A 98,798-nucleotide genomic window follows, 5' to 3' on the forward strand; every position below is an offset into this window, starting at 1 on the left:
CCTGCGCGCGAGCGTGGTCGGGTCCGCCTCCAGGATCGGCGACAGCTCGGCCCAGGAGGCGCGGGGCGCCATCTGCAGGGCGTTGACCAGCGACAGGTCGAACTCGTTGGGTGTGGTGGATTCCTGCATCAGCGACCTCGAAAAACTCTTTTCCGGCGATCTGGGCATCTTAGGGGTGGCCGAGCGTAGGTTTTCGCACAGCCGTCAAACGGCTCTGAGCTGCGTATTTCCAGAATGTTAACCATGGCCGGAGCATTGATTTCGCATTGTGGAATCAATGTCCGAGACCTGGCGAGGAGAAGGGTGAAGGTGGCGCCGATGGCTTCGGAGGACACCGCTGTCGTCTTTCGCAACGGGACGGTCGTGGACGCGACCGGCGCCGGACCGCGCGAGGACTGGGTGGTCGTGGCCCGCGGCGGCCGCATCGACTGGATGGGACCCGCCGCCGACGCGCCCGAGATCACCGCGCCGCACCGGGAGATCGACGCCCGCGGCGGCACCGTCCTCCCCGGGTTCGTCGACGCCCACGTGCACATGACCATGGGGGGCGACGGCATGAACCCCGCCGCGTTCCTCCACCAGCCGCCGCACTACGGCTACTACACGGCCATCCCCCGGCTGCGCGCCACCCTCGACGCCGGCGTGACCAGCGTCCGCGACCTCGCGGGCCTCGACCTCGCGGTGGTCCGCGCGGTCGAGGAGGGCATCGTCGCCGGCCCCCGCATCACCACCGCGTACCGCGCGCTCGGGCCCACCGGCGGCCACGGCGACTTCCGCACCTGCTGCGGGTTCGACTTCGGCACCGTCCTGGGCCCCGGCGGCGCGGTGTCCATCAACACCGACGGTGCCGCCGAGGCGCTGCGCGGCACACGCGAGGTCATGCGCAAGGGCGCCGGGGTCGTCAAGGTCATGGCCGGCGGGGGCGTGTGGAGCCCCCAGGACACCCCTTGGCACGACGGGCTCAACATCGAGGAGATGACGGTCGTCGTCCGTGAGGCCGCCGCGCACGGGATCCCGGTCGCCGCCCACGCCCAGAGCGCCCGCAGCATCCGCAACGCCCTCGCCGCCGGTGTCACGAGCATCGAGCACGGCTACGAGATCGACGCCGAGGGCATCGAGGCGATGCTCCGCGACGGAGCCTTCCTCGTCCCCACCCTGGCCACCGCCACCACGCCGCCCGACCCCGCGAAGTCGGCGGGCTACGCGGTGGAGAAGAAGCTCAGGCTCCAGGAGCACCTCGGCGAGAACATCTCCGCCGCCGTGGCCGCCGGGGTGCGCGTCGCCCTGGGCACGGACTCCGGCATCTTCCCGCACGGCCGCAACCTCCACGAGCTGGCCCTGCTCGTCGAGCACGGCATGACCCCCATGGGCGCGATCCTCGCCGGGACCCGCGAGGCCGCGGAGCTCCTCGGCGTCGCCGACCGGGTCGGCACCCTCCAGGTCGGCAAGCGCGCGGACATCGTCGTCTGCGCGGGCGACCCCCTGGAGGACATCACGCTGCCGGGAGACCCGGCCAACATCACGGTGGTCGTCAAGGACGGCGTCGTCCACAAGGACACCACCGCCCCCGGCCGGCCGCCGGCCACCGCCTGAGCCCCCCAGCCCCCGCCCCCCATCCCCCCGTGAGGTGACCATGACCACGCAGAGCCCGAAGAAGGGCGCGACCGGCGGTGGGACCGCCCAGGCGCGCCCCGGCCTCCTCGCGCGCTCCCTCGACGGCATCGAGCGCGTCGGCAACAAGATCCCCGACCCCTTCGTCCTCTTCCTGATCCTCTTCGCGATCATCGCGGTCCTGTCGACGGTCATGTCGCTCAGCGGGGCCACGGTCGAGGTGCCCGGGAGCGAGGACGGCGTCCAGCCCGTCAGGAGCTTCTTCTCCGCCGAGGGCATCACCTGGCTGACCACGTCCCTGGTCACCAACTTCGTGTCGTTCCCGCCGCTCGGCGTCGTGCTGACCGTCCTGCTCGGTGTCGGCGTGGCCGAGCGGACCGGGCTGCTCACCGCGCTGGTGCGGCGCGCCTTCGGCGGCGCCCCCCGCTGGCTGCTGCCCTACGTGGCCTCGTTCGTCGCGGTCTCCGGCAGCATCATGAGCGACGCGGCCATGGTGGTCATCCCGCCGCTGGCCGCCATGGTGTTCAAGGCCGCCGGGCGGCATCCGGTGGCGGGCCTGCTCGGCGCCTACGCGGCGGCCACGGCCGCGTTCAGCTGCAGCCCCTTCGTCACCAGCACCGACGCGCTGCTCTCGGGCGTCACCAACGCCGCCGCCGAACCGCTGGGCCTGGGCACCTACGTCAGCCCGATCTCCAACTACTTCATCACCCTCGCCATCGCGCTGATCCTCAGCTTCGCTGCGGGGTTCATGATCGACCGCGTCCTGGAGCCGTCCCTGGTCCGCCGGGGGATCGCCCGCGACAAGGTCCGGGCCGAGGCGGGGACCGAGGAGTCCGAGGCCAAGGTCATGGACCCGAACCTCACCGACACCGAGCGGCGCGGCCTGCGCCGGGCCGGGGCGGCCCTGCTGCTGACCGCCGCGGCGGTCCTCGCCCTGTGCCTGCCCCCGGGGGCGCCGATGCGCAACGAGGACGGCGCCTTCCTGCCGGAGTCCCCGCTGCTCGGCTCCGTGGTCTTCATCGTCTTCATGGTGCTCCTCCTCCCCGGCGTCACCTACGGCGTCGTGACCGGGAGCATCCGCAAGGGGGCGGACCTGGCCCTCGTGATGGGCCAGACGGTCAAGGAGATGTCGCCGTTCATCGTGCTGGCCTTCGTGATGGCGCAGTTCCTGGCGCTGTTCAACTGGACCAACATGTCCAGCTGGATCGCCATCCAGGGGGCGGAGGGCCTGGAGGCGACCGGGTTCACGGGCTTCGGCGCGATCCTGTGCTTCATCCTCCTGGCGTTCATGGTGAACCTGTTCATCATCTCCGGGTCGGCGATGTGGGCGCTGCTCGCGTCGGTCTTCGTGCCGATGTTCGCGCTGCTCGGCTACGAGCCCGGGTTCATCCAGGCCGCCTTCCGCATCGGCGACTCGACCTCGAACGTCCTGTCACCGCTCAGCCCGTACCTGGTGATCATGCTGGGGTTCCTGCGCGCCTACGAGCCCAGGGCGGGCATCGGCACCGTGATCGCCCGGTGCCTGCCCTTCACGGTCGTGTTCACCGTCCTGTGGATCGGCGTGCTGGCCGTGTTCTACTTCGGCGGCATCCCCGTCGGCCCCGGGATGAACGTGCGCATCTGATCCGACCGCCCGGCCGGGGCCCGCGTCCGCGGGCCCCGGCCCCGCACGTCCCGGGCGCTCCCCGCCGGGGACGCGCACCGTCCGCACCACCCGCACCACCCGCACCACCCACACCGCCGCACCGCGCGGCGCCGCCGCGCAGCACCGACGTGAGGAGTCGTCATGACCGGCACCAGGACCCTGTACCGAGACCTGACCCTGATCGACGGGACCGGGGCCGGCCCGGTCGCCGACGCCGCCGTGCTGGTCGAGGACGGCACGGTCGCCTACGCCGGCCCCGCGGCCGGGGCCCCGGAGGCCGACGGGGCGACGGAGACCGTGTCCCTGGGCGGGCGCACCGTCCTGCCCGGGTTCATCGACACCCATGTGCACCTCGGCGTGGCCGACGGCCGGGCGCTGGCGGTCAACCACGCCGACATCCCGCTGAGCCTGCACGCGCTGGAGACCGCCGAGCGCATGCGGGTCACCCTCGCGGCGGGCGTGACCGGCGTGCGCGACCTGGGCGGGGCCGACGCCGGGTTCCGCACCGCGCAGGAGAGCGGGCTCGTGCCCGGCCCGCGCATGCGTGTGGCGCTGCGGCTGATGAGCCACACGGGCGGCCATGCCGACTTCACGCTCCCCTCGGGCCACGACCCCCACGCGCACGGGCTGTCGGTGACCGAGATCGTCGACTCCCCCCAGGAGGCGCGGGTGGCCGCGCGGCGCCTCATGCGCGACGGCGCGGACGTCATCAAGGTGTGCGCCACGGGCGGGGTGTCGAGCCCGTCGGACACCCCCGACGACGAGGGGCTGACGACGGAGGAGATCGCGGTCATCGTGGAGGAGGCCTCCCGCCACGGCGGTCGGCCGGTCGCCGCCCACGCGCAGGGCGCCGCGGGCATCCGCAACGCGGTCCTGGGCGGGGCGGCCAGCATCGAGCACGGCTACCTGGTGGACGACGAGGGCATCGACCTGATGCTGGAGCGGGGGACCTTCCTGGTCCCGACGCTGGCCACCTTCGACTTCGAGGACCGCGTCCACCTGATGACGAGGAAGGCGGTGGAGACCAAGCGCGCCCTCGCCGAGCGCACCTTCGAGCGGATCGCCGAGGCCGTGCGGCGGGGCGTGAGGGTCGCCATGGGCACGGACGCGGGCATCTCCGAGCACGGGCGCAACCTGAACGAGCTGCGCCACCTGGTGTCGGTCGGGATGAGCCCCATGGACGCGATCGTGGCGGGCACCCGCAACGCCGCCGAACTGCTCGGTACGGCGGACCGGGTGGGGACCGTGGAGGCGGGCAAGCTCGCCGACCTGGTCGTGTGCGACGGCGACCCGCTGGCCGACGTCGCCCTGCTCGGGGACCCGGGGCGCGTGGTGATGGTGGTGCAGGGCGGCCGGGTCGTGAAGGACATCAGGACCTCCTGAGGACCGGTCGGCGGCCCCCGGGCGCCATACGGAGCAGCGGGGCGGGGCGGGCGCCGGAGGTCAGCCCCGGACCGGCGGCCGGCTCCGACCGCGGAACCGGCCGCCGTCGCGGAACCGGCCGCGTCCGCGGACGGCGTCCGCCGGGCCCCTCCGCCCCGGACGGGCGCCCCGACCCGGGGCGCCCCGGGTGCCTCAGGCGGCGTTCTCGCGGCGCTTGCGCACGGCCTCGGCGAGCTGGTTCAGCACCTCGCCGGTGGTCTCCCACCCCATGCACTTGTCGGTGATCGACTGACCGTAGGTGAGGTCGGCGGGGTCGCCGAGCTTCTGGGCGCCCTCGACGATGAAGCTCTCCAGCATGACGCCGATGACGCCCTTCTGACCCGCGGCGACCTGGGCCGCGATCGCGGAGGCCACGCCCGGCTGGCGCTTGTGGTCCTTGCCGCTGTTGGCGTGGCTGGCGTCGATCATGAGGCGCCGGGGCAGGCCCGCGTTCTCGATGACGTCGAGGGCGGCCCCGACCGGAGCCGCGTCGAAGTTGGGACCGCTGCGGCCGCCGCGCAGGATCACGTGGCAGTCCGGGTTCCCCTCCGTGACGACGACCGACCCGGCCCCGGCCGGGTCGACGCCGAAGAAGGTGTGCGAGGCGGAGGCCGCGCCGACCGCGTCCACCGCGACCTGCACGTCGCCGTCCGTGCCGTTCTTGAAGCCCACGGGGGTGCTCAGGCCGCTGCTGAGCTGGCGGTGCACCTGGCTCTCCGTGGTCCGGGCGCCGATGGCCCCCCAGGAGACGACGTCGGCGATGTACTGCGGGGTGATGGGGTCGAGGAACTCGGTCCCGGCGGGCAGGCCGAGGGAGTTGATGTCGAGGAGGAGCTTGCGGGCGGTGCGCAGGCCGTGGTGGACGTCGTAGGTGTCGTCCAGGTGCGGGTCGTTGATGAGGCCCTTCCAGCCGACGGTGGTGCGCGGCTTCTCGAAGTACACGCGCATCACCACGCACAGGTCGTCGCGCAGGGACGGCACCAGCTCGGCCAGCCGGCGGGCGTAGTCCAGGGCGGACTCGGGGTCGTGCACCGAGCAGGGGCCGACGACGACCAGGAGCCGGTCGTCCTCACCGTCCAGGACGCGCTTGACCTCGGCGCGGGACTCCTCCACCAGGGCGCTGCGGTCCGGGCCCAGCGGGAGTTCTGCGAGCAGGTCCCGGGGGGCGATGAGCGGCTTGTAACTCGCCACCCGTGTGTCGTTGGTGCTCGGCATCGTGTAGTTCCCCTTGGTCCCGTCTGTCCATGTATCGCACTGCTGTCACGCGGTCGCCACGAAAACACTAGCGCGGCCGTGCGTGCGGGGAGGCGTCGATCCGGAACACCGGCGCCGGTCACGGGATGGGAAACGCCACACCCGCCGAGGGGGGGAAATCGGGTGTCTCGCGATGTGGGACGCCATTCCCGTGGAAATCCGCGGCAATGGCGGACGGAACCGCCGTCCGGGCCCGGGGGCTCAGTCCTTCAGGCCCGGGAGGTCCTCCTCCCAGAACTCGTGCGGATTGCGGGTGCCGTCGACGACCGCGCCGCGTTCGGACTCCGCCGCGCGCAGCTGCACGCGGCGGATCTTACCGGACACGGTCTTGGGCAGGTCGGCGAACTCCAGGCGGCGGACCCTCTTGTACGGCGACAGCCGCGTGCGGGCGTGGAGCAGGATGGCCCGCGCCGTGGCCGCGTCGGGCGGCGCCCCCTCGGCCGGGGTCACGTACGCCTTGGCGACCGACAGGCGCAGCGGATCCGGCGAGGGCACCACCGCGGCCTCGGCCACGTATTCGTGCTCGAGCAGGACGCTTTCGAGTTCAAAGGGTGAGATGCGGTAATCCGAGGCCTTGAAAACATCGTCGATCCGACCGATATAGGTAATGTGCCCGTTCGAATCCCGGCTCGCGATGTCACCGGTGCGATAGCGCCCCCGGCGGGTCAGTTCCCGGGTGAGGGCCGGGTCGTCGTCGTACCCCTTCATGACCCCGACGGGACTCCGGGTCATGTCCACGCAGATCTGCCCGGTGTCGGACGGCTCGTCGGTGACCGGGTCGGCCAGCACGATGTCGTAGCCGGGCATGGGCCGCCCCATCGACCCGGGGAGGACCTCCTGGCCAGGCCCGTTGCCGATGACCAGCGTCGTCTCGGTCTGGCCGAACCCGTCGCGGACGGTCAGCCCCCACGCCTCCCGCACCCGGTCGACCACCTCGGGGTTGAGCGGCTCGCCGGCGGACAGCGCCTCGCGCAGCCCCACCTTCCACCCGGCCGGGTCGGCCTGGACGAGCATCCGCCACACGGTGGGCGGTGCGCACAGGGTGTCCACGCCGCAGCGCACCACCTCGTCGAGCAGCCGTCCGGGGTCGAACCGCTCCTGGTTGACGACCAGGACCGTCGCCTCGGCGTTCCACGGCCCGAACACGCTGCTGTAGGCGTGCTTGCCCCACCCGGGGGAGGACACGTTGAGGTGGATGTCGCCGGGGCGGACGCCCAGCCAGTACATGGTGGACAGGTGGCCCACGGGATAGGACCGCTGCGTGTGGGTGACCAGCTTGGGCCGCGACGTTGTCCCGGACGTGAAGTACAGCAGGAGCGGGTCGTCCGGGCCGGCGTGGTGAGGGGGGTGGAACTCCAGGGCGGCGTGCTCGGAGTCGGCGTAGCTCAGCCACCCGTCCATGTACCCCACGCAGATCCGCGTCCAGTGGCCTCTGAGCTGCGCGAACTTATCGGTCTCGGCGACCGAGCAGACCACGTGCGCGATCTCTCCCCGCTCCAGCCTGTCCACCAGGTCGCCCTCGGACAGGGCGGTGGCCGTCGGCGTGACGACCGCCCCGAGCTTGACCGCCGCCAGGGTGGTCTCCCACAGCTCCACCTGGTTGCCGAGCATCACCATGATCCGGTCGCCGGCGCGGACGCCCTGGCCGAGCAGCCAGTTCGCCACCTGGTTCGAGCGCTCCGACAGGTGGCGGTAGGTGTACTTGGCCTCGCTGCCGTCGTCCTCCACGATCCACAGGGCGGTCCGGTCCGGGCGCCGCTCGGCGACCTCGTCGAAGTAGTCCAGCGCCCAGTTGAACGCGTCCGGTCTCGGCCAGGTGAACTCGCGGTGGGCGGCCTCCTGGTCCGTGCGGTGCGCCAGGAGCAGGTCCCGTGCGGCACGGAACTCCGCGGCGCCCTCGGCGGCCATCTCTCTCGACATGTCTGGCGACCTCCGGTTCAGGGACAGGGCGCCGACCGCACTGTCCGCGGACTCCGCCCGGAGAGGGCGGTGGAACGGGTGTGCCCCGCTGGTCCTACCCGGGATGCGCGCCCCCGACGCCTCCCCTGGGGGCGCCCCGGCTGGCTCTAGGATGTGTGGACATGGAGGAACTGCGCGGACACCACGGAACCTGGCGGATCGACGACGAGACGGTCCGCATCCGTTTCGAGTCCGGCCGCAAGGTCCCCACGCTGCTCAAGTCCCTGGGAAGCTGCACGGTGCCGTTGGCGGCCGTGCGCGAGGTGGATTTCGACCGGGGCGACCGCAAGCACGGGTGGCGCCTGCGCCTCGGGCTCGCGGACGGCGCCGACCCGTACGCGGCCCTGGGGTTCCCCGGCCGGGACTCCTCCACCCCGCTGCTGCTCACCGGCCCCCACGACACGGAGCTCGTCGCGGAGTACCTCTCCGAGCAGATCGCCTCCTCGGCCCGCTACGCCGGGGAGACCCTCGCCGGGGAGCTCGACCCCCGACAGGTCGCCCTGGGACTGGTCGGCAAGCCCCCTCTCCAGGTCCGCACCGCGGAGGGCTCGGCGTCCTTCGACGGCGCCCGGGTGCGCCTGCAGTGGGACGGCTGGCTGGCCAGCACGGCCAAGGAGAAGGAGAAGGCCCGCGACTACCGGCTGTCCGAGGTCCTGGAGGCGGAGTGGCGGCCCCCCGTGGACGTCACCGAGGGCCACCTGCGGATCGTGCTGCGCGGCGTCACCCTCCCGGGGGCGACCGAGCTCGCGAACGACTTCTTCACCCTGGCCTCGCACGGGACGAAGGGCAGTGAGGAGACGCTGCTGATGGCGGCCACCCTCAACGCCCACATCCGGGCCGCGGACGTACCGGGGGAGGGTCCCGCGGCCCTGGGCGCCGGCGCCGGCCCCCAGGCCGACGACGGCGGAGGCGAGGCGGTCTTCGCCACGATCCGCGAACTCGGGCGCCTCCACTCCGAGGGGCTGCTCACCGACGAGGAGTTCAGCGCGAAGAAGGCGCAGCTCCTCGACCGGCTCTGACCGCGTTCCGGCGCCCCGGGACCGGCCGGGCCCGGGACGGCGGTGGGCGGGCCGGCCCGACGCGCTCCGCCGCGGTCCGCCCGCGGGCGCGGCCGGAGCTCCCGGCGCGCCCCCGCACACCATCCCCAGCTCCCGCCGGGACCCCGGCGGGAGGCCGCATACAGGAAAGGGCTCACGCCTTGCGCACTCTGTACCCGCCCATCGAGCCGTACGACTCGGGCATGCTCGACGTCGGCGACGGACACCGCGTCTACTGGGAGCTGTGCGGCAACCCCGAGGGCAAGCCCGTGGTGTTCCTGCACGGCGGGCCCGGCGGCGGCTGCGTCCCCGACCACCGGCGGCTGTTCGACCCGGCACGGTACCGGATCCTGCTGTTCGACCAGCGCAACTGCGGTCGCTCCACGCCGCACGCCGGCCAGATGGACACCGACCTGTCCACCAACACCACGTGGGCGCTGGTGGAGGACATGGAGCGCCTGCGCGAGATGATCGGCGCGCAGAGCTGGCAGGTCTTCGGCGGCTCGTGGGGGAGCTGCCTGGCACTGGCGTACGCGCAGAAGCACCCGGAGCGCGTCAGCGAGCTCGTCGTCCGCGGCATCTTCACGCTCCGGGACGAGGAGCTGCGCTGGTTCTACCAGGAGGGCGCCTCGAACCTCTTCCCGGACCTGTGGGAGTCCTACCTGGCGCCGATCCCGGAGGAGGAGCGCGACGACCTCGTCGCCGCCTACGCGCGGCGCCTGGCCTCCCCCGACCGGGAGGTCCGGCTGGAGGCGGCCCGCGCGTGGAGCGTGTGGGAGGGGTCCACGGTGACGCTGGTGCCCGACCCGTCCCTGCGGGAGCACCACGCGGACGAGGAGTACGCGCTGGCGTTCGCCCGTATCGAGAACCACTACTTCGTCAACAAGGGGTTCCTGGAGCCGAACCAGCTCGTGGACGGGGCCGAAGCGATCCGGCACATCCCCGGCGTGATCGTGCAGGGACGGTACGACGTGTGCACGCCGGTGCGCACCGCCTACGACCTGCACAAGGCATGGCCCGAAGCGGAGTTCCACATCGTGGACGACGCCGGTCACGCCTTCAGCGAGCCGGGCATCCTCGACCGCCTCGTCGAGGCGACCGACCGCTTCGCCGGAGAGTGAGCCCGGAGCCCGGGGCGCCCGTCACGGGGCCCCGGGCGGCCGGTTCCGGCCCCGGGGCCCCGTGACGGGGTTCCGGCCCCGGACCCGCGCTCAGTAGAGGGTCCGGCAGGGGCCCTCCTGGGCCGTGACGCCGTCGGCGGGGCCGGTCTGCGCGAACTGTGCGAGCTGCGCGCGGCCCCGGTGCCGCGACAGGTTCCACGAGGCGAGGCCCTCCTCCCCGGCGTCGTCCAGGCGGTACGCGATCCCGCTCAGGGCGCACGCGCGGTCACCGCCCTCCAGCTCCACCAGGGCGGGCAGGGCGTCGGCGGACAGGTCCCTCAGGTACCACGTGTCGACCTGTGTCAGCTCCAGGTCGTGGTGGCTCTCCGCGATGCGCAGGTCGGGGTTCCCGTAGGCGAACACCGCCAGGGCGACGCCGGCCAGGGCCGCGGTGCCCCTGGGCAGCCAGGCGGCGCGGCGGCCCAGGGTGTTGAGGACCCCGGCCGCGATCACCAGTCCGAACACCCCGGCGCTCCACACGATCCACGCCTCGGCGCTGATCCGCAGCCGCGTCAGGCCGAAGGTGTCGATGTAGAGCTGGAGCCGCATCATCGCCGAGGCGAGGATGACCAGGGTGAGCACGCACAGGAGCCCGAGCAGGGCGTTGCGCAGTGTCCGGGTGGCCGCGGGCCGGGACGGCAGGACGTACACGGCGACCGCGATGACGCACAGCACCAGCAGGCTGACGACCACCAGCTGGAAGAAGCCCTGGCGCGCGTACTCGGCGTAGGTGACCCCGGCGACCCGCTGGACGTGGTCGTCGCCGCCGAACATGGCGACGGCCTGCACCCCGAGGAACGCGGTGAACAGGGCGACCAGCGCGCCGAGCGGGATGGTCCACACCCAGACGGGCAGCGAGGGGGAGGCGGGCCCGGCCCCGGCGGGCCGGGCGGGTGCGTTCCCCGGGGCGCGGCGGCGCCTGGCGGCCAGGACGGCGGACCCGGTGAACAGGACGGCCGCCAGCATCGCGAACAGCCGGGAGAACCCGTCGAAGAACGTGCTCCCCGAGAACGCCCCCTCGAACAACCGCGCGATGTAGCTCGCGAAGACCGCGTCGGCGAAGGAGAACAGCAGGCCGAAGACGAGCAGGAGCGCGCCGGTGACGAGCGTGGTGAGCAGGACGGGGCCGGCCAGGCGCCGTCCGCGGCCGCTGCGCAGGGGGCCCACCAGGAACAGGGGGGTGGAGGGCAGGTTGCGGAACAGGCCGAGCGAGCCGCTGACGACCCCGACCGCGCCCTCGCGCGAGGAGGGGTTGCGTACGGAGAACGCGAGCGAGGCGAAGAAGAAGGACGAGGTGAGCGTCCAGAACAGCACCCAGCCCGCGTCGCGCAGGACCGCCGTGAGGAGCAGGGCGGCGGCGATCACGCCGTAGCCCGCCGACCAGGCGTGGGCGTAGCGGTCGGGGCGCGGCTCGCCGGCGTCCCCGCCGCGGGCGGTGACGGGGGCGGGCGGGGCCGCCGGTCCGGCGGCGCCGGTGTCGGGGGCCGGCGCCGGGGCGTCCGGCGTTCCGGTGCGGGTGGGCCCGGGGCCGGACGGGTCGGCGGCCGTGTGCTGCTCCGCCCCGTCCTGCCGGGCGTCCGCGTCCGCCTGTGTCTGCGCGACGCCGGTCTCCTGTGCCTCTGCGTCCCCGGTCTCCTGCGCGTGCTCCGGGCCCGGTCCTTCGGAAGACCCCGGCCCCGCACACCCGGTGTCCGCGTGCCCGGAACCGTCATGCCCGGATTCGGTGCCCCCGGTGTCCCCGGAGCCGGAGGCGTCGGGACGCGTCTCCCCGGAGCGGGGGCTCCCGTCCTCCCCGCCGGGGACCGCGTCGCCGGTCCCGGGAGCCCGTGCCCCGTCCGCCTCCCGCGCGGCGGGGGCGTCCGCCTCCGGAAGCGCCCGGGAGGCGTTCCCGTCCGGCCCCTCGTCGCGGCCGTCCTCCCCACCGGGGGTGCCGTCCGGGATGGGGGGACGCACCATCAGCGCCGTCAGGGCGGTCAGGCCCGCGACCGCCCCCGTGATCACGATGCCGAGCCCCGGGCGGTCGAGCGTCGCCAGGAAGGCCGCCACCACGCCCACGCCGAGGAGCGCGAGGGGGAGCCACACGGGCGCCTCGGGCAGGGGGATCCGGGTCCTGGCCCCCCAGAAGTCCTGCTGGTACAGCTGCGCGTAGCTCTGCCGGTCACGGTCGGGGTACGGGCCGTACGCCTGGTGAGCCGGATACGCCTGGTGGGCCTGGTGCGGCGGGTACGCCGGGTGCGGGTGGGTCGTGTCCCCGGGCCGGCCCGGGCGGCCGTCCGTCCCGGCGTGTCCGGCCGTGTCCCCGGGCCCGCGCAGGGCCCCGGCGGAGGAACCGTGCCCGGAGCCTCCGCCGGGACCCTGCGCGCCCCCGCCGGCCGTGTGTTCGCTCGGCATGCCACCCCTCTCCACGACGGCCCGGACGGCCCGTGCTGTCGTGACAGTTGGACAGCCGGACGGTGTCCACGGTTCACCGAATGCCCGACTTGTGTCATCAAGTTATGGATCGGGTCGAATGGGCGAATCCCCTCGGTCCCTGTGGTGACAAGGCCCTGCCCCGGCCGGGGGAAGTGGCTTAGGCTCGGGTCCTGCGACCGACCACGCGAGGAGCACACGAGCATGCGAGTCGAGGTCGACTACGACCGGTGTGAGAGCAACGCCCTGTGCATGGGCGCGGCGCCGGAGGTGTTCGAGGTCCGCGACGACGACTTCCTGTACCTGCTGACGGAGGAGCCCGCCGCCGGGTCCCACGACGGCGTCCGCCGTGCCGAGCGGCTGTGCCCCAAGCGGGCCATCACCGTGCTGGAGTGACCCCCGCCGCGGCCAGGGCCTCGTCCCACGTCGTCGGCTTCTCCAACAGCCCGCGGTAGCGCATCGTCCGGGGCGTGGAGCGCAGCCCCAGCACGCCGGTGAGCATGCCGCCCCTGCCGAGGAAGGCCACGAACTTTCGGTCCTCCGGTGAACCGTGCACGAAGGTGACCTGATCCGCCGGTGCTCCCTGTCCCAGCAGCTGGAGCTTCATCTTGTATTGGTCCGACCAGAAGTAGGGCACGGGGGTGAAGGGCGTGCGCCCCTCCCCGGCGAGCAGGTTGCGGGCCGCGGCCTCACCCTGCTCGCCCGCGTTGGTCCAGTGCTCCAGCCGGATCCGGCCGCCGTAGCGGGGGTGAGGCCAGTTCGCGAGGTCGCCGACCGCGTACACGTCCGGCACCGCCGTCGCCGAGTACCGGTCGCACACGACCGCCCCGTCGGCGAGCAGCTCCACCCCCGACCCGCGCAGCCACTCGGTGTTCAGGTGCACGCCGATCCCGGCGACCACCAGCGACGCCTCCACGGCGCTGCCGTCGGTCAGCCGGACCCTCTCCACCCGGCCGTCCCCCTCGAACCCGGCCACGCCGGCGCCGAGGCGCACGTCGACCCCGTTCTCCCGGTGCAGCTCGGTCAGGAGGCGGCCGATCCGCGGGTCCACCACGCGGGTCAGCGGCGTCGCCGCCGCCTCCACCAGGGTCACGTCCATGCCCGCGGCGCGGGCGCTCGCGGTGACCTCCGCGCCGACGAAGCCCGCGCCGACCACCACGAGGCGGCCCCCCGGGGCGAACGCCGCGCGCACCGCCTCGGCGTCGTCGAGCGTGCGCAGCACGTGGACCCCCGCCAGGTCGGTGTCCGGGCGCCGGGCCCGCGCCCCCGTGGCGATGACCAGGCCGTCGTAGCGCACGGTCCCGGCGGCGCCGCCCGGACCGGAGACGGTCACCTCGCGGGCCGCGGGGTCCAGGGCCACCGCCCGGGTGCCCGTGCGGAGGTCCAGGTCGAGGGCGTCGACGGCCGCGTCGTCGCGCAGGCGCAGGGCGCGGTGGCCCGCCAGCCACCCGGGCCCTCCGCCGGAGGGGTCCATGCCGATGCCGGTCAGCACCTCCTTGGACAGGGGCGGGCGCGAGTAGGGGCGGTGCGCCTCCTCGCCGAGGAGCGTCAGCCGCCCCTCGAACCCTTGTGCGCGCAGCGCCTCGGCCGCGTGCAGCCCCGCCATCCCGGCGCCGACGACGACTATCTCGTTCAGGGTGTCCCGCACGGTGCTGTGCCTTTCGGTGGTCCCTCCCCGGGGAGGGGGCGTCAGAGTGGGCGGACCTCGCCGACGGGGGCGCCACCGCCGTGGACGTCCACGCGCAGCCGGTCCTGGACGGGGGAGACGTCCACACCGAGGGTCAGCAGGGCGTCGAGTGCGACCAGGGTACGCGCCCGCTCCTCCGCGTCCCCGTCGCTGATCTTGACGGCGACGGTCTCGCCCGTGGCCGCGCCGAGCACCAGGACGCCGTCGGCGCCGATCTTGGAGACCAGGCCCGGCATCCGGGTCATCAGGTCGGTGTCCACGCGGCCGGGGCCCGACACGTACTCGGGGTGGGCGCTCATCGCGTCCAGGACGGCCCGCTCGCGGCTGCCCCCGGGCGCGGTGCGCATCCGCCACAGGCCGCGGGCCAGCCCGGCCAGGGTCACGGCGAGCTGGGGCGCACCGCAGCCGTCCACGGCGGTGTGCGCGACCTCCTCGCCGCACACCTCCTCCGTGGTCTCGCGGACGAGCACCTGGAGGGGGTGGTCCGGGTCGAGGTAGTCGCCGGTGCTCCACCCGCGGGCGACGCACGCGGCCAGCATGGCGGCGTGCTTGCCCGAGCAGTTCATGAGCAGGCGCTCGGGCTCGCGCCCGGCGCGGACGAAGGCGGTGCGGGCCCCGGAGCCGCCCGGGGCCGCGGGCGGGCAGCCGAGGGCGTCGGGGGTGAGGCCCGCGGCCGCGAGGATGCTCCTGGCCTCGTCCGCGTGGAAGTCCTCTCCGCCGTGGCTGCCTGCCGCGATGGCGAGAGAGCGGCCGGCGAGGGGGGCGCCCGCGCGCAGCGACGCCAGGGCCTGGAAGGGCTTGGCGGAGGAGCGCGGGAACATGGGCTGGTGCACCGGGCCGCGGGCGTAGGCGATCTCGCCGGACGCCGTCAGCCCGACGACCGCGCCGTAGTGGACGCTCTCGCGCATACCGGACCGGACGACCTCCGCCAGGGGGACGTACTCGGGCAGCGGGCTCTGGGGCATGCGGGCTCTCCTCGACGGTGAGGTTCGGTGGGCGCGGGGTGTCCTCCGGCGGGCGGACACGCGTAAGAACGTTACATAACCCCCCTTTCTTCCGTGTGTCCAGGTGGCCGGGCCCGGCTCGCCCCGGTGCGGCCGGGCCCCGGCGGCCCGGGCGCCCGGAGCCGGTCGGCGGGACACGGAGCAGGGGCTCGGCCCGGGCTCCGGCCGTGTCCCCTGACACGATCTGCCCGGACGACGCGTGCTGGGGGTTCGCTGTCGGACGCGGGGAGTAAGGTCGATGCCGGTACGCACCAGGAGAAACGGCCTGTGGCACGGCGCGACGAAGGAGTGGGGCACACGATGGGAACGCTGCGGATGGGCGCGCTGACCCGGCGCAGGGTCGGAATGCGGGCGGCGGACCTGGAGTACGCGGTACTCGACATGGAGACGACGGGCCTCGAACCGCGCGAGGGCGCGCGCATCGTGGAGATCGCGGTCGTGCGGGTCCGGGGCGACGGCAAGGTCGTCGAGGAGTTCAGCACCCTCGTGGACCCGCGCGCGGAGGTGGGCGGCCGGGAGTTCCACGGGATCGGCGAGGGGGACACCGTCGGCGCCCCCGTCATCGCCCAGGTCGTGCCCCGGCTGGCGGAGCTGCTCTCGGGGGCGGTCGTGGTCAGCCACAACCTCGACTTCGAGCTGCGCTTCCTCGGCTCGGAGCTGGTGCCCGCGGGGCTGCCGACGGGGCAGTCCGGGCTGTGCACGCTCCGCGCGCTGCGCTCCCAGATCGACCTCGACCGGTACTCGCTGCCCAAGGCGTCCTTCCGGCTCGGGGGAGACTGGCCGACCGGCCAGCACACGGCGCTGGGCGACGCCCGTGCCTGCGCCAAGCTCCTGGCGGAGATGATCGCCAACGCTCCGGGGGAGCTGCGCTACAACGGGCCCGCGCCCCGGACCCTGGCCGTGCCGGAGGCCGCGCCGGTGCGGGGACCGTGGGGCGTGGTCGAGCCGGTCCGCTGGAAGCCGCGCACGGCCTCGGTGCCGGGCGGCCTGGCGCCGCTGAGCCCGTGGCGGGCGGACTGGAGGCCCCGGGAGCTGGACGCCCTGCTCTGCGGCGGGGCCTTCGGCGCCACCGACCGGGCGATCGCGGAGCTGGCCGCCCAGCGCGACACCCGCTTCCGGGAGCGGTTGGCCACGGCGGCGGCCGTGACGGGCGGCATCGCCGCCACCGCCGCGGGGGGCCTGCTCGTGCGCATGGCGGGCAGCCGGGCGACGGGCTCCGCGATCGCCCGCCGGGCCGTGGCGGCCCGGGAGGCGCTCAGAGGCCGGACAGGGTGAGGAAGAAGGCCACGATCAGGGCGCTGCCCCCGAGCGTGGCCAGCAGTGCCTTGCCCTGCTCGGTGAGCCGGGCCGACTCCAGGCGGACGCGTGGAGCGGTCCCCGCGCGGCGTGCGGTGGCCAGGGGCCCCTCGGCGGCGGCGCGGCCGGCCCCGGGGGCCGGGAGCCGTCCGGGCACGTAGTGGGGCAGCTTGTTGAAGAGCGCGATCGACACCAGGACGGTGCCGACGGCGAGCAGGACGAGTGACACGTCGGGGCCTCGCTCTCGGTCGGAGGGCCGCCCGCCCGCGAGGGGCGGGCGGGTGACCGATTCTTACCGATGCCGAGATGCCGTGGCGAGTCTGTTTCGACCGCACCCTGTCCAGGGTCCTCTTACGGACCAGCCCTTATGACTCAGTGGTTACAGGGTCTCGCTCTGCGTGATTTCGGGGGAGGGTTTCGGGAGGACGGTGTCGATGGTTTCGGGCTCCACCCCGAGGGCGCGGAGAACGAACCGCGTGACAAGGGCGTGGGTCTCGTCCAGGTCGATCTCGCCGCTCACGAGCGGGAGGCGCTGGGAGCCGACCATCGACAGGGTGAGGCGAGCGACGGGCTCCGCGGGCAGGGGCTCGAACTCGCCGGCGGACGTCCCCTCCTCCAGGATCTCGGTCAGCAGGCGGTGCATGGGGGCGACGTGGTCGGCGAGCGCCTGGTAGGCGTCGGGGCCGAGGCTGGCGCCGAGTTCGGCGGCCGGCGGGTGCGGGTGCGCCATGATCCCCTCCAGCTGGAGGCGGACGAACGCCGACAGCCTCCGGGCGGCGGACACGCCCGAGGGGAGCTCGCGCCTGTACCGCTCCACGAACGCGCTGTTGACCTGCTCGGTGAAGGCGAGGAGCAGCGCGGGCTTGTCCGGGAAGTAGTTGTACAGGGCGGTGCGCGTGATGCCGGCGGAGTTGGCAACGTCGGTCATGGAGACGCGGTCGATCCCCTGGCTCCGGATCAGGTGGTCGACGGCCTCCATGATGCGCTCCCGTGTGCGGGCACGGTGGGCGGCGATGGTCGGCGCCGTGATCTTGGGCATCCCCCTATGGTGGCACGTCCGGGGGCCGGACCGGCATGGCCGGGAGTCCGGGGCCGGTGGCGGGCGGCCCCTCAGGCGGCCGGGGCGTGGACGCGGCCCAGGTCGGCGAACACCTCGGTGTTGAGCTGGTAGGCGAGCCGGGTCTCGGCCACGAGGCGCGCGGCGGCCGCCTCGTCCAGGTCGAGGGAGTCGAGGCGCTCGCGGTACCCGGCACGGAACCGGGGAAGGCTGCCGAGCGCGTCGAAGACGTAGAAGGCGACGCCCGCCCCGTCGGACAGGCCGTAGGCCCCGGCGGCGGCGCGGCGGATGAACTGCCCGCCGGACACGTCGCCCATGTAGCGCGTGTAGTGGTGGGCGACGAACCCCTCGGGGTGGCCGGCCATCTGCTCGATCCGCGCCGCGTAGGTGCGGGTGGCCGGACCCGGCGAGATCCGCTCGCGCCAGTCGGGGCCGAGCAGGTGCTCCAGGTCGCGGACGAGCGCGGGGAGCCGTTCGAGCTCGGGGTAGTGGAACCTTCCGGCGACGGGGTCGTCCGACAGCCTCCGGCCGACCTCCTCCAGCGCGGCGTAGGCGAAGTAGTGCTGGGCGACCATCTCGGTGTAGCCGGCCAGGGGGAGGGAGCCGTCGAGGAGGGCCCGGGTGAACCCGTGGTCCTCGGCGGCCCGGTGGTCGCTCCACGTCGCGGCCTTGAGCCGTTCGGAGAACAGCTCGGGCGAGCCGGGTGCGGCCGTCGAGGGGGCCTCGGCCGTTGCGCTCATCTGCGCTGTCCGCCTTCCGTGTCGGAAACTTTATGACATCATGTCATTTAGGTGGGAGGGGCTGTCAAGACGGATATGACGGGTCGTCGTGAAAAAATCCGCCCGTGTGTCGCCCGTACTCCCGGGCCCGCCCCGTCCCCGTCCCCGCACCCCCGCGCCGCAAGGGGTCCCGGCGTCGCGCGGTCATGTCCTGCACGTGCCCTTGCATGCGCATATGCCGGTTCTGCGTGGTTGTGGGGGCGGCGTCGCACCGGGCGCCCGGGACGCGGGACGCAGACCCCCGGGAGGCCGCCCCGGGGGCGGTTCCGGCCGTCGGCGTCGGATGTGTCTCGTTACGCCTGCTGGTCAACAGGTCGCCGGGGCGATTATCGTTTGTGTGTCGTGTGGTCCGAACCGCCGGGAAGCACCGAGGGATCTCCTCGGCGCGCCGTGCGGGGCAGGCACCCGCGGTCCGGCAGACCAGAGGCGATGAGTGGATACCAGGAGAACAGGGCACGATCCCCGGACGGTGATCGGTGAGGGGGCGGCACAGGCCGCTCCCGCCAACGGCGCTGCCCCCCACGGCGGCGCCTCCCTGGGCGACGACGCCGTCCTCAACGACCGGGTGGAGGCCACCGTCGAATCGCTTGACGTCCTGCTTGTCGAAGACGACGCGGGCGACGCCTTCCTCGCCGAGGAACTGCTCGCCGACACAGCCCTGAACACCCGCATCACCTGGGTCTCCACCCTGGCGGACGCGCGTGAGCACCTGGAGGGCTTCCGCGGCTGCGTCCTGCTCGACCTGAACCTGCCCGACGCCCACGGCCTGGAGCTCCTCCGCGAGATCCTGGAGGGCGCGCCGGCCGCCGCCGTCGTGGTCTTCACCGGGCTCGACGACGAGCACGAGGGCGTCGCCGCGGTCGCGGCCGGAGCCCAGGACTACCTCGTCAAGGGGCAGGTCGACGGCTCCCTGCTCGGCCGCAGCCTCCGCTACTCCCTGGAGCGCCGCCGCGCCGACGAGGGCGCACGGCAGCTCCGCGAGGCGCGCATCCGCGCCCGGGAGAACATGCGCCTCGAACGCGGCCTGCTGCCCCAGGTCCTGCTCCAGCGCTCGCCGCTCAGCCACCGCGCCTACTACCGGCCCGGCCGCAAGCGCGCCCTGGTCGGCGGCGACTTCTACGACGCGGTCGAGAAGGACGGCACCACCCACGTCGTCATCGGCGACGTGAGCGGGCACGGCCCCGACGAGGCCGCCCTCGGGGTCAGCCTGCGCATCGCGTGGCGCGCCCTCATCATGGGCGGGGTCGACGAGGCCAGGGTGCTGCCCAACCTGGAGGCCATCCTGGTCAGCGAACGCGCCCAGGAGGAGATGTACGCGACGCTGTGCATGGCGAGCCTGGACACCGGCGACGACCGGGTCAGGCTCCGCGTCCTGGGACACCCGCCGCCCATGATCGTCCAGGACGGCGCGGTCGAGGAGACACGCGTCACCCCGCAGCCCCCGCTGGGCGTCTTCCCGGTGGAGGAGACGGCCACGGACGAGGTCGTCCTGCCCGTCGGGGCGAGCGTGCTCTTCTACACCGACGGCCTCGTGGACGCCTACGACGGCGGCCCGCCCGAGCGCCTGGAGGTCGCGGGCCTGCGCCGGATGGTCACCGGAGTCCTGGGGCAGGGCGTCTCACTGGCCCGCCTGCCGGAACACCTGGTGGACGAGGCGGAACGCAGCAACGGCGGCCCGCTCCAGGACGACGTGGCGATGCTGCTCATCACCCACGGAGAGTTGGAGTGAGCCCGACCCGGGAGGGAACGGCCATGGACACCGACACGACGGAGGGACCGGGGACGGACCCCGGCCCCGGCCTGCCCGGAGGCGTCTCGATCGGCGGCGGCCAGTTCGTCAACGGGGCCGACCGGGAGCGCTCGCGCCCGGCCCACGAGTCGTGGAGCCTGCGCCGCCGGGTCACCAGCCTCCTGACGGTCGTCGCCGTCGTCCTGGTCGTGGCCGTGTCCGTCATCACGCTGGCCGCCCTCAACGCCCGCGACAACCTCGCCCTCCAGGTGGACTCCCTGACCCCGGCGGTCAGCTCCGTCGACCAGACCCACTCGTCCTACCTGAGCCAGGACCACGCCCTGCGCGGCTACATCCTCACTCAGGACCGGGACTTCCTGGAGCCCTACATCGCCTCCCAGCTGACGCTGGCGGAGAACCAGGCGGCCCTCTCCGAGCTGGCCGAGGAGAACCCGGAGGTCGAGTCCAACGTCGAGGACCTGCTCGCCGCGGGGCGGCTGTGGACCGACGAGTTCGCCGAGCCCGCGCTGGAGCAGGTGAGCAGCGGCCAGGAGATCTCCCGGGAGGACCTCCAGCGCGGCCGCATGCTGTTCCTCGACCTGTCCCGGATCGCCGACGCCACGACCCAGCAGCTCCAGAGCGAGATCGACCAGGCGCGGGAGGGGCTGACCCTGGCCACCCAGCAGGTCGTCGCCCTCCTGGTGCTGGTGGGGCTGGTCGTGGTCTTCCTGTCGGTGTTCCTGTGGGTGATGCTGCAGCAGTGGGTGCTGCGTCCCCTGGACGAACTGGCCGGGCACATGCGCCAGGTCTCGGAGGGCTACTACGCCCACCGCATCTCCCTGCACGGGCCGCCGGAGATCGTCCGGCTGGGCCGGGACGTCGACTCCATGCGCGAGCGCATCGTCCAGGACCTGGACGAGGTGGCGTCCGCGCGGCGCAAGCTCCAGGAGCAGTCCACGCTGCTGGAGCACCAGACCGAGGAGCTGCGCCGCTCCAACCTGGAGCTGGAGCAGTTCGCCTACGTCGCCTCCCACGACCTCCAGGAGCCGCTGCGCAAGGTGGCGAGCTTCTGCCAGCTGCTCCAGCGCCGCTACCAGGGGCAGCTCGACGAACGGGCCGACTCCTACATCGACTTCGCCGTCGAGGGCGCCAAGCGCATGCAGACCCTCATCAACGACCTGCTGGCGTTCTCCCGCGTCGGGCGGACCAGGAACTTCGCCTCGGTCAACCTGGACGCCGCCCTGGACGACGCCCTGAGCAGCCTGTCCACCCGCCTGGAGGAGGTGGGCGCCGAGGTCACCTGGGATCCGATGCCGACCGTGCAGGGCGACCGCACCCTGCTCACGCAGGTGTTCTTCAACCTGGTGGGCAACGCGGTCAAGTTCCGCGGCGACGAGGACCCGCGGGTCCACCTCGGCGTGGAGCGGCAGGGCGACGAGTGGGTGTTCTGCTGCGCCGACAACGGGATCGGGATCGAACCGCAGTACGCCGAGCGCATCTTCGTGATCTTCCAGCGGTTGCATACGAGGGAGAAGTACACGGGCACCGGCATCGGCCTGGCCATGTGCAAGAAGATCGTGGAGTTCCACGGGGGCAGGATCTGGCTCGACACCGGGTCCGGGAGCCCTGAGGGGGCCGAAACCTCCGGCGAAGGCGACTCCGGGCAGACCGGAACCCGCATATGCTGGTCCTTGCCCGCGGATTCCGAACACGAGGACGACACGGCGGCCCCGGAGAGGGGAACCGTCGGAGGCGTTCCCGTCGATATCGGAGACGAGGGCACCGAGGACGCCGAGGCCGACACCCCCGAGGCCTCGGTGCCGACGGCCGCACGACAGCCCACGGGCGACGGCGACACCGGAGCGGAGAGCACGGACGCGGACGACATGTCCGGGGACGGGCGACCCGCCCCGCCCGCCGCCGGTGGCGGTACGGTTCCCCCCGACCACGGGGTGGGGCCCTGAGTCAGGGGTCTGGAAGTTTGAGCGAGGTCATGTTGGTGCATCCCATCGAGGTGCTGCTGGTCGAGGACGATCCAGGGGACGTCCTGATGACCAAGGAGGCGTTCGAGGAACACAAGCTGGGCAACCGCCTGCACGTGGTCTCCGACGGCGTCGAGGCCCTCCGGTTCCTCCGCCGCGAGGGGGAGTTCGCCGACGCGCCCCGTCCGCACCTGATCCTCCTCGACCTCAACCTGCCCCGCAAGGACGGCCGGGAGGTGCTGGAGGAGGTCAAGAACGACGAGGACCTCGCGCACATCCCCGTCGTGGTGCTCACCACCTCCGAGGCCGAGGAGGACGTGCTGCGGAGCTACCGCCTGCACGCCAACGCCTACGTGCCCAAGCCGGTGGACTTCGACCAGTTCATCAAGGTGGTCCGCCAGATCGACGACTTCTTCGTCACCGTGGTGCGCCTGCCCAAGGGGTGACACCGGGGGACGGAGCGGACGCGCTGGAGGGGGAGCGGGTGGCGGCACCCGTTTTTCGTTACGGTTGGGGCATGAGCTTGCCGGAACCCCGTGATCCCGCCGGTCCCTACCGCGTCAGTGTGGTGTGCCTGGGCAACATCTGCCGGTCGCCCATGGCGGAGAAGGTCCTCACCGCCGACCTCGAACGCGCCGGACTGGGAGACCTCGTCGAGGTCGACAGCTCCGGCACCGGCCACTGGCACGTGGGCGGGGAGATGGATCCGCGCGCCGCGTCCACGCTGCGCGTGCACGGCTACCTGACCCACCACACCGCCCGCCAGTTCGACCCGTCCGACCTGGCCACACGCGACCTGGTCCTGGCCATGGACCTGGACAACCTCGACGAGGTCAGGCGCTTCGTCGACGAGTACGGCGACGAGCACGGCTTCGACATGTCGCGGCTGCGGCTCTACCGGTCCTTCGCGCCCGGCGGCGGTCCCAACCCGGAGGTGCCCGACCCCTACTATGGCGGCGACGACGGTTTCACCGCCGTCCTCAACATGGTGGAGGCCGCGGCCAAGGGCCTCACGAGCGAGCTCGTCACCCGGCTGCGGGGGTAGCGCGGGTGGAGGGGGAACCGATCGTGTGTGCCTTCGGCGGGGACGACGGCGAGGGGCCCCGGGAGGGCCGCCGCCGGGACCCCGTCCACGGCACCATGGCCGAGCGCCTGGCCACCCTGCTCGGCAGGGAGGTCGGGCGCGCCGCCCGCGCGGGCAGCAGCCACGACTGGGAGATCTCCTTCGCCGAGCTCACCGACGGCACCCGCCTCTTCGTCAAGTCCCTGGTGCGGGGAGCCCCGGCCAGCGGTGTGCTCGTCGCCGAGGCGTGCGGGCTCGACTGGCTGGGGCGCGCCTTCGGTTCGCCCGCCATCGAGGTCATGGCCTGGGACGACCGCCTGCTCGTCCTCCCGTGGGTCGAGCAGTGCGAGCCCACCGCCGGCGCGGCCGAGCGCCTGGGCCGCAGGCTCGCGGGCACCCACCTCACCGGCGCCGACCGCTTCGGGGCCGACTGGCCGGGCTACGTGGGCCCCCTCCCCCTGGACAACACCCCCTCCTACGACTGGCCGCGCTTCTACGCCGAGCAGCGGCTCCGCCCCTACCTGCGCCAGGCCCTCGACCAGGGCGGGCTCACCCCCGGGGACGGCCGCACCGTGGAGAAGGTCGTGGACTCGGTCGCGGACCTGGCGGGCGACCCCGAGCCGCCCTCCCGCATCCACGGGGACCTGTGGAGCGGCAACGTGCTGTGGGGGGACCGGGACGCGGTGCTGATCGACCCGGCGGCCCACGGGGGGCACCGGGAGGCCGACCTCGCCATGCTCGCGCTGTTCGGGCTGCCCTACCTGGAACGGGTGAGGGACGCCTACAACGAGGTGGCGCCCCTGGCCGACGGGTGGCGCTCCCGCGTCGCCCTGCACCAGCTGCACCCGCTGCTCGTGCACGTGTGCCTGTTCGGAGCCGCCTACCGGACGACGACCCTGGAGACGGCGCGGGCCGCCCTGCGGGGCGGTTGAGGGCCGGAGCCCGGGCAGCCGCGGCCCCGCGGGCACCGCCCCCGCGGACGGCGCCCGCGGGGGCGCGGCGCCCGTCAGCCCTTGACGCTGCCCGCGAGCAGGCCGCGCACGAAGTAGCGCTGGAGCAGGAAGAACACGGTCAGCGGCACGACCATCGACACGAAGGCGCCCGCGGTGAGCCGGTGCCAGGCCTCCCCGCGCGTTCCGGCCAGCTCCGCGAGCCGGACGGTCAGCGGCGCGGTCGCCGTGTCCCCGCCGGTGAAGATCAGGGCCACCAGCAGGTCGTTCCACACCCACAGGAACTGGAAGATCCCCAGCGAGACCAGGGCCGGGGTGATGAGCGGGAGCACGATCCGCAGGAAGATCCGGCCGTGGCCCGCCCCGTCCACCCTGGCCGCCTCGAACAGCGACCTCGGCAGCTGCGAGATGAAGTTGTGCAGCAGGAACACGCCCAGCGGCAGCCCGAAGACCGCGTGCGCCACCCACACGTTCGTGAACGCCATCGCCCCGGTCAGCTCCCACGCGGGCAGCACCTGGACGCCGCCGACCGCGACCCCCTGCGAGAAGAACCGCAGCATCGGCACCAGCGACATCTGCAACGGGACGATCTGGAGGGCGAAGATGCCCAGGAAGAGCCAGTCCCGGCCGCGGAAGTCGATCCACGCCAGCGCGTACGCGGCGAGCGCGGCCACGCCCAGCACGAACACCGTGGAGGGGAGGGTGATGACGAACGAGTTCACCAGGTGGCTGGCGAGCCGTCCGTCGTTCGCGGAGCCGAACAGCACGTCGCGGTAGTTGTCCAGGGTCACGTCGGGGGAGGACAGGAACGTCCACCACCCGGTCGTGCGGATCTGCTCGGCCGGGCGGAACGAGGAGATGAGCAGGCCCGCCGTGGGCACCGTCCACACCACCGCGATCACGAGCGCGGCCAGGCCCGCGGCCGAGCCGCTGAGCCTGCGGCGCACCCGGGCGGCGGCGCCGGAGGGCTGGGGCCCCCGATCGCCCCGGGGGCCGCGCCCCGCTCCGGCGCCCGTCGGGCCGCCCGGGCGCGGGGGGTTCTTCGTCGGGGTCATGAGAGCTCCCTCGCCTTGCGGGTGCGGCGGATCTGCAGCACCACCAGCGGGACGACCAGGACGAAGAGGAACACCGCGAGCGCGGACCCCTGGCCGGTCTGTCCCTGTTGGAAGGCCTGGCTGTACATCTCGTTCGCGATCACGCTGGTGCCGTAGTTGCCGCCGGTCATGGTGCGGACGATGTCGAAGACCTTCAGGGTCTGGACGGTGATGGTGACGAGCACGACCAGTACGGTCGGCCACACCGAGGGCAGGGTGATCCGGGTGAACAGCTGCCACGCGCCCGCGCCGTCGATGCGCGCGGCCTCGACCGTCTCGGAGGGGATGGCCTTGATGGCCGCGGACAGCACGACCATCGCGAACCCGGCCTGGACCCAGATCAGCACCAGGATCAGCAGGAAGGTGTTGAGGGGCTGTTCGAGCAGCCACAGCCGCGGTTCGCCGCCCAGCCACACGACGATCTGGTTGAACAGGCCGTACTGCTCCTGGTCGGCGGGCCGGTAGGCGAAGACGAACCGCCAGATGATGCTCGCGCCGACGAACGAGATCGCCATCGGCATGAACACGAGGGACTTGGCGACCGACTCGAACCGGGAGCGGTCGATGAGCACCGCGTAGAGCAGGCCGATGGCGGTGGCCAGGACGGGGGCGAACACCACCCACAGGAGGGTGTTGCGCAGGACGAGGAGGATCTCCGGGCGCTGGAACATCCACACGTAGTTGGCCAGGCCCACGAACTCCTCCCCGGAGCGGTCGTGGAAGGACAGCACGGTGGTGCGCAGTGCCGGGTAGACCAGGCCTCCGACGAGGAGGACCAGCGCCGGCGCGAGGAAGAGGAACGCCTGCCAGCGGTCGCGCCGGGTCCGGGGCACGTCCACGAGGACGAGCAGGAGCCCGATGGCGGCCAGGAAGGAGGCGATCCCGATGAGCATCCACACGATCTTGGGAAGCTCGGACAGGAACGAGTACTCCATGGAGACCCCTTGTCGGTACCAGGAGGTGTGACGGGGTCCGGCGGGACCGTGCCGGACCCCGTGCGGGGGTGGGGGAGGGGGTTACGGCCAGGCGGACTCGACGGTCTCCAGGACGTCTCCGGTGGAGCTGCCGGTGATCCAGTCGATGATGCCGGTCCAGAACACGTTGGTACCGACGGACGAGGGCATCGCGTCGCTGGCGTCGAAGTGGAAGACGGTGTCGGGGTCGTTGAGGACCTCGGCGGTGAACTGGTCCGTGGGGTCGGCCAGGTTGGCCGGGTCCAGGTCCTGGTGGGCGGAGACCCACGAGCCCAGGGAGGCGCGGCTGTTCGCGAAGTCGCCGGAGGACAGGTACTCGTGCATGGCCACGACCTCGGGCCGGTCGTCGAAGGCCACGACGAACTCGCCGCCGCCCATGATGGGCACCTCCGTGCCCGCCTCCATGGGGGGCAGGACGAACCCGTAGACGTCGCCGTCCTCGCCGACCTCGACGTCGTCCTCGAACTGGGCGCCGTAGAACGAGCCCATCAGGTACATGGCGCAGCCGCCGTCGAGCAGCGGGAGCCCGGCCTCCTGGAAGGACGTGACGGCGATGCTGTCCACGCCGCCGAAGGTGCCGTTGACGTAGTCCTCGTTGCGGATGATCCCATCGGCCAGGTCGAAGGCCTCCTCGACCTCGGGCGCGTCGAAGGGGATGTCGTGGGCGATCCACTCGTGGTAGGCGTCGGTGCCCGAGGTGCGCAGGAGCGCGTTCTCGATCCAGTCGGTGCCGGGCCAGCCGGTGGCGTCGCCGGACTCGAAGCCCACGCACCACGGCTTGGTGCCGGACTCGGCGATGGTGTCGCTGAGTTCGAGCATCTCGTCCCACGTCTGGGGGATCTCGTGGCCGTTGTCGGCGAAGTACGTCGGCGAGTACCAGACCATCGACTTCATGTTGGCGCCCAGGGGGGAGCCGTAGAGGTCGCCGTCGACGGTGGCGTAGCCCTGCCAGTCCTCGCTCCAGCCGGCCTCGACGTTCTCGCGGACACCGTCGGAGACCGGGACGGCGTGGCCGTCGGCGGCGGCTCGCTGGAGCAGGCCGGGCTGGGGGATGAAGGCCAGGTCGGGGGCGTTGCCGCCGTCGAGGCGGATGGGCAGCTGGGCCTCGAACTCCCCGCTTCCCTCGTACTGGACGGTGATCCCGGTGCAGGCGGCGAACTCGGCCCAGGACTCCTCCAGGAGGTCGCCCTCCATGTCGCGGATGGAGGCGTAGACGTCGACGGTGCCCCCGGTGTCGGCCCACTGCTCGTAGGGGGAGCAGTCGAGGTCGGAGGTGTCGACGGTCCCGCCGCCGCCCTCGCCGCTGAGGAATCCGCACCCGGAGGCGACGAGGAGGACGGTTCCGGCCGCGGCCGCCGCGGCCAGGTGGCGGCGGACCCTGGGGTCTGGTCTCGGCATGGGGGTGGTTCTCCCTCGGTCATCTGACGGGGGCGCCGCCGGTCCGGCGCCGCCCCCGGGGGGTCGTGTGACCCATGGCATACCTGGAAGAGATGCAAGCCCCCTTCTCTGCAAATGTCTACATATTTTGCAAAACCTTTCGTAACAATGGCGAAACATGCTGTTCGGAGGGGGCACGCCGGTTTCCCGCCGGGCGAGGCCCTAGATTGGGGACATGGCTGACGCACCCCATGGACCGGACCGGGGAACGCCGGGGAACGGCGCCCCAGGGCACGACGGGCCCGAGCTGCACGTCGCCCTCATCGGCTACGGCAAGGGCGGGGAGGTCTTCCACGCGCCCCTCGTCGACGCGGTCCCGGGGCTGCGGCTGTCCGCCGTCGTCACCGGCGACCCGGGCCGCCGGAGCGCGGTCCAGGCGCGGTACCCGGGGGTCACCGTCTACTCCGCCGTCGCCGATCTGTGGGCCGACGCCGACCGGTACGAGATCGCCGTCGTCACCACGCCCAACGACACCCACGCGCCCCTCGCCCGTGCGGCGCTGGAGGCCGGGATGGCCGTCGTGGTCGACAAGCCCTTCGCGCTCACCGCGCGGCAGGCGCGTGAGCTCACCGACCTGGCGGACAAGCTCGACCGGGTGCTCACCGTCTACCAGAACCGCCGGTGGGACGCCGACTTCCTCACCCTGTGGAACCTGATCGAGGACGGCGCCCTGGGCCGCGTGCACCGGTTCGAGTCGCGGTTCGAGCGCTGGCGGCCCCGGCCGAAGGGGACCTGGCGGGAGGCCGGCGGGGTGGAGGCCGGGGCGGGCCTGCTCTACGACCTGGGGCCGCACCTCATCGACCAGGCGGTCAACCTGTTCGGCCCGGTCGGTTCCGTCTACGCCGAGGTCGACGCCCTCCGCGAGGGGGTCGGCGCCGACGACGACGTGTTCCTCGCGCTCGAACACGTCCGGGGCACGCGCTCCCACCTGTGGATGGGCGCGCTCACCGGCCAGGGCGGACCGCGCTTCCGGGTGCTGGGCGACCACGGGGCCTTCACCAGCCACGGCATGGACGGGCAGGAGGCCAGGCTGGCGGCGGGCGAGCGGCCCGACGCCCCCGACTGGGGCGTGGTCCCCGAGGAGCGGTGGGGCGTGCTCGGGGTGGACGGGGACACCCGCCGCGTGCCGTCGGCGCGCGGGGCCTACCCGGAGTTCTACGCGGGCGTGCGCGACGCGGTCGGCGAGGGGGAGCCCCTGCCGGTGGACCTGCACGAGGTCGTCCACGGCCTGGAGGTCATCGAGGCGGCGAGGCGCAGCGCCCGCACCCGCGCGGTCGTCGCCCTCTAGGGCGGACGCGGGCGGGCGCCGGGGGGACGGGATCCGGCGGAGAGGGGGAGGGGCTGCGCCCCCCGCCCCGGGAGGTGCGGACGGCGGACCGGGTCCCCCGGCGGCGTCCCGGGCCTGCGGCGCCTCCCCGTGGCCCTATGTTGGGGGGAGGTTGCCCCAGGGTTTCGTCCCGAAGACCGAAGGAGACGTGTCGTGGCCCAGGTCCTCGTGGTCGCAGACGACCTCACCGGCGCGAACGCCACCGGTGCCAGGTTCGCCCGGACCGGGATGCGCGTGGCCACGGTGACCCCGGAGCACGTGAGCCAGGTGGCCGGGGACTACGACGTGGTCGTGGCCAACCTCGACAGCCGGCACGTCCCCGCCGACCAGGCCGCCGACCTGGTCACCGACGTGGTCGAAGCCGTGTGGCCGGTGGGTCTGGTGGTCAAGCGCACCGATTCCACGCTGCGCGGCAACATCGGCGCCGAACTGGAGGCCGCCTACGACGCGGTCCGCGAGCGGGTGCCCGCGGGGACGCGGGTGCGGGTGCTGTTCAGCCCCGCCTTCCCGGCGTCCGGCCGGATCACCGAGGACGGCCTGCAACTGCTCCACGGGCTGCCGCTGGAACGCACGGAGCTGGCGGTGGACCCCCTCTTCCCCATGACGACCAGCGTGGTCGCGGACATCCTCGCCGCCCAGTGCGACCTCCCCGTGCGGCACGTCCCGGTCCGGCAGGTCACCCACGCGATGCTGACCTCGGAGCTCCTGGCCGGTGACGAGCCCGTCGTGGTCTGCGACGCGAGCACCGAGCAGCACCTCACCGACATCGCGGAGGCCGCCGCCGAGGCCCACCAGCGGGACGGGGTCGTGTGGGTGTCCGTCGACCCCGGGCCGACGGGCGCGCTGCTGGCGTACGCGCTGCGGCTGCGCGGCCAGGCGGGGTCGCGCGGACCGCTGCTCGGCGTGGTCGGCAGCACCACCGACCTGACCCGGCGGCAGCTGGCCACGGTGGCGCGCACGGGAGCGGTGCGCTTCGTGGACGTGGACGCGGTGGCCCTCGCCGACCCGGGGAGCGGGCACGGGGACGAGGTCGCCGCGGAGCTGACCGACCAGCTGACGTCCTCGGGGTTCCCGGAGCTGTGCGTGCTGAGGCTGGTCACCCCGGCCGAGCGGGTGCGGGGGATGCCCGCCCAGGCTCGGGCCGAACTGCCCGGCCGGATCGCCCGCCTGGTGGCCGACGTCGTCAACGACGTGGCCGACACCACGGGCGCCCACGCCCTGCCCAGCGGCCTCTACCTGACCGGGGGGGACCTCGTCGCGAGCCTGCTGGACGAGCTGGACGTGCACGCCTTCGACGTCGGCGGCGAGGTCGTGCCCCTGGCGGTGCACGGGCACCTCAGCGGAGGACCGCTGGACGGGACCCCGGCCGTGGCCAAGGGCGGCCTGGTGGGGGACGACATCACCCTCGTCGAGTGCCTGGCCAAGCTGCGGCGGGCCGTGCAGACGCGGCTGCACCAGGTGCACTCGGAGGTCTCGGAGCACGTGGTCCCGACCCTGTCCCGCGACCTCTGACCCGCCCGCCGGGGCTTTCGCTTCCTTCGACGACGGTTCCCGGCGTCCTCGCCCTGCTGGAGCGGGCGGGGGCTCCCCGGTTCGCCGCGGAGGCACGTCGGCACCTCCGGTGACGTGCAGAGGGGGTCGGGCCCGGTGCCGGGGCGCCATGCCTCAGGCGGCGAGCTCCGCCCGCAGGGCTTTCGTTTTTTTCGATTATGGGTAGTGTGGTCGTATGACGAGCACACTGCGCGAGCGGACGCTCCTTCCGCCGAACGACCGCTCCGAACTGGTGCGGTTCGCCAGGGGGCTGGCGGAACCGGGGACTGCCTCCCGTGCGCGCCTGGTCGGGCCCGACCGCTCCGAGCTGGAGATCCCGGACGAGCTCTACGGAGTCCTGCGCGATGTCGTGTCGGCTCTGTCCCAGGGCCTCGCGATCTCCATCGCCCCCCACAACACGATGCTGACCACGCAGGAGGCCGCCGAACTGCTAGGCGTCTCGCGGCCGACCCTCGTGCGCCTGCTCGAGGACGGGGAGATCCCCCACAGCATGAGGGGGCGCCACCGCCGGGTCCTGCTCCGAGACGTGCTGGAGTACCAGGAGGCCACCCGGAGGGAACGCGAACGGGTCCTGGACGAGATGGCGGCGGACGCCGAGGAGGCCGGGCTCTACGATGTGACCCCGACCCCCCAGAACACCAGGTGAGAACGGTCAGCCATGGCCTTTCCCGCCTTCGTCGACACCTGTGTGCTCTATCCGGCCTACCTCTGCGACACCCTTCTCCGGCTCGCCGTGGCCGGGGCCTACCGCCCCCTGTGGTCGGCCGACGTCCTCGAGGAGCTCGGCCGGAACCTGGTTCTGCGCGGTATCGCTCCGGAGAGGGTGGACCGCAGGATCGACCAGATGAACCGCGCCTTTCCCGACGCGATGGTGCGCGGCTACGAGACGCTCGTCGCCGGTATGGAGAACGACCCGAAGGACAGGCACGTCCTCGCCGCCGTGGTCCGTGCCAACGCCGAGGCCGTCGTCACCTTCAACCTCCGGGACTTCCCCGAACCCGCGCTGAAGCCGTACGACCTGGTCGCCCTGCATCCCGACGAGTTCCTGCTCGACCAGCTCGACCTCCATCCGGGCCTGACGCTCGACGTACTGGAGGCGCAGGCCGCCTCCTACCGGAGGGAGCCGACGACGGTTCCCGGCGTCCTCGCCCTGCTGGAGCGGGCGGGGGCTCCCCGGTTCGCCGCGGAGGCACGTCGGCACCTCCGGTGACGTGCAGAGGGGGTCGGGCCCGGTCCCGGGGCGCCGTGCCTCAGGCGGCGAGCTCCGCCCGCAGGTGGTCGACGGCGAGCTTCTCCAGCAGGTCGGACAGGACGCGCGGGTTCTCCAGCGGGCCCATGTGGCCGGTGCCGGGGACCTCCCGCACCTCCTCGCAGTTCGGGAGCAGCCCGGCGATGTGGTGCGCGTGCCACGGAGGGGTCAGCTTGTCCTGCGTGCCCACCACCACGACGGTGGGCGCCGAGATCCGCCGCGCCGTGTCGTCCAGCTCCAGCCCGCTCATCACCCCGCCCCACCGGCCGCGCGGCACGCCGCCGCACGCGTGCACCAGCCTCGCGCACAGCCTCACCGTGCGCGGGTCCGCCTCCTTGCCCATCACCAGGAACTTCAGCGCCCGCGCGCTTACGGCGTTGGCCGGGCCCAGGGGGAGCGGAGCCTGGAGGAACGCCCTCGCGCCCAGCGCGCCCAGCGGGCCGGGCAGCGGGATGGCGGTGGAGCGCTTCGGCAGCTGGGTGCACCCGGTGTTGGTGAGCAGCACGGCCCCCGCCCTGTCCCGGAACACCCGGCGGTCCCCGGCGGCCATGATCGTCATCCCGCCCATGCTGTGCCCGGCGACCACGGCCCGGCGCCCCTCGGGGACGGTCGCCTCCAGCACGGCGCACAGGTCGTCGGCCAGTTTGTCCGTGCTGTACCCGGCCCGGGTCAGGGGCGTCTGCGAGCGGCCGTGTCCGCGCTGGTCGTAGAGCACCACGCGCAGGTTCGGGTCCAGCTCGCGCACCACCGGCCCCCACGAGGCCAGCGACGTCGCCCAGCAGTGGGCGAGGACCAGGGTCGGCCCGTCCTCGGGGCCGCGGACCTCGGCGTGCAGCAGCGTGCCGTCGGCGGAGCGGACCTGGAGTTCGCGGGCGCGGCCCACGTGTCGGATGGCCATCGGGGTTGCCTCTCGCTCTGGGGGTGCTCAGGGGTGCCGTCCCGGGGCGGGGACGGGACGGCGGTCGCGCCGCGGGGGTGTCCCCCGGGTCGGCGCGTGGCCCGGGGGGACGTTCGGGGGGTCAGGCGTCGAGCTCGTCGACGTCGATCCGGGGGACCGCGAAGGGAGGGGAGCCCGCCCCGTTGACCGGGTGGCCTCCCCACAGGTTGGGTTCGCCCAGGGCGCCGGTGCCCTCGAACCCGTCCGGCGTGCGGACCACGACGGTGCGCGCGCCCTCCCGGAAGGCCGAGGTCACCTCGGGGCTCGCGGACAGGCGGCCCCGCCACCGGTAGTCGCCGGTCAGGGGCGAGAAGTTGCCCGCGAGGTGGGCGTCCACCTCGACGGCGGCGCCGTCCTCCCCGTCGGACGGACCGGGCAGCACGACCGTGACCGTGCCCCGGTACTCCTCCTCGTCATCACCGAACCCGCTCATCGGCCCTCCTTCCCCCTCTCCTTCTCGTTCCGCCGACCGCCGGCCCCCGGGCCGCGACGGCAGGGCGGCGGGCGCCGCGCGTGCGAGCGCGGTCCACCCGCAGGTCGTAGTTGTGCGGGTCGAACCAGCGGGTGCGCAGCGCGAAGTCCCACGTGAAGGTGGGCCACAGCGTCGTGTTGCGCCCCTCCTCGTTCAGGTACCAGCTGTCGCAGCCGCCGGACACCCACACGGTGCCCTCCATGGACTCGTCCACCATGTCGTTGTAGGCCCTCTCCGCCTCCGGGCGCGCGTCCAACCGGTCGAGCCCGTGCTTGCAGAGGTACTTGAGCGCCTCCATCGTGTACCGGATCTGCGCCTCGATCATGAACACCTGGGAGGTGTGCCCCAGCCCGGTGTTCGGCCCGGCCAGCACGAAGGCGTTGGGGAAGCCGGCGACCGTGGTGCCCCGGAACGCCCGCACGTCGGAGCCCCAGTGCTCGGCCAGGGAGCGGCCCTCCGCGTCGAGGATGCGCTGGGCGATCGGCGGGTCGGTGACGTGGAAGCCGGTGCCGAGGATGACGGTGTCGACCTCGTGCTCGGTCTCGCGGCCCGAGGCGTCCCGGGTGACGACCGCGTGGGGGCGGATCTCCGTGATGCCGTCGGTCACCACGTCGACGTTGGGCCTGGCCAGCGCCGGGTAGTAGTCGTTGGACATCAGGATGCGCTTGCAGCCCGCCCGGAAGTCCGGGGTGAGCTTGGCCCGCAGCACGGGGTCCTTGACGCTGCGGGCGATGTTGGCCCTGCCGAGCCGCTCCACGACGGTGAGCAGCCTCGGGTTCTTGGCGAAGCCGAGGATGTAGGTCTCCCGACCCCAGTAGATGCTCTTGCGCGCGATCTGCTGGGTGACCGGGAAGGTCCGGTACAGCCAGCTCTCGACCCTGGTGATGTCGCGGTCGTGGCGGAACATCACCCACGGGGCGGTCCGCTGGAACAGTGTCAGGGCGCCGACCTCCGGCTGGATCCGGGGGACGAACTGGATGGCCGACGCCCCGGTGCCGATCACCGCGACCCTCCGGCCGGCGAGGTCGTGGCCGTGGTCCCACTCCGCGGAGTGGAACAGCTTGCCCTCGAACGAGTCCAGGCCCTTGATGTCGGGGTAGGACGGGTCGGCGAGGGGGCCGGCCCCGCTCACCAGGAACTGGGCGGTCACCGTGCCGCCGTCGGTCGTGATCCGCCAGCGGTTGCCGTCGGGCTCCCACCGCGCGGAGCGCACGTCGCTGCCGTAGCGCACGTGCCGGTCCACGCCGTACTCCCCGGCCACCCGCTTCATGTACTCCCAGATCTCGGGCTGGGGGGAGAACGTGCGGCTCCAGTGCGGGTTGGGCGCGAACGAGAACGAGTACAGGTGGGAGGGGACGTCGCAGGCGGCGCCCGGGTAGTCGTTGTCGCGCCAGGTGCCGCCGACGTCGTCGGCGCGCTCCAGGACCACGAAGTCGTCCAGACCGGCCTGCTTGAGCCGGACGGCCATGCCGAGGCCGGCGAATCCCGACCCGATGACGGCCACCCGGAAGTGCGGGGGTGCTTCGGTCACGTTCTGGTCCCTTCGTGCGAACCGGCCCGGGGTGGTGCCTCCCGAGGCGGGGGTGTGGCCCCCGGGGACGTGGCGCGTACGCCCCCGGGGGAGTCGCCGCCCGGAGGCGAGGCGCGTTCGCCTCCGGGAGGTGCGGCTCCCGGGGGCGTGGCGCGTTTCGCCCCCGGGAGGTCGGGGCCGCCGCCGGAAGACGTGGCGCGTCTCGTCTTCCGGCGGCGGGTCTGTGGGGCCGGGGAGCGGCCGCGGTGCGCGGTGGTCCGACGGCGGCGGGGAGGGGTCCCGCGGAGGGACGCCCCCGGGGAGCGGGCCGTGCGGGCGGTCCCGCGGGGCGCTTCAGCCGAGGAGCCCGGCCTTGCGCCAGAAGTACCGCCCCAGTCCGGTGATGGCCCCGGCGGTGCCCAGGGTGCCGACCACCTTGCGCGCGGCCCAGGTCTTGGTGCCGATCCAGTGCGGGTTCTTCCGGGCGACCTCGTAGGCCTCCTTCGGGTCGAGCCCCACCTGCGCGTACACCTTGGGGTTGATCAGCCGGGTGGCGGAGTAGTAGGTCACCAGTCCGAGGACGATGCGGCTGTAGGCCCGGTTGAGGGGGCCGCGGGTGACCCAGTCGCGCTGGAACTCCTCGCGGGCGTAGCGCATGTGCCGCGCCTCCTCCACCACGTGGATGCGGGCGACCGAGCGCACCAGGGGGAGGATCTGCTCGTCCGGCACGGCCTCGCGCTGGAGCTGGTCGAGCACCTCCTCGACGAACAGCGCCCCCGCGAAGATCAGCGGGCCGTGCGCGATGGCCTTGAAGACGCGGCCCAGGTGGTAGGTGACCGGGTCCAGCCGGTGCGCCTCCCAGCCGAGCTTCTGCACCATCTTGGCGAACATGACGGTGTGGCGGCACTCGTCGGCGATCTCGGTGTAGGCGTACTGGACGTGGTTGGTGGTGGGGTCGTTGTGGTAGGCGTGGCGCACGAGCATCTGCATCAGGATCGTCTCGAACCAGATGCCGATGGTCGCGACGCTGGCCACCTCCAGGCGTGAGAGCTCCTTGCGCTCGGCGTCGGAGAGCCGGTCCCACAGGTACGTCCCGTAGAGGGAGATCCGCTCGGGGCGGATGGCCCACATGCCGGGGTCGACGGGGGCGTCCCAGTCGATCTCGACGAGCGGGTCGAAGGAGGCCTTCGCCGATCCGCGCAGCAGGCGCTTGGCGATGTCCTCCCGGTCGGTGAGCCGGGGCCCGGCCGTGGTCTCCGCAGTCATCTGGTCCCTCCTCAGGACGCGTTCTGGGTGGCGGGGCCGCCGTGGCGTGCGTGGAGGCCCCGGGCGATCTCCGCCCCGTCGAAGGCGCCGTCCGCGAGCAGCAGGCCGAGCTGGAGCGAGACGATCTGCTCGGTGGCGCCGGGGAAGTGCCTGGTCAGGTGCAGGGCAGCGGTGCCCAGGGCGGTGGAGGCCACGTCGCGCGGTGCGCGCCGGGCGGCGGCGGCCCGGACGACGGCCATCACCGTGTCCCGCGTCCGCTCGGCGGGGACGAGGCCGTCCAGGGAGGCACCGGTGGCCCGGGAGCTGTCGTGGATGGGGGTGTCGACGTAGCCGGGGAACACGGTCGTCACGCCGACGTGGGTCCCGTACTCGGCGCGGAGGCAGTCGGCGTAGGCGGCGACCGCGCGCTTGGAGACCGTGTAGGCGCCCGCCAGCGGGAGCTGGAGGTTGGCCAGCAGCGACGACGTGACGACGATCCGCCCCCTGCTCTCGAGCAGGGAGGGCATCGCGGCCGCGGTCACCCGCCAGGTGCCCAGGAGGTTGACCTCCAGCGCCTGGTGGGCGGGGGAGCCGGGGGCGTGGCCGATGTCCACGGAGGGGCCGACGCCCGCGTAGTGGACGAGCAGGTCCAGGCGTCCGCCGAGCTGTTCGACGGCCTCCGCGACGCCGTCCCGCACCTGCCCGTCGTCGGTGACGTCGCAGCCGATGACGCCGGGGGAGGGCTTGCGGTCGATGCCGACGACGTTCACACCGAGGTGGCGGAGGACGGCCACGGTGGCGCTGCCGAAGGCTCCCGAGGCGCCGGTGACGACGGCGTTCCGGCCGGGCAGCCGGCGCAGGTGGCGCGGCGAGGGGGGCGTCATGTGATCTCCTCCACAGTCATTGCGGGAACGTTACAACGAGCATTGTCACAATGCAATGGGTTGAGATGGGAAATTTACTCGCGAGTAGGTTCGGTGCCTGCCGGTGCCCGCGGCTCCGAGGCCGCGGACGCCGGCCGGGTGCCGCTCCCGGCCGCGGCGGTGCGGGGGCGCCGGGGACGGGAGGGACGGAGGGGGAAGGGCAGAGGGGGAGGGGGCGGGCGCCGTCAGCGCCCGAGCAGCCCCGCCCTGCGCCAGAAGTACGCGCCGGGGCCGGAGATCGCCCCGGCGGAGCCGAGCGTCCTCACGGCCTTGCGCGACAGATGGGTCTTGCTGTCGATGAAGCGGGGGTTGCGCCGGGCCGCCCGCGCGGCCTCCCGGGGATCGAGGCCGAGCTGCGCGTAGACCTTCCTGTGCACCAGCCGGGTGGCGGAGTAGTAGGTCACCAGTCCGAGGACGACGCGGCTGTAGGCCCGGTCGAGGGGGCCGCGGGCGGCCCAGTCCCGGTGGAACTCCTCGCGGGCGTAGCGGATGTGCCTGGCCTCCTCGATCACGTGGATGCGGGAGGTGGCGCGGACCACGGGCTCGATCTCCTCGTCGCCGATCATCTCCCGCTGGAGCTGGTCGAGGATCTCCTCGACGAACAGCGCGCCGCCGAAGATCAGCGGGCCGTGGGCGAGGGCCTTGAAGACCCGGCCGAGGAAGTGCGCGGCGGGGTCGAGCCGGTGGGCGCGGGACCCCAGCTTCCCGACCGCCCTGGCGAACATGACGGTGTGGCGGCACTCGTCGGCGATCTCGGTGTAGGCGTACTGGACGTGGTTGGTGGTGGGGTCGTTGTGGTAGGCGTGGCGCACGAGCATCTGCATCAGGATCGTCTCGAACCAGATGCCGGTGGCCATGGTGCTGGCCATCTCCAGGCGGCTGAGCCTGCGCCGCTCGGCGTCGGTCAGCCGGTCCCACAGGTGGGTGCCGTAGAGGGAGACCCGTTCGGGCCGCATCCCCCAGAGGTCCTCGACGGGGGCGTCCCAGTCGATCTCGACGAGCGGGTCGAAGGAGGCCCTCGCCGATCCGCGCAGCAGGCGCCTGGCGATGTCCTCCCGGTCGGTGAGCCGGGGTGTCTTCGCGGTGTGTCCGGACACGTGGTCCCTCCTCGAAGGAGCGCGGGGCGGGGGCCCGCAGGGGGCGGCGGGGGCGTCGCGACGGGCGGGCGTGTGACGCCCCTCACTCCTGTTTCGGAAACGTTACAATGCTCGTTGTCATGGTGCAATGGCCCGGAGGCGCGGATTTACTGACGGGTAACCTTCGGGAAGGTCTCTAGGCTGGACCCATGGCCGAATACCGCATTGACGAACTCGCCCGGCTTGCCGACACGACCGTCCGCAACGTCCGGGTGTACCAGGACCGAGGTCTGCTCGCTCCTCCCCGCAGGGAGGGCCGCGTGGGCATCTACTCCGAGGCCCACCTGGCACGCCTGCGGCTCATCGGCCAGCTGCTGCGGCGGGGCTACACGTTCGCCAACATCGGTGAGATGTTCCGGGTCTGGGAGCGCGGCGGCGACCTCTCCGACATCCTCGGCTTCGAGTCGGCCATAGGGGACGCCTGGAGCGACGAGATAGCCGACTACGTCACGCTCGGGGAACTCCGGGACCTCTTCGGCAAGGGTGTGACGCCCAAGACCATAAAGCGCGCCCTCGACCTGCGTGTCCTCGAACGCGACGGCCTGCGCTTCAGGGTCCCCAGCCCCCGGCTGCTGCACGCGGGCGTCGAGCTCGTCAAGCTCGGCATGAGCGTGGGCTCGGTCCTGGACATAGCCGAGAACCTGCGCGACAAGGTCGGCGGCGTCGCCGAGCACATGGTCCGCCTGGTCTCCGAGCACATCATCGCCGAACACGCCCCCGGCACGGTCGTCCGCAGCGAGGAGACCGCCGAGATGGCCGAACTCATCCGGCGCGTGCGCCCGCTCGCGCAGCAGGCCGTGGACGCGGTCCTCGCCCAGGCGATGGCGGAGAACCTCACCACCGTCATGGGCGAGCACTTCGCCTTGGCGATGGAGCACCTGGAGCGGGAGCAGGGGGGCCATCCGCGGGCGGAGGGCCTGACGGGCCCCTCCTGAGGGTCCGCTCCCAGGCAGCCCGCGCCCCCGCACCCTTCCCGGCCCCCCGACGCACCTCCGATCCCCCGCCCCCGACGCACCCCCCCGGCCCCGGGCGGGGCGCCCCCCACGCCGCCGACGGCCCGGCGTCCGCGCCGGTCGGTGCGGACGCCGGGCCGCCCCAACGGGACGACCGGTGCGGGCCCGGACCGGGTGGTCCGGACCCGCACCGGCGCTCATCCCCGTCCGCCGTCCCCGGGGCCCTCGGCCGCCTCCACCGTCTCCGCGACCTCCACGGCCTCGACCTTCGCCTCGACCTCTTCGCCGGCGGGGGAGGAGGCGTCCACCACCGCCAGGGGCAGCGTCGTGCCGAACCGCAGCTCGGCGAACGACCCGGCGGGGACGGCCGGGGACCGCGGGAGGACCGGCCGGACCCGGCGGTAGCCGGCGCCCTGTTCCGGCCGGGGGTCCTCGTCGCCCTTGTTCGGCCACATCGACATCGCCCGCTCCGCCTGCGCGGTGATCGTCAGGGACGGGTTCACGCCCAGGTTCGCGCTGACCGCCGAGCCGTCCACCACGTGGATGTCCGGGTGCCCGTACAGCCGGTGGTAGGGGTCGATCACGCCGCTCTCCGGGCTGTCCCCGATCGGGCAGCCGCCCAGGAAGTGCGCGGTCATCGGGATGTCGAACACGTCGCCCCAGGTGCCGCCGGGGAAACCGTCGATGCGCTTCGCGAGCCGGGTCGCCGCCTCCTGGCCCTTGGGGATCCACGTCGGGTTGGGTTCGCCGTGCCCCTGCCGGGAGGTGAGCTTCTTCCGGCCGCCGAACACCCCCCTGCGGACCGAGGTGGTCAGCGAGTTGTCCAGCGACTGCATCACCAGGCCGATGATGACCCGCTCCGACCAGCGGCGGTTGGAGAAGCTGCGGACGAACACGTACGGGTGGCGCGCCGCCAGCCCCATGAACCGCAGCCAGCGCGGGATCCTCCCGCCGCCGGGCACCTGCATGGCGGTGAGCAGCCCCATCGCGTTGGAGCCCTTGCCGTAGCGGACCGGTTCGATGTGCGTGTTCTCGTCGGGGTGGATGGAGGACGTGATGGCCACGCCGTGCGTCAGGTCCTCCGGCGGCGGCACCTGCTTGCTCATGGCGCCCACGAGCGCCTCGGAGTTGGTGCGGGTGAGCGTGCCGAGCCTGGCGGACAGGCGGGGCAGGAGCCCCGAGTCGCGCATCCGGTGCAGGAGGGTCTGGGTGTTGTAGGTGCCCGCGGCCACCACGACGCCGCGCGCGGTGAACGTGCGGGCGTTCTCCCGCCGCCGGGGCGCGTCGGTCCGGACGGTGTCGAGGGCGAGGCCGCCGCCGGGCAGTTCGCGGACGCGCTCGACGCTGGTCAGGGGGTGGATGTCGGCGCCGCCGCGTTCCGCGAAGTACAGGTAGTTCTCGGTCAGTGTGTTCTTGGCCCCGTGGCGGCAGCCGGTCATGCACTCGCCGCACTCGGTGCAGGCCCGGCGCTCGGGCCCCGCGCCGCCGAAGTAGGGGTCGCCCACGGACTCCCCGGGGGCCGCCTCGGCGCCGTCGCCGTCCTCCCCGTCGCCGAAGCACACGCCCACGGGGGTGAGGCGGAAGGTGTGGCCGACGCCCATGTCCTCCGCGACCGCCTTCAGGTGCACGTCGGAGGGGGTGACGGTGGGGTTGGTGCGCACGCCGAGCATCCGGCGGGCCTGGTCGTAGAACGGGGCGAGCTCCGTCTTCCAGTCGGTGATGTGCCCCCACTGGGGGTCCTCGAAGAACGGGTCCATGGGGTGGTAGAGGGTGTTGGCGTAGTTGAGGGAGCCGCCGCCCACCCCGGCCCCGGCGAGGATCATCACGTCGCGCAGCAGGTGGATGCGCTGGATGCCGTACAGGCCGGCCTGCGGGGCCCACAGGAAGTTCTTCAGGTCCCAGGACGAGGACGGGAGCGTCTCGGGCGTGAAGCGTCGGCCCGCTTCGAGGACACCGACGCGGTAACCCTTCTCGGTGAGGCGGAGGGCGCTGACGGAGCCGCCGAATCCCGACCCCACGACGATGACGTCGTAGTCGAAGCGGGGGTCCTCCTCGGGGGCGGCGGCGGATGGTTCTGCTCTGCGCTCTGGGGGCACGGCTGATCTCTCTCCGGGTCAGTCACGGGCCTCGTAGTGCGCCGGATACGAGTCCGCAACATTGAATGTGCCATCTAGAAATGTGACATTCGATATTGTAATGTTCGTCACTACCGCCGAGTAGGGTGTGTTCCATGTAACACGCGTGGCGTGCTCCGGCGCAAGTTTCGCTCCCCCTCGCCGCCCCCGGCGGCGGAACACTGGAGGTACTCATGCCCAAGGCTTCCGACGAGGCGCCTGAGGCGTCTCGGGACGCGCCTGAGCAGCACGAAGCCGGCGGCGGCACCCTGTGGCGCAGGTTCGCGCTCGTCGTGGTCCCCGGCCTCGCCGCCGCCGCGGTCCTGGGCGGCATGACCACCCAGGGCCTCCTCGCCGCGTCCTTCGCGGTCTCCGGTGACAGCTTCAAGATGTCCGCCGACCAGCTCGCCGGACACGGGTTCACCCAGTTCGGCGACGTCGCCACCTCGGTGGACGGCTCCACCCGGCCGGTCGGGCTCTCCTCGGTCAACACGGCCGAGCTGACGAACCTGTGCATGTCCTCCCTCTGGGACCTGCCCATCGGCGAGGCCACCCTCGTCATCAACGCGGGCGAGACCACGCCCGTCGAGGGCACCAACCTCGTCATCGACATCGAGCAGCTCCAGGGCAACGCCGAGTTCGGCGCCATCGAGATCGGCCGCGACGCCAGCACGCTGGACAGGGCCGACAACGGCCAGGGCCCCGCGGGCGGCTTCGGCCTCCAGGCCGACACCATCACCGTCTCCGACATGGAGATGACCACGTGGGCCGTCACCTCCGGCTCGCTGCGCCTGTCCGGCCTGAGCCTGGCGATCAGGCCCGGCGCCCACGAGTGCTTCTGATGCCATGACCCACGCACTCACCCTCCTCCGGACGGGACGGGGACGCTTCCGGGACTGGCGGCGCAGCCGTCCGTTCTGGGGCGGTGTCCTCCTCGTCGCCGCCGGGGTCGAGCTGCTGCTGGCGCCGGCCGCGCAGAGCCTGATCCTCCCGATCGACCTGATCGTCTACGCGGGTATAGCCGGGGTGTCCGGCGCCCTCATCGCGGCGCTGCTGATCACCCTGGGCGCGCTGAGCTGGCTCCAGCCCGCCCAGCACGTCTTCTTCGGCCTGGTCGGGCTCGCCCTCGCCCTCGTCTCCTTCGTGACCTCCAACTTCGGAGGGTTCGTCATCGGGATGCTGCTCGGCATCGTCGGCGGTTCCCTCGTGTTCGCGTGGGCCCCCGGTGTTCGCCGCCGTTCCCGCGGGCGCCGCCGGGCCGCGACGGCCGACGCCTCCGGTCCCGTGCCTGAGGAGGCCGACGCCTCCGGCCCCGGGCCGGCGGAGGGAGTCACGGGCGCCGGTCCCTCCGAGGAGGACGACGGCGCCGGTGGCGGCGTCCCGCCCGCCGCGGCCGGGGCCCCGGGGGAGGGCGGAGTCGCCGACACGCGCCCGAGGACCGGGCCGCTCGCCGCCCTGGCGCTGCCGCTGGCCGTGGCGGTGGTGCTGGCCGGAGCCCCCGCTCCCACCCTGGGCTGGCCCTGGGACTGGTTCGCCCCGCCGGGCGGCGGGGAGGAGCAGCCCGAGGACGCCCCCTCGGAAGACCCCTCGGAGGAGCCCTCCGCCGGACCGACCGGCGAACCCCCGGAACCGGGCGGGAACCCCGGCGAGGACGGGGAGCCGCAGGAGCCGGGGGAGGACGAGGAGCCCGAGGAGGAACCGGAGGAGGAGACCGGCGCCGACCCGGCGGCCTGCGAACTGCTCTCCGGCGAGTCCGCGCTGGCGGGGTCGGAGGAGGAGTTCCTGGAGGCCGTGGAGGCCTGCCGGGCGGCACGGGACGAGGGCGAACTCCCCGACGTCCCCGTCGACGAGGACCACGACTGCTTCCAGGGCTCGGTCCGCACGTCCGGCCTGACCGCCGACACGCTCACCATGAGGGGGGCGCGCTACGACGGCGTCGTCGAGTGCCCCACCGCCGACGGTCCGCGGCGCTACATCATGCTCAGCATGCGCCAGGCCGACGTGGACAACGGCGAGCTGTGGTTCGAGGACGGGGGGACCCGCATGAGCCTGGGCCTGCCCACCATGAACCTGACCGGTGACGTGCGCCTGCACATCACACGCATGCACGTGCGGCTCCTGGGGATCCCGCTGACCTTCACACCGGACTTCCCGCCCCCGCTGCTGCTGCCGTTCATGATCGTCACCGACGTGGAGGTGGACAACCCCATGGCCGGCACCGACAGCATGACCATCCCGAACCTCAACGGGCAGTACGGCGGAGGCGGCTGACACGGACCGGTCCCGGCTCCGGGGCGCGGTCGGCGGGGGCGGCTTGTGGAGCGGCGCCCCCGCCGTTCTCCCCGGGCGGGCCCCGTGCCGCCCGGCCGGGGCGGCCCCGCGCCCGCCCCGGCGGGCACGGGCGCGGGGCGCCGAGGAGGCGAAGCGGTCCGAAGCGCTCACGTCCGGTCGGCAGCGTACGGGCGCGGGGCGCCGCCGACGGCGACGCCCCGCTGGTACCGCGGACTACCAGTTGTCGGTGATCAGGCGGCTGGCCCGGCCCACGTGGGAGACGTACAGCGCGTCGCGGGCCCGTGTGGAGGCCACGAACAGCAGCGTCCGCTCCTGCTGGAACGCCTGCTCCAGCGCCACCTGGTCGCCGTCGGCCGCCTCGATCGCGGCCTTGGGCGGCAGCAGGTGGTCGCTGACCCCGACCAGGGCCACACAGCGGAACTCCTGGCCCTTGAGCCGGTGCATCGTCCCCACGCGCACCGCCGCGGCGTCGCCGCCGTCCTCCAGCGGCGCGGTCGGGATCCCCCTGGCCTCCAGCTCCTTGGCGATGCCGCGCACCACCCAGTGGTTGCGCCCCGCCACCGCGATCTCGGCCGGCTCGACGCCGGCCTCCAGCCACGCCCGCACCCGGTCGCCCAGGGCGGCGAGCTCCTCGGCGCGGTCGTCGCAGCCGCGCACCACCGGCGCGGGCCCGCGCAGCAGGGACCGGTACCCGGCCAGGGTGTCGGCGTTGTCGTCCATGCCCAGCGCCGCACGGCGGCCCAGGATCGGCATGCTCCAGTCCAGGATCTCCTGGGTGATGCGGTAGCTCGTCCGGAGCCGGTGGCCGCGCCCGCGCACGTTGATGCCGAGCGAGGCCAGCGACACCCGGTTGTCGGACACCCGCTGGTGCGGGTCGCCGACGACGAACAGGTCGTCGGGGCCCTCCGGGACCGCCGCGCGCAGCATCCGCCACTGGCTCGGGTGCAGGTCCTGGGCCTCGTCCACCACCACGTGCCGGAACAGCGGCGCCCCGCGGCCCAGGACGCGGGCGGCCTCGGCCGCGAGCTGCGGGTAGGACCACAGCCCCTCCACCCGCATGGCGCCGACGTAGCGCCGCACGGTCTCCCACACCTGGCGGCGGTGCTCCGGGGCCAGGTGCTGCACCCGGCCGCTGCGCTCGCAGCGGATGTACTGCGGCAGCAGCTCCAGCCCCTTGGCGAGGATGACCTGCTCCCACTCGTCCACCAGGAAGCGGCCGGAGAAGGGCAGGCCGTCGGCCAGCGCCACCGCACGCCACCGCTGGGCCAGTTCGTCCCTGCCGACCATGCGCGGCGCGACGCTGCTGTGCGACTGCACGACCGACCGGGCGAGGCTGTCGATGGTCGCCACCCGCACCCGCGCGCGCACGCCGGGGTCGGGCAGCAGCTGGTCGAGGCGTTCGGAGAGGGACAGGGCCAGGGCCCGGTTGTAGGTGGTCAGGAGCACCGCCTCGCGGGGGTCCCCGGGATGGGCGGCGGCGTCGTGCTCGGCCAGGTGGGCGGCGCGGTGCAGGGCGATCACGGTCTTGCCCGTCCCCGGGCCCCCGGTGATCTGTGCCGCCCCCTTGAAGCGGGCCTCGGTGATCCGGTGCTGGTCGGGGTGGAGGGTGATCTGCCACTGGTCGAACGGCGCGGCGAGGGCGTCGGCGAGTTCGGGCGGGCCGGTGGGCGTGGGGTCGACGGCTCCGGCCCCGGGGGACTCCAGGACCTCGGGGCGCAGGCCGCGGGCGAAGCGGAGCGCCTCGTCGCGCGGGCGCACGGTGATGAGCCGGTAGTGCGTACCGTCCGTGGGGCGGTCCTCTCCGGGCTCGCCGCGTCCCTCCCCGTCGGGGTCGGGAACGACGACGCCGGTCCAGTCGGGGGCGATGCTGACGACCCGCACGCGCGGGTCGGCGGCGCCGGCGACGGCCTCCAGGTCGGGGTCGTCCCCGGCCTGGCAGGCGCGCATCACGGCCAGGGTGTCGAGCTGGACGTCGGGCGTGAGGCGGGTGAAGTCGCTGAGAAACGTCGGGGCGATCGCAAGGGCGGACACGTCGTGAATTCCTCCGGTCTTCGACCAAGTGGTGTCTGCGGTGCTGAGGAGGTCGGAGCGGATGGTGTCGCGCGAGGGGAAGCCGGTCGGGCGACCGTCGCGTTCACCTGAAACATGCTCGGTGGCGAATTTGGGCAAACGCCGCCCCGGGGGCGATTCCCGCCGGGTTGCGAGGGGTTTTCGGGGTTCATATAACCCCTGTTCAGAGGGTGTTTTGCGCAAGCGCGTTCGAGGTGCTGGGCGGGTTTTTCCGCGGGGCCGCGGTGCGGGCTCCGTGACCTGCGGTTCTGTGCGAAGGGCTGGTGTCCGTAATGGGGGTTATGTACCTGACCGAAATTGAGTAACAGAGGGCGAGACTGCCAGCTCGGAGTGGGATCCGTGGGGATAGTGAGGAAGAACTGTCGTCAGGGAAGGGTATGACCGAAACCCGGCGGGAGAGGGGGAACGTGTGACCGTCGCGGAACCGGGTCCGTCGCCGCGGGAGGGGTACACGTTGTGGCCGGTTTCGGACACGCTCTGTGCAGACGGCGCCCCCGCGCGAGATCGTAGAGCGCACGGGGGGCGGAAACCACGTGTGGTTCAGGACTCTGCCGGGGTCCGTCCTACCCCGGCAGAGTCCTCAACCGCTCTGGCTCCCGGACCGCTCTAGAGAAGCGGTACCCAGTCCCCACCCTCTCCAAAGCGGGTGGCGCGGCCAACCTTCGCCGACCCGAGGGCCCCGGCGCCGCTCGACTCCGTGACCGTCACACCCCATGCTCTACCTTGGTGGTGACAAAAGAGCGGAAAGGACCGGGACGAGCACAGTGGCCCCCAACGACATGAGCCGGATGCGCATATCCGACGCTGAGCGCGACCAGGTCTCCGAGGTCCTGCGCGAAGCCGCCGCTGAGGGCCGGATCACCCTCGACGAGCTGGACGAACGGCTCAACGCCACCTACGCGGCCAAGACCTACGCCGACCTCGAACCGCTCACCTCCGACCTGCCCGCCCCCGGCGGTGCGGCGTCCCCGCTGCCCTCGGTCCCCGGCACGGTCCCGGGGGTGGTCGCCCGGCCCCAGGGCGACCCCATGGTCCTCAAGGGCGGAGGGAGCTCCATCGTCCGCAAGGGCGCATGGGAGGTCCCCCACCGGGTCGAGGCGCACAACAAGTACGGCTCCACCCGGCTCGACTTCCGCGAGGCCGTCCTCACGAGCCCCGTCACCGAGGTCCACGTCGACGCCTCCTGGGGCAGCGCCGACCTGATCCTCCCCGAGGGCGCCACCGCCTCGGTCGACTGCGACGCCTCCTGGTTCGGCTCACAGCGCTCCGACGTCGACTCCATGCGCAAGCAGGGCGCACCGCACTTCGTCGTCACCGGCTCGTGCCAGGGCGGGGGCCTGCGCGTCCGCTACAAGCGCCCCTTCTCCTGGGGCGGCCGCGGGGCCTGACCCGGCGCCCGCACGGGCAGGGCGACGAGCCCGGCCCGCCGCCCTGCCCGGCGGCCCCGTACGGCCCGCCCCCGCGGCTTCCCGGGCCCCGTCGGTCGCGCTCCGGCCGCACCCGCGTCCTCCCTCGCCGCGTCCCGGCGCACTGCTCCCACCCCTCCCCGCCCCGGCCCGGTCCACTGCTTCCGCGCCCCGTCGGCCCCGTGCGGACCGGACTCCCCGTCCGGCCGTGCCCGGCCGTGCGCCATGATGGGTGCGGCGCGCCGCGGGGCGCGCCGGCAACCGGAGAGGCGGCACGCGTGGGCTGGTGGATCGCAGGGGTCGGAGCGGGCGCGTGCGCCCTGGCACTGGCCCCCTACGCCTGGACCTACCTGGCCAGCGCCGGGCGCCGCAAGGACCCCGGCGCCGTCCCGCACCGGCCCGTCGCCGTCGTCCTGGGCGCCGCGGCGTGGAAGGACGGGCCCTCGCCCCTGCTCGCCCGCCGCCTGGACCTGGCCGTCCGCCTCTACGAGGACGGCAGGGTCGGGCGGATCATCGTCTCCGGGGACAACCGCGAGGTCTCCGGACACGAGACCGACACGATGACCGCCTACCTCGTCGGCCGCGGCGTGCCCGCCGACCGGATCGAGGCCGACCGGTACGGCTACCGCACCTGGGACACCTGCGTCCGGGTGCGCGACCTGCACGGCGTCCGCGCGGCCACCATGGTCACCCAGTCCTTCCACCTGCCCCGCACGGTCGCCCTCGCCCGCGCCGCGGGGATCGACGCCGTCGGGGTCGGGGACCCCAGCCTCGGCGCCCGCCGCCGCTCCACCCTCATCGGCTACGCCCGTGAGGTCGGCGCCGCCGTCAAGGCCCTGCGCGACGCGGTGCTGCGCCCCCCGCCCGCGCACCAGGAGGCGTGACCGCGCCCCGGCGGGGGTTCCCCTCGGAGGCGTGGGAAGGGTACGACCACCCCTCGTCCCGGAGGAGGACGCGGGGTTCCCCGCGGGGGCGTGAGAAGGTCGACGCCGCCGCCGATTCGCGCGATCCGGCTGAGCCGGGATAATCGGGCCCATGAACGCGACCACGGACAACGACCCACACGACGGCGCGGAGAGCGTGGACTGGGCGGCGCTCCTCCCCGAGGGCGGCGAGCGCGTCCCCGGACTGCTCGCCGAACTCGCCGGGAGCGACACCGCCCTGTCGGACCTCCACGACCTCGTCCACTTCCCCGCGCCCGGGCACGTCGCCGCGCCCAGGATCGTCGACTTCCTGGTCGACACCGCCTGCGCCGAGGGCACCCCGCCCACCGACCGCTGGCGTCCCCTGAGCCTGCTCCTGGAGCTGGTCGCCGGCCACCCGGAGGACCGCCTCCCCGAGGTCCGCGACCTCGGCCAGTGGCGCGACGAGGTGGCGTGGGCGACGTCCACCGACATGGAGAAGGTGCGGGAGCAGTACCGCGCCTGGGCCGAGGAGGCCCCGGACGAGCAGCACCACCTCCGCATGCGCAACCGGCTCGCCGTCATGGAGCAGCCGAACGGCGTCGCACTCCTCCAGGCCGAGCTGGACACCTACGAGGCCGTCCTCGCCCGCGTCCCCGACCTGGTCACCCTCCTCAAGGGCGGCGTCAACCGCGGGGGCCTGGACCGGGCGGGGGAGTGGGTCAGCTACCTGCTCGCCTTCCTCACCGACGACTCCGAGCGGATCGCCTCCGAGATCACCGGAGCCTCCCAGGTCCTGCTCGCCAAGGACCTGCGCCCCGCCCCGCAGGCGCCCACGAGCCTGCGGGAGGTCATGAGCGGAGGGCTGGACAGCGGCGAACCGCTGCCCGCGGAGCTGTTCGCCCTGGGCCTGGTGGCCGACGCCGCCGACATCGACACGACCGTGGCCCTCACCCACCAGATGGCGGGCGGGAACCTCTACAACTCCTTCGCCGCGTCGGTGTCGCTCGTGCTCATCCACGGGGAGGACACGCCCCGCGAGGCACTGCGCCGCATCGGCCGCGGCGGCGGGACCTCGATGGGCTACGCGGGCCTGTTCAACGAGTCGTGGCCGCACTGCGGCGGGCGCTCGCCGCAGGTCCTGGGCTTCCTGGCCCTGGGCCGCGCCGGGGGCCGCGCGCGGCGGCTGCGCCTGGACATGCTGCCCGGCCTGATCAAGGAGGAGGCCGACTCGCGAGCCCTGGTGACCGGTGTCGGCCTGGAGATCGTCCTCGGCCCCCGCACCAAGGGGCACAGCGCCGAGGAGCACGCCCGCGCCGAGTACGACGAGGAGACCCTCAAGGTGCTGTGGGCGATCGCCGAGCTGCCCGCCTCCGCGTGGGAGGACGGGGAGTTCACCGCGACGCTGGACGCCTGGGCGCTGCCGGACACCGCCGAGGAGTTCCGCGCCCTGGTGGGAGTGGAACCCGAGGAGGAGCGGGAGGACGAAGAGGCGCCCCCGGCCCCGGCCCCCGCTCCCCAGGCCCCCGCCCCGGGCGGCCTGTTCGGACGCCTCTTCGGCGGAGGCCGCTAGAGGTCCGGGGGCCGCCCCGGTCACCGGCGCGGCCCCCGGGCGTCATTCCGCGTCGGCGGCCAGGGCGTCGTCCACGGCGGTCTCGTAGCCCCCGAGGAAGGTCGGGTCGGGGCGGAACACCGCCGTGCCCAGCGCGGCGACCGCGGCGGGGACCTCGCGGACCCACCCGTACAGGGTGGCGAACCTGCGCTCCTCCAGGCTGGAGTCGGCCACCCCGACCGCGTCGATCCCCGCGTCCCGGCAGAGCCGCACCGCGCGCGGCAGGTGGAAGTCCTGGGTGACCACCGTGGCCTCCTCCACCCCGAACACCTCCCGCGCGCGCACGCACGAGTCCCAGGTGGAGAACCCGGCGTAGTCGCCCGCGATCCGGTTCTCCGGAACCCCGGCGGCCACCAGGTAGTCGCTCATCGTGTCGGTCTCGTTGTAGTGGTCGACGCTGTTGTCGCCGCTCACCAGCACGGCCTCCACCTTCCCGGCGAAGTACAGCTCGGCGGCGGTGTCGAGGCGGCGGGCCAGCAGCAGGGACGGCAGGCCGTCGGGGCGGACGCCGGCGCCCAGCACCAGGGCGACCGGGCGCTCGGGCACCCCCTCGGCGGTGTGGCGGTCGCCGGAGGTGCTCGCGACCTGCCACACGAACGGGAGGAAGCCCGCCACCACGGCGCACACGGCCAGCAGGGCGAGGCGCCGCAGGGGGCGCCGTCGCCGTTCGGGGCGGTCGGGGCGGGTCTTCCCGCCGGTGTCGCCGGGGCCCTCGCCGGCTCCCGGTCCGGAGGCGCCGTCGCCGGGGGAGCCGTCGGGGCCCGGGGCGGCGCGCCCGGGGGCGGAGGGCTCCCGCCCGGCGTCGTCGGGTGCGGAGGTGCCGGACGCGGCGGGATCTGAGGTCGTCACGCCTGAGAAGACGCCCGGAGCGGCCGGAGAGTTCCGGCGGAGGGTAGGACGAGCGGGGCGACCCTGCGGGCGAACCGCCCCGGGCGGAAAACCCGGCTGTGCGCCGCCCGGACACCCCGTTAGAGTCGCCGCATGTCCTCACAGCCGCACCACGACGACCTGTCCCCGCGCCTGCGCGCCCTCGCCGACCTCATGCCCGGGAGCATGCGCGAGGGCTCCGGGATGCACGAGTACGACGGCAGGGTCGCCGACACGTCGCCCGACGGGATCCGGGACGCGCTGTCCCGGCTCGGCGGCGACCCCGTCGCCGACGCCCACGACGAGGCCCACCTGGCCGCGTTCGAGCAGGGGCTCCGCTACGAGCTGGGCGAACTCCAGCTGCACCGTTCCAACCCCCTCCACCACCTGGGCGAACTCGACGTCTCGGTCTACGACCGCGAGTACGCGCCCCGGGCGGAGCGCGACGCCGCGCGCGTCGCCCACCTGGCCGAGTGGCCGCGCGTGGTCGACAACGCCGTCGCCTCCCTGGACAGGGTCCCCGCCCCCGTCGCCGACGCGCTCCTGGCCGCGGTGAGGGGTGTGGCCGACGGCCTCCCCGACGATCTCCCCGCCGACGTCCTCGAACCCGCCCTCGCCGCACACGCCCGCCTCGTCGCCCACATGGAGCGGGCGGTCCGGGAGGGCCCGGAGAGCGCCCGGCTCGGCGCGGACGCCCTGAGCCGCCTGATGGGCACCGTCGAGGCGGCCGAGGTGGACCTCGCCGACCTCGCCTCCCGCGCCGACGCCGAGCGCGACCGCCTGCGGGCGGCCCTGGCCGCGGTCACCGGCCGGATGGCCCCGGGCCGCGACCCCATGGAGTTCGCCCGCGAGCTCACCCGGCAGTACCCGGCCGCCGACGGGGTCCTGGACGCCGCCCGCCGCTGGACCGGGCTCGCCGTCGAGTTCACCGCCGAGCGCGGGCTGGCCCCGTGGAGCGACGGCGAGTGCCGCGTGGACGTCTCCCCGCCCTCGCAGCGCTGGGCGACCGCGATGATGGCGTGGTCGGGCCCGTGGGAGGCCGACACCCCCTCCTTCTACTTCATCACCCCGCCCGACAAGGCCTGGAGCGAGGAGGAGGCGGGCGAGTGGCTGGAGATGTTCAGCCACACCACCCTGCCCGCCGTGAGCGTGCACGAGGTGGCGCCGGGCCACTTCTCCCACGGCCGCGCGCTGCGCAGGGCCCCCGGCCAGGTGCGCCGCGCCCTGCACTCGATGACCTTCGCCGAGGGGTGGGCGCACTACGCCGAGGAGATGTGCCTGGAGGAGGGCTTCGGCGAGTACGCCGCCGAACGCCTGGGGGACCCCGCGTGGACCGCGGACCACTACGAGGTCGGTGTGTGGGTGGAGGCGCTGATCCGCGTCACCCGCCTGTCGGTGGCCATCGGCATGCACACCGGCGGCATGACGGTGGAGGAGGCGGCCGCCCGCTTCGCCGAGGACACCCCGCTCCAGGGGCCCGCCGCCCTCTCCGAGGCCCGCCGGGCGACCTTCGACCCCACCTACGGCCGCTACACCTGGGGCAAGCTGGAGATCCTCGCGCTGCGCGAGCGCGCCCGCGAGCAGTGGGGGGAGGGGTTCGACCTGCCCAGGTTCCACCGGGCGCTGCTCGACCTCGGCTCCCCGCCGATCGGGCTCATCGGCACCGCCCTCGAACGCGGTTAGCGCCCGGGCAGCGCTGTGCGGAGGGGGCCGCGGGACCCCCGGTTTCCACGGTAGGGCGGGGCCGCCCCGGCCGCCAGAGGTCCCCGGGGCCTGTGGACGGCCGGTCGGCCGCGGTGGCCGGGCCCGGGCGGCGGACCGCGTCCGGGACCCCGGCTCCGGGACCTCGGACCCGGCTCCGGGCCCGCGCCCGTGGTCCCGGGACACCGGACCCCGACCTCGGGACCCCGGCTCCGGGACCTCGGACCCGGCTCCGGGCCCGCGGCCGTCCCGCCGGGACGGCCGCGGGCCGCTCCCGGCCTACTCCGGGGTGACGGGGCCCGGCACCCCCAGTTTCCCGAGGGCGTCGCGCACCCGCCCCTTCGACGAGCCCAGGGCCCGCGCGGCACCGGCCGCGTCCACGTCGGCCAGGAGCGACACGAGCGCCACCCGGGTGTCGCCGTCGGCGGCGTTGAGGGCCTCCGCGCACGCCTCCTCGCCCAGGCCGGTGGCCTGCGTCAGGATGGTCACCACCCGGCCCCGCAGCTTGCCGTTGGTGGCGTCCACGCCCACCATCAGGTTCGAGAACGTCCGGCCCATGCGCACCATCACCGCGGTGGAGAACGCGTTCAGGGCGAGCTTCTGCGCCGTGCCGGCCTTCATGCGCGTGGACCCGGCGATCACCTCCGCGCCCGTGGAGACGCCCACGTGCACGTCCGCGGCCGAGGCGAGCGACGCCCCGGGGTTCGCGCTGATCAGCACCGTCGACGCCCCGCGCTCCCTGGCCGCCTCCAGGGCTCCCCCCACGTACGGGGTGCGGCCGCTCGCGGCCAGCCCCACCACGAGGGAGCCCTCGGACACGCCCGCGGCGTCGATCCGGCCGGACTCCCAGTCGTCCTCGATCCCCTCCACGGCCCGTGCCAGCGCCTCGCCGCCGCCCGCGTGGTGCGCCACCACCCACTCGGCGGGCACGCCGTACGTCGGCGGCAGCTCGGCGGCGTCCTGCGCGGCGATCCGCCCCGAGGTGCCCGCGCCGAAGTAGTGGATGGCCGCCCCGCCCTCCAGGGCGGCCACCCCCAGCTCCACGGCCCGCGCCAGCTCGGGCAGGACCGCGCCCACGGCCGCGGGGACCGTGGTGTCCTCGGCGTTGATCTGCCGCAGGATGTCGAGCGCCGGGAGCAGGTCGATGTCGTACGTGCCGGAGTTGCGCTCCTCGGTGGGGGCGCGCACGATCACGGCCCCACCGCCCTCCGGGTCGCCGGGGGGCCGGGGGACGTCTTCCCCGCCGCCGTGTACCGCGCTCTCCTGTTCGGTCCGCACCCGTGCCGTTCCTTTCCGTAGGGCCGCACCCGGCCCACCGCCGGGAAACCGGGCGACGGGGCCGGACGCGCGCCGGTCAGTCGTCGTTTCCGTCGGTGCTCCTGCCGCCGGGGGAGTCCCCCCGGCGGCGTCTGCGGTCGTCGTTGATCCGCAGGCCCCGCACAGCCTCGAAGGTGGTCTCCAACGCGGTGCGGCTGTCGGTGTAGCGGCTCTGGGCCAGGCCCACGAACAGGCAGTCCACGACGGTCAGCTGGGCGAGCCTGCTCGCGGTCGCCCCGGACCGGAACGTGGTCTCCCGCGCCGCCGTGGTCAGCACGTGGTCGGCGAACCCGATCGCGGACCGGGGGAAGTTGGTGATGGCGACGGTCCGCGCCCCTCGCCTGCCCGCCTCGGTCAGCGCCTGGACCGTGTCGATGGTCGAACCGGAGTGGGAGATGCCGATGGCGACGTCCCGCTCGTCGAGGAGGGCGGCGCTGGTGAGCATGACGTGCGCGTCGGACCACGCGAACGAGGTCATCCCGATCCGGTGCAGCTTCTGCTGGAGGTCGGCGCCGACGAACGCGCTCGCCCCCACCCCGTACACGTCGATGCGCCGCGCGCTCGCCATCGTGTCGATGACCGTGCGCAGGACGTCCACGTCCAGGGCCGCCCCGGTCTCCTCGACGGCGCGCGCGTCGGTGTAGGCGATCTTCTGGACCACCGTGACGAGCGTGTCGTCGGGGTTGATGTCGCTGGACAGCTCGGGGGAGCCGGAGCGGGCGCCGCGGGCCTGCCCGGCCTCCGTGGCCAGCGCCAGGCGCAGCTCCCGGTACCCGCTGAAGTCGATGGTGCGGCAGAACCGGATCACCGTCGCCTCGGAGGTGGCGCAGTCCTTGGCGAGCTGGGTGATGGAGGAGGCCGCGGCCCTCTCGGGGTCGTCGATGACGCGCTGGGCGACCCGCCGCTCGGCGGGCGCGAGGGAGGGCAGGAGCGACCGTATGCGGAGCACCGTCGTGGGGACGGGCGAGACGGAGAGCGCCCCGGTCTCCGGTAGGTCGCCCGAAGGCTTCGGAATTTGCGCCATGGAGGAAAGTTTCTTTCGGTCGTGGTGCAGAGTCAACGCAGTGGAGGGAAAAAGCGGGAGAATCAAGGATTTCAAGGGACGGTCGCGGCAGCAAGTATCCACCCTCCGATTGCGGGATCCCAGCTCAGGCGGCACCCTGGGGGCGGGGGCGTCGCGGTTCATCCGTCACGCGCGCAACCCGCCAGGGGGGATGGTGCCGTGTCGCCGAGCGACTCGGAAGGACGGCGGTCCGGATCGGCCGCCGGGACCGGCGCGACGGCCGGCACGCGGCCGGTCGACCGCGGGGCCGGGGGGCTCCACGTCGGGCTGCTGGGGCAGTTCGGCGTCGAGGTCGCAGGGGTTCCGCTGAACCTGCGCGGGGACAAGCGCCGCGCCCTGCTCGCCTCGCTCCTCCTCAACGCGGGGAGCACCGTCCCCACCGCCCACCTCGTCGAGCGGATCTGGGACGCCCCGCCCACCCAGGCCAACCGCAGCGCCCTCCAGGTCCACGTCGCCCGTGCCCGCGCGCTGTTCGAGCACCACTGCGGCACGCCGCTCATCCGCGGCGGGAACGGCGGCTACCGCATCGACCTCGCCGAGGAGCAGTCCGACCTCCTGCGCTTCCGGGCACTGGTCGGGAGCGCGGCCGACGCCGCGGCGCGGGGCGACCGCGGGGCCCGCACCGAACTCCTCATCCGGGCCCTGGGCCTGTGGCGCGGCCCGGTCCTGGCCGACGTGGCCAGCCCCGTCCTGCACTCCCGCGACGTGCCGCCCCTCACCGAGGAGCTGCTGCGCGCCGCGGAGGAGGGCTTCGGCGGGGCCCTGGCGCGCGGAGACCACGAGCGGGTGGCCGACCAGATCCGGCCGATCGCCACCGACCACCCCGAGCGCGAGCCCCTCATCCGCGTCCAGATGATCGCCCTCTACCGCAGCGGCCGTCCCAGCGAGGCCCTGCGCGTGTACGCGCGCACCCGCGACGCCCTGGTCGAGCGCCTCGGCGCCGACCCGGGACGCGAACTCCAGGAGACCTTCCACGGCATCCTGCGAGGGGACCTGGACCCCCCGTCGGAGCACGGGCCCGCGCGGCCCCCGGGGCACGACGCGCACCGCGACCCCCTCGCGCGCATCCCGCGCCAGAGGGCCCTGGTCCGCGGAGCGGGGGCGCCCGCGGGGGACACCGGCGCCTGCGCCGGCGCGGACGCGGACCCGGGGGGACCCGCGGGCCGGTGCGTCCGGGCGGAGGAGCCGGCGCCCGATCCGGTCCGGCCCCCCGCCAGGGTGCCCGGCTCCGTCACGCCCTCCGAGCTGCCCTCCGCCCCCGCCGTCCTGGTGGGGCGCGACGGGGCCATGGCCGAACTCGACCGGCTCGTCGACCCGCGCGGGGGCACCCCCGGCAGCGTGCTCGTGCGCGGCCCGGCCGGGGCGGGGAGCAGCGCCCTGGCGCTGCGCTGGGCGCACGCGGTGGCGCCGCACTTCCCGGACGGCCAGCTGTACGTCAACCTGCGCGACGGCGACGGCTCCCCGCGCGACACGGCCGAGGTCCTGCGCCGGCTGGTGCGCTCCCTGTCCTCGGGGTGGCACGGCACGGGCATCCTGGACGCCGAGGACGCCGCGGCCCGCGTCCGCACGCTCCTGGCGCGCAGACGCGTCCTGCTGATCCTGGACAACGCGACCACCAGCCGCCAGGTGCGGCCCCTGCTGCCCGGCGGCGCCGGTTGCGCCGCGGTGGTCACCAGCCGGAACTGGCTGACCGACCTGCTGGTGCGCGACGGGCTCCGCGCGCTCCCGGTGGGGGCGCTGCCGCCGGGGGCCGCCGTCGAACTGCTCCGCTCGCAGATCGGTGCGGACCGGTGCCGGGAGACGGTGCTGCGGCGCCTCGCCCACCTGGCGGGATACCTGCCGCTGCCGCTGCGGATGGCCGTGGCCTGGTTCGACACCAACCCGCACGCCTCCGGCTCGGAGCTGGTGCGGAGCCTGGAGGAGGCGGACCCGGCACGCGGCGTCACTCCCACGGCCCGGATGGCCGCCGTGCTGCGTACCGGGCCCGGGACGGGCCGCCACGGCCGCGGGGAAGTACCGGTCGGAGCGGACCCGCCCGGCACAAGTGTGGGACAGGCGTCTTACGTTCGGCTTTCACCCGGATGAGGACTGCCCGCCCTGCGGTTGGCCGGGAGGTGGGCGGAGCGTGGCGGCCCGTGGACGCGGCGCGAACGGAAAACCAAGCACCGGTGGTGAAATCGGTCGGATTTGTCTACGGGGGTCCGCTGGGGTCGCACGAGTCGCTAGTGTCAACCCCATGACACAGAACAATGATCCCAACCTGGACCCGGCGGGCAACACCCAGCACTTCCGCCGCTTCGTCGACGAGAACCCGGAGCCCGAGGAGCCCGCGCGCCGCCCGATCCTGCCGCTGGTGCTGGCGGGCGTCGGCGTGGTCCTGGCGATCGCGGTGGTCGTCGCGCTGGTCCTGGCCTTCTCCTAGGACCCCTGTCGGGCTCTGGCGGCACGGGGCGGACCCGCCGGTCGGTCCGGAACCGGTTCGCGACCGCCCCGCGGTCCTGCTAGAGTTAACGACGTCGCCAGGGGGTACGGGCCACGGTCCGGCACCCGGGAGCGGCGGGCGTCATTAGCTCAATTGGCAGAGCAGCTGACTCTTAATCAGCGGGTTCGGGGTTCAAGTCCCTGATGACGCACAGCGGGTCGGCCCCGGCGGGAGGCATCACCTCCCGCCGGGGCCGACCGCTTCCGAGGTCCCCGGCTCCGCCGGGTGGTGTGCCCCACATCGGGGCCTCGGAGGCGCGGAGTGCTCCACGGTTCCGGTAGAGTTCAATCCGTCGCAACGAGGGCGAGAGCCCGCGCGGGACGACAGGCGTCATTAGCTCAATTGGCAGAGCAGCTGACTCTTAATCAGCGGGTTCGGGGTTCAAGTCCCTGATGACGCACACGATCCGAGACCCCGATCGATTTCGATCGGGGTCTCGTGCTTTCCCGGGACCGAATTCGCCGATCGCCCTTTCCCTGTTTTTCGCGTCCTCCTTTCCCTACTCCCCGAATTCGCGCTGACGCATTCTGTGCCCTTGGCGTCCCGTGCGGAACGGCGTCCCTTTCGGGGGGTCGTTCGCCGCTTCCGGTAGCGGTCGGTGGTGATGTGCGGCACCTCGAACTGTCGTAGCCGGATGGTCTCCTGCGTTCGGTGCCCGAGATCCCCTTGGGTCTACGGCATCGCAGCTCAGGCAGTGCGCATCGTGACCGTTCGGCCTCATGGGGTGACCTCCCTAATGAGATTGACATAAATCCCCTGGTGGGGAAATGTTGCGTTTCTGCCGCCTCTCTCGGAGAGGCAAGAACCCCTTGTACCAACCCCGGAGAATCCCCATGTCTGTTTCCCCCGTCCTGCGCGCCACCGGTCTGTCCGCGCTCGCCCTCGGCTCCGTCCTCGCCCTCAGCGGCTGCGGCGCCATCACCTCCCTCATCGGCGGCGGCAACGTCTTCGACATCAGCGTCGGCGACTGCTTCGTCGAGTCCGAGATGGACGCGGCCTTCGCCACGGGCGAGGTCAGCGACGTCCCCCTGGTCGACTGCGCCGAGGAGCACGACGCCGAGGTCTACTACACCGAGGACCTGCCCGAGGGCGACTTCCCGGGCACGGAGTCGGTCAACGCCTCCACGGAGGAGATCTGCTACGGGGACAACTTCACCGACTTCGTCGGCGTCTCCTACGACGAGTCCGAGATCTACGCCGGCGCGCTCTTCCCGACCGAGGAGAGCTGGAACCAGATGGACGACCGCGAGGTCGCCTGCTACCTGACCACCAGCGGTGAGATGGTCACCGGCACCCTCTCCGGCGCCAACCGCTAGACCCGCTGGACCCGCTGGACCCGCGAGTACCGCGCACCTCCGGTGACGGGCCCTGCCCCAGCCCGCGCCACCCCGCGCCGCTGTTCACCTGCGGCGATGGAGAGCACGTCGCGACCGGAGAATCTAAAAATTCTGATTCGCCCCTTCTTGGGCTGAAACCTTCTCCGTGTCACGTGCATCTTGATACATGTCGCCGACCCTCCCCCAAGTCGGTAGCAAGCAACCCTCGAACTGGTGGAGTACTACTCATGTCCGCAACGCGCCGCCCGCTGCTCGGCCGCATCACTATCGGGATCCTGGCCGTCGGCGCCTCGCTGTCCCTCTCCGCATGTGGCCAGCTTCCCCTGCTGCCCCCCGCCCTCACCGGCGGGGCCGAGGTCTCCCCCGAACCGGTCGAGACCAGCGAGACCCCCGAGACCCCCGCCCCGGAGCCCGTGGAGTCCGAGGAGCCCGCCGGCGCCTCCGACACGGACGTCTTCAACGTCGGTCTGGGCGACTGCCTGAACGAGATGACGCAGAACACGGACGACCAGATCTCCGAGGTTCCCATCATCGACTGCGCAGAGCCCCACGACTACGAGGTCTACCACGTGGAGGACATCGCGGAGTCGGGCGACTACCCGGGCGACACCGCCGTCCAGGAGGCCGCCAACACCATCTGCCTCGACGCCTTCGACGCCTGGGTGGGCATGGCCTACGCCGAGTCCGGCATCGACTACACGCCGCTGTACCCCGTCGAGGAGGGCTGGAACCTGGGCGACCGCGAGGTCCTCTGCCTGGCCTACGACATGGCCGGCCAGGTCGAGGGCACCCTCGCGGGCGCCGCGTACTAGCGCCGGGACCGGACAGCGCTCCGGTCCGGCGGCACGACCCGGCTCCTGTCCTTGTCGCGGGCAACTGCGACGAACCCCGCGACAAGCACAGGATCCTTCCCGGCGGACCTCGTCCGCGGCCCCGGACATGCCTCCGGCAGGCGCACGACGAGCACGGGACCCGGCCCTACCGGTCCCGGTCCGCACCGCATGACGAACGGCCCGCACCGCACGGTGCGGGCCGTTCGCGTTCTCCGGGGGAGGGGCTCAGGTCGTCCCCTCCCCGGACCGGTTCCCGGTCAGACCCCGGAGCCGCCCGTGGCGGGCAGGAGCAGCGGGGCGACGGGCTCGGCCGGTTCCTGCGCGAACGCCTCGGCGGTCTCGGCCGCCGGGGCCGGTTCCGCGGGCGGAAGGCCCTGGCAGGTGACGTCGGCCGGGGCCTCGCCGTCCACCAGGTAGGCGTCCACGGCGTCCCTCACGCACGGCAGGCCGAAGGAGTGGTAGAAGCCGTGCCCGCCGTCCCCGGCCACCGTGACCAGCGGGTTGTCCAGGCGTTCGGCCATGGCCACGCCGTCCTCGTAGGGGGTGTTGGCGTCCAGCTCACCGGCGATGACCAGGCCCCGCGGGTAGCCGTCGCGCTCGGCGTCGACCGCGGGTTCGGGCCGGTCGACGGTGCTGAAGGCGCACGGGTGGGGGGAGGCCCACCCCGCGCCGCTCCCGTAGGGGTGCTCCTCCCGGTACACGCGGCTGTCCTCCCGGTACACGCTGAGCCGGCCGGGCCACTCCGTCTCGCACAGGACCGCGGTCTGGAGGTCCGGCGTGAAGGTGTCGCCCACCACAGGGCTGTAGGCGATGCTCAGGGTTTCGTACCCCTCGGGCAGCGGCTCGTCGTTGACGAGGAACCACTGGAACGAGGCGAACGCGTCCCATGAGGCCTGGAACCGCGCGTGGAAGCCGATGTCCATGTCGAAGAAGTTGTTCTCGTACCCCGGCATGGGGGAGTCCTCGCCGAGCGGCTCCTCCCGGAGCCGCGCGGAGGTGGCGTCGAGCGTCTCCCGCACGTCGTCCGCGGTGGTACCGAAGCCGTACAGGTCGTCGTGCTCGGCGAGCCAGGCCGCGTACCGGTCCATGTTGGCGCTGAAGGCCGGGGCCTGGCCCATGAGGGCGTCGCGCGACACGCCCTCGGGGCGGGTGGCGGAGTCCAGGACGCTGCGGTCCATCCGCTCGGGGAAGAGGGTGCCGTACACCGCGCCCAGGTACGTGCCGTAGGAGCCGCCGAGGTAGTTGAGCTTCTCCTCGCCCAGCGCGGCGCGGATGACGTCCATGTCCCGGGCGGTGTTCGCGGTGCTCATGTGCGGGAGCAGGTCGCCCTGGGTGCGCTCGCAGGTGCGCTGGTAGTCGACCGCGGCCCTGGTCATGGCGGAGAACTCGGCGTCGGTCGGGCGCGTGAAGAAGGGCAGGGGGCCGGCACCGCAGTCCACGCGGGGTGAGGACGCGCCGGTGCCGCGGGGGTCCATGCCGATGATGTCGTACACCTCGGCCGCACGCGTGTCCCCGAGGGCCCAGCCGGCTGCGGGGTTGTCCGCGAGGGAGAGGGGGACGGCGCGCCCGTGGCCTCCGGGGCCACCGGGGTTGGTGAGGAGGATGCCGCGCCGCCGTTCGGCGTCGTCGGCGGTCCCGCGGCTGACGGCCACGGTGATGCGCGTGCCGCCGGGATCCGCGTAGTCGAGGGGGACCTCGATGTCGGCGCACTCCAGGCCGGGGAGTTCGGCCTCGGTGCAGGGGGCCCACGCGACGTCCTGGTCGTAGAACTGCGCGAGGGCGGTGTCTGCGGGGGCGGGGGCGGCGGGGTCGGCCGCGGCGGGCGACGCCGCCGCGAGGGAGGTGGTGAGGGCGGCCGTCAGGACGCTCGCGGCCAAGGGGATCGTGCGTGCTCGGCGCACAGGGGTGGCCTCCGCTTTCGGTCTCGTTCCGGGGGGAACGGGGTCGTGTGCTTCGGAGGCACCACGGTACGAACCGGACGTACGTGTGCAACATTGACGAATGTCATGGATCCGGCCCATGGCCGGATGCGGACAGTGACGTCCCGCGCCGACGGTGTCGGCCCGCCGGTCGACCCCGATCCGGCGGCGGGGAGACGCCGCGGTTTTCTTCTTCGCAGGTCACAGGGTTGTTGTGCTCCCGGGCGGGGGATCAACGCGAGTGTCGGAACCGACCACGAAGCCCCTGAGGAGACCCATGCGCCGTACCTTCGCCGCCCTCGCCCTGAGCACAGTCGTCCTGGGGGCGTCCGCTGCGCCCGCCGCCGCCCACGACCTCGGAGACCTCCCGCACGTCGCCTACGCGCAGCAGGTCGTCGGCGCGATCCTCTTCGGCGGGGGAGACCCCGGCGCCTCCGGGGGACTGCAGTTCAACCGCGCCGAGCACTGAGCGAGCATGGGTGAGGCGCCTGCTTTCACCCCTCGCACCGGTTCCCAGAACAGCTCCATGGGAGCACCGGCCCTGTCTATCCTGAACCCCCGATGTCAGGGAGGCAGGGCCCTGTGTCTGCTTCATCCCCCCACCCCGGCGAGGTCGGCCGACTGATCCGGGAACTTCGCACGGCGCTCGGCTGGTCCCAGTCCCGTCTGGCATCGGAGCTTGCCCGGGTCGGCGGCGACACGGTCACCCGGATGTACGTCTCCCGCTGGGAAAACGGCCACTGCGCTCCGCAACCGTACTGGCTGCGGCATCTGGCGACCGTGCTGCAAGTACCGCTGGAAACCATGGAGGACACCGTGAACCGGCGCGGATTCCTCACCTCCCTGACCGGAACCGCGATCGCCCCGGCCGTCGCCGCCGACCTCATCGAGGCCGGGTTCGCGGCCGCACTCGGCGACCGGGCCCGCACCGGCGAGGACTGGGACGGGGCGGTCGAGACCTACGGTCGCGACTACATGACCCAGGGGGCCGCTGAGATCCAGAAGCGCCTGGTCGCGGACATGATCGTGTTGCAGCAGCAGGTCGAGACCCCGCGTTCGTGGGTGGTCGCCGCGAAGCTCGCCACCCTGTACGCGAAGACGTTCCCGGGCTCGGACGGGCTCAAAGCGGTCTCCTGGTACCGCCATGCGGCCAGGTTCGCCGACCGGTCCGGGGACCGTGACGTGCGCGTGTGGGTGCGAGGCAGGGCCGCGATAGCGCTCGGCTACGAAGGGGCGGCCCTCGGGATGGCGGACACCCTCGCGGCCCAGGCGATGGCGTTGGACGAGCGGCCCTCACTGGGCATGGTGAACGCCGTCATGGGCCGCGCCCACGCCGCAGCTCTGCGCGGTGACCGTGCGACTGCCCTGTCTCTGGTCGAGGAGGGGCGGCGCGTATTCGACAAGGCCGGTTCCGACGACGCGGAGTCCGACTACGCCGTCCCGTGGCGGAGGTTCAACATCTTCGCTTCCCTCCTGGCGGCCCGGTTGGGTGACGAACGCCTGGCCGGTGAGGTCCAGGCCGAGGCGGACCGGCATCTTCCCGCATCGCTGCCACGGTTTCGCACGCACCTGGAGATGCACCGGGGGTTGATGATGGCCCGCCAGGGCGACTCGGCGGGGGTGGGGTACGCGCAGGCCGCGTTGGACGCACTCCCGCCGGAGAAGCACTCGTTGACGTTGCGGATGGTGATGGAAGAGATCCACACGGCAACGGGTTGATACCCCTTCTGCTACTCCCCAGGGGATGCCCGGCCCTTCAGGGTGAGAGGCAGAGGTCACCGCCGTTCGGGCGTCTCCCGGCGGGGTGCCTCCCCTCGTGAGGAGGACCTTCCGGATGACGATCGCGCTCACCCAGATCGGACCCCCGTACCCCTGTTCCCCCGCGGATGCTGTGGCTGGACCTGACCCGCGCCTGCCAGCTCGAATGCGCCCACTGCTACAACGAATCCGGGCCCGAAGGCGGGCACGGCACCATGACGCGGGACGACTGGCTGCGCACCGTCGACCAGGCCGCCGACACCGGGGTGCGCCACGTCCAGCTCATCGGAGGGGAGCCCACCCTGCACCCCGATGCCCTGGAGATCGCCGCCCGCGCCCTGGCCGCCGGGATGAACGTCGAGGTGTACTCGAATTTGGTCCATCTCTCCCCATCCTGGTGGGGGATGCTGAAGCGGCCGGGCATGTCGCTGGCCACCTCGTACTACTCGGCCGACCCCGCCCGGCACAACGCCATGACCGGGCGTTCGGCCTCCCACCGGCACACCCGCCGCAACCTGGTCAAGGCCCTGGGGACGGGCGTCCCGACGCGGGTCGGCATCGTCACCGCTGACGGCGTGGGCGTGGAGGAGACCCGGGCCGAACTCGAAGCCCTCGGCGTGACCCGGATCGGTGTGGACCACGTCCGCCCCTACGGGCGCGGCGCCCAAGACCAGGAACCCGACTGCTCCGGGCTGTGCGGGGCGTGCGGAGACAACCGGGCGTCGGTCGCCCCGGACGGGTCGGTGTCCCCGTGCGTGTTCTCCACATGGATGAGCGCGGGAAACGTCCACCAGACAGGGTTGGCCGATATTCTGACCGGCCCCGACATGAGCAACGCCCGGACCGCCATCCAAGAAGCCAAGGGACCGGACGACGACGATGACGAACACACCATCATCACCTGCGAACCAGACCACTGGTGCTCCCCCGGAGGCCCCGGAAGCGTGTGCGACCCCCGCAACTGAGGACACCATGATCCCGTTCACCGACCTCATCCGCCCCCACACCGGTGGCATCAGCCGGGTCCGCCCCGCTGGTAAGAGTTTCGGCTGGAGCACCACAGCCCTTGTCAGCGGCGAAGCGGGGGAGTTCTTCGTCAAAGGGGTCCCGAACCGGCCCGGCGGACGCCTGGACTCCGCCCAACGGGAAGCGACCATCAACCCGTTCGTCCGGGACGTCACCCCGACGATGCGGTGGCAGGCCGAGGACGAGCACTGGTTCGTGATGGGCTTCGACGCCATCGAGGGCATGCCGGCCGACTTCCGGCCGGGCTCACCCGACCTGGTCCGGGTCGTGGAGGCCCTGAACAGGGTTTCGAAGATCCCTCTGCCCGCTGTGGCCCGGGGGTGGGAGGAGACCCGGTGGGACCGGTTCGCCACCGAGGAGGAGAAGGCCCTTCTGCGCGGGGACTCGTTGACCTACACCGACGTCCACGGACACAACTTCCTCCTCACCGAGGGAGGGACGTGGCTCCTGGACTGGGGGTGGCCCACGCACGGGGCGCCGGTCATCATGCCCACGGACCTGGCTGTCCAACTCGTCTCCGCCCACCACTCCCCGGAGTCCGCCGAGGGGTGGGTGGGGCAGTTGGAGGCGTGGAAGGCGTCCTCGCCGGAGAGCGCGCAGGCGTTCGCCCGTGCCGACGTGCGCATGCACGAGTGGATGGTCGAGATGCGGCCGGAGGAGGAGTGGTTGAAGGCGATGCTGGTGGCTGCGGAGGCGTGGGCGGAGCACCTGGGCGCGCGATAGGTGCTCTGGGCTCTGTCCTTGGGTCTTCGGGGTGGTGTGCTGTGGCCGAGATCCGTGAGAGGTCCCGACCCGGTGGCCTGGTCGAAGAGTTGGTGTCCGCATCGTGCCAAGTTCCTGACAGAACGTGTCCATCGGGCTACCGTGCCTGTGACAGCACCCCGTGTTCCCGGGCAGGTCGAGCGCTGAAGGGCGGCCCCAGGCGTCTCAGCGGGACAAGGACCGGTGCTCGCACAGAGCGGCCGACGGGGAGGGCTCCTCGCCGACCCGTCACCCCCACGAGGAAGAGATCCACGATGAGCACCCACCCCGCGCTTCTGGAGTCTCCGGACGGAGAGAGCCGAGCTGGCATCGCCAGGACCGGCGACGCTTTCCCCCTGGACCCGACCGTGAGCATCTTCAACGCCAGCACCGAGAGCGCCAGTGCCTCGGCGACCCGACCGTGGGGCCTGCGCTTCGCCGTGACGCCGCCGTTGCGGCCCGAGGTCGCCGGTGAGGGAGACCGCTACGTTTACGACCCGGCGATCCAGCAGGGCGTGAACGCCGCTACGGGTGAACCCTCCCGCGGCAAGCGCAGCTCCGGAACGAAGGAGACCACCGGGGACCCCGACAGTTCTCGGCCGGCTTCCGAAGAGACGACCTCCGATTGACGCCGTTCCCGCAGTGCGGGCAGCGGTGCTCGTGCTGACCGGCGCCGAGGACGGAACCGTCGACCCGGTGATCGGTCACCTCCAGGAGCAGGCGATACCCATCGTGCGGTTGGACCCCGGAGATTTCCCCGTTTCGGCGTCCGTCAGCACCGAACTGGGAGACGGGGCGTGGGCAGGGACGGTCCAGGACGCATTCCGCGGTGTGGACCTGGAATCGGTCCGCAGTGTCTACTACCGGCGACCTGGCCAGTTCACGTTGTCGGAAGGCATGTCCGGACCTGAACAGCGCTGGGCCTACCGTGAGGCCAGGATCGGCTTCGGCGGTGTGCTTCTGGCGCTGGACTGCCTGTGGATCAACCGGCCCGAGAGGATGAGTGCGGCCGAGTACAAACCGGTCCAGCTCGCCACAGCCGGACGATGCGGGCTCTCGGTGCCCCGAACTCTCATCACGAATGTGCCAGAACACGCCTACAACTGGGCGAAGGGGCTTTCCGGTCCGGTGGTGTACAAGCCGCTGGGCGGGGCCTTCCACGTGGAGGAGGGCAGGACTCGTATCGTCTACGCCAACCAGGTTGCTGATCTGGAGGACTTGCTCGACCCGTCATTGTCGCTGACCGCGCACTGCTTCCAGGAATGGGTGGCCAAGGATCACGAGGTGAGGGTCGTCATTGTCGGCGGTGAGTTGTTCGCGGTGGCGATCCGTGCCGGGTCCGCAGCCGGGCACGTGGACTGGCGCTCCGACTACGCCTCCCACAGGTACGAGATCGTCGAGGTTCCGGCCGACGTCCGGGCGGGGCTGGGCCGCTACATGAAAGCGATGGGGTTGATCTACGGTGCGGCGGACTTCGTGGTCTCCCCGAACGGTTCGTGGACGCTGTTGGAGGTCAACCCCAACGGCGAATGGGCGTGGCTGGCCGATGCCGTTGAGCTGCCTGTCGCCGCGTCCATCGCCACACTCTTGAAAGGGCGCCAGTGATCACTGATCCGTTGTCGGGGCTGGTCGACCGTTTGACCGGGGCCGGGGAGCTGGAGGAGGGGACCGTCCTCGCCGAGGCGTTCCGGGTCGTGGACCGGGGCGCGTTCGTTCCCGCTTTCGCCCTGTTCGACCACACAGGCCAGGGGACCCGCTACCGGCTCGTGGACCGTGCTGTGCCCGAGCAGCGCGAGGAATGGGCCGAGCACGTCTACGCCGACCAGACCCTCATCATCGAGATCAACGGCGAACCGGTCACCGAGGCACTGCCCGACGGCTCCGGGACGGGCCGGTGGACCAGCTCCTCCACGATGCCGAGCCTGATGGCCCGGCACCTGCGCGAGCTGGGCCTGGAAACGAACCCCCGGGTGCTGGAGATCGGGGTGGGGTCGGGGTACAACGCCGCGGTGCTGTGCGAGGTCCTGGGCGACGAGCGGGTGACGAGCATCGACATCTCTCCCGGGCTCGTCGCGGGTGCGGCCCGGGCCCTGGCCTCGCAGGGCTACCGGCCCGTGGTGGCCGAGCACGACGGGCACCAGGGCTACCCGGAGCGTGCCCCCTATGACCGGATCACCTCGACCACGGCGTTCACCCACGTTCCCCCGGCCTGGCTCGACCAGGTCGCACCGGGCGGGATGATCCTGGTCAACGTCGCCGGAGGCACCGGCGGCGCCGTGCTGTGCCTGTGGGTCGAAGACGGCATCGCGCAGGGGCGCTTCCTTCCCCAGGGGGCGGGGTTCATGCCCGCGCGTACGCATCGGCCGGTGGAGCGTGTATCGGTGGACGACGACGGCGAAGCGGGATGGACCGACCTGGACCCGAAGGTCCTCACGGCGCAGCCCGAGGCTTCCTTCGTGGCCCAGCTCGCGACCGTCGATGCCCGCACGGTGGTCTCCCAGGCCGACGACGGGACCGAACTGTTGTTTCTGGAGGGCGCTGACGGGGCGTGGGCGGAGGTGGAGACGTGTCCCGTCGATGGACGCCACCGGGTGGTCCAGGGCGGTCCGCGCCGACTGTGGAATCTGGTGGATCACACGCACCGCTGGTGGGAGGGTGAGGGACGGCCGTCCTGGAGCGCGTTCGGCGCGACCGTCACCGCCACCGACCAGTGGGTGTGGTTCAGGTCGCCTGACAGCGCTCACCGCTGGCCGCTCCCGGCACCGGAACCTCGCACCTGACCGGTGCTGATAGGCACGCACCTGGGGTGGACGCCCCGGACACGCGCCTGCGGTGAGCAGGGGCCGGGGCGTCCGGAGTTCGAGATAGCCTGAACCCGCTGAACACGAAACCGACCCCCGCCAACTGATCTGGCGGGGGTCGGTTTTTCGTGTGCAGGGGGAGGGGGTGCTACCGGCCGCGCACCGCCGCCAGCAGCGCGGTCCACTCCGGGGCCGGGGCCTCCAGGTGGCCCAGCTCCCGGTTCTGGGTGTCGCGCACTGCTGCACCCTGACCAGTTGCACGCGCCTCCACGCAGTTCCCACCGGTGCCGTTGCTGTACGACGACTTGTTCCAGTCTTCACTCATCATGAGAGGGTGCCTCGAATCTCTGTCAGTTTGGCGCGGGACTCAGGGGCTGGCAGCGCAGCACTCCGGAGCTCCGCGAAAGTCCGGTCGTAGCTTGCCACAACGTTCGGCTGCTTGAGCACGAAGCCCGTTTCCTGACTCTCTACATAGGCGAACGTACCTGTATCAGGGACTTCCATCAGGGTAAACGAACCGCCGAGACCCGCATGTCCTTCGGCCTTCAGGGGGACAACCTGGACCCTCAGCCGCGGCTTCTGAGACAGGGCGATCAGGTAGTCGAGCTGGGTGATCATCACCTGGGGGTCTTGGAACTCTCGGAGGAGCACAGCCTCATCCAGCAGGGCAGTGAACGCTGGTGGGTGCTCACGCTTGAGCAACTCCTGCCGCTGCTTCCGGGCCTGGACGATCTTGTCGATGCTCTCCCGATCTGCCTTGGGTCGGGCGAGAGCGCTGACCGCTCTTACGTACTGCTCGGCCTGAAGCAGACCCGGAACCAAGCCTAGAGCGAACTCTCGGATCTCCACTGCTGTCTGCTCGAACTCCGCCACTTCTCGGAAATAGGCACTAGTTCCACCGTCACCGAATGCGGCATCCCACGCGCCAATGAGGACCCCATGCGCGGTAAGAGCAGCATCCAGCCGCACAACATAGTCACGTTGTGTCCGTTTCTTTCCCAGCTCCACATCGCTGATGGTGCTCTGGCCAACGGTGGAAGCTGTGGAGAGTTCTTGCTGAGTCATGCTGGCTTTGGTCCGCAGCTGCTTCATCAGACGACCGAAGCGAAGCAGGGCGGCACTCCTGTTACTACTGCTCAAGTCATTCCCTTCGGTCAAATATCTAGCTCCATCGCCGCTCAAGGATTCTTTACCGAACCCCACGATAAGCGTAGACCAGGGGGCGGCACCGTTGGCAGGGTTCGTCATGAAGCAGTCAAAGAATTTGTTCTGCCCCCAGGTGGGGCGCAGTCCAGGTTCCGTTCCCCTGTTCACAGGTGGACAGGTGGAAAAGCTTCGCATATCGGGCACAAGAAAAGCCCCGGACGGCCGAAGTCGAGAGCGGCCGCCGAGGCATAGTGCTCCACCCCGAAAGCCCCGAGGTGAAGACGAATGCAGCATACCGACGCCGAAGCGCCGAATCCAGACCTCGACCCTGCCGGCGTTCCGTACCCGCACCGGATCGGGTTCAGCGAGCCCCACCGGCACGGCATTCTCCTGGGCCACGAGCGCGGCTGTACCGCCCTGGCCGCCTGGGTGCCCACCGTGGTCCCCCGCCGGGCGAGGAAACCGGTCTTCCTGGTGGCCGAGGCCCTGGTGTCGAACGCCCGTAAACACTCCCGCTCGGGGGACCCCGGTGGGACCGTGCGGGTGGTCGTCGACGTCAACCCGTTCCTGGTCGGCGTGGCCGTGACCGATAACGGTCCCCGGGGCGACACCGTCATCCCCTACCCGCGTCTGGGCGATCCCCGGCAGGCCCCGCTTCCGGGCCTGCATCTGGTGGACCATCTGGCCGTGTACTGGGAGTGGGAGTGGGCGTGGAAGGGCGCCGGGGCGGGGCCGCTGACGGTGCGTGCGGTGGTCGAGAACCCGTGAGCGGGTGGACACCGGAGCTGGACCGCGACCAGCGGGATTTGGCCGAGGCCCTGGCCCGCCGCCACGCCCCGTACTGGGTGGTGATGTGGTCCTACTCGCTGCGCGTGTGGGTGGCCTTCTAAACCGGCCCCGCGCGGGTGGCCCCGCTGAAGTACGCGGACCCCGACCGGCTCTCCCGGCAGATGCGGCACGTGGTGCGCACCCTGGCCTTGGGCCGCTCCCCCTGAGAACCCCCTCCGGGCGGCATCGTTCCGCCCGGAGGTTCCCCGCCCGGTGCGTTCGCACCGGGCCGCGGGGCCGCCGCCATAAGGGGGCCGGCGGCCCCGCCCCACCCTGTCGGGTCCGGTCGCACTTCCCCGGACCGGACCCGACCCCCGCCCCTCGACACGAACGACACCGATGGAGAACCACGTGCCCACCGCACCCCTGCCCGAACTCGTCGAGACCGCCGACGCCCTGCTCACCCCCGGCGAAGTCGCCCGCCTGTTCCGCGTGGACCCCAAGACCGTCACCCGCTGGGAAAAAGACGGCCGACTCGCCTCGGTCAAAACCCTGGGCGGGCACCGCCGCTACCCCAAGGCACAGATCACCCACGCCCTGAACGCCGGAACGGGCAGCACCGAGGTTGTCCGCGCCCTGGAAGCGGTCCACGCCCTGGCCCTGGAAACCGGGGCGATGGGAGATGCCGGACACGTGGCGACCCTTATCGAGACCCTGCGCACCGGAAAGACCACACCGCAGTCCTGACCCGCCCGCACTGGGCCCTGGACAGCACAGAGCCGGGCCCGCATCGGGCCCGGCCCGCAGGAAGGAGGACACCGGTGACCGCCCGGCCCAGGCCTCCGCATGCCAGCGACGGGACCCCGCTCGTGCCCCGCTACACCGAGCACGCCGAACGCCTCACACCCCGCCTCATGCAAGAACGCGAACGCGCCGCCGCCGACGCCGCCGCAGGTCTGGCCCGCCTGGAACAGATTGCCGCCCAACAGCAGTTCGACGCCGCCCAGGCCCGGCTGGAAGCCGCCCGCCAACGCGTCGAGGCCCAGGACACCGCCTACCTCGGGATCGCGATCCGCCACTGGTGCCAGCGCACGACCACCTGAGCCGGGTCCGTGCGTCCTCGCCTCCGTACCCTCAGCTCGTGCAGGAGCAAGAATGCCTCCCCACTCGACCGCATGGATATCCGCTCTCATCTCTGCCACTGATGACGACAACATCACCCCCCGTGTCCGCTGTTCGGAGAGCGCTACCCTGCTTCTGCTTCAAAAAGCCCCCGAACCCTTCACCCGGCAGGCTGATCTGGCGGAGCGCGACTTCCGCGCTGCCCACGACCTCCCGCTCACCAAACTACGATCGAACTCCATCGCGGATGGTTTCAGACCCTGCACCGAACCGGTGCTCAACGTCCTGGTCGCGAGAATGACCGTCCCGGGCGGCCCATGGCCTGGCCATTACGGGCTGGAAAGCATCGTTTTCCGGTCTCGTCCAGCCGCTATGCCGACGTACTTCCCTCCGCACAGCGGGCAAATGATGCTCATGTTCGGGGATATGGTCGCGGCCTCCCGGGCCTACCGCGAGGGCGCCGGCGCCGTCCTGTTTCCTGAACAGTTGTCCGTCACGATTCGTCCTGCCCACCAGTCTTTCGGAGTGGTGTTCCTTTCCCGGCTTCAAACGCTCCTGCGCCCGGTGGTACCGCTCCTCGAACCCGGAACCCTGGGCGACGACCCCGACCTGCTGCGCCTGCGCCGTGAGGCGTTCCTGGCCCACGAGCGCGGTCACCTCCAAGGGATGGCACTGGAAACGGTCCTTCCCACCCGAAGCAAACGGCTTGCCGCGGTGATCAGCGAACTCCATGCCGATCTCGACGCCCTGCTGATGTTGCTGTCCACCTCGACGGAGCACGCACTCGCCGTGGCTTCCGTGCTGGTCGCAGACCGGGTGATGAGGGAGGCCTGGCTGCTTCGCCCCCATGCCCAGGTCGACGCCATCGCCGCACGCCACCTACTCGGGTTGCTTTCCCGCGCTGGAGCGATCGTGTTGACCGACGAGGGACGTGTCGCCCTGGATCTCCTCCGTTCGCGCGCCTGCCTGACGGAGGAGTGGGAACGGGTGCGCGCTCTGGAGCAGGACTGTGTACGGGAAGGGGTCGCACCGGCGCGCGACTACCTCCAGACGTCGGGATGGGAAATCATCGGCAGCTCGTGCCACCGCGAGATCACCTCTCCGCTAGGACAGTTCCTGGCCTGTTCAGCGGTGCGCCGACAGTGATCAACAGGCCGCCCCCGGATCTACTCCGGGGGCGGCTCATCAGACCTGTCCTTCCGCGGCCTCTACCGTGTGGCGGAGCAACAGGGCCGTGGTCACCGGACCCACACCGCCGGGCACCGGCGTCAATGCCGAGGCCTTCCCCGTCACCGCTCCGGCGTCGACATCACCGACCAGGCCCCCGTCGTCAGTCGGGTTCGTGCCCACGTCCACGACCACCGCGCCGGAGCGAACATGGTCGGCCCCGATCAGCGAAGGCCTCCCCACCGCCGCGACCACCACGTCCGCGCGTGAGGTCACGGCGGGAAGATCCGTCGTTCGTGAGTGGCAGACGGTGACGGTCGCGTTTCGGTCCAGGAGCAGATGGGCCAGGGGTTTACCGACCACGGTGGACCGGCCCACAACCGCGACCTCCACACCCTCCAATCCGATGTGGTGGTGGTCCAGGATCGCGACCACCGCTTCCGCCGTCGCGGGTGCGAATGCCGGTATCCCTGCCACCAGACGGCCGAGCGAGGCGGGGTTCGCGCCGTCCACGTCCTTGGCCACGGCGACCTGTCCCGCGACATCGGCCGCAGAGATCCCCGTTGGCAGGGGTGTCTGCACGATGATGCCGTGCACGGCCCGGTCCCGGCTCAACTCCGCCAACCGGTCTGCGATGGCATCCCTGTCGGCATCGGCCCCCAGGTCAACGATGTCGCAGACGATCCCGGCCTTTTCGGCGGACCGGGCGATCGAGCGCACGTACCAGGCGCTTCCCTCATCGTCTGTCGCTACGACGACCGCGAGTTTGGGCGGTGTCCCCCCGGCGGTGAGTCGGGCGGCCCGTGCTGTGACGTCTTGGCGGAGGGCCGAGGCCAGCTCCTTGCCGGACAGAGAGGTGGTCATCGGGAGATCACCTCTCGCACCTGACTGGTGATGTTCTCCGCGTCGGCCGCGATGGCGGAGACCTGTTCGGTGGCGGTGAGCAGCTGGGCGCGCACCGCTTCGTCCTTCACGCTGGGGAGGTTGATCTCCACGTTGACGCGGCTGGTGGTCGCCGCGGCTCGCGCCGCCTCCGCCGCGGCTGCGATGTCCGTGATCACGTTCCGGTTGCCGATGGGAAGAAGGGTCTGTGCCAGATCGATGATCTGTCGTGCGGTCCCGATGACACCGACCGGCGGGACAGCGGCGTTCGCGGTGGCAGCGGCGATGGCTTCCTTCCGCTTGGCCTTGTCCCCGTCGGTGTCCCGGGGAAGTTTGTAGGCGTCCCCCACCGCGGAGAAGGCCTTCTCGTCATCGTCCGCCAACTGGATCGCCCGCGCGGCGAGAATGTCGGCCTTTTCGGTGATAGCAGATATTTCAGCGGCATGGTCCTTGTATTTTTCTCCGGAACTGTACCGGGCGACCATGGCCACAAGGGCGGCGGCTTGGGCCGCGTGAATTCCCGCCACCGCTCCGCCGCCGGGGGTGGGCTGCCGCGCTCCCAACCCTTCCAGATATGTGCTGATGGTCTCCGTGGACATCATGGAATCGCCTTCCGGTGAGGGGGCCGTGTGTCCGCTAATTCTTTCACGGTTCAGGGCGTTCTTTCTTGGAAGCTGTGCAATTCCCCCGACATTGCGAGCCGGGCAGGACAGGTCTTCGGACGAGGGGCGGGCGGCTCGCCGGGCGGTGATGTCGCCGCCCGCACCGCCCTGTTGCCGGGCGGTATCGACCACGTCGTCCCCAACCCCTGTTCCCCCGGGCCGCATCCGCATGAGCCGAACCACCTCCCCAGCCGATCCCACTGTCCTGAGCTCGATCACGTGAGCCAGGCCGACCCAAGCACCACCGCTGAACAGCAGTTCTACGCGCGCCTGCCCGCCCCCTTGGCGCGGCGGATGAGCGAGGTTCTTCGGTCGGGAGCGGGTCACGCCGGGGACACGGGCTGACCGGTTCCTCTCCTTCCACACACGCCTCGCTGGTAGCGTCCCTGCTCTCACAGCCGAGAAGGGACCACACATGGAGCCGCTACCCGAGCGCACGCTCACCCTGGAAGAGATCCAGGACTACGTGGCGAAGATGGAGGTGGAGCGCGGGTTCTCCGACAGCACCCTGATCGAACAGGCCCTGAAGCTGGCGGAGGAGACAGGCGAGGTGTGCAAGGCCGTGCGCAAATACTCCTCGCTCGGCGTCGATCCCCACAGCGCCGTGGGCGGCCTGGGGGAGGAGCTCGCCGACGTGCTGATCTACATCGCGGCTCTCGCGAACAGGGCAGGCATCGACTTGAGCAGGGCGTTGCGCGAGAAGGAGTCGGTGAACGCCAAACGCACCTGGCAGTAGGACGTGGGGGCGGACGCGGTGATCCCGAATTCTGCCCGGGAAGACGCTGAAGCGTCGGACGGGACCCGAGCCCCCTCCTGAATCAGCGCATCCTCTGTCTTCCGCGGGAAGAGGAGAGTCGCACCTTTCGGGCAAAGCCAACAATTCCGTCATTACGGATTATTCGGGTGGGGTCGGTGTCCTGATCCGACCCTCTCGCCCTCTCCTGCCCTCTCCGACCTGCGGAGACGCCGCGCTCCGCATATTACCCCGGGGTAGTTCGCGAAAAAGTGCGCCGCCACCCCACCCCGGCCCCTACTCTGGGCCCCACAACTCCATCCACACAATGACCCCGCGACGGTTAAGCGCCGTCCGGGGCCGTGGCCAGCAACCTTCAACCCTTAAACTCAAAGGAATTGCCAGCATGCGCCAGTTTAGCGTTGCCCTTCTCAGCTGTGCGCTGGGGGCGGCCAAGGCCCTCCTCCCCTCGCGCGGACGCCACTCCGCCAGGGCACTCCGCCGCCGACGCCGCTCCACGCGGGTCCGCCGGTACGCCCCGCTCCCGGCCGCCCCGCCGCCGGTCGGCGCGGTCCCCGCCCGGCCCGTCCGGCCCGCCGGTTCCACGCGTCCCGTGCGCCCCGACCTCCCCGCGCCCCGCCCGCTCGCACAGCCGCGCCCGCCCGCTCCGCCGAGCGAGGGCGCGCCCACCGGGGAGACCGCCCTCGTCCGCCCCTACTACGCGGCCCACGAACGCGAACTCGCCCTGGTCCAGGCCCGCGCCGACGCCCGCCTCCGGAAGTGGACCCGCACCACTTCCGCCGCCCGGACGCCCGCCCCGGCAGGCGGCCCGGTTCCCCTCCAGGAGCCCCGCACGCTCGACGGGTTCGCCCGCGCCGCCCACTCCGCCCACCGCGTCCCGGCCACCCGCCGAGCCCCCTCCGACTGCCGCGTCCCGGCCGCCCGGCGCGAGTACCGGGGGGTGCCCGCGTGAACCCCCCGACGCCCACCGACGCACCGCGCCCCCTCGTCTTCTGGGAGCACCGCCTCTACCCCGGCAGCCTCTCCCGGCTGGCCCGGGTCCGCGCCGACCTCGCCGCCGACCTGGCCGGGTTCGACCCCGACCTGGTCGACACCGTGGTCCTGTGCGCCAGCGAGCTCTTCGCCAACGGCGTCAAGTACACCGACTCCGGCCGGGCGGAGGGCGGCGAGGTCATCCGCTCGCTGTCCCTCACGGCCGCCGACACCCTGCTGTTCTCGGTCAGCGACTCCGGCGGGGGAGGGGGAGTCCCCGCCGTCCCGCACGGACGCACCGACGACGAGTGGAACGAGGCGGAGGGCCGGCGCGGCCTCCTGCTCATCGAGAACCTCACCCGCCGCTGGGGACACCTGCGCCTCGCCCCCTGGGCGGATCTGGGCACCCGCGTCTGGGCGGAGTTCGACGTCGAACCCTCCGGGGTGCCGGACGGCCTGCGCCCCTACGTGTTCACCCGCTGACCCGCCCGGAGCCACCGGCCCGTCCGCCACCACAGCGGCCCCGGCCCCGTTGCCGTCTCCGCGTCGGCGGGGCCGGGGTGCCCGGGGGGTCGGAACGGCGGGATCCCAGGTCTGTGACCTGGCCACTTTTGTGCAGAGCACAACGGGTTGGTGCGTACGGACTGTCGGTAATGAGCTGTTTTATTCCTGTTTGTTCGCTTTGTGATGCCGATCATGTCGCGCGGAAGACGCCGTTTGGTCACGGGGGTGGTGCATGCCACACCCCTCGGGTTACGGTGTCGATTTATTAGGAAACTTTCCTAATAAAAGGTGGTGCCCCCAGACCACCAGCCGCACCCCCTGCTCGAAGGAGCCCCGTGGCCACCGAAATCGCGGCCTCCCCGCCACCAGGCGCCGGGGACGCCACATCGGCGCGCACCGACGCCCCCGCCCCGCCACTGCGGCGGATCTGGAACCACTACGCCGTCGTCAAGGTCCGCAAGGCCCTCGTCGTGGTGTTCGTCGTCGCCAACGTCACCTTCTTCCTCGGGCGCGCGATGCCCGGCGACCCCATCGACGTCATGGCCGGACGCCTCACCCAGAACGGCATGACGATGGAGGAGGCCCGCGCCGTCGCCATGAACTCGCTGGCCTACGACGTCGACGCCCCCCTCTACCAGCAGTGGTGGGACTTCCTCGTCGGCCTGGTCACGTTCGACATGGGCAACACCATCAACCGGCCCGGCGTCAGCGTCATGGACGCCATCGGCGCCTACCTGCCCTGGACCCTGTTCAGCATCGGCGTCGGCACCGTCATCGCGGTGGTCCTGGGCCTCGCGCTCGGCATGGTCATGGCCTACCGGCGCAACCAGTTCCTCGACCACGTGCTCAGCGTCGCCGCCTCGGTCCTGGGGGCCGTGCCCAACTACCTCATCGCCATGGTGCTCGTCGTCGGCGGCGGCATGTACCTGGGCTGGTTCAACCCCATCGAGCTGCGCGGCACCGTCAGCCCCGGCGTACAGGCCGGGTTCAACCTGGAGTTCGTCGGGGACGCGTTCTTCCACGCCTCGCTGCCGATCCTCACCTACGTGCTCGCCATCATCGGCACCTGGATGCTCGTCATGAAGGCGTCCACCACCGAGGTGCTCAGCGAGGACTACGTCACCGTCGCCCGCGCCCGGGGCCTGCGCGACCGGCGCATCGCCGTCGCCTACGTCGGCCGCAACGCGGTGCTGCCCCTGGTCGCCCAGATCGCCATCTCCTTCGGCACCCTCGTCGGCGGCGCGATCTTCGTCGAACAGGTCCTGGTCTACAAGGGCGTCGGCGGACTCCTCCTCGACGCGGTCAACTACCGCGACTACCCCCTCCTCCAGGGCCTGCTCATCATCATCACCTCGTGCGTGGTGGCCGCCAACCTCGTCGCGGACATGCTCTACAGCCGCCTCGATCCGCGCATCCGCAACTAGAACCAGGGGGACAGCACCATGGCCGTCACCACCGCCGCCCCCGGAGTCGGGGTCTGGGGCGCCATCTGGCAGGGCATCACCCGCAGCACCAGCGGGTTCGTCGGACTCTGCCTCGTCCTGAGCGTCCTGCTCTTCTCCTTCGTCGGCCCGCTGCTCATCGAGACCGACAACCCCACGGACGTCACCAAGATCTGGGGCCCGATGACGTCCGAGCACTGGCTCGGCACCAACCACGAGGGCAAGGACACGTTCACCCAGCTCGTGCTGGGCGGACGCGAACCGATCTGGGTCGGCCTCACCGCCGCCCTCATCACCGTCGCCATCGCCGTCGTCCTGGGCAGCCTCGCCGGCTACCTGCGCGGGCGCGTCGACCACTTCCTGCTCCAGCTCACCGACATCACGATGACCATCCCGTTCATCGTGCTCATGCTGGTCATCGCCTCGTTCTACCGCGCCGCGTCCCCGCTGATGGTCTCGCTCATCATCGGCCTCGTCACCTGGCCCTACCTCATGCGGTCCATCCGCGCCCAGGTGCTCACCCTCAAGGAACGCGAGTTCATCGAGGCCGCCCGCCTCCAGGACCTGGGCACCGCCCGCATCATCTTCGTCGAGGTGCTGCCCAACATGGCGGGCTACATCTTCATCAACTTCATCATCGCCATCACCAACGCCATCTACGCGGTCGTCGGCATGTACCTGCTCGGCCTCCTGCCGAGCACCGCCGCCAACTGGGGGCTGATGATCCAGCAGGCCTGGGACAACAACGCCTTCCTGCTGCCGCAGGCCGCCCCGTTCCTGGTCGCCCCGATGGTGATGATCATGCTCTTCCAGATCGGCCTGGTCACCATGACCCGGTCCCTGGAGCAGGCCCTCAACCCACGACTCCGGGACAGGTGAGCCCAGTGACCGACCACCCCGCCGCCCCGGCCGCCGGGAAGGCCCCGGCCGGAGGCCCCGCCGAAGGGGCGCTGCTCTCCGTCCGCGGCGTCGACGTCGGCTACCGGACCGGGCGCAGAACCCGGGTCACCGCCGTCCGCGACGTCTCCTTCGACCTCTACCCCGGCCAGTCCATGGCGCTGGTCGGCGAGTCCGGCTGCGGCAAGACCACCCTCGGCCTCGGCCTGCTCCGGCTGCTCCCGCGCACGGGCGTCGTCTCCTCGGGGGAGATCCTCTTCCGCCGCAAGGACGGCCGGCTCGTCGACGTCCGCACCCTCGCCAGGGAGGACCTGCGCCGGTTCCGCTGGAACGAGGCCGCCATGGTCTTCCAGGGCGCCATGAACGCGTTCAACCCCGTGCTGCGCATCGAGGACCACTTCCTCGACACCTTCCGCGCCCACGAGGGCGGACGGCGCCGCCCCCGCAAGGAGATCCTGGAGCAGTCCGCCGACCTGCTCACGACGGTCCGGCTCGACCCCGCCCGCGTCCTGGGGAGCTTCCCCCACGAGCTGTCCGGCGGCATGCGCCAGCGCGCCCTCATCGCGCTCGCCCTCGCCCTGAAGCCGCAGCTCCTCATCCTCGACGAGCCCACGACCGCGCTGGACATCCTCACCCAGCGCTCCATCGTCGAGCGCCTCGCCGAACTCCGCGACGAACTGCGGTTCGCGATGGTCTTCATCACCCACGACCTGGGCCTGGCCGCCGAACTCGCCGACCGCGTCGGCACCATGTACGCGGGCCGCATGATCGAGACCGGCACCACCCGCGACATCTTCTACCGGGCCCGCCACCCCTACACGTCGGCGCTGATCAACTCCGTGCCGCCCGTCGCGGGCGACCTCACCGTCCCGCAGTCGCTGCCGGGCGGACCGCCCAGCCTCACCGCGCTGCCGCCGGGCTGCTCCTTCGCCCCGCGCTGCGCGCACGCCGTCGACGCCTGCTCGCACACCCGCCCCACCCTGGACGTGCTCCGGACCCGCACCGAGGGGCTGAGCCACGCCGCGGCCTGCCTGCGTACCCACGAAATCCTCGAGGGGGCCACCCGTGATTGACCGCACCGCACCCGCGCCCCGGCCGGACCGCGCGGCCACCGCCGCAGAGGGACCGGACGGAGGCGGCCCGTCCGCCGAGGCCGCACCGGAGGCCGCCGCCCGGCGCGAGGCCGCCCCGCCCGTCCTCAGCCTCAAGGGGGTCCACCAGGTCTTCGGCACCCCGCGCGGCGACGTCCCCGCCGTCGCCGGGGTCGACCTGGAGGTCCGCCCCGGCCAGGTGCTGTGCCTGGTCGGCGAGTCCGGCTGCGGCAAGACCACCAGCGCCCGCATGGCCGCGGGACTCGCCGCCCCCACCGCGGGCTCCGTCCTCTTCCGGGGCAGGGACGTCGCCGCGATGGACAAGCACGAGCGCTCCGTGTTCCGCCGAGCCGTCCAGTACATCCACCAGGACCCCTACGCCTCCCTCAACCCGGTGCGCACCGTCTACTCCACGGTCTCCGCCGGACTGCGCCGCCACAAGATGGTCAAGGACCGCCACGAGGCGCGCCGGGCCGTCACCGAGCTCCTGGAGCGGGTCGACCTCACCCCCGCCGAGGACTACCTCGACAAGTACCCGCACCAGATGTCCGGCGGCCAGCGCCAGCGCGTCGCCGTCGCCCGTGCGCTCGCGATGAACCCCGAGGTGATCATCGCCGACGAGTCCACCTCGATGCTGGACGTGTCGATCCGCGTCAGCCTGCTCAACACCCTGGGGAAGCTGCGGGACGAGCTGGGCGTCAGCTTCCTGTTCATCACCCACGACCTGGCCGTGGCCAAGTACTTCGCGTGGGACGGCGAGATCGCCGTCATGTACCTGGGCAAGGTCGTCGAGCACGGCCCCACGCCGCAGGTGGTCAACGACCCCCGGCACCCCTACACCCGCGCCCTCGTCTCCGCCGTGTGCGAGCCGGACCCCGACCTGGCCCGGACCAAGGAGCGGGTCCGGCTGCGCAGCGCCGACATCCCCGACCTCACCGACCTGCCGCCCGGCTGCGACTTCCACCCGCGCTGCCCCCTCTACGCGCAGGGCGCCTGCGACACCCTCCGACCGCCGCTGGTGCCCAGCCACGACCGCCTGCTCGCCTGCCACGTGGTCACCGGGGAGTGAGGACGTGCTCCTCCTCGTCGGCCGCTTCGCCCTCCTGGCCGGAGCGTTCCTCACCCTGGCCAGCGCCCTCCTCGCCGTACTGAATCCCCCCGGCTCAGCCGAGTTCGTCATCAGCGTCGTCACCGTCGTGATCGGCCTCGTCGTGCTCTCCCTCGGACTGATCGCCGTCCTACTGGAAAGGAAGAGTCAAGAATGACCTTCACCCCCTCGGACAACCCCCTCATGCGGGACCTGAGCCGGCGCCGCCTGCTCCGCGCGGTCGGGTTCGGCGCGGCCGGAGCGGCGGGCGCGGGCCTGCTCACCTCCTGCGCCGGCGGTGACCGGGCGTCGAGCGGCGCCACCCGGTTCACCGGCGTCTTCGACTACGACCTGGACTCCCAGACGCGCAACGTCCACGTCGAGGACGGGGCGCTGCTGCTCAACTCCGTCTACAAGGACCTGTTCCTGTGCACGGGCGGCATCTACAACTGGCGCACGCACGAGTGGGACTACCTGCTCCTGGAGGGCACCGAGTGGGACGGCGACAACCTGATCGTCACCCTGCGCTCGGGCCTGAGGTGGAGCGACGGCACCGACCTGACCTCCGACGACATGATCCAGAGCTATGCCATGCGCGTCCTGGAGGCCCCGGTGTGGGGCGTCGGCTTCCCGCAGGTCCAGGAGCTGGAGCAGCTGGACGCGGTGAGCGTGCGCCTGGGGTTCGACGACCCCTTCCCCAACATCGAGCGCAGCATCATCAAGCACCGCATCGTCAGCAAGACCACCTACGCCGACTTCGGCGAGCGCGCCGTGCAGATGGTCGCCGACGGCGTCCGCCAGGGCGACGACGAGCACACGGAGTTCAACGCCGAGTTCATCGAGTTCAACCCCGACGAGATCATCTGCAGCGGCCCGTACCGCTTCGACCCGGAGCAGATGTCCGACGCGCGGATCACCCTGGTCCGCAACGAGGAGGGCTACCAGGGCACGGAGGTGCTGTTCGACGAGGTCGTCATCCACAAGGGCGACAACCGCCAGTCCGCCCTCCTGGTGCAGCAGGGCGAGGTGGACTACTCCACCCTCGCCCCCTCCGCCGCCGACCAGCAGGCGTTCCAGGGGGTGGAGGGCTTCACCTGGATCGAGCACGCGGGCTACGACGGCTGCGGCCTGATGTTCAACTACGCCGCCAAGCCCGAGCTCCAGGACGTGCGGGTGCGCAAGGCCCTCGCGCACATCCTCGACAGCGACACCGTCGGCCAGGTGGCCCGCGGCGAGGGCTACACCCGGGTCGAGCACTACGCGGGGCTGGTGGACCTCCAGGCGGAGGAGATCTTCACCGCCGACGAACTGGCCGGGTTCGAGCGCTACGACCAGGACCTGGACAGGGCCGCCGAACTCCTGGAGGAGGCGGGCTGGACCAGGCGGGACGGCGTCTGGCACACCTCTGAGGGCGAGCCGGCCAGCTACGAGATCATCGGCGTCGCCGGCTGGGGCGACTTCGAGCTGACCGCCACGCAGGTGGAGGAGGCCTGGAACGACTTCGGCATCACCACCACCGCCCGAAACGTTCCGCAGGACAACCCCTGGGGCATCTGGGGCGCCGGTGACTTCGAGGTCGCGGTCCGCCACTGGGGCAACCCGGAGATCCCCGACTACTGGGGCGCCTTCCAGATGAACTTCCTGCTGGAGAACTCGGGCACCGAGGAGTCCCCGGGCCAGTCGTTCGACCTCAACGTGGAGAGCCCCTCCCAGGGCGAGGTCGACCTGGCCGAGCTGGTCGAGGTCGCCAAGCAGGCGGAGACCGAGGAGGAGCAGATGGAGGCCCTGAAGACGATGGCCATCGTCTTCAACGAACTCCTGCCGCGCATTCCCATCTGGACGTACAAGTACCTGGCCCCCGCGGTGGAGGGCGTGCGGGTGCAGTCCTTCGACAAGGAGCACCCGGCCGCCAACAACGAGCAGTACCAGGACAACCACGTCATCCTGTCGCTGATCCAGGGCGACCTGGCGCCGGTCGAGGAGTAGCCGTCGGGCCGGTGCGGCCTGCCCGCACCGGCCCGCCTCCGGGCGGTGCGCCGGAGGCGGGCGGGGGCGGGTCCGGGCCCGTCCCCGCCCTTCGTGAAATGCCGACCGCTCCTACGCGTGCGCGACGAAGGGGGCGGTCTCCGCCACGTCGGCGGAAGGGAGGCGACAAGGTCCCTTCGCCTACGCAATCGTCCGCGTTCCGGGATTTTCTCCCCGATCGCCGACGAGCGCCGCGAACACCGTTCCCGGGAGGTTCGGAATTGCCCTCGAAACGGCCTGAAGTTGTGGTGTATTCCCAGCTCAGGGCTTATGAGGGGGCCTCGGGCCGGTGTGTGGCGGAGGGCCGGGCGCCGGACGGGCCCGTGGCTCCTCTTCCGCTGCCCCGCCGGAGGAACGCGGAGTCGCGATGGCCGCCGCCGCGCTCCCGCAGGTTGCGTCCACACCATTGCCGCCCAGGATTCGGTCAGATTGTGCGGCATTTTCCGGTCTGTCTGTTGTTGGCGTGAGGGAGGATTCCGCACCTTTCGGCACTCTCTCGCGCCCACCCGCTCGCGCGGTCTCCGCCTCCGCCGCCTCCCCGGCGGCGGGGGGCGCGTCGTTCGGGTGGGCCGCCCCGGTGTGCCGGGAGCGCCTTGTGCGGGTACGCTCCTCGGCAGGCGGTTCCGGGGGCGCCGCATCCCCGGTCCACCCCCGCCGCGGGCGGGTCCCGCGTGCCGCTGCCGCCCCGGGCCGTGTGTGACGAAGATCGTCGGGACCGGCGAGGGTGGTGGGCCCATCGGTCGGCGCAGGTGGACGACCAGTCCTCCAGGGTCGTGTCCGTGCTGGTCACAGCCTCTGTCGGACGCGCCGGGCCAAGCGTGTGGAACCGTGCGGACATGTACTTGCGAGGAGCGGAATCGGGCAAATGCCCACAAGCTTCTCAAAAGTGATCTGGTGTACGATGTGCGGCGTTCTCGCACGTCAGGAGCGTCCGTCCTGCCGCCTTTCCGATGCTTCCCCGATTCGTCTGCCAAGCCGCGAGACCTTTGTTAGTCTGACGAACCGAACGACGGTTCTCGGTGGAAGTACAGGAATTGTGCGGGGCATGCATACTTGTGGCCGGATTGGGCGTCAGCACCCGTCTGGTCCCCGCGCGCACGGGGGTGCTCCGCCCTCGTCCAGGCGTTCCTCCGGTGCAGGGGGCACCCGGCTGCCACGGGTGCGCCCTCTCGGCCTCCGACGCGGCCACCTCCCAGGTCAGGGGCGGTGGTGCGGGGCCGCCGCCGATCCGCCCACCTGATTCGAGGAGACGAGATTGTGGCAGAGGCGCCGTCACCGCGAGACAGCTCCGGCCCCCGCTCCGGCGGGGACGGACCGATGATGTCGACGGAGGACGGGCAAGGAGCCAAACGAGAAGGAAGGTTCCGCAGGGCCATCTCCCGGATGGTCAGGGTCCAGGAACCGCCGTCACCGGAGACCGAGCAAGGAAATCCCGTGCATCATCCCGTGCATCCGCACTCGCAGACCCCCGGCCGCACGTCGGACCGGGAAGGCGGCCAGCACACTGCCGGTGCCGCTCCCGCAGCCAAGGAGACGGCGGAGTCCGGCGGCGACACCCTCCCGCCCGTGACAGACACCGCCGCCACCGGGCCCTTCTCGGGATCGGCCGAGAACGGATACCGCCCCGCATCCAGGGCGAGCGCTCCCAACCCCTACACGAGCCGGCGGGTGAGCAACGTCGACGACGTCGACACCGGCGCCACCCCGATCACGCAGTGGCGCGGCGTCGGGCTCGACGAGCCCGAACCGCGCAGCCCGCACATCCCCGCCACGACGGACACCATGACCGACACCTCCTCCTCGCCAGAGCGCGCAGAGCGGCCCGAGGCCCCTGCGACGCACACACCGGCCCCCGAGCCCCAGCGCCAGGAGGCACCCGCCTCCGAGGCCAGGTGGCCCGAGCCCCGCACGGGCACCCCCCAGGCGGCGCAGCTGAGCCAGGCGGCTCAGCAGAGCCAGGAGGCGTGGCAGCGGCCCGCCGACCGGCCCCAGCAGCCCTCCGCCGGTTCGGGCGAGCCCCGGGCGGAGCGGCCCCAGGCCCCGCAGCCGGAGCGCTCCGAGGCGCAGGCGCCGTCCCCCTACCAGCAGCCGAGCGCTCCGCACGAGCCGCCCGTCCAGGAGCGCTACTCCGAGCAGCGGTACGGCGACGCGCCGCGCGCGGGCCAGCAGTACCCGGGCGACCGGAGCCAGGCCCCGCAGCCCCCCGACGGCCGGTACGCGGCGCCCTACCAGGGCGACGGACGCCACCAGGGCCCGGCCCCGCAGGCCGGCCAGTACCAGGGCGAGGCCCCCCGGGGCGGCCAGTACGGCAACCCCTACGAGCCGCCGCGCTACGCCGGGCACGAGCAGTACCAGCCCCACCCGCAGGCCCCCGCCGGCTACCCGGCGCACCGGCAGGACGCCTACGCGCCCCCGCCGCCCCCGCAGTACGGCGCCTACGCGCCGCCGCAGGGCCAGCCCATGCCGCCGCAGCACGCGCCCTACCCGGCGCCGTACCCGCAGCAGCCCGTGGTCGCCTACCCGAGCCCCTACCCGATGCCCTTCCAGCCGCCCGGCTACGTGCTCCACGGCCAGCCGGTCTTCTACCCGGGGCAGTACAACCCCTACGGCCAGCCCGTCCAGCACGTCATCGTGCTCGCCGCCGGGCAGCAGCCGCAGGTGATCACCACCGAGTCCGCCGGCGCGCTGCTGGCCGAGCACGCCGGGCGCACCACCGCCGAGGAGGTGCGGGAGGACAGGGCGGCCGAGCGGGCCAGGGCCGTGGAGGAGGCCGCGCCCGCCCCCGCGGTCGCCGCGGAGCCCGAGCCCAAGGCCGTCACCGGGGCCCCGGCCGCCCCGATCGAGGCCCCGGCGCCCGGCACGGCCGCCGCCCCCGAGGAGGAGCGGGCCCCGGCACAGTCGGAGGTCCCCAGCGACCTCCCCGAGCGGGCCGCGCTCGTCGAGGAGATCGCCGCGCTGCGCGGCAAGCAGGGCACCCTCCTCAACGAGGCGCTCGCCGGCCTGGCGATGCGCGACCTCTCGCTCGTGGACGCGCTGCTGGAGATGGTCGAGGAACTGGAGACCGACGCCCAGGACCCCGACCTGCTCGACAAGCTCTTCCAGATCGACAACTTCGCGACCCGGATGCGGCGCAACGGGGAGAACCTCCTGGTGCTCACCGGACACGACGGCGGAGAGTCCGACGCCCACGACGAGATCGTCCCCCTGCTCGACGTCGCCCGCGCGGCCACGTCCGAGATCAAGGACTACCCCCGGGTCCGCCTGGGCAAGCTCCCGCAGACCTCCATCACCGGTATGGCGGCCGACGACATCAGCCACCTCCTCGCCGAGCTGCTGGACAACGCCACCGCCAACTCGCCCGAGCACTCCCAGGTCGTGATCAGCGGCCAGGAGATGGACGACGGCCGCCTCATGATCGTCGTCGAGGACGAGGGCGTGGGCATCCCCGAGAACCAGCTGGCCGAGCTCAACGCCCGCCTGGGCGGTCAGCCGGTCCTCGACGACGAGGTGCCCCGCCACATGGGCCTCTACGTCGCGAGCCGGATCGCGATCAAGCACGGGCTGGAGACCAGACTCGAATCCCGGTCCTTCCGCGGGGTGAGCGCCTACGCGATCATCCCCAAGGAGCTGCTGCGCGTGGCCACCCCCCGCACGCCCGGACAGGCGCGCACGTCCACGATCCCGACGGTCAAGGCCCCCGCGGCCCCCATCGCCCCGGCGGCCCCCCGGCCCATCCCGGGCACCGGCGCGAACGGGGTCCCCGCGTCCGCTCCCAAGGAAGGCGCGGCCTCCTCGGTCACCGCGGCCGGACTGCCCCGGCGCAGCGCCACCCCGCACGGCTCGCCCCTGCGGAGGATGCCGCGCCCCGGAACGGTCACGGAACCCCCCAAGGGCCGCGCCGACACCCCGCCCAAGCTGACGGGGGAGGCCAGGGCCGCGCAGATCCGCGACGAGCTCGGCGACTTCCTCGAAGGGGAGCGCGCCGCTCTGGAGGGCGAGGAGATCGAGGGCGACGACAAGTGACGCCACCGTTCCCCAGGGGCTCACAGGAGCACCCCCCGGTGTGCACGCACACCCTCCGTACACAGCGAACCCGATACTCGGCCGAGGCAGGTAGGACACAACGATGACTGAATCCGTGAACGACAGCGTGGAGAACTTCTCGTGGCTCATCGACCGGTTCGTCCGGGACGTGCGGGGCGTCGAGCACGCCGTGGTGGTCTCGTCCGACGGCCTGGTCCTGACCCACTCCAGTGACTTCCCCGAGGAGCACGCCGAGCAGCTCGCGGCCATCGCCAGCGGTCTGCACAGCCTCGCGGTCGGTGGAGCCCAACTGTTCCAGCGCGGTGAGTGCGAGCAGCTGCTCGTGCGCTTCAACCACGGCCACCTCTTCATCATGGCCATCAGCGACGGTTCCTGCATGGCGGTCCTCACCGCCCCCGGCACGGAACTCAAGCTCGTCGGCTTCCAGATGGCCAAGCTGGTCGAGAACGTGGCCCACGTTCTCACGCCGCAGCTGCGCTCGCAGCTGCGCGAAGTCATCCAGAACTGACGAGGGTGACCCGTGACGGTTCGGCAGGAATGAGGTTGCTGCGGCTATGAGCTTCCGCAGGCGAAGGAGTAACCGTGTCCGCCCGTTCACCTTCACCGGTGGGCGGACGCGGTCACGGCATCCGCTGATGGTGCAGACCCTGGTCTCGACGTCCGAGCCCGGGCAGGAACCTCCTGGCACCCTCATGCCGGAGTCGATCAACATCTACAAACTGTGCCGGGAGACCCGGTCGCTCGCCGAGGTGTCGGCCGAGCTGAACATCCCCCTGGGCGTCACACAGGTACTGGTCAGCGACCTGGCCGAGCAGGACCTCGTGTACATCCACCCGACCATCACCGGCAGCAGTCCATCGGAAAACCAGGTTCTGGAGAGGGCTCTTCGTGGTCTCGAACGACTTTTCCAGTGACAAGCGGTCGAATCGCAAGAAGATGTCGAGCAAGATCGTCATCGCCGGTGGCTTCGGCGCCGGCAAGACGACCTTGGTGCGCTCGGTGTCGGAGATTCCCCCGGTCACGACAGAGGCGATCATGACCGAGGCGAGCGTCGGACACGACGACACCTCGGTCACCCCCGACAAGACGACCACCACCGTCGCGATGGACTTCGGCCGCATCACCATCGACGACGAGCTGGTCATGTACATGTTCGGAACCCCGGGCCAGGCCCGGTTCTGGTTCATGTGGGACGACCTCGTCCGCGGCGCCGTGGGCGCCGTCGTCGTGGTCGACTGCCGAAGGCTCGCGGACTCCTTCGACGCCGTCGACTACTTCGAGACGAACAAGCGCATCCCCTACATCGTGGCGCTGAACAAGTTCGAGGGCCACCTCGACTACACCTCCGAGCAGGTCCGCGAGGCCCTGGAGGTCAGTCCCGAGGTGCCGATCATCGACTTCGACGCCCGCAACCGCCTGTCCGGGGGCGATGTGCTCAAGGCACTTCTCAGGTACGCCCTGGAGCACAACCGCACCAGCGAGCCCGTCGCCTGACGGGTGGGGAGGCCTCGGCCTCCCCACGGCCCCGTAGATTCCCCAGGAAAGTTAGCGAACATGCGCAAGATCCTTATCGTCGGCGCGGGTCACGCCGGCCTGCACCTGGCTCACGGTCTCCTGAACCACGGCTACGACGTCACGGTGATCACGGGGCAGTCCTCGCTGGAGATCAGGACCGGCAAACCCTCCATCTCCCAGTTCACCTTCCCCACGGCCCTGGAGTGCGAGCGCAAGTTCGACCTCGACTTCTGGAGCGCGCTCTCACCGCAGATCCGCGAGCAGAAGCTGGCCGTGTACAGGGAGGGGCAGCCCGTGATGGCCGTGAAGGGGCGCTCCGACCCCGGCAACGGCTACTCGGTGTCGGTCGACCGCCGGGTGAAGATGGCCGACTGGCTGGAGTCCTTCGAGGACCGGGGCGGCAAGGTCGTGATCCACGGCGTCACGGTGACCGACCTGGACTACTTCTCCCGGATGTTCGACCTGATCGTCGTCGCGGTCGGCCACGGGGAGCTGGGCCAGCTCTTCGACTACGACGACAGCCGCTTCAGCGGGACGCGGCCCAGGGCTCTCGCCCAGGCCTACGTCTACGACCTGTGGCCCCCGGACACGGGGGACTCGGCGAACATCGGCTGGTTCGGGGTGACGGAGGAGGCCGGGAACATCCTCCTGCTCCCGATGCTCACCCAGGAGGGGCCCGCCCACAACATCCTCCTGGTGGACAAGAAGGGCGGCCCGATGGACGCCTGGCCGGACCGGCCGGGCCCCGAGGAGCAGCTGCGGCGCATGAAGGACCTCATGCGCAAGTACGCCCCCGAGTTCTTCGAGCGAGCCAAGGACGCCGTCCTGATGGACGGCCGCAGCACCCTCGTCGAAGACCTCACCCCGCAGGTGCGCAACCCGGTGGGGACCCTGCCGTCCGGCGGCAAGGTCATCGGCATGGCCGACGTGGTGGTGACCATGGACCCGTTCGTGGGACAGAGCTGGAACAACTCCACACGGTGTGCCGAGGCCTACCTGGAGAGCATCATCGAACGCGGTGACCAGGTGTTCGACGAAGAGTTCATGATCACAGCCTTCGACCGCTTCTGGGAATTCGGACAGGACAACCAGGAGTGGGCCGAGTTCGCCTCCTCGATGGTCGAGCAGGCTCTGCCCGAGCACATCATGAACGTCATGAACGCGGCATCCGAGTTTCCCGAGATCGCCGATCGGTGGATTCAGGGATGGGACTGCCCGTCGGACTACAAGACGTGGATGTTCGATCCCGTGGTCGCCGAGAGGTACATCAGCGAGGTCCGGGCCCGGCACGCCGGCTGATCCCGGCCCACGTCCGGTGCTTCAGGCCCGGCGCCTCTCGGGCGCCGGGCCTTTTCGCGTATCACACGGGGTGCCCCACGGCTGAGGCGGGGTGACGGGATGAATTGTTGCTTCGCCATTAATCGTTTACTCTCCTGACCGAAATTATCTGTCCGAAAGGGAACCCTCTATTGTCAGTGCTCCTAATCAGGGGTTACGCTCTAGCGAGTTGGATCCCGTTTGACCCCGAATGGTGTTTCCTGGGGTAGTTCTTGTGGTCCTCAGAAGCTCCGGGGCTCGGTACTCCCCAGTGTGTGAATACCGCCCCGGTCCAGTGTTCACGGCGTGCATTTGCACGGGCAGGGCACCGGCCCTCGGCGGTGTCCGGAACATCGAGGACAGTCGAGAGTGAAGGGCAGCGAACGTGAGTGGCGGACCTGCAGGAACCCTGACCAATAGTTCCTGGGAGCCCATCGCCATCGTGGGGATATCCTGCCGCCTGCCGGGCGCCGGCACGCCGGAGGCGTTCTGGAGGATGCTGAGCGAGGGGCGGGAGGCGATCTCGCCGCCCCCCGAGCGCCTGGGCGGGGGCTCCGCGGAGCGCGGACCGCACTGGGGGGGCTACCTCCACGACGCGGAGTGCTTCGACGCCGGGTTCTTCGGCATCTCACCACGCGAGGCCCTGGCCATGGACCCCCAGCAACGGCTCATGCTCGAACTGGGCTGGGAAGCGGTGGAGCGGTCCCGGACGGCCCCCGGAGCGCTGCGCGACGCCCGCGTGGGCGTGTTCGCCGGCGCGATCAACTCCGACTACGCGCTCCTCCACGACCGCGGCGGCTCCGAAGCCATCACCCACCACACCCTGACCGGCACCAACCGGGGCATGATCGCGAACCGGCTCTCCCACTTCCTGGGACTGCGCGGCCCCAGCCTCACCGTGGACTCCGGACAGTCCTCCGCCCTGGTCAGCGTGCACCTGGCGGTCGAGAGCCTGCGCCGGGGCGAGTCCGACCTCGCCCTGGCCGGCGGCGTCAACCTGATCCTGGTCCCCGAGAGCACCGAGCGCGTCGCCCGCTTCGGGGGGCTGTCGCCCAGCGCCCGCAGCCACACCTTCGACTCCCGGGCCGACGGCTACGTGCGCGGCGAGGGCGGCGCCGTCGTCGTGCTCAAACCCCTGGGCCGTGCGCTGGCGGAGGGCGACCGCGTCCACGCCGTCATCCACGGCGGAGCGGTCAACCACTCCGGCGCCACCGAGTACCTCACCAGGCCCACGGTCGAGGGCCAGGCCGACGTGGCCCGTGCGGCCTACGCCAACGCGGGCAAGGAGCCCGGCCAGGTCGCCTACGTCGAACTGCACGGCACCGGCACCCCGGCGGGCGACCCCGTTGAGGCCGCAGCCCTCGGCGAGGTGTTCGCCGAGGGCCGGGAGGAACCGCTGCGGGTGGGCTCGGCCAAGACCAACGTGGGCCACCTGGAGGGCGCCTCGGGCATCGTCGGGCTGATCAAGACCGCCCTCGGCCTGGAGCACCAGCAGATCCCCCCGACCCTGAACTTCAGCGAGCCCCACCCCGCCATCGACCTCGACGCCCTGGGCCTGGCGGTGCAGACCCGGCGCGAGCCCTGGCCGAGCCACGCCCCCCTGGCGGGGGTGTCCTCCTTCGGCATGGGCGGCGCCAACTGCCACCTGGTCCTCGGCCCCGCCCCCGTCGCCGGCCGAGCCACCGCCGAGACGCCCGCGTCGCGCACCCTGGACCCCGTCCCGTGGGTGCTGACGGGACGCTCCGAGGAGGCGCTGCGCGCCCAGGCCTCGGCCCTGCACGCCTACGTGTCCGCCAACCCCGGCGTCCGGGCCCGCGACGTCGGCCTCTCCCTGGCCACCACCAGGGACGTGTTCGAGCACCGCGCCGTGGTCTTCGCCGCGGGGGAGGGCGGGACCAGGGAGCTGGAGTCCGTGCGTCCCGAGGGCCCCGCCGTCGTGGGCGGACCCGGACCGGTCCTCGTCTTCCCCGGTCAGGGCGGGCAGTGGCTCGGCATGGGCCGCGACCTGCTCGACGGGGAGGGGGCCATGGCCGAGGAGTTCACCCGCAGCGTCGCCGAGTGCGAACGCGCGCTGGAGCCCTACGTGGACTGGGCGCTCACCTCCGTCCTGCGCGGTGAGCCGCAGGCCCCGCCCCTGACCGGCGGCCAGGCGGGGGCGGACGTCGTCCAGCCGGTGCTGTGGGCGGTCATGGTCTCCCTCGCCCGGGTGTGGGAGTCCCTCGGTGTGCAGCCCTCGGCGGTGGTCGGGCACTCCCAGGGCGAGCTGGCGGCCGCGTGCGTGGCCGGCGCGCTCACCCTGGACGAGGCGGCCCGGATCGTGGCGCTGCGCAGCCGTGCCCTGACCGCGCTCGCGGGCAGCGGGGCCATGGCCTCGCTGGGCGTCACCCCCCCGGAGGCGGAGAAACTGGCCCGCTCCCTGCCCGACCTGCACGTGGCGGCCGTCAACGGCCCCTCGTCCGTGGTGGTGTCGGGGAACCCGCACTCGGTGCGCGAGGCCGTGGAGCGCTGCGTGGACGGCGGAGCACACGGAGCCCTGGTCGACGTGGACTACGCGTCGCACTCCGCTCACGTGGAGCGCATCCGCGACAGCGTCACCCAGTACCTCGGGAAGGTGCGCTGGCGCCGTCCGCGGATCCCCGTCTACTCCACGCTCACCGGCGGGGAACTGGGCAGGACCCCCATGGACGCGGCGTACTGGTACTCCGGGCTGCGCAACCCCGTCCTGTTCGCCGACGCCGTCGACGCCCTGGTGGCGGACGGCCACCGGATCTTCCTGGAGGTGGGCCCGCACCCGGTGCTGGCGCACGGAGTCCGCGGCTCCCTGGAGCGCGCGGGCGTCTCCGGCCACGTGCTCAAGACCCTGCGGCGCGGCGAGGGGGACGAGGCGCAACTGCTCACGGCCGCGGCCCGCGCCTTCAGCGCCGGCGTGGACATCGACTGGCCCGTGCTGTTCGAGGGCACCGGCGCGCGCCGCACGGACCTTCCCACCTACCAGTTCCAGCGCAGGGCCTTCTGGCCGGAGGGGGCGGACGGGCTCCGCCACGAGGGCTCGGTGAGCTGGGCCCCGCCGCAGCCGGCCGCCGGGGAGGGCGGGACCGGAACGCCCCGCACGGAGACGGTCACCGGCCTGGTGTACGCGTGCACGGCACGCGTCCTGGACCGCGACGCGCTCGACCCGGGGGACGAGCACCGTGCGTTCCGGGATCTGGGCTTCGACTCCGTCATGACGCTCGAACTGCGGGACGCGGTCCAGGGGGCCACCGGCGTCCGGCTGGACGACACCCTCCTGTTCGAGGTGCCCACCCCGGCCGGGCTGGCGGACTTCCTCACCGGCGAACTGGGCGGCGACGAGATCACCGCGGAGGGGGAGGCCGAGGCCGGACGGCCGGCCGCGACGGGCCGTCGGCCGGAGTCCGCCGGGGCCCGGCCCGTCCGGGAGCCCGCCGCGGACGACCCCATCGCCATCACGGCCATGGCCTGCCGCCTGCCGGGCGGCGCGTCCTCGCCGGAGGAGCTGTGGCGCCTGGTCGAAGAGGGCGTGGACGCCGTCGGTGACTTCCCCGACAACCGGTTCTGGGACCTGGACGCCCTCTACGACCCCGAACCCGGGACCCCCGGACGCACCTACACCCGCAGGGGCGGGTTCCTGTACGACGCCGACATGTTCGACGCCGACTTCTTCGGGATCTCCCCGCGCGAGGCCGACGCCATGGACCCCCAGCAGCGGCTGCTCCTGGAGACCTCCTGGGAGGCGGTCCAGCGCGCCGGGCTCTCCACCGACGACCTGCGCGGGGAGCAGGTCGGCGTGTTCGTCGGCGCGATGCCCGGCGACTACGGCCCCCGGCTGTCCGACCCCGCGGGGCAGGGCGACGCCGGGTACCGGCTCACCGGTTCGACGATGAGCGTGGCCTCCGGGCGCGTCGCCTACGTGCTCGGGCTGAGGGGCCCGGCGCTCACCATCGACACCGCCTGCTCCTCCTCCCTGGTGGCCCTCCACCAGGCGGCGGAGGCGATCCGCAGGGGCGAGTGCGCGATGGCGCTCGCCGGCGGCGTCACCGTGATGTCCTCGCCCGGCATGTTCCTGGAGTTCTCCGCCCAGCGCGGGCTGTCCGCCGACGGCCGGTGCAAGGCCTTCTCCGACGACGCGGACGGAACCGCGTGGGCGGAGGGCGCCGGGATGCTCCTCCTGGAGCGCGCCTCCCGGGCGAGGCGGGCCGGACGGCCCGTCCTCGCCCTGCTCCGCGGCAGCGCGGTCAACTCCGACGGCGCCAGCAACGGGCTCACCGCCCCCAACGGCAAGGCACAGGAGGACGTCATCGAGCGGGCCCTGGCCGCCTCCGGGCTGGAGGCCGGCGAGGTGGACGCCGTGGAGGCCCACGGCACCGGTACCCGGCTCGGCGACCCGATCGAGGCCAGGGCGCTCATCTCCGTGTACGGCCGTGGCAGGGGCGACGGCGCCGAGCCGCTGCGCCTGGGCTCGCTCAAGTCCAACATCGGGCACGCGCAGGCCGCCGCCGGCGTCGCCGGGGTGATCAAGACCGTGCAGGCCCTTCGCCACGGGCGCCTGCCCCGGACCCTCCACGCCGACGCCCCCACCAGCAGGGTGGGCTGGGACGGCAGCGGGGTGCGCCTGCTCACCGAGAACGAGCCCTGGCCCGACACCGGCCGCCCCCGGCGCGCGGCGGTGTCCTCCTTCGGTATCAGCGGCACCAACGCCCACCTCGTCCTGGAGGGGGTCTCCGACGAGGGCGCCCCCGTCCTGCTGCCGGACCTGCCCTTCCGGCGCCGCAGGCACTGGGCGCCGCCCGTCACCGCCCCCGCCCCGACCGGTACCGCGCTGCTCGCGGACGAGGGGCTGGAACTGGCCGACGGCTCCACCGTGTTCACGGGGGCGGTCGGCGCCGCCGACCACCCCTGGACCGCCGACCACGGGCTGCTGGGGCGGACCATCCTCCCGGGGACGGCCCTGGCCGAGCTCGCCCTGCACGCGGGCGCGCGCACCGGGAGCCCGGTCGTCACCGACCTGACCCTGGAGACGCCCCTGGCCCTGCCCCGGGACGGGGCGGCCGCGGTGCAGGTGACCGTGGGCGGACCGGACCGGCAGGGACGCCGCGAGGTGGGCGTCCACTCGCGCGGGGAAGGCGGCGGGGCGTGGACCCGGCACGCCTCCGGCATGCTCGAACCCGAGGACGACGCGAGTGCCTGGGACGCCGGAGCCGCGGGGAGGGGCTCCGCCGCGGCGGAGCCCGCCTGGTCGACGGCCGACGCCTCCCCCCTGGAGTTCGACGCCGACGCCGAGTACCAGGGCCTGGCCCGGCGCGGCTACGCCTACGGCCCCGCTTTCCGTGGCCTGCGCCGCGCCTGGCGCGACCGGAACGGGACGCTCCTGGCCGAGGTCGCCCTGCCCGGCCGCACGCGCGGCGCCTTCGAGGGGCCCCACCCGGCCCTGCTGGACGCCGCCCTGCACGCGGTGCTCCTGTTCGGCCCCTCCGGGGGCGGGGTGCCACTGGTCCCCTTCGCCTGGACCGGGGTCCGGACGGTCTCTGCCGTCGCACCGCCCGCCGAGCTGCGGGTGCGCTGGGAGACGCTCGGCCGGGACCGCTACCGGCTCACCGCCTTCGACGGTGACGGGGCGCTCGTCCTGACCGTCGACGAGCTCGTCATGCGCCCCGTCGACACCGACGCCCTCCCGCAGTCGCCGGAGGAGCCCGGACTGTACCGGCTGCGGTGGGAGGCCCTGGAAGCGCCAGACCCGGGGCGGGACATCCCGACCGGTCTCGCCTCCCTGGACGCCTTGGACCCCGAGGGTCCCGTGCCCGACGTGGTCTACGCCGAACTCCCGCCGCGCGCGGTCTACGCCGACCACGGATCGGTCCCCGACGCCGTGCGCGAGGGACTGCGCTCGGCCCTGGGGTCGGTGCGCTCGTGGCTGTCCGACGAGCGCACGGGGCACGCCCGCCTGGTGCTGGTGACCTGGCGCGCGGTGGTGGCCCACCCCGACGACCGGCTCAGCGGCCTCGCGGCGTCCCCGGCGTGGGGCCTGCTGCGCTCGGCCCAGCGCGAGCACCCCGACCGCCTGGTGATCGTCGACTCCGACGGCTCCGAGGACTCCCACAGGGCGCTGGCCACCGTCGCGGACCTGGGCGAGCCCCAGCTGGCGCTTCGGTCGGGCGGGGTCCTGGTGCCCCGCCTCGCCCCGGCGGAGGAGGAGGGGGCGCCCTCCCCGGCCGGCGCCCTGTGGCGGCTCGGCAGCCGTGGGGCCGGGTCGCTGGACTCCCTCACACCGGTGCCCGCCCCGGAGGCGGCCGCGCCGCTGGGGGAGGGACAGGTGCGCATCTCCGTCCGCGCCGCCGGCGTGAACTTCCGCGACGTCGTGGTCGCGCTCGGCATGGTCGACGACGACTACGGGATGGGGCTCGAAGGGGCGGGGATCGTCCTGGAGACCGGCCCCGGGGTCACCGACCTGGAGCCGGGGGACCGGGTCACGGGCATGTTCGGCGGGGCCTTCGGTCCGATGGCGGTGGCCGACCGCCGCCACATCACCCGCATCCCCGAGGGCTGGTCCTTCGAGCAGGCGGCCGCCGTGCCGGTCGTCTACCTGACCGCCTACCACGGCCTGGTCGACCTTGCGGCGGTGCGCCCGGGAGAGAGCGTCCTGGTGCACGCGGCCGCGGGCGGCGTGGGCCTGGCGGCGGTCCAGCTCGCCCGCCACATGGGGGCCAGGGTGTTCGCCACCGCCAGCCCCCACAAGTGGCCGGTCCTGGAGGACTTCGGCCTGGAGAAGAAGCACCTGGCCTCCTCACGCACCCTCGACTTCGAGTCCTCCCTGCGCGCCGCCAACGGCGGGCGCGGCATGGACGTGGTCCTGAACTCGCTCACCGGTGAGTTCGTCGACGCCTCGCTGAGGCTCCTGGCCACGCCCGGCGGAACCTCGGGGGCCGGCGGCCGCTTCGTGGAAATGGGTCGGACCGACATCCGCACCGACGAGGCGGTCTCCGCCGCCCACCCGGGGCGCGGCTACCAGTCCTTCCTCCTGCCCGACGTGGATCCGGCACGGATCGGACAGATGCTCGAACGGATCATGGAGCTCTTCTCGTCCGGGGCCCTCACGCCCCTGCCGATGACCGTCCGGGACGTCCGGGACGCCAAGGAGGCGTTCGGCGTCCTGGAACGCGGCGAGAACGTCGGCAAGATCGTCCTGAGCGTGCCGGCGCCCTTCCCCCAGGAGGGCACCGTGCTGGTCACCGGCGGCACCGGGACCCTCGGCCACCAGGTGGCCCGCCACCTGGTCACCCGGTACGGCGTGCGCGACCTGACCCTGGTCAGCCGCAGCGGCGCCGCCGCCGACGGGCAGGACGCGCGGACCGGCGAACTGCGCGGGCTCGGCGCGCGCGTGGGCGTCCACGCCTGCGACACGGCCGACCGCGACTCCCTGGCCCGGCTGCTCGACGGCCTGCCCGGCGACCGCCCGCTGAGCGCCGTCGTGCACACCGCCGGCGTGCTCGACGACGCCACCGTGCTCTCCCTCGGGCCCGACCAGCTGGAGACGGTCCTGCGGCCCAAGGTCGACGCCGCCTGGAACCTGCACGAGCTCACCGCCGACCTGGACCTGGGCGCGTTCGTCCTCTTCTCCTCGGTGACGGGCACCCTGGGCAGCCCCGGCCAGGCCAACTACGCCGCGGCCAACGTCTTCTGCGACGCCCTGGCGCACCACCGGCGCGAACGCGGGCTCCCCGCCACGTCCCTGGCCTGGGGGCTGTGGGGCGAGGCGAGCGGGATGACCGGCCACCTGGACGGCGGCGACCTGGACACCCTCGGCCGGAACGGCCTGCTGCCGATGCCGACCGACCGCGCCCTGGCCGCGATGGACCGGGCCCTGTACCTGGGGCACGAGAACGTCGTTCCCGCCCTGCTCGACCTGGAGAACGGCCCCGTGCTCCAGGTCCTGGGCGGACTCGCCGACCGGCGGGACGCCGTGGGCGGCGCCGAGCGGACCGGGGAGGCCCCCCTGGGGGCCGAGCGGTTCGCGGACCTGAGCGGGCCCGAGCGTGAGCGGGCGCTGCTCGCCGAGGTCCGCACGCACACGGCCGTCGTGCTCGGGCGGGCGGAACAGGAGGGGGCGTCAGGTGTTCCGGCGGACCGCCCCTTCCGGGAGCTCGGACTGGACTCGCTGACCGGGGTCGAACTGCGCAACCGGCTCGGCGCCCTCTCCGGCCTCCGCCTGCCCGCGACCGCCGTGTTCGACCACCCGACCCCCCGCGCACTGGCCCGGCTCATCGCCGGAAGGCTGTTCCCCGACGAGCCGGCGGCGCCGGAACCGGCCCGTACCGGGGAGACCGAGAAGGAGACCGACGGCCCCGGCGCCAGCGACATCGACGACATGGACGTGGAAGACCTGCTGGGGCTCGCCCTGGCAGCCGACGACACCGCGCCCGAGGGTGAACAGGAGACGGTTGATGGCTATCAGTAACGATCAGGACAGCAAGCTCGTCGCGGCCCTGCGCGCCGCGCTCAAGAAGAACGAGCGACTGCGCGAGGAACTCGACCGCGCGCCGGAGCCGATCGCGATCGTCGGTATGGGCTGCCGTCTCCCCGGGGGGATAGACACCCCCGAAGCCCTGTGGGACCTGCTGGAGCGCGGCGGCGAGGCACTGGGCCCCCTGCCCTCCGACCGGGGCTGGGACCTGGACGCCCTCCTGGGCAAGGACGGGGAGGAGGGCGGGTCGGCCATGGCGCAGGGCGCGTTCCTCGACGACCCGGCCGCCTTCGACCCCGCCTTCTTCGGGATCTCCCCGAAGGAGGCCGAGGCGATGGACCCCCAGCAGCGGCTCCTCCTCGAAGTGGCCTGGGAGGCCGTCGAGAACGCGGGGATCCCGCCGCAGACCCTGGCCGGCGGAGACGCCGGCGTGTGGGTCGGGGCCATCGCGCAGGAGTACGGGCCCCGGCTGACCGAGGCGCCCGGCGACGGGTTCGCGATCACCGGCACCACCAACAGCGTCGCCTCCGGTCGGCTGTCCTACGTCCTGGGCCTGACCGGCCCCGCCGTCACGGTGGACACCGCCTGCTCCTCCTCTCTGGTGGCCGTGCATCTGGCCGTGCGGGCGCTGCGTGCCGATGAATGCTCACTCGCACTCGCCGGCGGGGCGACGGTGATGGCCACCCCCGGCGTCCTGACCGAGTTCACCCACCTCAGGGGCCTCGCCTCCGACGGCCGCTGCAAGGCCTTCGGGGCCGGGGCCGACGGCGCGGGCTTCTCGGAGGGGGCCGGAATGGTCGCGCTGGAGCGCCTGTCGGACGCGCGGCGCAACGGGCACCGGGTGCTGGCGGTGATCCGGGGCGGCGCGGTCAACCAGGACGGCGCCTCCAACGGCCTGACCGCGCCCAACGGCCCCTCCCAGGAGCGGGTCATCGCCCGCGCGCTGGAGGACGCCAGGCTCACCCCGGCCGACGTCGACCTCGTCGAGGCCCACGGGACCGGGACCGCGCTCGGCGACCCCATCGAGGCGCAGGCGCTGATCTCCGCCTACGGTCCGGGCCGGGCGGGCGATCACCCCCTGTGGCTGGGCTCGCTCAAGTCCAACCTCGGCCACCCCCAGGCGGCCGCAGGGATCGCCGGGCTCATCAAGCTCGTCCTCGCGCTGCGCCACGGGGTGCTGCCGCGGACGCTCCACGCCGACGAGCCCACCCCGCACGTGGACTGGTCCTCCGGCGCCGTGGAGCTCCTCACCGAGGCGCGGCCGTGGCCGGAGACCGGCCGCCCCCGGCGCGCGGCGGTCTCCTCCTTCGGGATGAGCGGCACCAACGCCCACCTCGTCCTGGAGCAGGCGCCCACGGAGGAGCGGTCCGGCGCTTCCGAGCCCGGCGCCCAGGACGCCCCCGTGCGCGCAGGTGCGGACCAGGCCGCCCGTCCGGCCGCGGAAAGCGGCCCCGGAGGGGCGGAGCGCGTCCGCGGCCCCGTGCTCTGGCCCCTGTCGGCGCGCGGCGGCGCGGCACTGGCCGACCAGGCCGCCCGTCTGCGCGACCGGGTCGGTGCGGATCCCGGTCTGGACCCGGTGGACGTGGGGTGGTCGCTGGCGACCACCCGCACGGCCTTCGACGACAGGGCCGTGGTGCTGGGCGACGGCCGTGCCGACCTCCTCGACGGGCTCCGGGCCCTCGCCGAGGGGCGTCCCACCCCTGCCGTGGTGACGGGGCGAGCTGCCCCCGACCGGATGCCCGTGCTGGTCTTCCCCGGTCAGGGTGGTCAGTGGGAGGGGATGGCGGTGGAGTTGTTGGATTCCTCACCGGTGTTCGCGGAGCGGATCGCGGAG

General features: G+C 72.5%; 82 protein-coding genes, 2 tRNA genes and 1 pseudogene (1 of these 85 cut by a window edge). 57 read left to right on the top strand and 28 right to left on the bottom strand.

The window, feature by feature from the left end; genetic code table 11:
- On the bottom strand, positions 1 to 129 hold the 5' portion of the coding sequence (locus ACFQBR_RS24695) for an Lrp/AsnC family transcriptional regulator (RefSeq protein ID WP_344178228.1). The gene continues 897 nt to the left of window position 1, outside the view; 129 of the gene's 1,026 nt are visible here — the first part of the coding sequence; its start codon is at positions 127 to 129; its stop codon lies beyond the left edge, outside the window.
- A 189-nt stretch (positions 130 to 318) separates the two neighbouring features.
- Between ACFQBR_RS24695 and ACFQBR_RS24700 the strand changes: the two genes are divergently transcribed.
- The 3 genes from ACFQBR_RS24700 (at position 319) to ACFQBR_RS24710 (ending at position 4,639) form a co-directional block, all read left to right on the top strand.
- Entirely contained in the window at positions 319 to 1,593 is a 1,275-nt protein-coding gene (locus ACFQBR_RS24700) for a metal-dependent hydrolase family protein (RefSeq protein WP_267946245.1), read from the top strand.
- A gap of 40 nt (positions 1,594 to 1,633) precedes the next feature.
- A complete protein-coding gene (locus ACFQBR_RS24705; protein WP_344178229.1) occupies positions 1,634 to 3,235 on the top strand; it encodes an AbgT family transporter in 1,602 nt (533 codons plus the stop codon).
- Positions 3,236 to 3,397: 162 nt separating this feature from the next.
- The gene (locus ACFQBR_RS24710; RefSeq protein ID WP_344178231.1) at positions 3,398 to 4,639 is read left to right on the top strand and encodes a metal-dependent hydrolase family protein; all 1,242 of its coding nucleotides are present in this window, start codon (positions 3,398 to 3,400) and stop codon (positions 4,637 to 4,639) included.
- A 192-nt stretch (positions 4,640 to 4,831) separates the two neighbouring features.
- On the opposite strand, the gene ACFQBR_RS24715 is transcribed toward ACFQBR_RS24710, so the two are convergent.
- Both ACFQBR_RS24715 and ACFQBR_RS24720 read right to left on the bottom strand, forming a co-directional pair.
- Complete coding sequence (locus tag ACFQBR_RS24715) at positions 4,832 to 5,893, bottom strand: 3-deoxy-7-phosphoheptulonate synthase (RefSeq protein ID WP_344178233.1); 1,062 nt, start codon at positions 5,891 to 5,893, stop codon at positions 4,832 to 4,834.
- Positions 5,894 to 6,133: 240 nt separating this feature from the next.
- Positions 6,134 to 7,852, bottom strand: a complete 1,719-nt coding sequence (locus tag ACFQBR_RS24720) for an AMP-binding protein (protein ID WP_344178236.1) — start codon at positions 7,850 to 7,852, stop codon at positions 6,134 to 6,136.
- Between the two features lie 161 nt (positions 7,853 to 8,013).
- Here ACFQBR_RS24720 and ACFQBR_RS24725 point away from each other — a divergent pair, with 161 nt between their 5' ends.
- Together ACFQBR_RS24725 and pip are read left to right on the top strand one after the other, a co-directional pair.
- Positions 8,014 to 8,910 carry a DUF4429 domain-containing protein gene (locus tag ACFQBR_RS24725; RefSeq protein ID WP_267946240.1) on the top strand — a complete coding sequence of 299 codons (897 nt, stop codon included), beginning with the start codon at positions 8,014 to 8,016 and terminating at the stop codon, positions 8,908 to 8,910.
- 179 nt (positions 8,911 to 9,089) lie between these two features.
- Complete coding sequence (gene pip, locus ACFQBR_RS24730) at positions 9,090 to 10,049, top strand: prolyl aminopeptidase (RefSeq protein WP_267946239.1); 960 nt, start codon at positions 9,090 to 9,092, stop codon at positions 10,047 to 10,049.
- Positions 10,050 to 10,139: 90 nt separating this feature from the next.
- Here pip and ACFQBR_RS24735 read toward each other — a convergent pair whose 3' ends face one another.
- Positions 10,140 to 12,479, bottom strand: coding sequence for a DUF4153 domain-containing protein (locus tag ACFQBR_RS24735; protein WP_352986509.1), 2,340 nt, complete (start codon positions 12,477 to 12,479; stop codon positions 10,140 to 10,142).
- Positions 12,480 to 12,701: 222 nt separating this feature from the next.
- On the opposite strand from ACFQBR_RS24735, the gene ACFQBR_RS24740 reads away from it, so the two are divergent.
- Positions 12,702 to 12,893, top strand: coding sequence for a ferredoxin (locus ACFQBR_RS24740; protein ID WP_344178241.1), 192 nt, complete (start codon positions 12,702 to 12,704; stop codon positions 12,891 to 12,893).
- Here ACFQBR_RS24740 and ACFQBR_RS24745 read toward each other — a convergent pair.
- On the bottom strand, positions 12,877 to 14,145 hold the full coding sequence (locus ACFQBR_RS24745; protein ID WP_344178243.1) for an NAD(P)/FAD-dependent oxidoreductase: 1,269 nt from the start codon (positions 14,143 to 14,145) through the stop codon (positions 12,877 to 12,879). The two genes, ACFQBR_RS24740 and ACFQBR_RS24745, sit on opposite strands and share 17 nt — an antisense overlap.
- A 41-nt stretch (positions 14,146 to 14,186) precedes the next feature.
- A complete protein-coding gene (locus ACFQBR_RS24750) occupies positions 14,187 to 15,149 on the bottom strand; it encodes an asparaginase (protein WP_344178246.1) in 963 nt (320 codons plus the stop codon).
- 339 nt (positions 15,150 to 15,488) lie between these two features.
- Here ACFQBR_RS24750 and ACFQBR_RS24755 point away from each other — a divergent pair, with 339 nt between their 5' ends.
- On the top strand, positions 15,489 to 16,463 hold the full coding sequence (locus tag ACFQBR_RS24755; RefSeq protein ID WP_267946234.1) for a 3'-5' exonuclease: 975 nt from the start codon (positions 15,489 to 15,491) through the stop codon (positions 16,461 to 16,463).
- Here the strand turns inward: ACFQBR_RS24755 and ACFQBR_RS24760 are convergent.
- The 3 genes from ACFQBR_RS24760 to ACFQBR_RS24770 form a co-directional block, all read right to left on the bottom strand.
- The gene (locus tag ACFQBR_RS24760; protein WP_267946233.1) at positions 16,444 to 16,713 is read right to left on the bottom strand and encodes a hypothetical protein; all 270 of its coding nucleotides are present in this window, start codon (positions 16,711 to 16,713) and stop codon (positions 16,444 to 16,446) included. The two genes, ACFQBR_RS24755 and ACFQBR_RS24760, sit on opposite strands and share 20 nt — an antisense overlap.
- 150 nt (positions 16,714 to 16,863) lie before the next feature.
- Positions 16,864 to 17,523, bottom strand: coding sequence for a TetR/AcrR family transcriptional regulator (locus tag ACFQBR_RS24765; protein ID WP_344178249.1), 660 nt, complete (start codon positions 17,521 to 17,523; stop codon positions 16,864 to 16,866).
- Between the two features lie 71 nt (positions 17,524 to 17,594).
- The gene (locus tag ACFQBR_RS24770) at positions 17,595 to 18,281 is read right to left on the bottom strand and encodes a biliverdin-producing heme oxygenase (RefSeq protein ID WP_267946231.1); all 687 of its coding nucleotides are present in this window, start codon (positions 18,279 to 18,281) and stop codon (positions 17,595 to 17,597) included.
- Between the two features lie 472 nt (positions 18,282 to 18,753).
- Between ACFQBR_RS24770 and ACFQBR_RS24775 the strand changes: the two genes are divergently transcribed.
- The 5 genes from ACFQBR_RS24775 (at position 18,754) to ACFQBR_RS24795 (ending at position 24,026) form a co-directional block, all read left to right on the top strand.
- Positions 18,754 to 20,049 (top strand): PP2C family protein-serine/threonine phosphatase, encoded by a 1,296-nt coding sequence (locus ACFQBR_RS24775; RefSeq protein WP_352986513.1) that lies wholly within the window; start codon positions 18,754 to 18,756, stop codon positions 20,047 to 20,049.
- A 23-nt stretch (positions 20,050 to 20,072) separates the two neighbouring features.
- Positions 20,073 to 22,013, top strand: a complete 1,941-nt coding sequence (locus tag ACFQBR_RS24780) for an ATP-binding protein (RefSeq protein ID WP_344178251.1) — start codon at positions 20,073 to 20,075, stop codon at positions 22,011 to 22,013.
- A gap of 29 nt (positions 22,014 to 22,042) precedes the next feature.
- Positions 22,043 to 22,477, top strand: coding sequence for a response regulator (locus ACFQBR_RS24785; RefSeq protein ID WP_267946228.1), 435 nt, complete (start codon positions 22,043 to 22,045; stop codon positions 22,475 to 22,477).
- Positions 22,478 to 22,548: 71 nt separating this feature from the next.
- On the top strand, positions 22,549 to 23,076 hold the full coding sequence (locus tag ACFQBR_RS24790) for a low molecular weight protein-tyrosine-phosphatase (protein WP_330159533.1): 528 nt from the start codon (positions 22,549 to 22,551) through the stop codon (positions 23,074 to 23,076).
- Between the two features lie 5 nt (positions 23,077 to 23,081).
- Complete coding sequence (locus ACFQBR_RS24795) at positions 23,082 to 24,026, top strand: fructosamine kinase family protein (RefSeq protein ID WP_344178253.1); 945 nt, start codon at positions 23,082 to 23,084, stop codon at positions 24,024 to 24,026.
- Positions 24,027 to 24,100: 74 nt separating this feature from the next.
- Here the strand turns inward: ACFQBR_RS24795 and ACFQBR_RS24800 are convergent, their stop codons facing one another.
- The 3 genes from ACFQBR_RS24800 to ACFQBR_RS24810 form a co-directional block, all read right to left on the bottom strand.
- A complete protein-coding gene (locus tag ACFQBR_RS24800) occupies positions 24,101 to 25,099 on the bottom strand; it encodes a carbohydrate ABC transporter permease (RefSeq protein WP_344178255.1) in 999 nt (332 codons plus the stop codon).
- A complete protein-coding gene (locus tag ACFQBR_RS24805; RefSeq protein ID WP_267946224.1) occupies positions 25,096 to 26,073 on the bottom strand; it encodes a carbohydrate ABC transporter permease in 978 nt (325 codons plus the stop codon). The genes ACFQBR_RS24800 and ACFQBR_RS24805 overlap by 4 nt, the downstream gene beginning before the upstream one ends.
- A gap of 81 nt (positions 26,074 to 26,154) precedes the next feature.
- On the bottom strand, positions 26,155 to 27,510 hold the full coding sequence (locus ACFQBR_RS24810; RefSeq protein WP_267946223.1) for an ABC transporter substrate-binding protein: 1,356 nt from the start codon (positions 27,508 to 27,510) through the stop codon (positions 26,155 to 26,157).
- Between the two features lie 214 nt (positions 27,511 to 27,724).
- On the opposite strand from ACFQBR_RS24810, the gene ACFQBR_RS24815 reads away from it, so the two are divergent.
- From ACFQBR_RS24815 to ACFQBR_RS24830, 4 genes are all read left to right on the top strand, one after another.
- Positions 27,725 to 28,837, top strand: coding sequence for a Gfo/Idh/MocA family oxidoreductase (locus ACFQBR_RS24815; protein ID WP_267946222.1), 1,113 nt, complete (start codon positions 27,725 to 27,727; stop codon positions 28,835 to 28,837).
- 192 nt (positions 28,838 to 29,029) lie between these two features.
- Positions 29,030 to 30,388 carry a four-carbon acid sugar kinase family protein gene (locus tag ACFQBR_RS24820; protein ID WP_344178260.1) on the top strand — a complete coding sequence of 453 codons (1,359 nt, stop codon included), beginning with the start codon at positions 29,030 to 29,032 and terminating at the stop codon, positions 30,386 to 30,388.
- 214 nt (positions 30,389 to 30,602) lie between these two features.
- Complete coding sequence (locus ACFQBR_RS24825; protein ID WP_344178262.1) at positions 30,603 to 31,073, top strand: helix-turn-helix domain-containing protein; 471 nt, start codon at positions 30,603 to 30,605, stop codon at positions 31,071 to 31,073.
- Between the two features lie 12 nt (positions 31,074 to 31,085).
- On the top strand, positions 31,086 to 31,637 hold the full coding sequence (locus ACFQBR_RS24830) for a PIN domain-containing protein (protein ID WP_344178264.1): 552 nt from the start codon (positions 31,086 to 31,088) through the stop codon (positions 31,635 to 31,637).
- A gap of 40 nt (positions 31,638 to 31,677) precedes the next feature.
- On the opposite strand, the gene ACFQBR_RS24835 is transcribed toward ACFQBR_RS24830, so the two are convergent.
- From ACFQBR_RS24835 to ACFQBR_RS24860, 6 genes are all read right to left on the bottom strand, one after another.
- Positions 31,678 to 32,574, bottom strand: coding sequence for an alpha/beta fold hydrolase (locus ACFQBR_RS24835; RefSeq protein ID WP_267946220.1), 897 nt, complete (start codon positions 32,572 to 32,574; stop codon positions 31,678 to 31,680).
- A gap of 121 nt (positions 32,575 to 32,695) precedes the next feature.
- On the bottom strand, positions 32,696 to 33,046 hold the full coding sequence (locus ACFQBR_RS24840) for a DUF4873 domain-containing protein (RefSeq protein ID WP_267946219.1): 351 nt from the start codon (positions 33,044 to 33,046) through the stop codon (positions 32,696 to 32,698).
- Positions 33,030 to 34,616: a flavin-containing monooxygenase gene (locus ACFQBR_RS24845; protein ID WP_344178268.1), complete on the bottom strand. Its 1,587-nt coding sequence runs from the start codon at positions 34,614 to 34,616 to the stop codon at positions 33,030 to 33,032. Before ACFQBR_RS24845 ends, ACFQBR_RS24840 begins: the two co-directional genes overlap by 17 nt.
- A gap of 333 nt (positions 34,617 to 34,949) precedes the next feature.
- Positions 34,950 to 35,861, bottom strand: a complete 912-nt coding sequence (locus tag ACFQBR_RS24850) for an AurF N-oxygenase family protein (RefSeq protein WP_267946217.1) — start codon at positions 35,859 to 35,861, stop codon at positions 34,950 to 34,952.
- 11 nt (positions 35,862 to 35,872) lie between these two features.
- Positions 35,873 to 36,724, bottom strand: a complete 852-nt coding sequence (locus ACFQBR_RS24855; protein ID WP_267946216.1) for an SDR family NAD(P)-dependent oxidoreductase — start codon at positions 36,722 to 36,724, stop codon at positions 35,873 to 35,875.
- A gap of 224 nt (positions 36,725 to 36,948) precedes the next feature.
- Entirely contained in the window at positions 36,949 to 37,860 is a 912-nt protein-coding gene (locus ACFQBR_RS24860; protein ID WP_344178271.1) for an AurF N-oxygenase family protein, read from the bottom strand.
- Positions 37,861 to 38,048: 188 nt separating this feature from the next.
- Here ACFQBR_RS24860 and ACFQBR_RS24865 point away from each other — a divergent pair, with 188 nt between their 5' ends.
- The gene (locus ACFQBR_RS24865; protein ID WP_267946214.1) at positions 38,049 to 38,834 is read left to right on the top strand and encodes a MerR family transcriptional regulator; all 786 of its coding nucleotides are present in this window, start codon (positions 38,049 to 38,051) and stop codon (positions 38,832 to 38,834) included.
- 215 nt (positions 38,835 to 39,049) lie between these two features.
- Here the strand turns inward: ACFQBR_RS24865 and ACFQBR_RS24870 are convergent, their stop codons facing one another.
- A complete protein-coding gene (locus tag ACFQBR_RS24870) occupies positions 39,050 to 40,948 on the bottom strand; it encodes a GMC family oxidoreductase (RefSeq protein ID WP_344178273.1) in 1,899 nt (632 codons plus the stop codon).
- 212 nt (positions 40,949 to 41,160) lie between these two features.
- Here ACFQBR_RS24870 and ACFQBR_RS24875 point away from each other — a divergent pair, with 212 nt between their 5' ends.
- Both ACFQBR_RS24875 and ACFQBR_RS24880 read left to right on the top strand, forming a co-directional pair.
- Positions 41,161 to 41,808, top strand: a complete 648-nt coding sequence (locus tag ACFQBR_RS24875) for a DUF6230 family protein (RefSeq protein WP_267946212.1) — start codon at positions 41,161 to 41,163, stop codon at positions 41,806 to 41,808.
- Between the two features lie 4 nt (positions 41,809 to 41,812).
- The gene (locus tag ACFQBR_RS24880; RefSeq protein WP_378554554.1) at positions 41,813 to 43,237 is read left to right on the top strand and encodes a DUF6114 domain-containing protein; all 1,425 of its coding nucleotides are present in this window, start codon (positions 41,813 to 41,815) and stop codon (positions 43,235 to 43,237) included.
- A 234-nt stretch (positions 43,238 to 43,471) separates the two neighbouring features.
- Here ACFQBR_RS24880 and ACFQBR_RS24885 read toward each other — a convergent pair whose 3' ends face one another.
- On the bottom strand, positions 43,472 to 45,289 hold the full coding sequence (locus ACFQBR_RS24885; RefSeq protein WP_344178277.1) for a UvrD-helicase domain-containing protein: 1,818 nt from the start codon (positions 45,287 to 45,289) through the stop codon (positions 43,472 to 43,474).
- A gap of 803 nt (positions 45,290 to 46,092) precedes the next feature.
- Here ACFQBR_RS24885 and ACFQBR_RS24890 point away from each other — a divergent pair.
- From ACFQBR_RS24890 to ACFQBR_RS24900, 3 genes are all read left to right on the top strand, one after another.
- Positions 46,093 to 46,716, top strand: a complete 624-nt coding sequence (locus ACFQBR_RS24890; protein WP_267946209.1) for a DUF1707 SHOCT-like domain-containing protein — start codon at positions 46,093 to 46,095, stop codon at positions 46,714 to 46,716.
- 296 nt (positions 46,717 to 47,012) lie between these two features.
- Positions 47,013 to 47,618: a SanA/YdcF family protein gene (locus ACFQBR_RS24895; protein WP_344178280.1), complete on the top strand. Its 606-nt coding sequence runs from the start codon at positions 47,013 to 47,015 to the stop codon at positions 47,616 to 47,618.
- 151 nt (positions 47,619 to 47,769) lie between these two features.
- Positions 47,770 to 49,209: a hypothetical protein gene (locus ACFQBR_RS24900; RefSeq protein ID WP_344178282.1), complete on the top strand. Its 1,440-nt coding sequence runs from the start codon at positions 47,770 to 47,772 to the stop codon at positions 49,207 to 49,209.
- A 42-nt stretch (positions 49,210 to 49,251) separates the two neighbouring features.
- On the opposite strand, the gene ACFQBR_RS24905 is transcribed toward ACFQBR_RS24900, so the two are convergent.
- Positions 49,252 to 50,097, bottom strand: a complete 846-nt coding sequence (locus ACFQBR_RS24905; RefSeq protein WP_344178284.1) for a SanA/YdcF family protein — start codon at positions 50,095 to 50,097, stop codon at positions 49,252 to 49,254.
- 132 nt (positions 50,098 to 50,229) lie between these two features.
- Here ACFQBR_RS24905 and ACFQBR_RS24910 point away from each other — a divergent pair, with 132 nt between their 5' ends.
- Positions 50,230 to 51,798, top strand: coding sequence for a DUF885 family protein (locus tag ACFQBR_RS24910; RefSeq protein ID WP_267946206.1), 1,569 nt, complete (start codon positions 50,230 to 50,232; stop codon positions 51,796 to 51,798).
- A 297-nt stretch (positions 51,799 to 52,095) separates the two neighbouring features.
- Here ACFQBR_RS24910 and ACFQBR_RS24915 read toward each other — a convergent pair whose 3' ends face one another.
- Both ACFQBR_RS24915 and ACFQBR_RS24920 read right to left on the bottom strand, forming a co-directional pair.
- Positions 52,096 to 53,094, bottom strand: coding sequence for an N-acetylmuramic acid 6-phosphate etherase (locus ACFQBR_RS24915; protein ID WP_344178287.1), 999 nt, complete (start codon positions 53,092 to 53,094; stop codon positions 52,096 to 52,098).
- 76 nt (positions 53,095 to 53,170) lie between these two features.
- Positions 53,171 to 54,157 carry a MurR/RpiR family transcriptional regulator gene (locus ACFQBR_RS24920; RefSeq protein WP_344178290.1) on the bottom strand — a complete coding sequence of 329 codons (987 nt, stop codon included), beginning with the start codon at positions 54,155 to 54,157 and terminating at the stop codon, positions 53,171 to 53,173.
- A gap of 198 nt (positions 54,158 to 54,355) precedes the next feature.
- Here ACFQBR_RS24920 and ACFQBR_RS24925 point away from each other — a divergent pair, with 198 nt between their 5' ends.
- The 6 genes from ACFQBR_RS24925 to ACFQBR_RS24950 all read left to right on the top strand — a co-directional run bounded on the left by ACFQBR_RS24925 (position 54,356) and on the right by ACFQBR_RS24950 (position 58,827).
- Entirely contained in the window at positions 54,356 to 56,281 is a 1,926-nt protein-coding gene (locus ACFQBR_RS24925) for an AfsR/SARP family transcriptional regulator (RefSeq protein WP_378554559.1), read from the top strand.
- A gap of 151 nt (positions 56,282 to 56,432) precedes the next feature.
- Positions 56,433 to 56,618, top strand: coding sequence for a hypothetical protein (locus ACFQBR_RS24930; RefSeq protein WP_267946203.1), 186 nt, complete (start codon positions 56,433 to 56,435; stop codon positions 56,616 to 56,618).
- A gap of 138 nt (positions 56,619 to 56,756) precedes the next feature.
- A tRNA-Lys gene (locus ACFQBR_RS24935) sits at positions 56,757 to 56,829 on the top strand.
- A 176-nt stretch (positions 56,830 to 57,005) separates the two neighbouring features.
- A tRNA-Lys gene (locus ACFQBR_RS24940) sits at positions 57,006 to 57,078 on the top strand.
- Positions 57,079 to 57,511: 433 nt separating this feature from the next.
- Complete coding sequence (locus tag ACFQBR_RS24945; protein ID WP_344184924.1) at positions 57,512 to 57,994, top strand: septum formation family protein; 483 nt, start codon at positions 57,512 to 57,514, stop codon at positions 57,992 to 57,994.
- A gap of 248 nt (positions 57,995 to 58,242) precedes the next feature.
- Entirely contained in the window at positions 58,243 to 58,827 is a 585-nt protein-coding gene (locus ACFQBR_RS24950) for a septum formation family protein (protein WP_267946201.1), read from the top strand.
- 278 nt (positions 58,828 to 59,105) lie between these two features.
- Here ACFQBR_RS24950 and ACFQBR_RS24955 read toward each other — a convergent pair whose 3' ends face one another.
- On the bottom strand, positions 59,106 to 60,725 hold the full coding sequence (locus tag ACFQBR_RS24955) for an alpha/beta hydrolase (RefSeq protein WP_344184925.1): 1,620 nt from the start codon (positions 60,723 to 60,725) through the stop codon (positions 59,106 to 59,108).
- A gap of 319 nt (positions 60,726 to 61,044) precedes the next feature.
- Here ACFQBR_RS24955 and ACFQBR_RS24960 point away from each other — a divergent pair, with 319 nt between their 5' ends.
- The 7 genes from ACFQBR_RS24960 to ACFQBR_RS24990 all read left to right on the top strand — a co-directional run bounded on the left by ACFQBR_RS24960 (position 61,045) and on the right by ACFQBR_RS24990 (position 67,072).
- Entirely contained in the window at positions 61,045 to 61,236 is a 192-nt protein-coding gene (locus ACFQBR_RS24960) for a hypothetical protein (protein ID WP_344184926.1), read from the top strand.
- Between the two features lie 113 nt (positions 61,237 to 61,349).
- Complete coding sequence (locus ACFQBR_RS24965; RefSeq protein WP_344184927.1) at positions 61,350 to 62,486, top strand: helix-turn-helix transcriptional regulator; 1,137 nt, start codon at positions 61,350 to 61,352, stop codon at positions 62,484 to 62,486.
- 167 nt (positions 62,487 to 62,653) lie between these two features.
- Positions 62,654 to 63,490: a radical SAM/SPASM domain-containing protein gene (locus ACFQBR_RS24970; protein WP_344184929.1), complete on the top strand. Its 837-nt coding sequence runs from the start codon at positions 62,654 to 62,656 to the stop codon at positions 63,488 to 63,490.
- A 7-nt stretch (positions 63,491 to 63,497) separates the two neighbouring features.
- Positions 63,498 to 64,274, top strand: coding sequence for a protein kinase (locus tag ACFQBR_RS24975; RefSeq protein WP_344184930.1), 777 nt, complete (start codon positions 63,498 to 63,500; stop codon positions 64,272 to 64,274).
- 293 nt (positions 64,275 to 64,567) lie between these two features.
- On the top strand, positions 64,568 to 64,921 hold the full coding sequence (tgmA, locus tag ACFQBR_RS24980) for a putative ATP-grasp-modified RiPP (protein ID WP_344184931.1): 354 nt from the start codon (positions 64,568 to 64,570) through the stop codon (positions 64,919 to 64,921).
- Between the two features lie 25 nt (positions 64,922 to 64,946).
- Positions 64,947 to 65,897 carry an ATP-grasp ribosomal peptide maturase gene (tgmB, locus tag ACFQBR_RS24985; protein WP_344184933.1) on the top strand — a complete coding sequence of 317 codons (951 nt, stop codon included), beginning with the start codon at positions 64,947 to 64,949 and terminating at the stop codon, positions 65,895 to 65,897.
- On the top strand, positions 65,894 to 67,072 hold the full coding sequence (locus ACFQBR_RS24990) for a methyltransferase domain-containing protein (RefSeq protein WP_344184934.1): 1,179 nt from the start codon (positions 65,894 to 65,896) through the stop codon (positions 67,070 to 67,072). Before tgmB ends, ACFQBR_RS24990 begins: the two co-directional genes overlap by 4 nt.
- 169 nt (positions 67,073 to 67,241) lie before the next feature.
- On the opposite strand, the gene ACFQBR_RS24995 is transcribed toward ACFQBR_RS24990, so the two are convergent.
- Positions 67,242 to 67,421 (bottom strand): DUF397 domain-containing protein, encoded by a 180-nt coding sequence (locus ACFQBR_RS24995; RefSeq protein WP_344184935.1) that lies wholly within the window; start codon positions 67,419 to 67,421, stop codon positions 67,242 to 67,244.
- A complete protein-coding gene (locus tag ACFQBR_RS25000; protein WP_378554576.1) occupies positions 67,418 to 68,296 on the bottom strand; it encodes a helix-turn-helix domain-containing protein in 879 nt (292 codons plus the stop codon). Before ACFQBR_RS25000 ends, ACFQBR_RS24995 begins: the two co-directional genes overlap by 4 nt.
- Positions 68,297 to 68,524: 228 nt before the next feature.
- On the opposite strand from ACFQBR_RS25000, the gene ACFQBR_RS25005 reads away from it, so the two are divergent.
- The 5 genes and pseudogenes from ACFQBR_RS25005 (at position 68,525) to ACFQBR_RS25025 (ending at position 71,275) form a co-directional block, all read left to right on the top strand.
- Complete coding sequence (locus ACFQBR_RS25005) at positions 68,525 to 69,007, top strand: ATP-binding protein (RefSeq protein ID WP_344184936.1); 483 nt, start codon at positions 68,525 to 68,527, stop codon at positions 69,005 to 69,007.
- Positions 69,004 to 69,129, top strand: a complete 126-nt coding sequence (locus ACFQBR_RS25010; protein WP_344184937.1) for a hypothetical protein — start codon at positions 69,004 to 69,006, stop codon at positions 69,127 to 69,129. Before ACFQBR_RS25005 ends, ACFQBR_RS25010 begins: the two co-directional genes overlap by 4 nt.
- A 277-nt stretch (positions 69,130 to 69,406) precedes the next feature.
- Positions 69,407 to 69,616: pseudogene (locus ACFQBR_RS25015) on the top strand (BldC family transcriptional regulator); the annotation flags it as partial.
- A gap of 212 nt (positions 69,617 to 69,828) precedes the next feature.
- Positions 69,829 to 70,110, top strand: coding sequence for a hypothetical protein (locus ACFQBR_RS25020; protein ID WP_344183884.1), 282 nt, complete (start codon positions 69,829 to 69,831; stop codon positions 70,108 to 70,110).
- 52 nt (positions 70,111 to 70,162) lie between these two features.
- Positions 70,163 to 71,275 (top strand): hypothetical protein, encoded by a 1,113-nt coding sequence (locus tag ACFQBR_RS25025; protein WP_344183885.1) that lies wholly within the window; start codon positions 70,163 to 70,165, stop codon positions 71,273 to 71,275.
- Positions 71,276 to 71,314: 39 nt separating this feature from the next.
- On the opposite strand, the gene ACFQBR_RS25030 is transcribed toward ACFQBR_RS25025, so the two are convergent.
- Together ACFQBR_RS25030 and ACFQBR_RS25035 are read right to left on the bottom strand one after the other, a co-directional pair.
- Complete coding sequence (locus ACFQBR_RS25030) at positions 71,315 to 72,160, bottom strand: bifunctional 5,10-methylenetetrahydrofolate dehydrogenase/5,10-methenyltetrahydrofolate cyclohydrolase (protein ID WP_344183886.1); 846 nt, start codon at positions 72,158 to 72,160, stop codon at positions 71,315 to 71,317.
- Complete coding sequence (locus tag ACFQBR_RS25035) at positions 72,157 to 72,972, bottom strand: cyclodeaminase/cyclohydrolase family protein (protein ID WP_344183887.1); 816 nt, start codon at positions 72,970 to 72,972, stop codon at positions 72,157 to 72,159. The genes ACFQBR_RS25030 and ACFQBR_RS25035 overlap by 4 nt, the downstream gene beginning before the upstream one ends.
- Before the next feature lie 283 nt (positions 72,973 to 73,255).
- On the opposite strand from ACFQBR_RS25035, the gene ACFQBR_RS25040 reads away from it, so the two are divergent.
- The 16 genes from ACFQBR_RS25040 to ACFQBR_RS25115 all read left to right on the top strand — a co-directional run.
- The gene (locus ACFQBR_RS25040) at positions 73,256 to 73,576 is read left to right on the top strand and encodes a MazG nucleotide pyrophosphohydrolase domain-containing protein (RefSeq protein ID WP_344183888.1); all 321 of its coding nucleotides are present in this window, start codon (positions 73,256 to 73,258) and stop codon (positions 73,574 to 73,576) included.
- 403 nt (positions 73,577 to 73,979) lie between these two features.
- Positions 73,980 to 74,546, top strand: coding sequence for a hypothetical protein (locus ACFQBR_RS25045; RefSeq protein WP_344183889.1), 567 nt, complete (start codon positions 73,980 to 73,982; stop codon positions 74,544 to 74,546).
- On the top strand, positions 74,543 to 75,049 hold the full coding sequence (locus tag ACFQBR_RS25050; protein WP_344183890.1) for an ATP-binding protein: 507 nt from the start codon (positions 74,543 to 74,545) through the stop codon (positions 75,047 to 75,049). Before ACFQBR_RS25045 ends, ACFQBR_RS25050 begins: the two co-directional genes overlap by 4 nt.
- Positions 75,050 to 75,405: 356 nt before the next feature.
- Positions 75,406 to 76,494: an ABC transporter permease gene (locus ACFQBR_RS25055; protein ID WP_344183891.1), complete on the top strand. Its 1,089-nt coding sequence runs from the start codon at positions 75,406 to 75,408 to the stop codon at positions 76,492 to 76,494.
- A gap of 18 nt (positions 76,495 to 76,512) precedes the next feature.
- Complete coding sequence (locus ACFQBR_RS25060; protein WP_344183892.1) at positions 76,513 to 77,391, top strand: ABC transporter permease; 879 nt, start codon at positions 76,513 to 76,515, stop codon at positions 77,389 to 77,391.
- A gap of 5 nt (positions 77,392 to 77,396) precedes the next feature.
- Positions 77,397 to 78,482, top strand: a complete 1,086-nt coding sequence (locus tag ACFQBR_RS25065) for an ABC transporter ATP-binding protein (RefSeq protein WP_344183893.1) — start codon at positions 77,397 to 77,399, stop codon at positions 78,480 to 78,482.
- Positions 78,475 to 79,569, top strand: coding sequence for an ABC transporter ATP-binding protein (locus ACFQBR_RS25070; RefSeq protein WP_344183894.1), 1,095 nt, complete (start codon positions 78,475 to 78,477; stop codon positions 79,567 to 79,569). The genes ACFQBR_RS25065 and ACFQBR_RS25070 overlap by 8 nt, the downstream gene beginning before the upstream one ends.
- Positions 79,570 to 79,573: 4 nt before the next feature.
- Positions 79,574 to 79,765 carry a hypothetical protein gene (locus ACFQBR_RS25075; protein ID WP_344183895.1) on the top strand — a complete coding sequence of 64 codons (192 nt, stop codon included), beginning with the start codon at positions 79,574 to 79,576 and terminating at the stop codon, positions 79,763 to 79,765.
- Positions 79,762 to 81,573: an ABC transporter substrate-binding protein gene (locus ACFQBR_RS25080; RefSeq protein WP_344183896.1), complete on the top strand. Its 1,812-nt coding sequence runs from the start codon at positions 79,762 to 79,764 to the stop codon at positions 81,571 to 81,573. Before ACFQBR_RS25075 ends, ACFQBR_RS25080 begins: the two co-directional genes overlap by 4 nt.
- Before the next feature lie 1,605 nt (positions 81,574 to 83,178).
- A complete protein-coding gene (locus tag ACFQBR_RS25085) occupies positions 83,179 to 85,635 on the top strand; it encodes a sensor histidine kinase (protein WP_344183897.1) in 2,457 nt (818 codons plus the stop codon).
- 103 nt (positions 85,636 to 85,738) lie between these two features.
- Positions 85,739 to 86,164, top strand: coding sequence for a roadblock/LC7 domain-containing protein (locus ACFQBR_RS25090; RefSeq protein WP_267946182.1), 426 nt, complete (start codon positions 85,739 to 85,741; stop codon positions 86,162 to 86,164).
- A 46-nt stretch (positions 86,165 to 86,210) separates the two neighbouring features.
- The gene (locus tag ACFQBR_RS25095; RefSeq protein WP_082768466.1) at positions 86,211 to 86,570 is read left to right on the top strand and encodes a DUF742 domain-containing protein; all 360 of its coding nucleotides are present in this window, start codon (positions 86,211 to 86,213) and stop codon (positions 86,568 to 86,570) included.
- A 22-nt stretch (positions 86,571 to 86,592) separates the two neighbouring features.
- The gene (locus ACFQBR_RS25100; RefSeq protein ID WP_344183898.1) at positions 86,593 to 87,150 is read left to right on the top strand and encodes a GTP-binding protein; all 558 of its coding nucleotides are present in this window, start codon (positions 86,593 to 86,595) and stop codon (positions 87,148 to 87,150) included.
- 60 nt (positions 87,151 to 87,210) lie between these two features.
- The gene (locus ACFQBR_RS25105) at positions 87,211 to 88,470 is read left to right on the top strand and encodes a styrene monooxygenase/indole monooxygenase family protein (protein WP_267946179.1); all 1,260 of its coding nucleotides are present in this window, start codon (positions 87,211 to 87,213) and stop codon (positions 88,468 to 88,470) included.
- Between the two features lie 403 nt (positions 88,471 to 88,873).
- The gene (locus ACFQBR_RS25110) at positions 88,874 to 96,958 is read left to right on the top strand and encodes an SDR family NAD(P)-dependent oxidoreductase (protein WP_344183899.1); all 8,085 of its coding nucleotides are present in this window, start codon (positions 88,874 to 88,876) and stop codon (positions 96,956 to 96,958) included.
- On the top strand, positions 96,945 to 98,798 hold a 1,854-nt coding region (locus ACFQBR_RS25115), incomplete at its 3' end, for a type I polyketide synthase (RefSeq protein WP_378554572.1). The genes ACFQBR_RS25110 and ACFQBR_RS25115, both read left to right, overlap by 14 nt.

The organism is Nocardiopsis tropica (genome assembly GCF_042660575.1).
GTDB classification, from domain to species: domain Bacteria; phylum Actinomycetota; class Actinomycetes; order Streptosporangiales; family Streptosporangiaceae; genus Nocardiopsis; species Nocardiopsis tropica.

Excerpts from the sequence above, each read along its gene's own strand:
- ACFQBR_RS24735 (WP_352986509.1), bottom strand. The coding sequence starts at position 12,479 with ATGCCGAGCGAACACACGGCCGGCGGGGGCGCGCAGGGTCCCGGCGGA.
- ACFQBR_RS24945 (WP_344184924.1), top strand. The coding sequence starts at position 57,512 with ATGTCTGTTTCCCCCGTCCTGCGCGCCACCGGTCTGTCCGCGCTCGCC.
- ACFQBR_RS24715 (WP_344178233.1), bottom strand. The coding sequence starts at position 5,893 with ATGCCGAGCACCAACGACACACGGGTGGCGAGTTACAAGCCGCTCATC.
- ACFQBR_RS24785 (WP_267946228.1), top strand. The coding sequence starts at position 22,043 with ATGTTGGTGCATCCCATCGAGGTGCTGCTGGTCGAGGACGATCCAGGG.
- ACFQBR_RS24995 (WP_344184935.1), bottom strand. The coding sequence starts at position 67,421 with ATGATGAGTGAAGACTGGAACAAGTCGTCGTACAGCAACGGCACCGGT.
- ACFQBR_RS24810 (WP_267946223.1), bottom strand. The coding sequence starts at position 27,510 with ATGCCGAGACCAGACCCCAGGGTCCGCCGCCACCTGGCCGCGGCGGCC.
- ACFQBR_RS24880 (WP_378554554.1), top strand. The coding sequence starts at position 41,813 with ATGACCCACGCACTCACCCTCCTCCGGACGGGACGGGGACGCTTCCGG.
- ACFQBR_RS24740 (WP_344178241.1), top strand. The coding sequence starts at position 12,702 with ATGCGAGTCGAGGTCGACTACGACCGGTGTGAGAGCAACGCCCTGTGC.
- ACFQBR_RS24825 (WP_344178262.1), top strand. The coding sequence starts at position 30,603 with ATGACGAGCACACTGCGCGAGCGGACGCTCCTTCCGCCGAACGACCGC.
- ACFQBR_RS24960 (WP_344184926.1), top strand. The coding sequence starts at position 61,045 with ATGCGCCGTACCTTCGCCGCCCTCGCCCTGAGCACAGTCGTCCTGGGG.
- ACFQBR_RS25040 (WP_344183888.1), top strand. The coding sequence starts at position 73,256 with ATGGAGCCGCTACCCGAGCGCACGCTCACCCTGGAAGAGATCCAGGAC.
- ACFQBR_RS24780 (WP_344178251.1), top strand. The coding sequence starts at position 20,073 with ATGGACACCGACACGACGGAGGGACCGGGGACGGACCCCGGCCCCGGC.
- ACFQBR_RS24770 (WP_267946231.1), bottom strand. The coding sequence starts at position 18,281 with ATGAGCGCAACGGCCGAGGCCCCCTCGACGGCCGCACCCGGCTCGCCC.
- ACFQBR_RS25060 (WP_344183892.1), top strand. The coding sequence starts at position 76,513 with ATGGCCGTCACCACCGCCGCCCCCGGAGTCGGGGTCTGGGGCGCCATC.
- ACFQBR_RS24975 (WP_344184930.1), top strand. The coding sequence starts at position 63,498 with ATGATCCCGTTCACCGACCTCATCCGCCCCCACACCGGTGGCATCAGC.
- ACFQBR_RS24920 (WP_344178290.1), bottom strand. The coding sequence starts at position 54,157 with ATGGCGCAAATTCCGAAGCCTTCGGGCGACCTACCGGAGACCGGGGCG.
- ACFQBR_RS25105 (WP_267946179.1), top strand. The coding sequence starts at position 87,211 with ATGCGCAAGATCCTTATCGTCGGCGCGGGTCACGCCGGCCTGCACCTG.
- ACFQBR_RS24865 (WP_267946214.1), top strand. The coding sequence starts at position 38,049 with ATGGCCGAATACCGCATTGACGAACTCGCCCGGCTTGCCGACACGACC.
- ACFQBR_RS24850 (WP_267946217.1), bottom strand. The coding sequence starts at position 35,861 with ATGACTGCGGAGACCACGGCCGGGCCCCGGCTCACCGACCGGGAGGAC.
- ACFQBR_RS24910 (WP_267946206.1), top strand. The coding sequence starts at position 50,230 with ATGTCCTCACAGCCGCACCACGACGACCTGTCCCCGCGCCTGCGCGCC.
- ACFQBR_RS24930 (WP_267946203.1), top strand. The coding sequence starts at position 56,433 with ATGACACAGAACAATGATCCCAACCTGGACCCGGCGGGCAACACCCAG.
- ACFQBR_RS24720 (WP_344178236.1), bottom strand. The coding sequence starts at position 7,852 with ATGTCGAGAGAGATGGCCGCCGAGGGCGCCGCGGAGTTCCGTGCCGCA.
- ACFQBR_RS24815 (WP_267946222.1), top strand. The coding sequence starts at position 27,725 with ATGGCTGACGCACCCCATGGACCGGACCGGGGAACGCCGGGGAACGGC.
- ACFQBR_RS24700 (WP_267946245.1), top strand. The coding sequence starts at position 319 with ATGGCTTCGGAGGACACCGCTGTCGTCTTTCGCAACGGGACGGTCGTG.
- ACFQBR_RS25030 (WP_344183886.1), bottom strand. The coding sequence starts at position 72,160 with ATGACCACCTCTCTGTCCGGCAAGGAGCTGGCCTCGGCCCTCCGCCAA.
- ACFQBR_RS25100 (WP_344183898.1), top strand. The coding sequence starts at position 86,593 with ATGTCGAGCAAGATCGTCATCGCCGGTGGCTTCGGCGCCGGCAAGACG.
- ACFQBR_RS24900 (WP_344178282.1), top strand. The coding sequence starts at position 47,770 with ATGAACGCGACCACGGACAACGACCCACACGACGGCGCGGAGAGCGTG.
- ACFQBR_RS25005 (WP_344184936.1), top strand. The coding sequence starts at position 68,525 with ATGCAGCATACCGACGCCGAAGCGCCGAATCCAGACCTCGACCCTGCC.
- ACFQBR_RS24855 (WP_267946216.1), bottom strand. The coding sequence starts at position 36,724 with ATGACGCCCCCCTCGCCGCGCCACCTGCGCCGGCTGCCCGGCCGGAAC.
- ACFQBR_RS24840 (WP_267946219.1), bottom strand. The coding sequence starts at position 33,046 with ATGAGCGGGTTCGGTGATGACGAGGAGGAGTACCGGGGCACGGTCACG.
- ACFQBR_RS25090 (WP_267946182.1), top strand. The coding sequence starts at position 85,739 with ATGACTGAATCCGTGAACGACAGCGTGGAGAACTTCTCGTGGCTCATC.
- ACFQBR_RS24950 (WP_267946201.1), top strand. The coding sequence starts at position 58,243 with ATGTCCGCAACGCGCCGCCCGCTGCTCGGCCGCATCACTATCGGGATC.
- ACFQBR_RS25045 (WP_344183889.1), top strand. The coding sequence starts at position 73,980 with ATGCGCCAGTTTAGCGTTGCCCTTCTCAGCTGTGCGCTGGGGGCGGCC.
- ACFQBR_RS25095 (WP_082768466.1), top strand. The coding sequence starts at position 86,211 with ATGAGCTTCCGCAGGCGAAGGAGTAACCGTGTCCGCCCGTTCACCTTC.
- tgmA (WP_344184931.1), top strand. The coding sequence starts at position 64,568 with ATGAGCACCCACCCCGCGCTTCTGGAGTCTCCGGACGGAGAGAGCCGA.
- ACFQBR_RS24830 (WP_344178264.1), top strand. The coding sequence starts at position 31,086 with ATGGCCTTTCCCGCCTTCGTCGACACCTGTGTGCTCTATCCGGCCTAC.
- ACFQBR_RS24970 (WP_344184929.1), top strand. The coding sequence starts at position 62,654 with ATGCTGTGGCTGGACCTGACCCGCGCCTGCCAGCTCGAATGCGCCCAC.
- ACFQBR_RS24835 (WP_267946220.1), bottom strand. The coding sequence starts at position 32,574 with ATGGCCATCCGACACGTGGGCCGCGCCCGCGAACTCCAGGTCCGCTCC.
- ACFQBR_RS24705 (WP_344178229.1), top strand. The coding sequence starts at position 1,634 with ATGACCACGCAGAGCCCGAAGAAGGGCGCGACCGGCGGTGGGACCGCC.
- ACFQBR_RS24875 (WP_267946212.1), top strand. The coding sequence starts at position 41,161 with ATGCCCAAGGCTTCCGACGAGGCGCCTGAGGCGTCTCGGGACGCGCCT.
- ACFQBR_RS25080 (WP_344183896.1), top strand. The coding sequence starts at position 79,762 with ATGACCTTCACCCCCTCGGACAACCCCCTCATGCGGGACCTGAGCCGG.
- ACFQBR_RS24790 (WP_330159533.1), top strand. The coding sequence starts at position 22,549 with ATGAGCTTGCCGGAACCCCGTGATCCCGCCGGTCCCTACCGCGTCAGT.
- ACFQBR_RS24725 (WP_267946240.1), top strand. The coding sequence starts at position 8,014 with ATGGAGGAACTGCGCGGACACCACGGAACCTGGCGGATCGACGACGAG.
- ACFQBR_RS25025 (WP_344183885.1), top strand. The coding sequence starts at position 70,163 with ATGCCTCCCCACTCGACCGCATGGATATCCGCTCTCATCTCTGCCACT.
- ACFQBR_RS24765 (WP_344178249.1), bottom strand. The coding sequence starts at position 17,523 with ATGCCCAAGATCACGGCGCCGACCATCGCCGCCCACCGTGCCCGCACA.
- ACFQBR_RS24805 (WP_267946224.1), bottom strand. The coding sequence starts at position 26,073 with ATGGAGTACTCGTTCCTGTCCGAGCTTCCCAAGATCGTGTGGATGCTC.
- ACFQBR_RS24750 (WP_344178246.1), bottom strand. The coding sequence starts at position 15,149 with ATGCCCCAGAGCCCGCTGCCCGAGTACGTCCCCCTGGCGGAGGTCGTC.
- ACFQBR_RS24755 (WP_267946234.1), top strand. The coding sequence starts at position 15,489 with ATGGGAACGCTGCGGATGGGCGCGCTGACCCGGCGCAGGGTCGGAATG.
- ACFQBR_RS24710 (WP_344178231.1), top strand. The coding sequence starts at position 3,398 with ATGACCGGCACCAGGACCCTGTACCGAGACCTGACCCTGATCGACGGG.
- ACFQBR_RS24800 (WP_344178255.1), bottom strand. The coding sequence starts at position 25,099 with ATGACCCCGACGAAGAACCCCCCGCGCCCGGGCGGCCCGACGGGCGCC.